General features: G+C 52.5%; 111 protein-coding genes, 2 tRNA genes, 1 other RNA gene and 2 pseudogenes (2 of these 116 only partly in view). 70 read left to right on the forward strand and 46 right to left on the reverse strand.

What is annotated here, in order from left to right:
- Positions 1–306 carry the final stretch of a LysR family transcriptional regulator gene (locus ACLJQD_RS01400; RefSeq protein ID WP_017441073.1) on the forward strand. The gene continues 600 nt to the left of window position 1, outside the view, so only the last 306 of its 906 coding nucleotides appear in the window; its start codon lies off the left edge, out of view; its stop codon occupies positions 304–306.
- A 98-nt stretch (positions 307–404) separates the two neighbouring features.
- Here ACLJQD_RS01400 and ACLJQD_RS01405 read toward each other — a convergent pair whose 3' ends face one another.
- From ACLJQD_RS01405 to ACLJQD_RS01415, 3 genes are all read right to left on the reverse strand, one after another.
- The gene (locus ACLJQD_RS01405) at positions 405–800 is read right to left on the reverse strand and encodes an Arm DNA-binding domain-containing protein (RefSeq protein ID WP_371247604.1); all 396 of its coding nucleotides are present in this window, start codon (positions 798–800) and stop codon (positions 405–407) included.
- Positions 801–965: 165 nt separating this feature from the next.
- Positions 966–1,041 (reverse strand) — tRNA-Phe (locus ACLJQD_RS01410).
- Between the two features lie 105 nt (positions 1,042–1,146).
- Positions 1,147–1,854 carry a DUF554 domain-containing protein gene (locus ACLJQD_RS01415; protein WP_000234466.1) on the reverse strand — a complete coding sequence of 236 codons (708 nt, stop codon included), beginning with the start codon at positions 1,852–1,854 and terminating at the stop codon, positions 1,147–1,149.
- A gap of 425 nt (positions 1,855–2,279) precedes the next feature.
- On the opposite strand from ACLJQD_RS01415, the gene ACLJQD_RS01420 reads away from it, so the two are divergent.
- Positions 2,280–4,397 (forward strand): ornithine decarboxylase, encoded by a 2,118-nt coding sequence (locus ACLJQD_RS01420; protein ID WP_410967609.1) that lies wholly within the window; start codon positions 2,280–2,282, stop codon positions 4,395–4,397.
- 61 nt (positions 4,398–4,458) lie between these two features.
- On the opposite strand, the gene ACLJQD_RS01425 is transcribed toward ACLJQD_RS01420, so the two are convergent.
- The 4 genes from ACLJQD_RS01425 to mutY all read right to left on the reverse strand — a co-directional run bounded on the left by ACLJQD_RS01425 (position 4,459) and on the right by mutY (position 8,486).
- Positions 4,459–5,715, reverse strand: coding sequence for a nucleoside permease (locus tag ACLJQD_RS01425; protein WP_001049803.1), 1,257 nt, complete (start codon positions 5,713–5,715; stop codon positions 4,459–4,461).
- A gap of 217 nt (positions 5,716–5,932) precedes the next feature.
- Positions 5,933–7,018: a membrane-bound lytic murein transglycosylase MltC gene (mltC, locus tag ACLJQD_RS01430; RefSeq protein ID WP_000976289.1), complete on the reverse strand. Its 1,086-nt coding sequence runs from the start codon at positions 7,016–7,018 to the stop codon at positions 5,933–5,935.
- 112 nt (positions 7,019–7,130) lie between these two features.
- Positions 7,131–7,406, reverse strand: a complete 276-nt coding sequence (locus ACLJQD_RS01435; RefSeq protein ID WP_000091706.1) for an oxidative damage protection protein — start codon at positions 7,404–7,406, stop codon at positions 7,131–7,133.
- A 27-nt stretch (positions 7,407–7,433) separates the two neighbouring features.
- Complete coding sequence (mutY, locus tag ACLJQD_RS01440) at positions 7,434–8,486, reverse strand: A/G-specific adenine glycosylase (RefSeq protein WP_017441076.1); 1,053 nt, start codon at positions 8,484–8,486, stop codon at positions 7,434–7,436.
- A 154-nt stretch (positions 8,487–8,640) separates the two neighbouring features.
- Here mutY and trmB point away from each other — a divergent pair, with 154 nt between their 5' ends.
- The 5 genes from trmB to ACLJQD_RS01465 all read left to right on the forward strand — a co-directional run bounded on the left by trmB (position 8,641) and on the right by ACLJQD_RS01465 (position 12,830).
- The gene (gene trmB / locus ACLJQD_RS01445) at positions 8,641–9,360 is read left to right on the forward strand and encodes a tRNA (guanosine(46)-N7)-methyltransferase TrmB (RefSeq protein WP_017441077.1); all 720 of its coding nucleotides are present in this window, start codon (positions 8,641–8,643) and stop codon (positions 9,358–9,360) included.
- Positions 9,360–9,686, forward strand: coding sequence for a YggL family protein (locus ACLJQD_RS01450; RefSeq protein WP_001107559.1), 327 nt, complete (start codon positions 9,360–9,362; stop codon positions 9,684–9,686). Before trmB ends, ACLJQD_RS01450 begins: the two co-directional genes overlap by 1 nt.
- Before the next feature lie 49 nt (positions 9,687–9,735).
- The gene (locus ACLJQD_RS01455; protein WP_000984827.1) at positions 9,736–10,455 is read left to right on the forward strand and encodes a DUF2884 domain-containing protein; all 720 of its coding nucleotides are present in this window, start codon (positions 9,736–9,738) and stop codon (positions 10,453–10,455) included.
- Between the two features lie 188 nt (positions 10,456–10,643).
- Positions 10,644–11,690, forward strand: a complete 1,047-nt coding sequence (gene ansB, locus ACLJQD_RS01460) for an L-asparaginase 2 (protein ID WP_000394189.1) — start codon at positions 10,644–10,646, stop codon at positions 11,688–11,690.
- A gap of 132 nt (positions 11,691–11,822) precedes the next feature.
- Entirely contained in the window at positions 11,823–12,830 is a 1,008-nt protein-coding gene (locus ACLJQD_RS01465) for a DUF1202 domain-containing protein (protein ID WP_000252200.1), read from the forward strand.
- 90 nt (positions 12,831–12,920) lie between these two features.
- Here the strand turns inward: ACLJQD_RS01465 and hemW are convergent, their stop codons facing one another.
- The 5 genes from hemW to ACLJQD_RS01490 are packed head-to-tail and all read right to left on the reverse strand — an operon-like array spanning position 12,921 to position 16,227.
- A complete protein-coding gene (hemW, locus tag ACLJQD_RS01470) occupies positions 12,921–14,057 on the reverse strand; it encodes a radical SAM family heme chaperone HemW (RefSeq protein ID WP_017441078.1) in 1,137 nt (378 codons plus the stop codon).
- Entirely contained in the window at positions 14,050–14,643 is a 594-nt protein-coding gene (locus ACLJQD_RS01475) for an XTP/dITP diphosphatase (RefSeq protein ID WP_017441079.1), read from the reverse strand. The genes hemW and ACLJQD_RS01475 overlap by 8 nt, the downstream gene beginning before the upstream one ends.
- Before the next feature lie 7 nt (positions 14,644–14,650).
- On the reverse strand, positions 14,651–14,941 hold the full coding sequence (gene yggU, locus ACLJQD_RS01480; RefSeq protein ID WP_001277203.1) for a DUF167 family protein YggU: 291 nt from the start codon (positions 14,939–14,941) through the stop codon (positions 14,651–14,653).
- Positions 14,938–15,504: a YggT family protein gene (locus tag ACLJQD_RS01485; RefSeq protein WP_001094848.1), complete on the reverse strand. Its 567-nt coding sequence runs from the start codon at positions 15,502–15,504 to the stop codon at positions 14,938–14,940. Before ACLJQD_RS01485 ends, yggU begins: the two co-directional genes overlap by 4 nt.
- Before the next feature lie 18 nt (positions 15,505–15,522).
- Positions 15,523–16,227, reverse strand: a complete 705-nt coding sequence (locus tag ACLJQD_RS01490; RefSeq protein WP_000997812.1) for a YggS family pyridoxal phosphate-dependent enzyme — start codon at positions 16,225–16,227, stop codon at positions 15,523–15,525.
- Positions 16,228–16,244: 17 nt separating this feature from the next.
- Here ACLJQD_RS01490 and ACLJQD_RS01495 point away from each other — a divergent pair, with 17 nt between their 5' ends.
- Entirely contained in the window at positions 16,245–17,225 is a 981-nt protein-coding gene (locus ACLJQD_RS01495) for a type IV pilus twitching motility protein PilT (RefSeq protein ID WP_001650641.1), read from the forward strand.
- Positions 17,226–17,356: 131 nt separating this feature from the next.
- Positions 17,357–18,043 (forward strand): IclR family transcriptional regulator, encoded by a 687-nt coding sequence (locus ACLJQD_RS01500; RefSeq protein WP_017441080.1) that lies wholly within the window; start codon positions 17,357–17,359, stop codon positions 18,041–18,043.
- Positions 18,044–18,088: 45 nt separating this feature from the next.
- On the opposite strand, the gene ruvX is transcribed toward ACLJQD_RS01500, so the two are convergent.
- The 8 genes from ruvX to metK all read right to left on the reverse strand — a co-directional run bounded on the left by ruvX (position 18,089) and on the right by metK (position 25,478).
- A complete protein-coding gene (gene ruvX, locus ACLJQD_RS01505) occupies positions 18,089–18,505 on the reverse strand; it encodes a Holliday junction resolvase RuvX (protein WP_001285491.1) in 417 nt (138 codons plus the stop codon).
- Entirely contained in the window at positions 18,505–19,068 is a 564-nt protein-coding gene (locus ACLJQD_RS01510; RefSeq protein WP_001053167.1) for a YqgE/AlgH family protein, read from the reverse strand. The genes ruvX and ACLJQD_RS01510 overlap by 1 nt, the downstream gene beginning before the upstream one ends.
- 215 nt (positions 19,069–19,283) lie before the next feature.
- Positions 19,284–20,231, reverse strand: coding sequence for a glutathione synthase (gene gshB, locus ACLJQD_RS01515; RefSeq protein ID WP_000593248.1), 948 nt, complete (start codon positions 20,229–20,231; stop codon positions 19,284–19,286).
- Positions 20,232–20,250: 19 nt separating this feature from the next.
- Positions 20,251–20,982, reverse strand: a complete 732-nt coding sequence (gene rsmE / locus ACLJQD_RS01520; protein ID WP_001222488.1) for a 16S rRNA (uracil(1498)-N(3))-methyltransferase — start codon at positions 20,980–20,982, stop codon at positions 20,251–20,253.
- 76 nt (positions 20,983–21,058) lie between these two features.
- Entirely contained in the window at positions 21,059–21,766 is a 708-nt protein-coding gene (gene endA / locus ACLJQD_RS01525) for a deoxyribonuclease I (protein ID WP_000286124.1), read from the reverse strand.
- A gap of 94 nt (positions 21,767–21,860) precedes the next feature.
- Positions 21,861–22,358 (reverse strand): SprT family zinc-dependent metalloprotease, encoded by a 498-nt coding sequence (locus ACLJQD_RS01530; RefSeq protein WP_000856775.1) that lies wholly within the window; start codon positions 22,356–22,358, stop codon positions 21,861–21,863.
- 78 nt (positions 22,359–22,436) lie between these two features.
- Positions 22,437–23,831 (reverse strand): galactose/proton symporter, encoded by a 1,395-nt coding sequence (gene galP, locus ACLJQD_RS01535; RefSeq protein ID WP_001113171.1) that lies wholly within the window; start codon positions 23,829–23,831, stop codon positions 22,437–22,439.
- A 492-nt stretch (positions 23,832–24,323) separates the two neighbouring features.
- Positions 24,324–25,478: a methionine adenosyltransferase gene (gene metK / locus ACLJQD_RS01540; RefSeq protein ID WP_001062140.1), complete on the reverse strand. Its 1,155-nt coding sequence runs from the start codon at positions 25,476–25,478 to the stop codon at positions 24,324–24,326.
- Between the two features lie 55 nt (positions 25,479–25,533).
- Between metK and ACLJQD_RS01545 the strand changes: the two genes are divergently transcribed.
- The 6 genes from ACLJQD_RS01545 (at position 25,534) to ACLJQD_RS01570 (ending at position 30,073) form a co-directional block, all read left to right on the forward strand.
- Positions 25,534–25,833: a hypothetical protein gene (locus tag ACLJQD_RS01545; RefSeq protein WP_001540882.1), complete on the forward strand. Its 300-nt coding sequence runs from the start codon at positions 25,534–25,536 to the stop codon at positions 25,831–25,833.
- A 59-nt stretch (positions 25,834–25,892) separates the two neighbouring features.
- Positions 25,893–26,042, forward strand: a complete 150-nt coding sequence (locus ACLJQD_RS01550; RefSeq protein ID WP_001751809.1) for a hypothetical protein — start codon at positions 25,893–25,895, stop codon at positions 26,040–26,042.
- Positions 26,043–26,127: 85 nt separating this feature from the next.
- Positions 26,128–26,259 (forward strand): acid stress response protein YqgB, encoded by a 132-nt coding sequence (yqgB, locus tag ACLJQD_RS01555; protein WP_000729109.1) that lies wholly within the window; start codon positions 26,128–26,130, stop codon positions 26,257–26,259.
- A gap of 8 nt (positions 26,260–26,267) precedes the next feature.
- The gene (gene speA / locus ACLJQD_RS01560; RefSeq protein WP_001278580.1) at positions 26,268–28,244 is read left to right on the forward strand and encodes a biosynthetic arginine decarboxylase; all 1,977 of its coding nucleotides are present in this window, start codon (positions 26,268–26,270) and stop codon (positions 28,242–28,244) included.
- 144 nt (positions 28,245–28,388) lie between these two features.
- On the forward strand, positions 28,389–29,120 hold the full coding sequence (locus ACLJQD_RS01565) for a membrane protein (RefSeq protein WP_017441081.1): 732 nt from the start codon (positions 28,389–28,391) through the stop codon (positions 29,118–29,120).
- Positions 29,121–29,272: 152 nt separating this feature from the next.
- On the forward strand, positions 29,273–30,073 hold the full coding sequence (locus ACLJQD_RS01570; protein ID WP_001576357.1) for a FadR/GntR family transcriptional regulator: 801 nt from the start codon (positions 29,273–29,275) through the stop codon (positions 30,071–30,073).
- Positions 30,074–30,387: 314 nt separating this feature from the next.
- Here the strand turns inward: ACLJQD_RS01570 and ACLJQD_RS01575 are convergent, their stop codons facing one another.
- On the reverse strand, positions 30,388–30,495 hold the full coding sequence (locus ACLJQD_RS01575) for a racemase (protein ID WP_001667677.1): 108 nt from the start codon (positions 30,493–30,495) through the stop codon (positions 30,388–30,390).
- 810 nt (positions 30,496–31,305) lie between these two features.
- On the opposite strand from ACLJQD_RS01575, the gene ACLJQD_RS01580 reads away from it, so the two are divergent.
- From ACLJQD_RS01580 to ACLJQD_RS01610, 7 genes and pseudogenes are all read left to right on the forward strand, one after another.
- The gene (locus ACLJQD_RS01580) at positions 31,306–32,778 is read left to right on the forward strand and encodes a mannitol dehydrogenase family protein (RefSeq protein ID WP_023242890.1); all 1,473 of its coding nucleotides are present in this window, start codon (positions 31,306–31,308) and stop codon (positions 32,776–32,778) included.
- 2 nt (positions 32,779–32,780) lie between these two features.
- On the forward strand, positions 32,781–33,797 hold the full coding sequence (locus tag ACLJQD_RS01585) for a zinc-binding alcohol dehydrogenase family protein (RefSeq protein ID WP_000853907.1): 1,017 nt from the start codon (positions 32,781–32,783) through the stop codon (positions 33,795–33,797).
- 13 nt (positions 33,798–33,810) lie between these two features.
- Positions 33,811–34,818 (forward strand): Ldh family oxidoreductase, encoded by a 1,008-nt coding sequence (locus tag ACLJQD_RS01590; protein ID WP_000104231.1) that lies wholly within the window; start codon positions 33,811–33,813, stop codon positions 34,816–34,818.
- Between the two features lie 38 nt (positions 34,819–34,856).
- Positions 34,857–35,351, forward strand: coding sequence for a YhcH/YjgK/YiaL family protein (locus ACLJQD_RS01595; protein ID WP_017441083.1), 495 nt, complete (start codon positions 34,857–34,859; stop codon positions 35,349–35,351).
- Between the two features lie 192 nt (positions 35,352–35,543).
- On the forward strand, positions 35,544–36,500 hold the full coding sequence (locus ACLJQD_RS01600) for an alpha/beta fold hydrolase (protein ID WP_077905220.1): 957 nt from the start codon (positions 35,544–35,546) through the stop codon (positions 36,498–36,500).
- A gap of 204 nt (positions 36,501–36,704) precedes the next feature.
- Positions 36,705–37,625, forward strand: coding sequence for an agmatinase (speB, locus tag ACLJQD_RS01605; RefSeq protein ID WP_000105550.1), 921 nt, complete (start codon positions 36,705–36,707; stop codon positions 37,623–37,625).
- A 3-nt stretch (positions 37,626–37,628) separates the two neighbouring features.
- Positions 37,629–37,713, forward strand: a pseudogene (locus tag ACLJQD_RS01610) (hypothetical protein); the annotation flags it as partial.
- Positions 37,714–37,726: 13 nt separating this feature from the next.
- Here ACLJQD_RS01610 and ACLJQD_RS01615 read toward each other — a convergent pair.
- Positions 37,727–38,485, reverse strand: a complete 759-nt coding sequence (locus tag ACLJQD_RS01615) for a M48 family metallopeptidase (protein ID WP_000701825.1) — start codon at positions 38,483–38,485, stop codon at positions 37,727–37,729.
- 275 nt (positions 38,486–38,760) lie between these two features.
- Here ACLJQD_RS01615 and tkt point away from each other — a divergent pair, with 275 nt between their 5' ends.
- Positions 38,761–40,752: a transketolase gene (gene tkt, locus ACLJQD_RS01620; RefSeq protein WP_000098651.1), complete on the forward strand. Its 1,992-nt coding sequence runs from the start codon at positions 38,761–38,763 to the stop codon at positions 40,750–40,752.
- 43 nt (positions 40,753–40,795) lie between these two features.
- Here tkt and ACLJQD_RS01625 read toward each other — a convergent pair whose 3' ends face one another.
- From ACLJQD_RS01625 to ACLJQD_RS01645, 5 genes are read right to left on the reverse strand one after another with little or no spacing between them, the layout of a single operon-like run.
- Entirely contained in the window at positions 40,796–41,452 is a 657-nt protein-coding gene (locus tag ACLJQD_RS01625; protein WP_017441084.1) for an ABC transporter ATP-binding protein, read from the reverse strand.
- Positions 41,446–42,123 carry an ABC transporter ATP-binding protein gene (locus ACLJQD_RS01630; RefSeq protein WP_001517914.1) on the reverse strand — a complete coding sequence of 226 codons (678 nt, stop codon included), beginning with the start codon at positions 42,121–42,123 and terminating at the stop codon, positions 41,446–41,448. Before ACLJQD_RS01630 ends, ACLJQD_RS01625 begins: the two co-directional genes overlap by 7 nt.
- A complete protein-coding gene (locus ACLJQD_RS01635) occupies positions 42,111–42,818 on the reverse strand; it encodes an energy-coupling factor transporter transmembrane component T (RefSeq protein WP_000553270.1) in 708 nt (235 codons plus the stop codon). The genes ACLJQD_RS01630 and ACLJQD_RS01635 overlap by 13 nt, the downstream gene beginning before the upstream one ends.
- Positions 42,819–43,397, reverse strand: a complete 579-nt coding sequence (locus tag ACLJQD_RS01640; RefSeq protein ID WP_000124001.1) for an ECF transporter S component — start codon at positions 43,395–43,397, stop codon at positions 42,819–42,821.
- A 25-nt stretch (positions 43,398–43,422) separates the two neighbouring features.
- Positions 43,423–43,848 (reverse strand): PPC domain-containing DNA-binding protein, encoded by a 426-nt coding sequence (locus ACLJQD_RS01645; RefSeq protein ID WP_000218564.1) that lies wholly within the window; start codon positions 43,846–43,848, stop codon positions 43,423–43,425.
- Positions 43,849–44,221: 373 nt separating this feature from the next.
- Here ACLJQD_RS01645 and epd point away from each other — a divergent pair, with 373 nt between their 5' ends.
- The 6 genes from epd (at position 44,222) to ACLJQD_RS01675 (ending at position 50,403) form a co-directional block, all read left to right on the forward strand.
- A complete protein-coding gene (gene epd, locus ACLJQD_RS01650) occupies positions 44,222–45,268 on the forward strand; it encodes an erythrose-4-phosphate dehydrogenase (RefSeq protein WP_000218338.1) in 1,047 nt (348 codons plus the stop codon).
- A gap of 21 nt (positions 45,269–45,289) precedes the next feature.
- A complete protein-coding gene (gene pgk, locus ACLJQD_RS01655; RefSeq protein WP_000111274.1) occupies positions 45,290–46,453 on the forward strand; it encodes a phosphoglycerate kinase in 1,164 nt (387 codons plus the stop codon).
- Positions 46,454–46,554: 101 nt separating this feature from the next.
- Positions 46,555–47,634 (forward strand): class II fructose-bisphosphate aldolase, encoded by a 1,080-nt coding sequence (fbaA, locus tag ACLJQD_RS01660; protein ID WP_000034386.1) that lies wholly within the window; start codon positions 46,555–46,557, stop codon positions 47,632–47,634.
- Positions 47,635–47,866: 232 nt separating this feature from the next.
- Positions 47,867–48,727, forward strand: a complete 861-nt coding sequence (locus tag ACLJQD_RS01665; protein ID WP_000389834.1) for a small-conductance mechanosensitive channel MscS — start codon at positions 47,867–47,869, stop codon at positions 48,725–48,727.
- Between the two features lie 200 nt (positions 48,728–48,927).
- Positions 48,928–49,563 carry an arginine exporter ArgO gene (gene argO / locus ACLJQD_RS01670; protein WP_017441085.1) on the forward strand — a complete coding sequence of 212 codons (636 nt, stop codon included), beginning with the start codon at positions 48,928–48,930 and terminating at the stop codon, positions 49,561–49,563.
- Between the two features lie 93 nt (positions 49,564–49,656).
- A complete protein-coding gene (locus ACLJQD_RS01675; RefSeq protein WP_000669854.1) occupies positions 49,657–50,403 on the forward strand; it encodes an oxidative stress defense protein in 747 nt (248 codons plus the stop codon).
- Positions 50,404–50,570: 167 nt separating this feature from the next.
- Here the strand turns inward: ACLJQD_RS01675 and argP are convergent, their stop codons facing one another.
- Positions 50,571–51,464 (reverse strand): DNA-binding transcriptional regulator ArgP, encoded by an 894-nt coding sequence (argP, locus tag ACLJQD_RS01680; RefSeq protein WP_000828345.1) that lies wholly within the window; start codon positions 51,462–51,464, stop codon positions 50,571–50,573.
- A 153-nt stretch (positions 51,465–51,617) separates the two neighbouring features.
- Here argP and rpiA point away from each other — a divergent pair, with 153 nt between their 5' ends.
- Positions 51,618–52,277, forward strand: coding sequence for a ribose-5-phosphate isomerase RpiA (gene rpiA, locus ACLJQD_RS01685; protein WP_000189741.1), 660 nt, complete (start codon positions 51,618–51,620; stop codon positions 52,275–52,277).
- A gap of 266 nt (positions 52,278–52,543) precedes the next feature.
- Positions 52,544–53,776 (forward strand): phosphoglycerate dehydrogenase, encoded by a 1,233-nt coding sequence (gene serA / locus ACLJQD_RS01690; protein WP_001151627.1) that lies wholly within the window; start codon positions 52,544–52,546, stop codon positions 53,774–53,776.
- A gap of 380 nt (positions 53,777–54,156) precedes the next feature.
- Here the strand turns inward: serA and ACLJQD_RS01695 are convergent, their stop codons facing one another.
- The 3 genes from ACLJQD_RS01695 to zapA all read right to left on the reverse strand — a co-directional run bounded on the left by ACLJQD_RS01695 (position 54,157) and on the right by zapA (position 55,328).
- Complete coding sequence (locus ACLJQD_RS01695; protein WP_001519554.1) at positions 54,157–54,753, reverse strand: 5-formyltetrahydrofolate cyclo-ligase; 597 nt, start codon at positions 54,751–54,753, stop codon at positions 54,157–54,159.
- Between the two features lie 20 nt (positions 54,754–54,773).
- A non-coding RNA gene (gene ssrS / locus ACLJQD_RS01700) (6S RNA) lies at positions 54,774–54,957 on the reverse strand.
- 41 nt (positions 54,958–54,998) lie between these two features.
- Positions 54,999–55,328 (reverse strand): cell division protein ZapA, encoded by a 330-nt coding sequence (gene zapA / locus ACLJQD_RS01705; protein ID WP_001276011.1) that lies wholly within the window; start codon positions 55,326–55,328, stop codon positions 54,999–55,001.
- 166 nt (positions 55,329–55,494) lie between these two features.
- Between zapA and ACLJQD_RS01710 the strand changes: the two genes are divergently transcribed.
- The 8 genes from ACLJQD_RS01710 to ACLJQD_RS01745 all read left to right on the forward strand — a co-directional run bounded on the left by ACLJQD_RS01710 (position 55,495) and on the right by ACLJQD_RS01745 (position 66,267).
- Positions 55,495–56,073, forward strand: a complete 579-nt coding sequence (locus ACLJQD_RS01710; RefSeq protein ID WP_017441086.1) for a YecA family protein — start codon at positions 55,495–55,497, stop codon at positions 56,071–56,073.
- Between the two features lie 25 nt (positions 56,074–56,098).
- The gene (pepP, locus tag ACLJQD_RS01715; protein ID WP_000193681.1) at positions 56,099–57,415 is read left to right on the forward strand and encodes a Xaa-Pro aminopeptidase; all 1,317 of its coding nucleotides are present in this window, start codon (positions 56,099–56,101) and stop codon (positions 57,413–57,415) included.
- Positions 57,412–58,590 carry a 2-octaprenyl-6-methoxyphenyl hydroxylase gene (ubiH, locus tag ACLJQD_RS01720; RefSeq protein ID WP_017441087.1) on the forward strand — a complete coding sequence of 393 codons (1,179 nt, stop codon included), beginning with the start codon at positions 57,412–57,414 and terminating at the stop codon, positions 58,588–58,590. Before pepP ends, ubiH begins: the two co-directional genes overlap by 4 nt.
- Positions 58,591–58,715: 125 nt before the next feature.
- Positions 58,716–59,918 (forward strand): FAD-dependent 2-octaprenylphenol hydroxylase, encoded by a 1,203-nt coding sequence (gene ubiI, locus ACLJQD_RS01725; protein WP_017441088.1) that lies wholly within the window; start codon positions 58,716–58,718, stop codon positions 59,916–59,918.
- 454 nt (positions 59,919–60,372) lie between these two features.
- The gene (gene gcvT, locus ACLJQD_RS01730) at positions 60,373–61,467 is read left to right on the forward strand and encodes a glycine cleavage system aminomethyltransferase GcvT (protein WP_000068738.1); all 1,095 of its coding nucleotides are present in this window, start codon (positions 60,373–60,375) and stop codon (positions 61,465–61,467) included.
- Between the two features lie 25 nt (positions 61,468–61,492).
- Entirely contained in the window at positions 61,493–61,882 is a 390-nt protein-coding gene (gcvH, locus tag ACLJQD_RS01735) for a glycine cleavage system protein GcvH (protein WP_001295377.1), read from the forward strand.
- A 162-nt stretch (positions 61,883–62,044) separates the two neighbouring features.
- Complete coding sequence (gene gcvP, locus ACLJQD_RS01740; protein ID WP_017441089.1) at positions 62,045–64,918, forward strand: aminomethyl-transferring glycine dehydrogenase; 2,874 nt, start codon at positions 62,045–62,047, stop codon at positions 64,916–64,918.
- A 455-nt stretch (positions 64,919–65,373) separates the two neighbouring features.
- The gene (locus tag ACLJQD_RS01745; protein WP_023202673.1) at positions 65,374–66,267 is read left to right on the forward strand and encodes a transporter; all 894 of its coding nucleotides are present in this window, start codon (positions 65,374–65,376) and stop codon (positions 66,265–66,267) included.
- A gap of 47 nt (positions 66,268–66,314) precedes the next feature.
- Here ACLJQD_RS01745 and bglA read toward each other — a convergent pair whose 3' ends face one another.
- Positions 66,315–67,748 carry a 6-phospho-beta-glucosidase BglA gene (gene bglA / locus ACLJQD_RS01750; protein WP_001230140.1) on the reverse strand — a complete coding sequence of 478 codons (1,434 nt, stop codon included), beginning with the start codon at positions 67,746–67,748 and terminating at the stop codon, positions 66,315–66,317.
- A gap of 157 nt (positions 67,749–67,905) precedes the next feature.
- On the opposite strand from bglA, the gene yqfB reads away from it, so the two are divergent.
- Both yqfB and trhA read left to right on the forward strand, forming a co-directional pair.
- Positions 67,906–68,217, forward strand: coding sequence for a N(4)-acetylcytidine aminohydrolase (yqfB, locus tag ACLJQD_RS01755; RefSeq protein WP_001182976.1), 312 nt, complete (start codon positions 67,906–67,908; stop codon positions 68,215–68,217).
- Between the two features lie 163 nt (positions 68,218–68,380).
- Positions 68,381–69,040, forward strand: coding sequence for a PAQR family membrane homeostasis protein TrhA (trhA, locus tag ACLJQD_RS01760; protein ID WP_000250289.1), 660 nt, complete (start codon positions 68,381–68,383; stop codon positions 69,038–69,040).
- 115 nt (positions 69,041–69,155) lie between these two features.
- On the opposite strand, the gene ygfZ is transcribed toward trhA, so the two are convergent.
- On the reverse strand, positions 69,156–70,136 hold the full coding sequence (ygfZ, locus tag ACLJQD_RS01765) for a tRNA-modifying protein YgfZ (protein ID WP_017441090.1): 981 nt from the start codon (positions 70,134–70,136) through the stop codon (positions 69,156–69,158).
- Positions 70,137–70,385: 249 nt separating this feature from the next.
- Here ygfZ and sdhE point away from each other — a divergent pair, with 249 nt between their 5' ends.
- Entirely contained in the window at positions 70,386–70,652 is a 267-nt protein-coding gene (sdhE, locus tag ACLJQD_RS01770) for an FAD assembly factor SdhE (RefSeq protein WP_000351186.1), read from the forward strand.
- The gene (locus ACLJQD_RS01775; RefSeq protein WP_000244755.1) at positions 70,633–71,046 is read left to right on the forward strand and encodes a protein YgfX; all 414 of its coding nucleotides are present in this window, start codon (positions 70,633–70,635) and stop codon (positions 71,044–71,046) included. Before sdhE ends, ACLJQD_RS01775 begins: the two co-directional genes overlap by 20 nt.
- 52 nt (positions 71,047–71,098) lie before the next feature.
- Here the strand turns inward: ACLJQD_RS01775 and fldB are convergent, their stop codons facing one another.
- Positions 71,099–71,620 (reverse strand): flavodoxin FldB, encoded by a 522-nt coding sequence (fldB, locus tag ACLJQD_RS01780; RefSeq protein ID WP_017441091.1) that lies wholly within the window; start codon positions 71,618–71,620, stop codon positions 71,099–71,101.
- A gap of 112 nt (positions 71,621–71,732) precedes the next feature.
- Here fldB and xerD point away from each other — a divergent pair, with 112 nt between their 5' ends.
- The 5 genes from xerD (at position 71,733) to lysS (ending at position 77,835) form a co-directional block, all read left to right on the forward strand.
- A complete protein-coding gene (gene xerD, locus ACLJQD_RS01785) occupies positions 71,733–72,629 on the forward strand; it encodes a site-specific tyrosine recombinase XerD (protein WP_000434302.1) in 897 nt (298 codons plus the stop codon).
- A 23-nt stretch (positions 72,630–72,652) separates the two neighbouring features.
- Positions 72,653–73,366 carry a bifunctional protein-disulfide isomerase/oxidoreductase DsbC gene (dsbC, locus tag ACLJQD_RS01790; RefSeq protein WP_000745614.1) on the forward strand — a complete coding sequence of 238 codons (714 nt, stop codon included), beginning with the start codon at positions 72,653–72,655 and terminating at the stop codon, positions 73,364–73,366.
- Between the two features lie 5 nt (positions 73,367–73,371).
- Positions 73,372–75,105: a single-stranded-DNA-specific exonuclease RecJ gene (gene recJ / locus ACLJQD_RS01795; protein ID WP_000813392.1), complete on the forward strand. Its 1,734-nt coding sequence runs from the start codon at positions 73,372–73,374 to the stop codon at positions 75,103–75,105.
- A gap of 104 nt (positions 75,106–75,209) precedes the next feature.
- A protein-coding gene (gene prfB, locus ACLJQD_RS01800) for a peptide chain release factor 2 (RefSeq protein WP_010989230.1) occupies positions 75,210–76,308 on the forward strand; the annotation gives its coding sequence in 2 pieces (ribosomal slippage) (positions 75,210–75,284 and positions 75,286–76,308; 1,098 coding nt in all).
- 9 nt (positions 76,309–76,317) lie between these two features.
- Positions 76,318–77,835 (forward strand): lysine--tRNA ligase, encoded by a 1,518-nt coding sequence (lysS, locus tag ACLJQD_RS01805; RefSeq protein ID WP_000003339.1) that lies wholly within the window; start codon positions 76,318–76,320, stop codon positions 77,833–77,835.
- A gap of 75 nt (positions 77,836–77,910) precedes the next feature.
- Here the strand turns inward: lysS and idi are convergent, their stop codons facing one another.
- Positions 77,911–78,456: an isopentenyl-diphosphate Delta-isomerase gene (idi, locus tag ACLJQD_RS01810; protein ID WP_000133992.1), complete on the reverse strand. Its 546-nt coding sequence runs from the start codon at positions 78,454–78,456 to the stop codon at positions 77,911–77,913.
- A gap of 264 nt (positions 78,457–78,720) precedes the next feature.
- Here idi and actS point away from each other — a divergent pair, with 264 nt between their 5' ends.
- Positions 78,721–79,479, forward strand: coding sequence for an amidase activator ActS (gene actS, locus ACLJQD_RS01815; protein WP_000244328.1), 759 nt, complete (start codon positions 78,721–78,723; stop codon positions 79,477–79,479).
- A gap of 79 nt (positions 79,480–79,558) precedes the next feature.
- Positions 79,559–79,632 (forward strand) — tRNA-Gly (locus tag ACLJQD_RS01820).
- 131 nt (positions 79,633–79,763) lie between these two features.
- Here the strand turns inward: ACLJQD_RS01820 and ACLJQD_RS01825 are convergent.
- Positions 79,764–80,570 (reverse strand): DUF1460 domain-containing protein, encoded by an 807-nt coding sequence (locus tag ACLJQD_RS01825; protein ID WP_077907218.1) that lies wholly within the window; start codon positions 80,568–80,570, stop codon positions 79,764–79,766.
- A 190-nt stretch (positions 80,571–80,760) separates the two neighbouring features.
- On the opposite strand from ACLJQD_RS01825, the pseudogene vapC reads away from it, so the two are divergent.
- The 9 genes and pseudogenes from vapC to ACLJQD_RS01870 form a co-directional block, all read left to right on the forward strand.
- Positions 80,761–80,931 (forward strand): annotated as a pseudogene (gene vapC / locus ACLJQD_RS01830) (tRNA(fMet)-specific endonuclease VapC); the annotation flags it as partial.
- An 807-nt stretch (positions 80,932–81,738) separates the two neighbouring features.
- The gene (locus ACLJQD_RS01835; RefSeq protein ID WP_001038500.1) at positions 81,739–82,275 is read left to right on the forward strand and encodes an STM3031 family outer membrane protein; all 537 of its coding nucleotides are present in this window, start codon (positions 81,739–81,741) and stop codon (positions 82,273–82,275) included.
- A gap of 46 nt (positions 82,276–82,321) precedes the next feature.
- The gene (locus ACLJQD_RS01840) at positions 82,322–82,954 is read left to right on the forward strand and encodes a YfdX family protein (RefSeq protein WP_017441093.1); all 633 of its coding nucleotides are present in this window, start codon (positions 82,322–82,324) and stop codon (positions 82,952–82,954) included.
- 718 nt (positions 82,955–83,672) lie between these two features.
- Positions 83,673–84,257: a fimbrial protein gene (locus ACLJQD_RS01845; RefSeq protein WP_017441094.1), complete on the forward strand. Its 585-nt coding sequence runs from the start codon at positions 83,673–83,675 to the stop codon at positions 84,255–84,257.
- Between the two features lie 119 nt (positions 84,258–84,376).
- Positions 84,377–86,866, forward strand: coding sequence for a fimbrial outer membrane usher protein StdB (gene stdB / locus ACLJQD_RS01850; RefSeq protein WP_017441095.1), 2,490 nt, complete (start codon positions 84,377–84,379; stop codon positions 86,864–86,866).
- Positions 86,867–86,906: 40 nt separating this feature from the next.
- Positions 86,907–87,650, forward strand: coding sequence for a fimbrial biogenesis chaperone StdC (gene stdC / locus ACLJQD_RS01855; RefSeq protein ID WP_017441096.1), 744 nt, complete (start codon positions 86,907–86,909; stop codon positions 87,648–87,650).
- Positions 87,647–88,729 carry a fimbrial protein gene (locus tag ACLJQD_RS01860; RefSeq protein WP_000147767.1) on the forward strand — a complete coding sequence of 361 codons (1,083 nt, stop codon included), beginning with the start codon at positions 87,647–87,649 and terminating at the stop codon, positions 88,727–88,729. Before stdC ends, ACLJQD_RS01860 begins: the two co-directional genes overlap by 4 nt.
- 110 nt (positions 88,730–88,839) lie before the next feature.
- Positions 88,840–89,346 carry a CaiF/GrlA family transcriptional regulator gene (locus ACLJQD_RS01865; RefSeq protein WP_000093332.1) on the forward strand — a complete coding sequence of 169 codons (507 nt, stop codon included), beginning with the start codon at positions 88,840–88,842 and terminating at the stop codon, positions 89,344–89,346.
- A complete protein-coding gene (locus tag ACLJQD_RS01870) occupies positions 89,333–90,091 on the forward strand; it encodes a transcriptional regulator (RefSeq protein ID WP_017441097.1) in 759 nt (252 codons plus the stop codon). The genes ACLJQD_RS01865 and ACLJQD_RS01870 overlap by 14 nt, the downstream gene beginning before the upstream one ends.
- Before the next feature lie 214 nt (positions 90,092–90,305).
- Here ACLJQD_RS01870 and ACLJQD_RS01875 read toward each other — a convergent pair whose 3' ends face one another.
- A complete protein-coding gene (locus ACLJQD_RS01875) occupies positions 90,306–91,130 on the reverse strand; it encodes a nickel/cobalt efflux protein RcnA (RefSeq protein ID WP_000503695.1) in 825 nt (274 codons plus the stop codon).
- A gap of 121 nt (positions 91,131–91,251) precedes the next feature.
- Here ACLJQD_RS01875 and rcnR point away from each other — a divergent pair, with 121 nt between their 5' ends.
- Entirely contained in the window at positions 91,252–91,524 is a 273-nt protein-coding gene (rcnR, locus tag ACLJQD_RS01880) for a Ni(II)/Co(II)-binding transcriptional repressor RcnR (RefSeq protein ID WP_000019953.1), read from the forward strand.
- A 30-nt stretch (positions 91,525–91,554) separates the two neighbouring features.
- On the opposite strand, the gene ACLJQD_RS01885 is transcribed toward rcnR, so the two are convergent.
- Both ACLJQD_RS01885 and ACLJQD_RS01890 read right to left on the reverse strand, forming a co-directional pair.
- Positions 91,555–92,784 (reverse strand): amino acid permease, encoded by a 1,230-nt coding sequence (locus ACLJQD_RS01885; RefSeq protein ID WP_017441098.1) that lies wholly within the window; start codon positions 92,782–92,784, stop codon positions 91,555–91,557.
- 141 nt (positions 92,785–92,925) lie between these two features.
- Positions 92,926–93,381: a multidrug/biocide efflux PACE transporter gene (locus ACLJQD_RS01890; protein WP_001519547.1), complete on the reverse strand. Its 456-nt coding sequence runs from the start codon at positions 93,379–93,381 to the stop codon at positions 92,926–92,928.
- Between the two features lie 103 nt (positions 93,382–93,484).
- Here ACLJQD_RS01890 and ACLJQD_RS01895 point away from each other — a divergent pair, with 103 nt between their 5' ends.
- The 6 genes from ACLJQD_RS01895 (at position 93,485) to ACLJQD_RS01920 (ending at position 100,326) form a co-directional block, all read left to right on the forward strand.
- Positions 93,485–94,348, forward strand: coding sequence for a LysR family transcriptional regulator (locus ACLJQD_RS01895; RefSeq protein ID WP_001270773.1), 864 nt, complete (start codon positions 93,485–93,487; stop codon positions 94,346–94,348).
- A 122-nt stretch (positions 94,349–94,470) separates the two neighbouring features.
- Positions 94,471–95,649, forward strand: coding sequence for an acetyl-CoA C-acetyltransferase (locus ACLJQD_RS01900; RefSeq protein ID WP_000665984.1), 1,179 nt, complete (start codon positions 94,471–94,473; stop codon positions 95,647–95,649).
- A 430-nt stretch (positions 95,650–96,079) separates the two neighbouring features.
- A complete protein-coding gene (gene kduI / locus ACLJQD_RS01905; RefSeq protein WP_000383270.1) occupies positions 96,080–96,916 on the forward strand; it encodes a 5-dehydro-4-deoxy-D-glucuronate isomerase in 837 nt (278 codons plus the stop codon).
- A gap of 56 nt (positions 96,917–96,972) precedes the next feature.
- On the forward strand, positions 96,973–97,734 hold the full coding sequence (kduD, locus tag ACLJQD_RS01910) for a 2-dehydro-3-deoxy-D-gluconate 5-dehydrogenase KduD (RefSeq protein ID WP_017441100.1): 762 nt from the start codon (positions 96,973–96,975) through the stop codon (positions 97,732–97,734).
- A gap of 353 nt (positions 97,735–98,087) precedes the next feature.
- Positions 98,088–99,506 (forward strand): arabinose-proton symporter AraE, encoded by a 1,419-nt coding sequence (araE, locus tag ACLJQD_RS01915; RefSeq protein WP_000253650.1) that lies wholly within the window; start codon positions 98,088–98,090, stop codon positions 99,504–99,506.
- A gap of 112 nt (positions 99,507–99,618) precedes the next feature.
- Positions 99,619–100,326, forward strand: coding sequence for an aspartate/glutamate racemase (locus ACLJQD_RS01920; RefSeq protein WP_000848629.1), 708 nt, complete (start codon positions 99,619–99,621; stop codon positions 100,324–100,326).
- On the opposite strand, the gene ACLJQD_RS01925 is transcribed toward ACLJQD_RS01920, so the two are convergent.
- Positions 100,298–101,233 (reverse strand): LysR family transcriptional regulator, encoded by a 936-nt coding sequence (locus ACLJQD_RS01925; protein WP_000741798.1) that lies wholly within the window; start codon positions 101,231–101,233, stop codon positions 100,298–100,300. The two genes, ACLJQD_RS01920 and ACLJQD_RS01925, sit on opposite strands and share 29 nt — an antisense overlap.
- Before the next feature lie 117 nt (positions 101,234–101,350).
- On the opposite strand from ACLJQD_RS01925, the gene lysA reads away from it, so the two are divergent.
- Positions 101,351–102,613 (forward strand): diaminopimelate decarboxylase, encoded by a 1,263-nt coding sequence (lysA, locus tag ACLJQD_RS01930; RefSeq protein ID WP_000056587.1) that lies wholly within the window; start codon positions 101,351–101,353, stop codon positions 102,611–102,613.
- 9 nt (positions 102,614–102,622) lie between these two features.
- On the opposite strand, the gene ACLJQD_RS01935 is transcribed toward lysA, so the two are convergent.
- On the reverse strand, positions 102,623–103,645 hold the full coding sequence (locus ACLJQD_RS01935; RefSeq protein WP_000968355.1) for a LacI family DNA-binding transcriptional regulator: 1,023 nt from the start codon (positions 103,643–103,645) through the stop codon (positions 102,623–102,625).
- Between the two features lie 10 nt (positions 103,646–103,655).
- Complete coding sequence (gene galR / locus ACLJQD_RS01940) at positions 103,656–104,684, reverse strand: HTH-type transcriptional regulator GalR (protein WP_000201030.1); 1,029 nt, start codon at positions 104,682–104,684, stop codon at positions 103,656–103,658.
- A 592-nt stretch (positions 104,685–105,276) separates the two neighbouring features.
- Here galR and aas point away from each other — a divergent pair.
- Both aas and lplT read left to right on the forward strand, forming a co-directional pair.
- Complete coding sequence (aas, locus tag ACLJQD_RS01945; RefSeq protein ID WP_017441101.1) at positions 105,277–107,436, forward strand: bifunctional acyl-ACP--phospholipid O-acyltransferase/long-chain-fatty-acid--ACP ligase; 2,160 nt, start codon at positions 105,277–105,279, stop codon at positions 107,434–107,436.
- Complete coding sequence (gene lplT, locus ACLJQD_RS01950; protein ID WP_017441102.1) at positions 107,429–108,631, forward strand: lysophospholipid transporter LplT; 1,203 nt, start codon at positions 107,429–107,431, stop codon at positions 108,629–108,631. Before aas ends, lplT begins: the two co-directional genes overlap by 8 nt.
- Before the next feature lie 86 nt (positions 108,632–108,717).
- On the opposite strand, the gene ACLJQD_RS01955 is transcribed toward lplT, so the two are convergent.
- From ACLJQD_RS01955 to mutH, 4 genes are all read right to left on the reverse strand, one after another.
- Positions 108,718–109,758, reverse strand: coding sequence for an NADP(H)-dependent aldo-keto reductase (locus ACLJQD_RS01955; RefSeq protein ID WP_000558960.1), 1,041 nt, complete (start codon positions 109,756–109,758; stop codon positions 108,718–108,720).
- A 190-nt stretch (positions 109,759–109,948) separates the two neighbouring features.
- A complete protein-coding gene (locus ACLJQD_RS01960; protein WP_000758662.1) occupies positions 109,949–110,167 on the reverse strand; it encodes a YgdI/YgdR family lipoprotein in 219 nt (72 codons plus the stop codon).
- Between the two features lie 169 nt (positions 110,168–110,336).
- Complete coding sequence (locus ACLJQD_RS01965) at positions 110,337–111,050, reverse strand: TerC family protein (RefSeq protein ID WP_000895635.1); 714 nt, start codon at positions 111,048–111,050, stop codon at positions 110,337–110,339.
- 181 nt (positions 111,051–111,231) lie between these two features.
- Positions 111,232–111,927 carry a DNA mismatch repair endonuclease MutH gene (gene mutH / locus ACLJQD_RS01970; RefSeq protein WP_001274930.1) on the reverse strand — a complete coding sequence of 232 codons (696 nt, stop codon included), beginning with the start codon at positions 111,925–111,927 and terminating at the stop codon, positions 111,232–111,234.
- A 682-nt stretch (positions 111,928–112,609) separates the two neighbouring features.
- Between mutH and rppH the strand changes: the two genes are divergently transcribed.
- Positions 112,610–113,071, forward strand: the 5' portion of a protein-coding gene (gene rppH, locus ACLJQD_RS01975) for an RNA pyrophosphohydrolase (protein ID WP_000564481.1). 69 nt of this gene lie beyond the right edge of the window; only the first 462 of its 531 coding nucleotides appear in the window; the start codon lies at positions 112,610–112,612; the stop codon falls past the right edge of the window.

A 113,071-nucleotide genomic window follows, 5' to 3' on the forward strand; every position in this document is an offset into this window, starting at 1 on the left:
CAATCGTGGCATTTAATCAATGGGAGTCAGGAAATCACCCTGTCACTTTCCCCCCGTTTGTATTCCAATAATCTGCGGGTTCTGTTACAGGCAGTCGCTGGCGGCAATGGTGTGGCTTTATTACCGTTTCCGGCCTGCAAGGAAGAATTGCAAAACGGGGGACTGGTACAACTTTTCCCCGAGTGGTCTGGCCAGCCAAGACAGATTTATGCACTATTCCCAGCGAACAAAGGAATGCCCGCAGTTGCACGCTATTTTATGGACGAGTTAACCATGCGGCAGGAGAAACTAAATTCAGGACATTAAAAAGGTTAATTCATAGCGGCAGGAAACTGTCGCCGTGTTGTTGTAACAAATGATCAAACATGACTGTGGCAAATAATCCCGGCTTAGATATTCTGCAATCAGTTCATAAGTCTTAAATATACGCTATGTTGCCGGGCATAAATATAGGGCGCAACGTCCCCCTCGCGGCTCACGTCCAGATAATCTACCCCCACTGCATCATCTCCATACGCGCCTCCATGTACATACGCCGCCCGCACGCCGTTGCGCTCCTTGACGCTCACGGGCATCAGAGAAGGGCAGATACCCGATACCAGCAGCTTACGCGCGGCATTGCGCTTTTCGCGGGCTTTTGCAAGCGTAACCTGCGGATAGGGGCCGAAAGTCAGACGATTTTCTTTACCGCCGAAGCGATAGCGGAAATACCATAGCTTAGAGCCGTCAGGTACAGAATTTGTGAATCGGTGATTTTTGTAGGGTTTTTCGAGGAGGCGCGGCGCAGATCTTGCTATCAGTTAATATGAGGGTTTCTCCGTTCCTCGAACTGAATGAACCCTTAATCTGACCCACAATTTTCCGGATACGTAGGGATAAATCAAAACGCACCTGAAAAGATTTCCACGCTAAATCATTGAATTAAAAACACATGGGGATTTTTAAGGAAGTATAAAAAGGAAAGGTGGTGCCCGGACTCGGAATCGAACCAAGGACACGGGGATTTTCAATCCCCTGCTCTACCGACTGAGCTATCCGGGCAACGAGGCGCATTAAACCGTAATCGCCTCGCTTCGTCAACGAAATTTCTTCAAATCAACGTAGACTGCACAATCTATCACCACTTTGTTGTTATTGCACGCAGAGTCAGGCAAAAAACATCGCCCATGCGGCGGAAATCGGCATCGCCAGCAACAGCGCCGGGAGCATATTCACTACCGGAAACATTTTGATTCCACATACACGCAAGCCGGTCGCCACCAGCAGCAGTCCGCCCACGGCGCTAAAGTCGCCCATCATTGCCGGCGTAGTCAGTGGAAGAATGAGGGTGGCGCAGGCGGCAAGCGTTAACTGGATAATCAACATCGGTGCGCAAATCGCCGAAACGGCGATGCCAAGCGAACAGGCGAAAATAATGGCAGTGAAAAAATCCAGAAAAGATTTAGCGATCAAAATGTTTGGATCGCCGGTCATCCCTTCATGCATCGCGCCGAAAATACCGGTGCCGCTGGCGCAAAAAAGTACAATGATAGCGACGTAACTTTGAATAAATGAGTCGTGTGTCGGCTTCTTACCCGATGCCATAAATAATTGTTGGATTTTCGCGACTGCGCCATTAATGCCTTTTTCCAGCAAACAAAACTCGCCGATAAGCGCGCCGACCAGCGTCGCCAGCACCATCACCGGAAGATTAGCGCACTTCATCACCAGCAGAATGCCAATTCCCAGAGAGCACAGACCAAAAATAGACGTCATTGAGACGCGAATCCGTTCTGGCAGACGCTGACTTAACAGCGCGCCAATAACGCCGCCGAATAAAATTGCGCCAGCGTTAATAAAAGGTCCAATTACCACAATGACTCCTGTTATTTGTCTTTCAAATTGCCTTATTATCACGCGATTAAGCTGTTAATAGCTTGATTATCTGTGACGTATAGAGCGCTGATTTTACCTTGCGCCGTCTGGTGAAAGGTGCCATGATTGCGCGAAATTTCTCCTGCCAGCATGGGGCTCGCCGGGATGAACATAGCGCCTTTATATTGTCTTCACTGTCGCCTGACTGCGCGAGGTTTGCCCCTTTCTTTCCTTTTTTTTGTCATCCCCGCTATGCGGTGAGGGCAGCGCACGCTCACTGCAGGACAACAGTAAAATCAGAAACAGTCTGTTTTTACTGATGTCTGGCGGTCGGAGCTGGTATCCAGTTTGACCCGGCATCTCGTTGGGCAAGGCATCGGGCCTTGTCCGGGGTTACTCTACTCCCGAAACGGGTATTTGCGCTTATGAAATCAATGAATATTGCCGCCAGCGGTGAACTCATCCCCCGTCTCTCCACCCACCGAAACGTAGTGGCGCTGGACAGTACCGACTTTACCGATGTGGCCGCAGTCGTCATTACCACTGCCGACAGCCGTAGCGGTATTCTGGCGTTGCTTAAACGCACCGTTATGCTTGCGGATGAACCCGTCAGCGCACCTGTCGGCGTTACGGCGGTAATAGGCGGGAACGCGCAGGAATGGCTGGAGCTGGAAAACGCTGCCTGTCGCTACGAAGCAGAACTTCTGCCGCCCTTTTATGGCACCCTGACCCAGTATGTCGACATGGGGAATAGTACCTTTGCTTGTCCGGGGCACCAGCATGGCGAGTTTTTTAGAAAACATCCCGCAGGCCGCCATTTTTATGATTTTTTTGGTGAAAACCTGTTTCGTGCGGATATGTGTAACGCCGATGTGAAACTTGGCGATCTGCTCATACATGAAGGTTCTGCCAAACACGCGCAGAAATTTGCGGCAAAAGTGTTTAATGCGGATAAAACCTACTTTGTGCTGAATGGAACTTCGGCGGCGAATAAAGTGGTCACCAACGCCTTGCTGACGCGCGGCGATCTGGTGCTGTTTGATCGTAATAATCACAAATCCAACCACCACGGCGCCCTGATTCAGGCCGGGGCGACGCCGGTCTATCTTGAAGCGGCGCGTAACCCGTTTGGTTTTATCGGTGGTATTGATGCGCACTGTTTTGATGAAACGTACCTGCGCGACCAGATTCGTGACGTGATGCCGGAAAGCGCCGATGCGTCGCGTCCGTTCCGCCTGGCGATCATTCAGCTGGGTACCTATGACGGCACTATTTACAACGCCCGTCAGGTGGTGGATAAAATCGGGCATCTCTGCGATTACATTCTGTTTGACTCCGCGTGGGTAGGCTATGAGCAGTTTATCAATATGATGGCGGATACCTCGCCGTTGCGGCTGGAGCTTAATGAAAACGACCCAGGGATCTTTGTGACCCAATCGGTACATAAGCAACAGGCGGGGTTCTCACAAACCTCGCAGATCCACAAAAAAGATAACCATATTCGCGGCCAGGCGCGTTTTTGCCCGCACAAACGCCTGAACAACGCCTTCATGTTGCACGCCTCGACCAGTCCGTTCTACCCGCTGTTTGCGGCGCTGGATATCAATGCCAAAATCCACGAAGGGGAGAGCGGTCGCCGCCTGTGGGCGGAGTGCGTTGCGCTGGGCATTGACGCGCGTAAAGCCATTCTCGCCCGCTGCAAACTGCTTCAGCCCTTTATCCCACTGGTGGTTGACGGCAAGCCGTGGCAGGCATATCCGACGGAGACCATTGCCAGCAATCGTCGTTTCTTCAGTTTTGAGCCCGGGGCGAAATGGCATGGCTTTGAGGGTTATGCGGATGACCAGTATTTTGTCGACCCCTGTAAACTGTTACTGACCACGCCAGGTATTGATGCCGATAGCGGGCAGTACACCGAATTCGGCATCCCGGCGACCATTCTCGCCCACTATCTGCGTGAGAACGGTATTGTGCCTGAGAAATGCGATCTCAACTCGATTCTATTCTTGCTGACACCCGCCGAGAGCGAAGAGAAACTGGCGCGGCTGGTCGCGATGCTGGCGCAATTTGAACGGCACATTGAAGACGATACGCCGCTTGCGGATGTATTGCCGACGGTTTTTCAGAAATACCCGGTGCGCTACCGTGATTACACCCTGCGTGAGCTATGTCAGGAGATGCACAACCTGTACGTTAGCTTTGACGTTAAGGATCTGCAAAAAGCGATGTTCCGCAAAGAAAGCCTGCCGCATGTGGCGATGAACCCGCAGGATGCCAACAGCGCCTTTATTCGCGGCGATGTAGAGCTGGTGCGTATCAGCGAGGCGGGCGGGCGTATTGCTGCCGAGGGGGCATTGCCATACCCGCCGGGCGTACTGTGCGTGGTGCCGGGGGAGATTTGGGGCGGCGCGGCGCAGCGTTATTTTTTGGCGCTGGAAGAGGGCATCAATCTGTTGCCCGGTTTTTCGCCGGAATTGCAGGGGGTATATAGCGAGACCGATGCCGATGGAATTCAACGCTTGTACGGATATGTTTTAAAGTAACGTTGCCTGCAGGCCGGATAAGGCATTTACGCCTTATCCGGCCTGCGAAACAGGGCAAGGATTAATGTGCAACGGGTTGAGAACCCGCCGGAACGCGAACGTGTTTGTATTTGAACAAGGCTACGAACGCGAAGGCCAGCACCAGCGAGTAGCCTGCGAAGATGAGCCACACGGTCTGCCAGTCGGTAATGCCGTTTTGAGTGTAATACTCCACCACTTTACCGCTCACAATGCCGCCCAGGATACAGCCGAAGCCATTGGTCATCATCAGGAACATCCCCTGCGCGCTGGCGCGGATTTCCGGACGTACTTCTTTTTCGACAAACACCGAGCCAGAAATGTTGAAGAAATCGAAGGCGCAGCCGTACACAATCATCGACAATACCAGCAGAACGGTACCGAACGGCGTCGGGTCGCCATAAGCGAACAGGCCGAAACGCAGCATCCACGCCACAATACTGATAAGCATAACGTTCTTAATACCATAACGGCTCAGGAAGAACGGAATGGTCAGGATGAATAACGTTTCAGAAATCTGCGAAATCGACATCATCACCGAGGCGTGCTGCACGATAAAGCTACTGGCGAATAGCGGATCTTTATCAAAGCTATGCAGGAAGGTGTTGCCAAACATGTTGGTGATCTGCAGTTCCGCGCCCAGCATCATGGAGAAGATGAAGAAAATCGCCATCCGCTTATTTTTAAACAGCGCAAAAGCGTCAAGGCCCAGCATTGATGTCCAGCTCTGGTTTTTCTGTTGGTTCGCCACCGGAATGTGCGGCAGGGTAAAGGTAAACAGTACCAGCAGAACGGAAAGCGTCGCGCCGATATAAAGCTGCATATGGCTCAGCTCGAAACCGGAGAAACTCACGCCCCACATCGCCAGAATAAAGCCAATGGTGCCCCAGATACGGATAGGCGGGAAGTCAGTCACAATATCCATGCCGGCAGACTGCAGGCGGTAATACGATATGGTATTGATCAAGCCCAACGTCGGCATATAGGCCAACGAGTTAAGCAGGATCACAAAGAACATCGCCCCAGGCGTAGTGACTTCCGCGGCCATGAATAGCGTGATGGCGCCGACGACATGACACAGGGCATAGACCCATTTCGCGCTCAGCCATTTGTCAGCCACAATGCCTAACAAGGTCGGCATAAAGACGGCGGCAATCCCCAGTGAACTATAAACTGCGCCAATAGATGCGCCGTCAAATTTTAAGGTGACGAACATATACGAGCCCAGGGTAGTGAGCCAGCTTCCCCACAGACAGAACTGCAGAAAAGAGAGTATTTTAAGCTGCAGCTTAAGATTCATGTTAATTTCCTCACACCTGAGAGCGGATGAATGTTTTAAAAGGCACATTTGCCGTTGTGATTTGGTGTGATTCTATCAATGAGAGGCGGGCATTTTTTTGTTACCTGTGACAAATATTTGCAAACAATTTCTGATTGCAAAGCAAAAGGGTGACGGAGTTAACACTTTTACCTTTCCCGCCTCTGTCATTTGCCAGCCAGAGGCGGGATGCGATGGTTTATCGGCGGCGATACGATCGCTGGGCGGAATTCACCTTATACAGATAGCGGCGCGACTCCGCAGATGGATGTCGGGTGGTTAATATCTGGTACACATCCCCCGGCGACATGCGGTTAATCATATTCGCGGCTTGAATCTTATCGTTCGAGAATACGCGTAATACGCTGCCTGCGCCGCCATTGTAGGCAGTAATGACCGCATAGCGCCGCGACGTCGGATTCTCAATACCGCTCAGATAGACATTATTCAACATTGCCAGATACGCTGTGCCGGTATCGATGTTGCTGGCGGGGTCGAACAGGAAGTTACGGCTTGGCGTGCCGGACTTACCCTGAGAACGGAAAACATCTTTCCCGGCGCTGTGTTGCACCACCTGCATCAGGCCCAGCGCATCCGCGTGGCTGACCGCATACGGGTTAAACGAGGACTCCGTTTGCATAATCGCCAGAATCAGCGACTCGTCAACGCCGTATTTACGGGAGGCCTGGCGTACCATGCCAATGTATTTATGCGCGCGTTTATCAAGGTGGTTCGGCACCAGATTAATGGTGACGCTGTAAATAATACGCAGGCCGTTACTGCGGCTTTTGAGCCGCGTTTTCAGCAAGTAATCCGCGAATGTCGTGGCGCGGCCTTCCCAGCGAATAGGCTGGCCGGTATTGTCGAGGACCTGACCATACAGGAAGGGTTCTTTAGAAATTTTTATGTCATCGACATCGGAGTAAAGATCGACGGAGGTTGGGTCGTCACCCATGAGCAACGTTTTAATAATGGCCCGGCGCAGATGTGCGGTAGGTTCCGTCCCGGCGATGGTTTCAACGGTAATGGTCCCATCATCAAAGTTGATGTGGCTACGGGTCTGGAACTGATCGGTATATTTGACGTAGTCTTTCGGCCCGGCAATCAGGACTTCCTTATATCCCCACAGATTTTCAATATTGTTGGCAAATTGCCCCATCAAAATATCAAAGCCGTTGGTATCCTTGACCCAGGCTTCATTATACGTCTCGCCTTTTTTGGTCGAACTGGAGCAGGAGATGAGCAACGGCGCAATAACAGCAAGCGCGAGTAATTTTTTCATCATTCCGGGAGTGCATGTTGTGTTGTCGTTATGCCATGTTGCCGGGCAGCGGCGCTAAGGGCTTATCCGGCATAACTCACAGGCCGAATAAGCGCAGCGTCATTCAGCAACGGGCCTATTTTTTATCTTCCGGCGTATAACCTTCGATATGAACGTCTTTGCCTTCGAACAGGAAGCTCACCATCTCCTGTTCCAGCAGCTTACGGTGCTCGGCGTTCATCATGTTGAGCTTTTTCTCGTTAATCAACATGGTCTGCTTATGCTGCCACTGCGCCCACGCGTCCTTAGAGATCTCGTTATAGATACGTTTTCCCAGTTCGCCAGGGTAGAGCTGAAAATCTTGCCCTTCAGCGTCGCGTTGCAGGTAAGTACAAAAAATCGTTCTGCTCATAAGTCATCCTCTTCATCGACCGGGGCGTTAAACTGGCGCTCCGGTACGTAACTGCTGTAACAAGCGCTCCACGGGGGCCGCCAGTCCGACTGACGGCGGTTGCGCTAAGTTATACCAGAGCGCGCTGCCTTCATCCATGCAGGCGTCCAGTGACGACACGGGAAGCCACATAGGCACAATATCCAGATGGAAATGGCTAAATGTGTGGCGAAACGCATTAAGCTGGGTCAAATTATCAGCGTTAACATGCCGTTGCGCCAGCCATTCACGTAATTCATCTTCTCTGGCGAACTGCGGAAAGCAGTAGAGTCCGCCCCATAAACCGCTGGGAGGACGCTGCGCCAGGAAAATCTCCTGATTATGCTGTAACAATAAAAAGTAACCTGTCCGCTCCGGCAACGTCTGTTTCGGTTTCTTGCCCGGATAGCGTGACCAGCTTTCATGCGCAGCGGCGATACAACCGTTTTGCAGCGGACACAGGGTGCACTTTGGTTTTGAACGCGTACAAACCATCGCGCCCAGATCCATCATCGCCTGATTAAAACGCTCCACGCCGCGTGCGGGCGTCACTTGCTCGCTCAACGTCCACAGCGTATTCTCCACCTCTTTTTTTCCAGGCCAGCCGCTAACAGCATAACAGCGAGCCAGCACACGTTTAACGTTTCCATCAAGAATCGGATAATGTTTACCTAACGCGAGGGAGAGAATTGCGCCGGCGGTTGAACGCCCGACGCCGGGTAGCGCGGCGATTTCGGCAAAAGTTTGCGGGAATTCTCCACCGTGAAGCGTCGCCACCTGTTGCGCCGCTTTATGCAAATTACGCGCGCGGGCGTAATAGCCGAGCCCGGTCCATAAATGGAGCACTTCATCCAGCGGCGCATTCGCTAAATCCGTTACCGTGGGAAAGCGCGCCATAAATCGCTCAAAGTAAGGAATCACCGTCGTCACCTGCGTTTGTTGCAACATGACTTCCGAGAGCCATACTTTGTAAGGCGTCTTGTTAATTTGCCAGGGCAGCGTTTTCCGCCCGTATTTGTCGTACCAGTCCAGAATCTGGGCTGAAAATTGAGACGCTTGCATGGAAACTCATTCATTATTGCCGGGGGCAAGATTGCAGCACAGAGGCCGCAGGGTGTAAACCGGAACTTTCCGCAGTGCGCTTCATGCTTGCATCCGGCAACTAACTTTGGATAATGCCCGTTTTCAGAACTCAAACACAGCAGACTACACTTTTATGAAAAACGACGTCATTTCACCGGAATTTGATGAAAACGGTCGCCCGCTGCGCCGTATTCGTAGTTTTGTTCGTCGCCAGGGGCGACTGACAAAGGGGCAAGAGCACGCGCTGGAAAACTACTGGCCGGTGATGGGCGTCGAGTTCAGCGAAGCGCCGGTAGATTTCGCCACGTTGTTTAGTCGCGAAGCGCCGGTGACGCTGGAGATTGGTTTTGGCATGGGGGCGTCTCTCGTGGCGATGGCGAAAGCGCGCCCGGAGCAGAATTTCCTCGGCATTGAAGTGCATTCACCCGGTGTCGGCGCGTGTCTGGCGTCCGCTCATGAAGAGGGCGTTGAAAACCTGCGCGTCATGTGCCACGACGCGGTAGAAGTGTTGCATACAATGATTCCTGACAATTCTTTATCGATGGTTCAGCTCTTTTTCCCTGACCCGTGGCATAAAGCGCGTCATAATAAACGCCGTATCGTTCAGGTGCCGTTTGCTGAACTGGTATTGAGCAAGCTGAAATTGGGCGGCGTTTTCCATATGGCGACCGACTGGGAAGCGTATGCGGAACACATGCTTGAAGTCATGTCTTCTATCGACGGGTACAAAAATCTGTCAGAGAGCAATGATTATGTACCGCGCCCGGAATCGCGCCCGGTAACGAAATTTGAACAACGTGGCCATCGTCTTGGTCATGGCGTATGGGACTTAATGTTCGAGAGGGTGAAATAATGGCAAAGAACCGTAGTCGTCGTCTGCGTAAAAAAATGCACATTGACGAATTCCAGGAATTAGGATTTTCGGTGGCATGGCGTTTTCCGGAAGGTACATCTGAAGAGCAGATCGATAAGACTGTCGATGACTTTATTAATGACGTTATTGAGCCTAATAAACTGGCGTTTGACGGCAGCGGCTACCTGGCCTGGGAAGGGCTGATTTGTATGCAGGAAATCGGTAAATGTACCGAAGAACATCAGGCGATTGTGCGTAAGTGGCTGGAAGCGCGCAACCTTGAAGAAGTCCGAACCAGCGAACTTTTCGACGTTTGGTGGGACTAATGAGTACAGGGTCGGCAAATGCCGGCCCGCTTTGTCTTGAGGGAAAGTTATGATGCGCAAAACGCTGCTGGCGGCAGTGCTAACGTTTACGGCGATGGCCGCTCATGCAGATTACAAATGCAGCGTCACGCCGCGTGACGATGTGATCCTGAGTCCACAAACGGTGCAGGTGAAAGGTGAAAACGGCAACCTGGTGATCACGCCGGACGGCAATGTGATGTACAACGGTAAGCAGTACACCCTTAGCGCCGCGCAGCGCGAGCAAGCGAAAGATTACCAGGCGGAGCTGCGAAGCGCGCTGCCGTGGATTGATGAGGGCGCCCGATCGCGCGTCGAAAAAGGCCGCGTGGCGCTGGATAAAATCATCGCTAAAGAGGTGGGCGAAAGCAGCAACATGCGTAGCCGTCTGACGAAGCTTGATGCGCAATTAAAAGCGCAAATGAACCGCATTATCGAACATCGTACGGACGGCCTGACGTTCCACTATAAGGCTATCGACCAGGTGCGTGCCGACGGTCAGCAGTTGGTGAATCAGGCGATGGGCGGTATTTTGCAGGACAGCATTAACGAAATGGGCGCCAAAGCGGTGCTTAAAGGCGGCGGCAATCCTTTACAGGGCGTGATGGGCAGCCTCGGTGGTTTGCAAACCGCTATCCAGAACGAATGGAAAAACCAGGAGAAAGATTTCCAGCAGTTTGGCAAAGATGTCTGTAGCCGCGTAGTGACCTTAGAAGATAGCCGCAAAGCGCTGGTTGGCAGCCTGAAGTAATCTTTCCTTTTTAAACAATGGCGTAGATCGTATCTGCGCCTTTTTATTCTGTTTTTTCCTGCATTTTGTTATCCATCTCTAAAAAATACTCTCTGTTGGATATATATCGCTGGTTAATCGTATGACATCACATTATTCGTCTGCAATATAGGGATAATGCGACCAGTTGACATAACTGGAGATATAACATGGAGTTTTTCAGGAAAACGGCATTAGCTGCTCTGGTAATGGGTTTCAGCGGCGCAGCGTTCGCTTTACCGAATATCACCATCTTAGCGACCGGCGGAACGATCGCTGGCGGCGGTGATTCAGCAACAAAATCAAATTATACGGCAGGTAAAGTTGGCGTCGAAAATCTGGTGGATGCCGTTCCTCAATTGAAGGACATTGCGGTAGTGAAAGGCGAGCAGGTCGTTAACATTGGCTCGCAGGATATGAACGATGAAGTCTGGCTCACGCTGGCGAAAAAAATCAATACCGAGTGCGACAGCACCGACGGTTTCGTGATCACCCACGGTACTGATACGATGGAAGAGACCGCTTATTTCCTCGATCTGACCGTGAAATGCAATAAACCGGTGGTACTGGTCGGCGCGATGCGTCCTTCCACGTCAATGAGCGCAGATGGCCCGTTCAACCTCTATAATGCGGTAGTAACAGCGGCTGATAAACAGTCTGCCAACCGCGGCGTGCTGGTGGTAATGAATGATACCGTCATGGACGGACGCGACGTCACTAAGACCAATACGACTGACGTGGCGACGTTTAAAGCGGTTAACTATGGCCCGCTGGGTTATATCCACAACGGTAAAATTGACTACCAGCGTACGCCAGAGCGTAAACATACCACCTCCACCCCGTTCGACGTGTCGAAGCTGACCGCGTTGCCGAAAGTCGGTATCGTTTATAACTATGCGAATGCGTCCGATCTGCCGGCAAAAGCGCTGGTAGACGCGGGTTATGACGGGATCGTGAGCGCAGGCGTGGGTAACGGCAACCTGTATAAAACGGTCTTTGATACCCTGGCGACCGCCGCGCACAACGGTACGGTAGTGGTGCGTTCTTCACGTGTGCCGACTGGCGCAACCACGCAGGATGCGGAAGTTGACGATGCAAAATACGGCTTTGTCGCCTCTGGCACGCTGAACCCGCAAAAAGCGCGTGTCTTACTGCAACTGGCGTTAACCCAGACTAAAGATCCAAAACAGATCCAGACGATGTTCAATCAGTATTAAAGATAATGCCCCGGTCGGAAGGCCGGGGCCATCTTTGGAAGACCTCTCGCACAACCAACACTATTATCTTGCTAATTATCATCCTGGTTATGATAATCGTGGGCGTCATGTCTCTGGACGGGAGGTCCACAAGTGGTTCGACAATGGATTGCTGGCGCAGCGCTGTTTGCCCTGATTTCAGGCTATAGTTGGGCAGAGGTTGCTCAACCCTCCGATAACATCTTAAAAGAACAGTTTAGTAAGCAGTACCACGGCATACTTAAACTGGATTCCATTACCTTAAAAAATCTTGATTCGACGGGCAATCAGGCCACCTGGTCTGCCGAAGGGGATATTTCTTCCCGTGAAGATATGTATACCGGCGTTGGTATGGCGGCGGATTATTATTTTGTTGAAAAAACCTGGACCAAAGATCGTCCCGTTAAATTTTCTGCCATGTTAACCAGCAAAGGGACGCCAGCCTCTGGCTGGACGGTGAGCTATTACTCATTACAAATGGCAGCCAGCGATCAGGGCCGGGCTATTGACGACATTAAAACGAATGATAAATACCTGATCGTCAACAGTGATGACTTTAACTATCGGTTTGGCAACATTGAAGCCTCCTGGCGTGCGCAGAAAGCGTCGATCCCCGGTCTTGAAGAACAACTCTCTGCCCTGGATAAGAAAATAGCGGTAGCTAAAAAAGAAGCGGACGCGTATTGGGGAAAAGGCGCTGATGGGAAACCGTTGACCCGCGCCGAGGCGTTTAAAAAGACGTTAAAAGAGCGCGATGATTATGTAAAAGCCAACGATAGCAGCGTATATGCCGAGAAATACGAAAAAGAGGTCTATCAACCGGCATTAGACGCGTGCCGTAAGCAGAGTGAGCCGTGCAATGAAGCGGCTATTCAGCAGAAAAGAGATTTAGACATACACGAGCAACGGCGGCAGGTATTTTTGAAATCAGAAGAGCTGCGTCGAAAAGCGCAGAATGACTGGATAACGTTAGAGAAAGGACAATATCCGCTGAATATAGCGGTACAGAAACTTCAGATGCAACAGAGTGATATCCGTGTGAAAATTATGGATATTAATGACGGTTACGAGCGCTGGAAAAAAGATACGGACGATTTGCGTCGTAAAGGGGTTATTAAATAATGCGCTTGCCGGCGGCGCATTAACCGCCACAGGTCGGTAAGCGTCGCGCCATCAGGTATTTTACCCGCTGGCGCGACAGACTTATCCTTGTTATTCCGCGAGAAACAACTCAAGAAGAGAGTTTAAAAACAGTTTACCGTGCCGGGTAATCTGCCAGTATTGCTCGCATTCGGTCAGGTAGCCCTGGGCAATAGCCTCGTCGATTGGCTGACGAATAACCGCTTCCGTAAGCCCGGTGTAGTCGACAAATTCGGCGCGAGGCGCGCGCTCCAGCAACCGAAAACGATTCATAAAGAACTCAAAGGGTTTATCGTCATCACTCACGTCACGCTGGCTTTCCAGGTAACGTCCCTGCATATAACCGCGTGGGTGACGGGTTTTGGTGGTGCGCAGGATCCTGCCGCCCGGGAAGGTGACTTTACCGTGGGCGCCGCAGCCAATCCCCAGATAGTCGCCAAAGCGCCAGTAGTTCAGATTATGCTGGCACTGATAACCGGGTTTGGCATAGGCCGACGTTTCGTATTGCTGATAGCCCGCGGCGGTTAATAACTGGTGGCCCTGCTCAAAGATATCCCACAGCGCGTCATCGTCCGGTAAAACCGGCGGACGCGAACCGAACAGAGTGTTGGGTTCAATCGTCAATTGATACCATGAGAGATGCGGCGGATTAAGCGCAATCGCCTGTCGCAAATCATTCAGCGCCTCTTCCAGCGTTTGGTCCGGCAATCCATGCATCAAGTCGAGGTTAAAGCTGCGTAGCCCAAGCCCATTTGCCAGTATTGCTGCCCGCATCGCCTCTTGTGGACCGTGAATACGGCCAAGACGTTTCAGCTTAGGCTCACTAAAGCTCTGCACGCCAATGGAGATCCGGTTTACGCCGGCGCGCTGATAGTCGATGAAGCGGTCGGCTTCGACCGTGCCGGGGTTCGCTTCCATGGTAATTTCCGCATCCGCCGCCAGATTCAGGCGCGCACGCATGCCGTCCAGCAGCGTTTGCATCGCCGGCCCGGAAAGCAGGCTTGGCGTACCGCCGCCAATAAAAATGGTCTTTACTTCACGCCCTTGCGCCCAGGCGACGTCAGCATCCAGATCGCTTAACAGATGCTGGACGTAGTCGTCATGCGGCACCTCGCCCTTCAACGCATGGGAATTGAAGTCGCAATATGGACATTTTTGTACACACCAGGGAATATGAATATAAAGACTGAGCGGCGGTAGTTTAGCCATTGCGTAACGCATCCAGCAGCAGCTTGAGCGCTTGTCCTCGGTGGGAAATCGCGCTTTTTTCTTCACGGGTCAGTTCTGCGGCGGTTTTGCCTTCAGACGGTACGAAGAAAATAGGATCATAGCCAAATCCGCCATTTCCGGCCGCCTGGCGAGTAATGACGCCTGGCCAGCTACCGTGACAGACTATCGGTGTGGGATCTTCGGCATGACGCAAATAAACCAGTACACAATGGAATCGCGCCTGGCGTTTGTCGTCCGGAACATTCCGTAGAGTATGCAGCAGTTTTTCCAGGTTTTGCTGATCTGTCGCGTTTTCGCCAGAATAGCGCGCGGAATAGATACCCGGCGCGCCGCCTAAAACGTCAACGGCCAGACCGGAGTCATCGGCAATGGCGGGCAGACCGGTCATTTTAGCGGCATGGCGCGCTTTGAGAATCGCGTTTTCAATAAACGTCAGGCCGGTTTCTTCCGCGGAGTCAACGCCCAGTTCCGTTTGCGCTACCACATCAAGCCCAAAATCGCTTAACAGCGACGCGAGCTCGCGCACTTTACCGGCGTTGCCGGTTGCGAGAACAACTTTTTGCATGGAATACCTACTCAGTTAACGCCGCAATTTCCGGCGGGATCTGTTGCGGGTGAATAATTTTTACTTGTTTGTGACGGCCCAGCTCGCCTTTTTCGATGACGATCTGACTTTTCGCCACGCGAAACTGTTTACCGAGAAACTTGATCAGATGGCTGTTTGCCTGACCGTCAACCGGCGGGGCGGTAATGGCGACTTTCACCTCGTCGCCATGTAAGCCCACAATACTGTCGCGGCTGGCTTTCGGCTGAATATAAAGCCGTAACACCAGACCGTCTTCGCAGCGAGTCACAGCACTCATAACGCCATCCACAGCCCCGGCAGCAACATGTTGCCTGTCGCTTGTAAGACTTCAGCGATCCCCATATTAACGACATACAGTAGCAGCACCAGAACCATCGGCGAGAAGTCGATGCCGCCCATCGCAGGCAGTATACGGCGAATCGGGCTGAGCAGCGGCTCGGCAAGCTGAATCAATACATATTCAATCGGGCTACGACCCTGGCTCACCCAGCTCATGATAGCCATGACCAGCAGCACCCAGAAGATCAGCAGGCCGATTGTTTTAAGCAAGATAAGCACCGCGGCAATCCAGATAATCGCCTGAAACGTAATTACCTTAAACAGCACTATCGCCTTAATAACGCTAAGAATAAACGCCACCAGCAGGGAAGCGCTGTCAATCGGCCCCATTGGCGGGATAATACGACGCAGCGGTCCGATGATGGGCTGCGTAATTTTCACCACGAACTGGGAGAAAGGGTTGTAAAAGTCACAGCGGGCCCACTGCATCCACACGCGCAATAATAGCACCATGGTATACAGCTCAATTACCGTTGAGAGCAGGAAGGTCAACGTATTCATGGCGTTCCTCAGTTTTCCTTAATTTTTTGTGTAATCACGAGCACCAAAGATAGCGGTGCCGATGCGCACCATTGTGCTACCTGCCGCAATCGCGGCTTCCATATCGTCGCTCATACCCAGAGATAAGGTATCAACGTCAGGGTAGCGCGCTTTCAGCCCGGCAAATGCTACAGCCATTTGACGTGCGACTTCAAACTGCCTTACATAATCTGACTCTGGCGCCGGGATCGCCATCAGTCCGCGAAGCCGCAGACGCGGCAGTGTAGCCACCGCAGCGGCCAGCTCATCCAGTTCCGCCAGCGGAATGCCTGATTTGCTGTTTTCATCGCTGATATTAATTTGGATCAGAACATTTAGCGCCGGCAGATTATCCGGGCGCTGTTCGCTCAGCCGCGAGGCGATACGCAGGCGATCGATGGTATGACACCAGTCAAAATGCTCGGCCACCAGCCGACTTTTGTTGGACTGTAAAGGGCCAATAAAGTGCCAGTGCAGGCCTTCCACTTTCGCTTCCTGAAAGTGGCGGATTTTTTCCACCCCCTCTTGTACATAATTTTCACCAAATGCCCGTTGTCCGGCGGCAATGGCTTCTGCGATGTCGCTCGCAGGTTTGGTTTTACTCACTGCAAGCAACGTAACTTCTTCTGAAGAGCGGCCGCAACGCGTCGCCGCGGCGGAGATTTTGTCCCGGATGTATGCCAGGTTATGCGCGATATCGTTCATTTTCCGAGGATGTTTATATGAATATGGAAGAAATTGTGACGCTTAGTGTAAAGCATAACGTCTCGGATCTACACCTGTGTAACGCCTGGCCTGCGCGATGGCGCAAACAAGGACGCATGGAGATCGCGCCTTTTACCGCGCCAGATGTCGACAGGCTTCTGCTTGATTGGCTTAATGACGCGCAACAATATCAGTGGCGAACGCACGGTCAGCTTGATTTCGCCGTCTCGCTGTCTGGCACGCGGCGCCTGCGCGCCAGTGCGTTCACACATCAACAGGGAACGTCGCTGGCGCTACGGCTATTGCCCGAGCGTTGTCCTGAACTGGCGGAAATCCAGACGCCGCCGATAGTACCCGCACTGCTTGCCAGCGAGAACGGACTGATTCTGGTCACTGGCGCTACTGGCTGCGGGAAATCCACCACGCTGGCGGCGATGGTGGGACATCTTAATCAACATGCCGATAAACACATCCTGACGCTGGAAGATCCTATTGAGTACCGTTACACCAGCAAGCGTTGCCTGATACAGCAGCGGGAAATCGGCCAGCATTGCGCCACTTTTGCCGCCGGGCTGCGCGCGGCGTTGCGTGAAGATCCCGATGTCATTTTGCTGGGAGAGCTGCGTGACAGCGAGACCATTCGCCTGGCGCTGACGGCGGCGGAAACGGGGCATCTGGTACTGGCAACCCTGCATACTCGCGGTGCGGCGCAGGCGGTGGAAAGATTAGTGGATAGTTTTCCGGCGCAGGAAAAAGAACCGGTACGCAGTCAACTGGCGGGTAGTCTGCGCGCTGTACTATCGCAAAAACTGGAGGTCGACAGACAGGATGGGCGCGTGGCGTTGTTTGAATTACTGATTAATACGCCAGCCACAGGGAATTTGATCCGTGAAGGCAAACTCCATCAGTTGGCCCACGTGATACAAACCGGGCAGCAGCAGGGGATGATGACATTCGCCCAGAGCGCGCAATGGCGTCAGGCGCAGGGACGACTGTAGCGAAGATGGCGGCGTAGGGGGGGAGGAAAGTGTTGGCTGGCGCGGTGGATTGAACGGCATGCAGGCTTGTATCCTGGCGAACCGGCGTTAAAATCGCAGCTTTGTTAAAACCACAGCGAAGCCATTTAACGATGTCATCACAACCGAATCAAAGCCTGATAGATGGCATTCGCTGTCTGCAATATCTGGTCTCCAGCGACCGTGCTATCGGATGTCGCGAGCTTGCCCGGCTGATGGATATTAATACCACGCGCGTTAATCGCCTGTTAATGACGATGGCCTCTATTGGACTCACGATGCAGGATGAGCACCGACGCTATTTACCCGGGCCAGGCATTCATGCTTTGGCGGTGCAGGCGATTCGTGGTTCAGCGCTGTTCTCCCATGCGTTGCCTATCCTTGAACGCCATGCGCCCAAAGACATTGTGGTGGCATTAGGCGTGCTATGGGAAGACCAGATTATCTATATTTATCACTCTGCGCCGGGTTCGCAGGGAAGTCAGGCGCTGGCGGGGTTTCGCATGTGCCCGGCCTGGCAGTCGGTAACAGGAGTGGCGTTACTGGCGGCAGAAAGCGACGAGGCGCTAATGCAGCGTTTTACTCCGGAGCAGTGGCGTAATCTGGCGCCGCATGTGGCGCAGCAGCGCCAGCGGGGATACGTGCTGTGGCATCACGCTGATGGTGAAGTTTCTATGGCGCAACCGCTAGGCAAGCACGCCGCAGCGCTGGCCTTTGCGGGAATGTGGCGGATTGATGAGGCGGAGGCGGCTGCGCGTTTACAGGCGTTGAAGGCATTAAACCAGCTTATTGCCCAGTAAGCCTGGCAACCGTGACCGCGTTATCCGCCTGCTGACAAAACGGCTTTAATACCCCTGTTCAAAATAGCTTTCGAGGATAATCACGGCGGAGGCCGAGTCCACTTTGCCTTTGTTCAGCGCGCGATACCCACCTCGTTCAAACAGACCGGAGCGTGCTTCAACGGTGCTGAGTCGTTCATCGTGCAGCGTGACAGTTACCCCGAAACGCCCATGAATACGGTTGGCGAATTTACGTGCGCGCGCCGTCAGCGGTTGTTCAGTGCCATCCATATTAAGCGGTAGCCCGACAATAATTTCGTCTGGCTGCCACTCTTTCAGCAAACGTTCAATGAGCGTCCAGTCGGGCGTGCCGTCCTGTGCTTTGATTGCCGGAAGCGGACGGGCGGTGCCGGTAATGCGTTGTCCTATTGCAACGCCGATGCTTTTTGTGCCGAAGTCAAAGGCCAGTAAGGTGTCGCTCATCAGGCGTGCCCCGCAACGCCAGGCATGGTCAGAATATCAATGCCAATAAGTTTTGCCGCTTCGCGCCAGCGCTCGGCAATGGGCGTTTTGAACAAAATATTGAGATCGGCGGGCGCGGTAAGCCAGGCGTTATCAAGCAGCTCTTGTTCAAGCTGGCCTTTATCCCAGGAGGCGTAGCCCAGCGCGACCAGTACATCGGAAGGCTGTTGTTGGGTACCTAACGTTTCCAGCACATCGCGGGAGGTGGTAATCACGGTATTGTCTGAGATACGAATGCTGGAGGCGAAACGTGACGGCGGAGTATGGAGAATAAATCCGCGATCTTCCGCCAGCGGGCCGCCGAGCATCACGGCTTTATCAAGACGAATTGCCGAATCGCGCGGTTCCGGCGTAATTTTTAGTTTTTCCAGAATCCCTTCAATTTGCAGATTTTCCAAAGGCTTATTAATAATAATCCCCATAGCGCCGTCCTGGTTGTGCTCGCAAATATACACCACGGAACGGCGGAAAATCGGGTCCTGGAGCGCAGGCATGGCAATAAGAAAGTGATGCTGTAAATTCATTGTCAGAGGTTCTGTTTCCTGGTTCAAAAAAACGACAGCGTTCAGTATGTGGGGAAAGCGGACGGTTGTCACTCATATAAGCCGTCTTTTGCCAAAGGACGGCGGCCTTATCGGGCAATAGATTGCCGGATGGCGATGCTGATGCGCCGCCTTATCCGACCGGGGCGGCGTGATTGCTCAGGCCCGGTAAGCGCACGCCACCGGGCAATAAACGTTTACTTCGCCAGACGCGCTTCGATGGCGTCCATCAACATCCCGGTGATAGAGATCGGGTATTCCGCTTCAATTTCACGTACGCAGGTTGGGCTGGTCACGTTAATTTCCGTTAAGCGGTCGCCGATAATATCCAGACCGACGAAAATAAGCCCTTTGGCTTTAAGCGTTGGCCCAACGCGGCGGGCGATTTCCCAGTCGCTTTCGCTCAACGGACGGGGTTCGCCGCGACCACCAGCCGCCAGGTTGCCGCGGGTTTCGCCGCCCTGCGGAATACGCGCCAGGCAGTAAGGCACCGGCTCGCCGTCGACGACCAGTACGCGCTTATCGCCATCTTTGATCGCGGGCAAATAGTTCTGCGCCATGCAGTAGCGGTTGCCCAGCTCGGTCAGCGTTTCGGCAATAACGCCTATGTTAGGATCGCCTTCCTTAACGCGGAAAATGGACGCGCCGCCCATACCGTCCAGCGGTTTCATAATGATATCGCCGTGCTTTTCCCAAAACGCTTTGAGCTGCGCTTTATTGCGCGTTACCAGCGTTTCCGGCGTCAGGTCGGCAAACCAGGCAGTATACAGTTTTTCATTACAGTCGCGCAGGCTTTGCGGTTTGTTGACGATCAGCGTCCCTTCCTCTTCAGCGCGTTCCAGAATATAGGTCGCATAAATAAACTCGGTATCAAACGGCGGATCTTTACGCATCAGGATAACGTCGAGGTCGGCAAGTTTAATCTCCTGCTCGCTGCCGAACTCGTACCATTTATCGTAATTTTGCTCCACGCTCAACGTTCGCGTGCGGGCGCGGGCTTCGCCGTTAATCAGATAAAGGTCGGCCATCTCCATATAATGAAGTTCATAACCACGACGTTGGGCTTCCAGCAGCATAGCGAAACTGGTGTCTTTCTTGATGTTGATGTGTGCGATGGGGTCCATCACGATGCCGAGCTTGATCATTATTTTCTCCGTTAACGCTTCATCCTAAGTCGCCAAAACGCACCTGTAGCGCGGTAATGGCGGTGAGCGCGGTTGTCTCAGTACGCAGAACGCGAGGTCCTAACAGAATATCAGTAAACTGATAGCGCGCGGTCATCGCGATTTCGTCCGCCGACAGCCCGCCTTCCGGGCCGATCAGCAGTCGGACGCGTTCAACCGGCAGCGGCAGAGTGTTGATGCTGGCATGGGCGCGCGGATGAAGATTGAGCTTCAGCCCGGAATCTTGCTCGGCGCACCAGGCTTCCAGCGCCATCGGCGGGCGAATTTCCGGCACCCGGTTACGCCCGCATTGTTCGCAGGCGGCGATGGCGATCTTTTGCCACTGCTGGCGCTTTTTGTTCAGACGTTCATTATCCAGTTTAACGCCGCAGCGCTCAGAGAACAGTGGCGTAATGAGGCTTACACCCAGTTCGATCGATTTCTGGATAGTAAATTCCATTTTTTCACCGCGCGACATCACCTGGCCCAGATGGATATGCAGCGGCGATTCACGATCGTCGATTTCGCCTTTCATCACTTGCACTTCAACGCTTTTCTTACTGGCGCTAATGATTTCAGCATCGAATACCTGATTACTGCCGTCAAACAGCTGTAACGCTTGTCCCGGTCCCATGCGCAGTACACGACCAATATGGTTGGCCGCATCTTCGCATAACGAAATCTGCGTACCGGACGTCAACAATTCAGGGTGATAAATGCGGGGAATACGCATAATAAAAAAATCCGCGTCATGGCCCCGGCGTTTGGCTATCCAGGGCATGGGTTAACAAGAATCCCGCTAGTGTAGGTTAGCTCTTTCGCGCCTGGCAAGCGCGTTGCACATAGGGATTATGATTACCCTGGACCTTCGCGATACGCGCATCGCGCTCGCACTCCCAGGCGGTAACGGGGTACTGCTTATCCCAGACGTTAAAAAGCTGCGTTTGTTGGCGGGAAAGTTTCAGTTGGTATTGGTCGCGCATATAAAAATAAGTGCGGGCGATTGCGCCACGGGCGCGGGCGGGCGGCTCGGCGAGCTTCGCTTTGAAATCCACTTTCATGGCGCACTGCCCGTACTGACCTTCGCCGCCGTTCCACTGGCTATACATAAAGTTGCCGCGATCGCCATTCACTTCGCCAATCGCGGGTTGCAGGTTATGCATATCGCTTTCCATTTTGCGGTAGACCGGGTCTTTAGCGCAGTTTTTTCGCCCGCCGTCCTGCCAGCACTGGCGCTGATGACCGAATTGCCAGGCGGGGACAACGTGCTCCCACTCAATGCGTCTGGCGCGATTCTCGTTTTTACGCACCTTATAGCCGCAGGACTCCAGGTCTACGACGCCTTTTTTACCCTGCCAGCGGATTTGGCACCCGCAGTAAAAGCTGCCGGGAGCGTCTGCATTGACTTTGACGCTCGCCGCTTTGGCCTGAGAAAAATTGTTAATGCCATCGGCCAGGGCCTGGCCTGAAAACGCTGCGGCCAGCAACGCAGCGGCAAAAGAAAAATTACGGTACATTGCACACTCCATAGCAAAACGAGCCCGCAACGTAACGAAAGTTGTGTCTGTATGCAATCAGTCCGCTCAGGAAAGTTCCCGGACGTTTCGGGAACTACCCGGCGACCAGTGGTTCGCCGCAGTGAACGCAACGATAAACCGCTTCGCCGCGTACTACCCGATTATGACGGCGGACGGTGAGTTGATGTTGCTGGCATTGGCAATGGTAGGGAAAGGTATTGCGCCGTACGGATTGCAGCGCAAATTGATGAGTACGTCTGGCCGGAACGCCCAGCACGCTTTCCATCATCCACTTCCATTCCTTGCCATGCGGAGCCTTGCGTCCGAAGTGCTTCCACACCAACAGATGCGCCAGTTCATGCGGCACGACCTCTGCTATAAAGGTGTCGATGTTTTCCAGCAGTAACACCGGGTTGAGGCGGATTTCGTAGCTCTCCAGCCAGGCGGTGCCCGCCGAGGTGCCGCGTTGCGTATACACCAGTTTCGGCTCCGGATAATGTCTATCGAGCTTGAGGTTCGCCTGGGCGAGATTTTCCCGCAGACGGCGCATCACGGCCTGCTGGATAGCGATAGGGAGACGAGGGGTTTTCATAGCGGCAGAGAATAGTGCGACGGAAGAGGGACTGCAAGAAAAACGCTTCCTCCTGTGGCAGGAGGAAGCGTGGAGGGATTAGTCGTGGGCGCCGATTTCGCGCAGTTTACGACCTTTCATCAGGTTACGTTCAATGTGTTCCAGCGAAACGTGTTTGGTTTCCGGCACCAGCCACAGGGTCAGCAGGATAAACAGTACGTTCAGGCCAGCGTAGACCCAGAAGGTGTTGGCGTTACCCAGATTGTTCAGCATGGTCAGGAACGTTGCGCCGACGATCATATTGGCGATCCAGTTGGTCGCGGTGGAGCAGGTGATGCCGAAATCGCGGCCTTTCAGCGGCTGGATTTCGGAGCACAGTACCCAAATCAGCGGACCAGCGCTCATCGCAAATCCAATGATGAACATCAGCAGCATAGCGATAGCGAAGTATTGCGCAGACGGCGAATGGATGCCGATGTGCATCATCGTACCCAGAATCCCCATACCAATCGCCATGACCAGGAAGCCCAGCGTCAGGGTCGGCTTGCGGCCCCAGCGGTCAACCAGGCCGATAGCGATGAAGGTTGCCAGCACGTTAGTCAGACCAACAATAACGGTGCCCCACATCTGCTCCGTGGTATTCGTGTACCCCGCCAGTTCGAAGATTTTCGGCGCGTAATACATGATGACGTTCATCCCGGTAAATTGCTGCATGACCTGCAACAAAATGCCAAGAAACACGGCGCGGCGGAAGTTGCTGTTCTCTTTGAACAGCGCCCAACCGCTCTGTTTAACCTGCAAACTTTCGCGAATTTCATCGAGCTCACGTTTTGCTTCCGCACTGGTGTCACGCAGGCGCAACAGGACGCGTTCAGCATCATGGAAACGGCGTTTCGCCGCAAACCAGCGCGGGCTGTCCGGCAGGAAGAAGACACCGATCAGCAGCAGAATGGCCGGGATGATGATCACGCCGAGCATCCAGCGCCATGCGCCGCTGTAGCTGAACGCGGTATCGGACAGATAAGCGCCCAGAATCCCGATGGTGATCATGAGTTGGTACATTGAGATCATACTGCCGCGAATTTTTTCCGGCGCGATCTCGGACAGGTACAACGGTGCAGTGTAGGAAGCGACGCCGACGGCCAGACCCAGCAGCACGCGAGAAATAATCAGGACTTCAACGTTAGGCGCCGCAGCGGAGAACAGCGAACCGGCGACGAACAGGATAGCGCCGATCATCAGGCTTTTTTTACGACCCAGCTTAAAGGAGAGCCAGCCGCTGCCGACAGCGCCGACGGCCGCGCCAAACATCATGGAGCTGACCACCCATTCCTGAGTGTGTGCGGTAATCTGAAACTCGTCGGTAATGAAGGGTAAAGCACCGGCGATAACGCCGATATCCAGGCCAAAAAGTAATCCTGCCAGGGCTGCAAGAAAGCAGACAAAAAATGTCATGGCCTTGTTGGAACGCCCTTGTTTTTTATTGTCAGGCATTATGCCCTCCGGTTGGGTTAGCAATTTTATCGATGTTAAGAGTAGGTGAGTACGCCGTAAAAAGATGTGAGGCTAATCACAATGGTGTAATCGTTTACACTACTATTTATCTCGGTGATTATTTAATTATCTGAAAAATAATAGTTTTAATAATCTTATAACCATATCAATCGCCTGGTATTCAGACAAAGTTGAAAAATTATGTAATATTTTCATCGCAGAATTAGCATACCGATAGTGATGCGGTCAGTTCTTAATGAAAATGAATGTAACCGCTTTCATGATGACTGAAACTGAATGATAAAAAGTGTAGTCGAAGAAACGAAAGGGGAGAGTGGATTGTGCTGCGTATCACAAAAAGGTCAGTATAAATTCACGCTGGAATATCTGATAACGTTGCGTGTATCAGCAATGATAAAGGCCAGCAGGGCGCTGGCCTTGATAAGTACGGTATGGTTTCCCTGACTGAAAAACAGCGTCAGGCGCGGGCGATTATTTCAGACCGGCAGCGTCGCGCAGCAGTTGCGCTTTGTCGGTTTTTTCCCATGGGAAGTTTTCGCGACCGAAGTGGCCGTAAGCCGCAGTTTCTTTGTAGATCGGGTGCAGCAGATCCAGCATCTGAATCAAGCCGTACGGGCGCAGGTCGAAGAATTCGCGCACCAGCAGAATCAACTGTTCAGCAGGCACTTTTTCAGTACCGAACGTTTCCACCATGATGGACGTCGGCTCCGCTACGCCGATAGCGTAGGAGACCTGGATTTCACAGCGATCCGCCAGACCTGCCGCCACGATGTTTTTCGCGACATAACGCGCAGCGTAAGCTGCAGAACGGTCAACTTTAGATGGATCTTTACCGGAGAAGGCGCCGCCGCCGTGACGCGCCATACCGCCGTAGGTATCAACGATGATCTTACGACCGGTCAGACCACAATCGCCCATCGGGCCGCCGATAACAAAACGACCGGTTGGGTTGATAAAAAACTTAGTGGACGTATTTAACCATTCAGACGGCAGAATGGGTTTGATGATCTCTTCCATCACCGCTTCTTGCAGCGATTTTTGGTCGATATCTTCTGCGTGCTGCGTAGAGAGAACCACGGCGTCGATACCGACGATTTTGCCGTCGTCATACTGGAAAGTGACCTGGCTTTTTGCATCCGGACGCAACCATGGCAGGGTGCCATTTTTACGCACTTCAGCCTGACGCTGTACCAGACGGTGCGCGTAGGTGATTGGCGCAGGCATCAGTACGTCGGTTTCATTTGTCGCGTAGCCAAACATCAGGCCCTGGTCGCCCGCGCCTTGTTCCAGCGGGTCTGCGCGGTCAACGCCCTGGTTGATATCCGGAGACTGTTTGCCAATTGCGCTCAGTACCGCGCAAGAGTTGGCGTCAAAGCCCATGTCGGAATGCACATAGCCAATTTCGCGCACCGTATTACGGGTAATCTCTTCGATATCGACCCAGGCGCTGGTGGTGATCTCACCGCCAACTAAAACCATGCCGGTTTTAACGTAGGTTTCACAGGCGACGCGTGCTTTCGGATCCTGTTGCAGGATAGCATCCAACACGGCATCAGAGATTTGGTCTGCGATTTTGTCAGGATGCCCTTCTGATACGGACTCAGACGTAAAAAGGTGTTTTGCCATATTTAATTTCACCTAAGGAGAATTTAGTTAGCTCAAACTGTTGTGCGGAATAGTCATGACAGAAGATTCTACCATGAGTCTGAAGGTCGCTGACACTGGCAGTCTGAGTGTTAATCAGTATGGATGGATTAACATCTGGACGGCTATTTTAGGTCACTTCTTCGCCCAATTTCCAGCTTTTTTTGAAGGCCGTCGCAATGTCGGTCAAAATCAGGCGGTAAACGTTTCTGATAATGCTGACATTATGCGCATTTATGCTTTGCTTTTTTTCTGCGTTCTGGGTATAAAACGCGACGCGCGGCTCATACAAAAGCACACGACGTTTTCTTCGTGTCGCCACTTCCAGCCGGGTTAAAACGTTGCTTTGGCTTGTGGGTTCGTCTTACGAGGCGGCCGTGGAGGTGATACGAGATAATGAACCGTTGTATTCTGCTGAATTTGTCGCATCGTTCTGGTGCGCGCATGTCCCCCGCAATCTGCATCTCTGCTTTGCATACCTGCCGATGTTATACCCATCTCGGCGCTTCTCAGGATTCCAGAGCCGGCAATGGCGCTGAAGACTGAACAAGGGCGCTCTTGTTAACGCAAGAGTTTTCTCGTGGTTTCGCCGAACCGTTATCTGTGAGTTCGGTTACGTGTTTACAATGATATGAAAAAGAAACCGGTCGCGCAGGCGGAGCATCAGCGCTATCTGCTGGAAAATCCGCTTGTCTATGGGTTGTTATCGCGTCTTCGGATTGCGATAGTGGTCAACTGTTTTACACTTGCTAATAAAAATTGAGGTTCGCTATGTCTGACGACATGTCTATGGGTTCGCCTTCGTCAGCAGGCGAACAGGGTGTACTACGCTCCATGCAGGAGGTTGCAATGAGCTCCCAGGAAGCCAGCAAGATGCTGCGCACTTACAATATTGCCTGGTGGGGCAATAACTACTACGACGTCAACGAGCTGGGCCATATTAGCGTATGCCCCGATCCCGACGTACCGGAAGCGCGTGTCGATCTTGCCAAACTGGTGAAAGCGCGCGAAGCGCAAGGCCAGCGTCTGCCGGCGCTGTTCTGCTTCCCGCAGATCCTGCAACACCGTTTGCGTTCAATTAACGCGGCGTTTAAGCGTGCGCGTGAATCTTACGGTTATAACGGCGACTACTTCCTCGTTTATCCGATTAAGGTCAATCAGCATCGCCGCGTGATCGAGTCCCTTATCCATTCCGGTGAACCGTTGGGGCTGGAAGCGGGGTCGAAAGCGGAATTGATGGCGGTGCTGGCGCATGCCGGCATGACCCGTAGCGTGATCGTCTGTAATGGTTATAAAGACCGTGAATACATTCGGCTGGCGTTGATTGGCGAGAAGATGGGCCATAAGGTTTATCTGGTCATCGAAAAGATGTCTGAAATCGCGATTGTGCTGGAAGAAGCTGAGCGCCTGAACGTGGTTCCTCGTCTGGGCGTGCGTGCGCGTCTGGCCTCTCAGGGGTCCGGTAAGTGGCAATCCTCCGGCGGCGAAAAATCAAAATTCGGCTTGGCGGCGACCCAGGTGCTGCAACTGGTGGAGACCCTGCGTGACGCCGGGCGTCTGGACAGTCTGCAACTGTTGCACTTCCACCTGGGATCGCAGATGGCGAACATTCGCGATATCGCGACCGGCGTGCGCGAATCCGCGCGTTTCTATGTTGAGCTGCATAAGCTGGGCGTTAATATCCAGTGCTTCGACGTGGGCGGCGGTCTGGGCGTGGATTATGAAGGTACCCGCTCGCAGTCCGACTGTTCGGTGAACTATGGCCTGAACGAATATGCCAATAACATCATCTGGGCGATTGGCGATGCCTGCGAAGAGCATGGTTTACCGCATCCGACGGTGATTACCGAGTCTGGCCGCGCCGTCACTGCGCACCATACGGTACTGGTCTCTAACATTATCGGCGTGGAGCGTAACGAATACACGGATCCGACTGCCCCTGCTGAAGATGCGCCGCGCGCGCTGCAAAATCTGTGGGAAACCTGGCAGGAGATGCATAAGCCTGGCACCCGCCGCTCGCTGCGTGAATGGCTGCATGATAGCCAAATGGATCTGCACGATATTCATATCGGCTACTCTTCCGGCGCGTTTAGTTTGCAGGAGCGCGCCTGGGCGGAGCAACTTTATCTCAGCATGTGCCATGAAGTGCAGAAGCAACTGGACCCGCAAAACCGTGCGCATCGCCCGATTATCGACGAACTGCAAGAGCGGATGGCGGACAAAATGTACGTCAACTTCTCGCTGTTCCAGTCGATGCCGGACGCGTGGGGAATCGATCAGCTCTTTCCGGTGCTGCCGCTGGAAGGGTTAGATCAGGTACCGGAACGTCGTGCCGTGCTGCTGGATATAACCTGTGATTCCGATGGCGCTATTGACCACTATATCGATGGCGACGGTATCGCCACGACGATGCCGATGCCGGAATACGATCCAGAGAATCCACCGATGCTCGGCTTCTTTATGGTCGGCGCCTATCAGGAGATCCTCGGTAACATGCACAACCTGTTTGGCGATACTGAAGCGGTTGACGTGTTTGTCTTCCCGGATGGTAGCGTCGAGGTTGAGCTGTCGGACGAAGGCGATACCGTTGCGGATATGCTGCAATATGTACAACTGGACCCGAAAACGCTGTTAACGCATTTCCGCGACCAGGTAAAACAGACGGATCTGGACGATGCGTTGCAGCAGCAGTTCCTTGAGGAATTTGAAGCGGGACTGTACGGTTATACTTATCTTGAAGATGAGTAATTAAGAGTATTCCGCTTGTGGGTCGATTTAATTATTTAAATCGACCCTTTTATATTTTATAAATTCTTAATTATCAGCGGTGCCGCTTCTCTATGTAATTTTATGGGCCTACAATCCCCCTAATAATTAAAAAGGGGGTTAAGTATGAGCAAATTTAAATTTAATGCCGTCATTGTTGGCTTGTTTTTGATGTTAGGCGGTTGTTCCAGCGGAATGCAATCTAATAATGGCTCTTCATCCGACGTCGGCACCGCCTGGGGCGGCGACGTGCATTCATCGGTACAAAGCGTTTCGGTAGAACGTGCCGATCGAGAACCTGCCGAAATGGTGGTAATAAATTACTCCACTCAATATCCGTCAGGTTACGATAAAGTTTATAGTATACGTATCAGCGATCTTGAATATGCTGTGCGCGACGCTAATTTTAATTCGATTCCAATTACTCGTCGCTACAACGCATCAATGGGACAATGGCAATATAGTATTCCTGCAAGATCAGGGATGAACTATCAGTTATATATTCGTAATTACAGTCATGATACCAATTACGAAATCGTCGCAACGGTTGATGGCCTGGACGTGTTGAACGGAAAAGCAGGCTCGCAGAATCATCATGGCTATATTGTTAACGCCGGCGATTCACTGGCGATTAAAGGGTTTCGCAAAGATAAACACACTGAGGCGGCATTCCAGTTCGCCGACGTAGCTGACGCTTATGCGGCCCACTCCGCGCAGGGCGATGTACGCAACATCGGCGTCATCGGCTTTGCCGCCTTTGCATTGCAGGGTAAAGCAACAAATACGCTACCGCCTTGTTCCTCGCAGGCTTTCCCGGCGGACAACAACGGGTATGCGCCGCCGCCCTGCCGCAAATAAACCCGGCATCAAACGTCAAATATGCGTTATGGGAATCAGCGCCTTCCTGCCGAGTCTGGTGGGGAAGGACTGTGTGACGCGCATAGCCGTAGGTTGCGGGAAAGAAACGACCACTCTCTGGCAGGGAAATTGTTTACCATAAACATTAGGATTTGTTTACACTACCCTCAAGTGGAGCAATTGCTGTCTACATAGGTATGTGCATGGAACAAATTTTAACCAAGCGGCGCTATTTTGATATAGGGCTGCAAATAGAAGAACTACTCTATTCAGGGGTATTTAAAGCTGGCGAGCGACTTCCGGCGGAGAGAGAACTCAGCGAGCGTTTTCAAACCAGCCGCACGACGATTCGTGAGGCGATTATTATGCTTGAGCTGAAGGGAGTGGTAGAGGTTAAGCAAGGCGCAGGCACTTACTTTATTGATAGTCTGGAGAAAATCAATCAAAAAGCGCTCTTGCCTTACTCAGACATTGGCCCCTTTGAATTGCTACAGGCCCGGCAGGTCATCGAAAGCAACATCACCGGTTTTGCCGCTACGCAAATAAGATTTAATGAACTTAAGCAGCTTAAACGTATTATTGAGCAGCAGGAAAAGCAGATTGGCGGCGACAGCGACAAATTTGAAGAACTGGATCGCCAGTTCCACAATATCATCGCGGAATCCACGCAAAATCGTGTATTAATGAAACAATCTGCCGAGCTGTGGCGGGCTGTCAGGACCGAAAATCCGCGCTGGAAGCAGTTAAACTATAAGTATTTACATAAGAAAGAGTTAAGAATGAAATGGGTGGAAGATCACCGTAGTATCTTCCTTGCATTGCAAAAACGCGATGCTGAGCAGGCCAGACAGGCCTCGTGGACCCATCTTGAAAACAGTAAAAATGAGCTGGTAAAAATCTTCCAACAGGATGATTCGCTGGAAGATTTTGATGATTTTTTCTTCGCCACCTGACGGCTATTTTCAGGCGGATGACATTTTTGTCAGCGATTAACCGGGCCTGCCGCCAAAAACAAGCCCGGAGAGAGGGAATCAGGCTTCGTAAACGCTCAGCTTATCCCAGTCAAACTCTACGCCAATGCCGTAGGTGTCCGGTGCCACGGCGCGATAATTGTCGACCACCAGCGGATGTTTGGTATATTGCTCGATCGGGAAACTGTGAACCTCCAGTCAGCCAGTCTCGAATGCGGAAACCAGTCTGACGTGTAATTCCTGCATACCGAGCGAGCATACCAAACGACCGCTATTCGTCGACAGACGCGCCGCCTTCAACCAGCCATTTTCCACAGCGGCAGTTTTTCACGTTTGCCTTTCAAATCCCAAAGGGCGATATCCACCGCAGACATCGCAAACGACGCGATGCCTCCGCAACCCATATAGTGAATATGCTATTCCATAAAGTCATAGATATCGTCAATCGCAGCGCCTCTTTCCCTGACAGTACCGGGGCAAGATCGTGATCGATCATCGCTTTAATTGCATACCCTCCCTTTCCGCCGGTATAGGAATATCCGGTGCCAGTTGAACCGTCTTCCAGCGTAATCGTCGTGGTTACCAGTTCGAAATGGCTATTATGCCATGTTTCGCGTCAACTAAGACCTCGGCCAGAGGGGCTTTGAAAGCTTTGTTTCAACGTGCCTAATCTGCGTCTTCATTAATTTTTTCCTGTTTTTAATCAATGGATTAATTTGCCAATTACGTCTAAAGGCGGCTCACTCCCCATCGCTTTAGCAGCGACCCGGATGATCAAAACCGTAACTGATGTTCTTAGGTTAACGTTGATGCTGATAATAAATTGAGTTCATTAATTCACTAGACAAATTATCAGATTTGGTTTGCTGTATTTCGGGTAATTATTGAACCAATCATGCGTGACATATACGCTCGCAGCGGGCGTGTTATTCAATAAGATATTGTTTTTCATGGTGTTTAATGATTGCTGGTTGTATGGGTGGTATGCCAATTCGTGGCCGATTTTTCTAATCAAACTCACGCTTTTGTGAATCGTAAAATTTATCCTGACAAACGCATTTTATAACTAATTGATAAATAAATTATTTTTATTCATTGTCTATTAGTCAGCATACCAGGGTAAAGAATATGGTGCCGTGAGTGTGATCATATTCACGGATTTTGGTATGTTGTTTAAGCAGAATTGGTAAACAAAAAAGGAGTGGGAAAAATTCATGGACACCATAGCTCGCCAGTTAGACGCCGCAAGGCACCAATTCAAAACGACTTATTCACGTCAGGGAATGGAAGCCAACATCGTACATATTGGATTTGGCGCCTTTCACCGTGGTCACCAGGCTGTTTATAACGATCTCACGAATGAGATAACCGGCAACCGCTGGGGGATTTTTGAACTAAATCTGTTCGGCGATGCGGAGCTGGTGGATGCGCTAAATGCGCAAGAGGGGCTGTTTTCAGTGGTGGAAACGTCAGCCAGCGCCATCAACAGTCGCCTGGTTCGTACCGTCACCGGTGCGTTGCATACGCCGAAGTCAGGTATTCAGGCGGCGATCGAGAAGCTAACTGAGCCGCAGGTAAAAATTGTTTCGTTGACGATAACGGAAAAAGGTTACTGCACCGATCCGCGGTCCAGAACGCTCGATCTCAGCCATCCGCTCATCAAACACGATCTTGCCGATCCTGAACATCCCCGGTCAGCACTCGGACTGATCGTCGAAGCGCTACGGATACGCCGCCAGCAAGGGCTTCCCCCGTTTAGTGTACTGTCGTGCGATAACATTCCGGAAAACGGTCATTTGACCAAAACGGCGATCGTTACGTTTGCCGATAATCTTGATCCGCAACTGGCGGCCTGGATAGCGAAGCATGTCACCTTTCCTGGCACCATGGTCGATCGCATCGTGCCGGCAATGACGCCAGAGCAATTTGACATGATTAAAGACCAGATCGGTTTTGCCGATCCCTGCGGCATCGTATGCGAGGATTTCCGTCAGTGGGTTATCGAAGATAATTTCGTTGCCGGTCGTCCTGACTGGGATAAAGCAGGGGCGATGTTCGTCTCGGACGTGCTTCCCTATGAAGAAATGAAACTTCGTATGCTGAATGGCAGCCATTCGTTTCTCGCCTATAACGGCAGCCTGGCTGGATATGAGTTTATCTATCAGTGCATGGAAGACGACGCTTTTAAAACCGCCGTACATCATTTAATGACGGAAGAGCAGGCAAAATCGCTGCGCCCGAATTTGGCGGTAGATGTACATCAATATGCGCAGTTGCTCATTGATCGATTCAGCAACCCGAATATTAAACATAAGACCGGACAGATTGCGATGGACGGTTCTCAGAAGCTGCCTCAGCGGGCCGTCGATCCTTATCTGACGCTCCAGGCGCGCGGCGTTAAGGGCAGGGCGTTGGCGACGCTGATTGCGGGCTGGCTCCATTACGTCATTAATACCCTCTCTCAGGGGCAGAGTGTGGCCGACCCGCTCAATGATACCTTCAATGCGGCTATTAAAAATAAAAACACGCGATGGGAACAAGCGCTGTCTTTGCTGCAGATAAATAGCATCTTTGGAACGCTGGCCGGCGACAACGCAGACTTTTTAAACGACATTCAGCAGGCCTTTAACCATATTGAGTTACATGGCGTCACGGCCACCATTCACCGTTTATCTTCAAAGGGTTAAGTATGAAAACGCTTATCTGTAATAATCCGGGAAATATTGAATACATTGAAAGGGATATTCCTCATTTAAAAGACGATGAAGTACTGTTAAAAATTAAAGCGGTTGGTATTTGCGGCACCGATATCCATGCGTTTGCCGGCCGCCAGCCCTTTTTTGCCTATCCGCGCGTGCTGGGTCATGAAATTTGCGGCGTGGCGGAAATATTGGGTAAATCGTGCAGCACGGCGAAGGTTGGCCAACGCTATAGCGTTATTCCCTGTATTCCTTGCGGCGCTTGCGCAGCCTGCCGGGAAGGAAAAACCAACTGCTGTGAGAACGTCTCGCTGTATGGTGTTCACCAGGACGGCGGCTTTAGCGAATATCTGGCCGTTCGTGAACAAAATCTGGTTGAACTGTCGGATAACCTCACCGACAGCGCGGGCGCGCTGGTTGAGTGTTTCGCCATCAGCGCCCACGCAGTACGCCGCGCTGACGTGAAGCCGCAGCAAAACATTGTGGTGGTCGGCGCCGGGCCGATTGGGCTGGCCGCCGCCGCGATAGCAAAAGCCAAAGGCGCTCGCGTCGCGGTAGCTGATATTGACGCCGAACGCCGTCGTCTGGTAGCCGAAAAGGTAGGCGTTGCAACGCTCGATCCGTCGTCAGACGACTATATTGATGCGCTGAAAGCCTGTTTCTCCGGTGAATTAGCCGGCACTGTGCTTGATGCCACCGGCAATAAATCCTCCATGAGCCGCGCTGTCGATCTGATTCGTCACGGCGGAAAAATCGTCTTCATCGGGCTGTATATCGGCGAGCTCGTCATTGACGATCCGACCTTCCATAAAAAAGAGACCACGCTATTGAGCAGCCGTAACGCGACGCGGGAAGACTTCGAATGTGTCATTGAGCTCATGGCTCAGGGCGCTATTAGCGAAACAATGATGAAAAACCAGGAATTCGATTTCTATACGTTCGGCAACCAGTACCAGAAGAACGTGGTAGAAAACAAAAAATTGGTTAAAGGCGTTATCAAATTTTAATAGCGGGATAGTTATGTCAACAATATTAGTCAAAGAAAATGAATTGAAAGCGCTGGCGTTTAATAAACTCACCCAGGCGGGTCTTGACGCGCAAACGGCGCAGCAGGTAGCCGACGTTTTGGTTCATGCCGATATTACCGGCGTTCACTCCCACGGCGTTATTCGCGTAGAGCACTATTGTACCCGCCTGAACGCAGGCGGGCTCAATCCAAAAGCAACATTCAGCATTGAACAGATTTCGCCTTCTGTCGCTATTCTGGACTCTGATGATGGAATGGGACACTGCGCGCTGATAAAGGCGACAGATCACGCTATTAGTCTGGCGAGAGAGACGGGGCTGGGCTTCGTCAGCGTCAAAAATACGTCCCACTGCGGCGCGCTCTCGTGGTTCATTGAGCAGGCGACAAGCCAGGGAATGGTGGCTATCGCCATGACGCAAACGGATACCTGCGTTGCGCCGTATGGCGGCGCGGAGCGCTTTCTGGGGACTAACCCAATCGCCTTCGGCTTCCCCGTTAAAGACAGCCATCCGATGATCGTCGATATGGCGACCAGCGCCATTGCGTTTGGTAAAATTCTGCACGCCAAAGAAACCGGGAAACCAATAGGTCACGGCCTGGCGCTGGATAAAGAGGGACATATCACTACCGATCCGCATAAAATTGAAAATCTGCTGCCCTTTGGCGGACACAAAGGTTCTGGTATTGCCCTGGCGATTGATGCGCTCACGGGCGTCCTGATGGGGGCAAACTTTAGCAACCATATTGTTCGGATGTATGGCGACTATGACAAGATGCGCAAGTTAGCGAGTCTGGTTATCGTTATTGATCCGCAGATGTTGGGCAATCCGCTGTTTTCCTCAATAATGAGCACAATGGTCAATGAGCTAAGGGCTGTAAAACCGATGCCCGGTGTTGATAAAGTGCTGGCGCCAAACGATCCGCAAATCGCCTATAAAGAAAAATGTTTAAAAGAAGGTATTCCTGTGGCTGAGGGTATTTACCAGTACCTGATTGGCTGATAATTATAATCACGACCATTATTTAGGATAACTATAGTATGCTATATGGAAATATAGAGCAGCTTACTTTATTACCTTACGTTAACCACATTATTAAAAAACTTATCATCGAAGCGGTGAAAATAGCTGAAGACCAGCCTGCTGGTAGATATGAACTTTCTTTCCCGGAGTCATTTCTTATGATAAGCGAAGGAGAAACACACTCTTCGTTAAACCGCAAAGCTGAACTTCATAAAAAATATATCGATGTTCAGATTTTACTAAGCGGTTATGAGGAGATTGGCTATTCCAACAAAATTGATACCAGGATAAAGGAGCTTGAGCATCTTCCTGATGACATCATCTTTCCTGAATGTGTCGCTAATGAGCAGTTCGTTACATTAAATCCTGGCGATTTCGCGCTTTTTTATCCCAACCAGATCCACCGTCCGCTTTGTACGCGTGGTAAACCTGCGCCGGTTAAAAAAGCGATTGTGAAAATTCCGGCCACGGCATTTAGCGAGTCAAGCTCGTCTTGTCAGACGAAGGAATAAAGAAAGCGCCAAATGCAATTCAGGAAGAGACCTTCAAGTCATCCTGAATTACAGCCAGAATGAATAAGGTGGCACTTTTCTGACTTCAGAGCCTTTTCGCGTTGGGGCTAATCGCGGAAAGGCTTTTTACGTTCAGTAAAAAGAGGATGCGGGGTCTCCCCGGTAAATAAGTGAAAATGATACAAATCGATTTTGATGTTATTTTTGTTCAATCTGAATAATATGGTCTTTTACACGGAAAGTGATTGGCGAGGTGTTATGAATCATATTTTTAAATTAGCATTTATTTTTATTATCAATATTATATTTTTAATAAATGCTTCAGCAACAACGATGGACAAAGATAAATTTGTGGAAGCGAATGGTATCAAAATTCATTACGTTGAAGAGGGCGAGGGGCCTCCGCTGCTGTTGATTCACGGTGGTGGTCTGACGGCGAAAAGCTGGCAGGGATTAGCGAAAGAGGCATCTCGATATTTTCGCGTCATCATGCCGGACAGTCGTGGACATGGATTGACGAATAACCCGCAAGGAACGTTTAGCTATGATCTGATGGCGGAAGATATGGCGGCTTTTGTTAAAGCGCTGAAGCTGGAAAAACCGCTGGTGATGGGTTACAGCGATGGCGGCATGGTCGTTCTGAAGCTAACCAGCCGATACCCGGATCTAGCGCGCGCTGCTATCGTCGGCGGCGCAACGCATCGCTTTGCTACGGCTCATTACATGCAGGGGATGGAAATTTTTTATGGTAAAGGAATGCCTCAGGGGCAATTGACGGATCGCGATCTGGATAAAATGGCTTCGGATGCGCCCGGGATGGTTAAATTTTATCAGAACATGCATCATCCAGAGCAAAAAGACTACTGGCGCACGTTCCTCAAAGGTGTCTGGCCAATGTGGACAACGCCCACATCGCTGGCGGAAGAAGAGGTGAAAAAAATCCACATTCCTGTGCTATTACTGGACGGCGACCGGGATGAATTTTTCACCGTTGAAGAAGTTACCGAGCTGTACCGGCTGCTGCCTCAGGCGGAGATGACCCTCATTCCCGGTAGCGGTCACGCCATTTTCCAGACGCCAGGAAAAACACCGCTGTTTTATGCATTAGTGCTTGAGTTTTTACAGCGGCAACTCCCTAAGGCCTCTTAACTGACCGCGATGGACGTATGAGCCTACTGATTTGCGCTGGATATATATTTTTTTCGGGCGTTGTCTACTGTACCTGGCTAAACTGACTTCAATAATGCGGCCTGTCAGAGTAAACTTTGAGCCGTAAACAAATTCAAACCCTTCCTCGTCGGGCCTAACGACGCGGGAGGGTTTTTTTATATTGACTAAGAAGAGGTTTTTGCCATGAGCACCTTAGGTCATCAGTACGATAACTCACTGGTTTCTAATGCGTTTGGTTTTTTACGTCTGCCAATGAACTTCCAGCCGTATGACAGCGATGCCGACTGGGTGATCACTGGCGTACCGTTTGATATGGCAACGTCCGGTCGCGCTGGCGGTCGTCATGGCCCGGCGGCGATCCGTCAGGTGTCGACCAACCTCGCCTGGGAACATCACCGTTTCCCGTGGAATTTTGACATGCGCGAGCGCCTGAACGTCGTGGACTGCGGCGATTTGGTGTATGCGTTTGGCGATGCCCGTGAAATGAGCGAAAAATTACAGGCTCACGCTGAAAAACTGCTGTCTGCAGGCAAGCGTATGCTCTCTTTCGGCGGCGACCACTTCGTCACGCTGCCGCTGCTGCGCGCCCACGCGAAACATTTTGGCAAAATGGCGCTGGTACATTTTGACGCGCATACCGATACCTACGCTAACGGCTGCGAATTCGATCACGGCACGATGTTCTACACCGCGCCGAAAGAAGGCCTGATCGATCCGCATCATTCGGTACAGATCGGTATTCGCACTGAGTTTGACAAAGACAATGGCTTTACCGTGCTGGATGCCTGCCAGGTCAACGATCGCGGCGTGGATGATATTCTCGCTCAGGTGAAACAGATCGTCGGCGATATGCCGGTCTATCTGACCTTTGATATCGACTGTCTGGACCCGGCGTTTGCGCCTGGCACCGGTACGCCGGTGATCGGCGGTTTGACCTCCGATCGCGCCATTAAACTGGTACGCGGTCTGAAAGATCTGAACATTGTCGGTATGGATGTAGTGGAAGTCGCGCCGGCTTACGATCAGTCGGAGATCACCGCTCTGGCGGCCGCGACGCTGGCATTAGAAATGCTCTATATCCAGGCGGCGAAGAAGGGCGAGTAAGTTGTTTTGCCGGATGGCGCTGCGCTTATCCGGCCTACAGCTGATTGATGCTTGTAGGCCGGATAAGGCGTTCACGCCGCCATCCGGCACTGTTCGGGGGGTTATTTGATCCCGTCTGCGCTCATACGATCGCGCACATGCTGTGCGCGTGCGGCGGACGCCGGGTGATCGTCGAACATCGAGCTTTGACGACCCGCTTCCAGTTTTGCCAGTTTCTCAAAGCTGGTAGCGAGTCCTGCCGGACTGATACCGCGTTTGCGCAACAGATCATAAGAATAATCATCCGCTTCGGACTCCTGACGCTGAGAGAACTGCGAGTTCACCAGTTTTTCGCCAAGATCGCCAAGCTGTGATTGCGACAGGCTGCCGACAACTCCTCCTGCCGATGCCGCCGCGACGCGCACGGCGTTAGTGCCCAGCGCGACCTGCATCCCTTTCTTTACATGACCCAGCGCGACATGGCCCATTTCATGGCCGATCACGGCTTCAACTTCGTTGTCGGTCATCATATCCATCAGTCCGCTGTAGACGCGGATACAACCGTTCGCCATGGCAAACGCGTTGACGTCTTTCGTCTCGTAAACCTTATAGTTCACCGGCTGGCCGTTAATGTTATCCCCCAGCGCGGCGGCAATTTTTGTCAGTCGTTTAGCGTATTCGCTGCTCGCCGGCGCGATTTTCGCTTTGCTGTCGAGCTCTTGACAGGATTGATCGCTCAGCGCTTTTACCTGCGCATCGCTTAACGTATAGGCCTGAAAAGCTTCAGCGCCCGAAGAAAGCAGTCCATTAGAGTCCATATTCTGGCAACCGGTCAGCACCGTCGCCATGCCCAAAGCAAGCAGTAAAGCGCGAATTTTCATTTTTCTCTTCCATACGAATTAATATTATTTTGAAATGCGCCCGTTGCAGATGAATTAGCGCCTGGGTTAAGTATAAAGAAAAGCATGGCAGGCAAGTTAGCTAATTGCGCAACATGCGAGCACGATCCGGAGATTTCTGAAGCGGTAAAAGGATGTTCCATGTACATGACGCGCGGCTTGGGGTAAATTGTTGGCAAATTTTCCGGCGTAGCCCAAAACGCGCTGTCGTCAAGTCGTTACGGGCATGGCCTTTCAACATCCGATCTGGAGTCAAAATGTCCTCACGTAAAGAGCTTGCCAATGCTATTCGTGCGCTGAGCATGGACGCAGTACAGAAAGCCAAATCCGGTCACCCGGGTGCCCCGATGGGTATGGCTGACATTGCCGAAGTCCTGTGGCGTGATTTCCTGAACCACAACCCGACCAACCCGTCCTGGGCCGACCGCGACCGCTTTGTGCTGTCCAATGGCCATGGTTCGATGCTGATTTACAGCCTGCTGCACCTCACCGGCTATGACCTGCCGATGTCCGAACTGCAGAATTTCCGTCAGCTACATTCAAAAACCCCTGGTCACCCGGAAGTGGGCTACACCGCTGGCGTTGAAACCACTACTGGCCCGCTGGGTCAGGGTATTGCCAACGCCGTCGGGATGGCGATTGCCGAGAAAACTCTGGCGGCGCAGTTTAACCGTCCTGGCCACGATATCGTTGACCACTTCACCTACGTCTTTATGGGCGACGGCTGCATGATGGAAGGCATTTCTCACGAAGTGTGCTCTCTGGCTGGTACTCTGAAACTGGGCAAACTGATCGCGTTCTATGATGACAACGGTATCTCTATCGATGGTCACGTTGAAGGCTGGTTCACCGATGACACCGCGAAACGTTTTGAAGCCTACGGCTGGCACGTTATCCGTGGCATTGACGGTCACGATGCCGATGCCATTAAACGCGCCACGGAAGAAGCTCGCGCCGTGACTGACAAACCGTCCCTGCTGATGTGCAAAACCATCATCGGCTTCGGTTCGCCGAACAAACAGGGTACCCACGATTCCCACGGCGCGCCGCTGGGCGACGCGGAAATCGCGCTGACCCGCGAACAGTTGGGCTGGAAATACGCGCCGTTCGAAATCCCGTCTGAAATCTACGCCCAGTGGGATGCGAAAGAAGCCGGCCAGGCGAAAGAGTCTGCATGGAATGAGAAATTCGCGGCTTATGAGAAAGCCTTCCCGCAAGAAGCTGCTGAATTCACTCGTCGTATGAAAGGCGACATGCCGGCTGACTTCGATGCGAAAGCGAATGAGTTCATCGCTAAACTGCAGGCGAATCCATCCAAAATCGCCAGCCGTAAAGCGTCCCAGAATGCCATCGAAGCCTTCGGTCCGCTGTTGCCGGAATTCCTTGGCGGCTCTGCAGACCTGGCACCGTCTAACCTGACCCTGTGGTCCGGTTCTAAGGCTATCAACGAAGACGCAGCGGGTAACTACATTCACTACGGTGTGCGTGAATTCGGTATGACCGCTATCGCCAACGGTATCGCCCTGCACGGCGGTTTCCTGCCGTACACCTCCACCTTCCTGATGTTCGTCGAATATGCCCGTAACGCAGTGCGTATGGCAGCGTTGATGAAACAGCGTCAGGTGATGGTCTATACCCACGACTCCATCGGTCTGGGCGAAGATGGCCCGACGCACCAGCCGGTCGAGCAGGTGGCAAGCCTGCGCGTAACGCCGAACATGTCCACATGGCGTCCGTGCGACCAGGTGGAATCCGCGGTGGCGTGGAAATATGGCGTAGAGCGTCAGGATGGCCCAACCGCGCTGATCCTCTCCCGTCAGAACCTGGCGCAGCAGGAACGTACTGAAGAGCAACTGGCGAATATCGCCCGCGGTGGTTACGTACTGAAAGATTGTGCGGGCCAGCCGCAGATTATCTTCATTGCGACCGGTTCTGAGGTTGAGCTGGCGGTTGCCGCTTACGAAAAACTGACTGCCGAAGGCGTGAAGGCGCGCGTGGTTTCCATGCCGTCCACCGACGCATTCGACAAGCAGGATGCGGCTTACCGTGAATCCGTGCTGCCGAAAGCGGTCTCTGCGCGTGTGGCGATTGAAGCGGGTATCGCTGACTACTGGTTCAAATATGTCGGCCTGAACGGCGCTATTGTCGGCATGACCACCTTCGGTGAGTCCGCCCCGGCAGAGCTGCTGTTTGAAGAGTTTGGCTTCACGGTGGACAACGTGATCGCCAAAGCGAAAGCGCTGCTGTAATCCTTAATACGGCATAAAACGGGTCGCTTCGGCGACCCGTTTTTTATTCCCCCTTTGACAACCTGCCGTTTTCCAGCCGTACCACCCGTGAAAAATGACGCCGGGTAAACGCAGCGTCATGGCTAATCGCGACGACGCTGGTTCCCCGTGCCCGGCATGTCGCCAGCCAGTGTTCAAATACGGTTAGCCAGTGGGCGTCAAAATCCCGGCTGGGTTCATCCAGCAATAACACAGGCGGCGCCATCGCCTCCAGACTGGCGACCGCCACCATCCGGCGCTGCGCGGCGTGCAGATCAAGCGGGTGCGCCTCGGCGACGTCCGTTAGCTGGCATAACCGCAGCGCGGCCTGCGTGCGCCGTGAAATATCCTCCGCCGATAAGCGCTGTAGTTTCAGCCCAAAAGCGACCTCTTGTGCGACATTGCTGTGGAAAATCTGGTTTTCCGCTTCCTGAAAGAGTACGCCGATAGCGGCGGCGCGTTGACGATTTTTAAGCTGCGCAATCGGCTCTCCATTAAGCGTTACCGAGCCGGAAGTGGGGGAAAGCAGGCCGGCCATAATCCGTAACAGCGTTGATTTTCCCGCGCCGTTATCGCCGGTCAACGCCAGCCATTCGCCGTCACGAAGTTCAAGCGAGATGGCGTGCAGACAGTCGGCTGCGGCATCTGGCCAGCGATAAGCGACCTGATTTAACGTCAACATAATGGGGTTAGCGCTCCGTCGCGCAATTGCCATACCCGCTGGCATCGCGTCAGAAAAGGAAAATGATTACGCTCAAAAAGCACAATGAGAGAATGTCGTTCCAGCGCCCACTGTTGTAACCGTTCCAGCAGCGTCCCGGTGGCCGCTGACGTCAGCCGACTGAAGGCTTCATCAAGAACTAATAGCCTGGGCTGCATGGCAAGCGCGCTGGCAATCACTACCCGCTGCGTTTCGCCGCCGGAGAGCGTGCCGGGATGGCGATGGCGTAACGACTGGCAGTTTGTCAGGGTCAGCGCCTCGTCAATGCGCCGTAGAATTTCCGCTTCATGGAGGCCGAGATTCTCCGGGCCAAACGCCACCTCTTCCTCTACGCTAAAGGTACAGCCGGAAAGCTGTAAATAAGGCGATTGCTGCACCAACTGGATGGTGGGCGACTGTTCTACCAGCGGGAGCCGCCCGATAGGGACGCCAAGCAGTAAGCCTGTGCCGTCAATATCACCGGGAAGATAATCCGGATACCAGCCAGCCATCAGTTGCGCCAGCGTACTTTTTCCGCTGCCGTTATCGCCGACTATCGCCACTATTCCGGGTGTTGAATAGTGGAAATCAAAACATGCCGGCGGGCGTGTCGCATCGGACGGAAGATAACGAAACTGCTCTAACGTAACCATATCCACACTCCCGCTTCCGCCAGTATTAGCAGTACCATGCCATACCGCGCAACCCGTTGTAACATGCTATCTTTCGGCGCCCACAGCGTGGTTCGGGCTCGATGCAGCCGAAACCCCCGCATATCCAACGCCGCGCCGCGTATTGTCAGATCGTTAAGCGCATTTTGCGTAAGCGGCACGATCAGCGCAGGCATAGCCCGTAGCCGCTGATACCAGCCTTCATCCAGCGGTACGCCGCGCGCGCGCTGGGCTTCATGAACGATCGTCAGTTGTCGTTTGAGTTGTTCGACGACCAGCAGCGGGCCAGCGAACAGGTAAGCGATGCCGGGCGGCAGACGTGAAGCGAACAGGGCGCGAATAAATCGCTGAACCGGCACATACTGCATCCATAGCTGCGACGTCGACACGATCGCCAGCAGACGTAGCCATAGCGTAACGGCATATACCCAGCGCTGCGGATCGCGAGGCTGCCCGCTTATCCATTCCGTTAGCCAACCGCCATGTACCAGCCATAGCCCAAACCCTAAAGACAGCATCAGCCAGGCGACATACTTCGCCCGCCGCCGCGTTGATTTCAGCGCCAGCAGACAGAGGAAGGCCGCCGCGCTATAAACCGGGAGCACGGTCTGCGCAGGGAGTAGCAGCGTGGTGCAGGCCGCCAACGCCCATAAGGTTAACGAGGTAAACGGATGCATTTAGCGTACGGCTGACATCGCAGGAAAATGCCGTGTCGTACGTAACGGTAGCTGACGCAGCAGCACCCAAACGATGATCGCCGTCAGAATTTTATCGACCAGATTAGCGCCTATGACGGTAATCGCGACTGACTCCACCAGGTTTTGGCCCATTGAATGCATCCAGGCGACGAACAAATCAGCGCCGCTACCGGTAACGCCGCCAAAAAGCGCGGTACGAAGCGGTACGGCGACCAGCGTCACCGCCAACGTAATGACGACCCCGCTGACGATCACTTTGGGCAGGGTACGAAACCAGCCTGCGCGCGCCAGCCACCCGGCGACCAGACCGATAACCATCGCTACCGGGGCAAACGCGGCAGCGATAGGATCGGTAAGCAGCCCCCACAGCAAGTTGGTCAGAAGCCCAGTCAACATGCCGATGAACGGTCCTAACAGTACCGCGCTAATTAAGGTGCCGATCGAGTCGAGAAAAATAGGCAGCTTCAACATGCTAATAAGCTGTCCGCCAATCATATTGATGGCAATAGCGATGACAATCAGCACCAGAGACTGGCTGGAAAACGGGCGACGCGCCATAAAGTACCTCTTAAAGAGTCGTCAATTAACGGGAAGAAATATGCAGTTCGTCATAACCGGAAATGGCGCACGGTTGACGGCTGAACGTCAGCGCTGGCAGCTCGCCGATAACCAGTTCCAGCGTGGTACGCACGGTACACCCTGGCATCATATGGCCGCCGAGCATGGCCCCGTAGGGATCCGATACCGCGAGATGCAGATGCTCGCCGGTCAATTCAAGCGTGCCGTTTAGCGAGATAACTTCAAACGTGCCGGTGAGCGATGTGGTCGCCTCTTGCCCGGCATAACGCAGCGCAACGTCGGTCAGACTGCCGGTACACCCTGCAATCCAGGCGGCATGTAATTGGTTCTGTTGCACAAAGGCGTGTAATTGGGAAAACACTTCCTGGCCGGGAAGCAGACGAAGCGCGTAAAAGCGCGCTGTAGAGGCGTTGTGGTGAGATACAGTCATCGTTACAGGACTCCGAGACTCGGACGTGGCGCTGATAATATAGACGCTGGCGACAGCGCTTTCTGATATAAATCAGTATTTGTGACGCGACGATGAAAAGATCTGACGGATGTACTGGTGATTCTTAAATATGGAATAAATTGCAGCGTAAGCGGCCATGAAATGTGATGCAGGTCAGATAACTGTCTTCTTCGACTGGACAAACATTCCTTTTATTCCCCGTTTCGCTTATTCTAGCTGAAGCGTTTCAGTTAATTAAATGTTCGACAATTAACCAATCAGTCGCAGTTTGCGACAGGTGAGGTTTTACTCGACGATGAGCTGCATTACTCTGTCAGCCTCATCTGAATCGGGATAGCCTTGCAGGAGACCTATGACCGTACGCATAGCGATTAATGGCTTTGGTCGCATCGGGCGTAACGTGGTTCGTGCTTTGTATGAATCCGGACGTCGGGCGGAAATTACCGTGGTGGCCATCAACGAGCTGGCGGATGCCGCAGGCATGGCGCATTTGTTGAAATACGATACCAGCCACGGGCGTTTTGCATGGGAGGTTCGCCACGAGCGCGAGCAGCTTTTTGTCGGCGACGATGTCATTCGTATTCTGCATGAAAGAACGCTGGCGGATCTGCCGTGGCGCGAACTGGGCGTGGATGTCGTGTTGGATTGTACGGGCGTATATGGCAACCGGGAGCATGGCGAGGCGCATATTGCCGCAGGCGCGAAGAAAGTGCTCTTTTCTCATCCGGGCAGCAACGATCTTGACGCCACCGTCGTTTTTGGCGTGAACCAGAACCAACTGCGTGCGGAACATCGTATTGTCTCAAACGCGTCCTGTACCACGAATTGCATAATTCCCGTCATTAAATTGTTGGATGATGCTTACGGCATCGAGTCTGGTACCGTCACGACGATCCACTCCGCGATGAACGATCAGCAGGTGATCGACGCGTATCACTCCGATCTACGGCGCACGCGCGCGGCCAGCCAGTCGATTATCCCGGTAGATACAAAACTGGCGGCAGGCATTACGCGTATATTCCCGCAGTTTAACGATCGTTTTGAGGCGATTGCGGTGCGCGTTCCAACCATTAATGTGACGGCGATCGATTTAAGCGTGACGGTAAAAAAACCAGTAAAAGCCAGTGAAGTCAACCAGTTGCTGCAAAAAGCAGCACAAGGTGCATTTCATGGTATAGTTGACTATACGGAATCACCGTTGGTCTCGATAGATTTTAACCACGACCCGCACAGTGCCATTGTTGATGGCACGCAAACCCGGGTCAGTGGCGCCCACCTGATCAAGACGCTGGTCTGGTGCGATAATGAATGGGGCTTTGCTAACAGGATGCTCGACACCACGTTAGCGATGGCCGCAGTTGGTTTCAGGCTCGACGCGTCAGCGTCGACAAAACTTTAAGCATCATTGAGAGGATTCACCATGTCTGTAATTAAGATGACCGATCTGGATCTGGCCGGGAAACGCGTTTTTATCCGTGCGGATCTGAACGTACCTGTTAAAGAAGGGAAAGTGACCAGCGACGCGCGTATCCGCGCCTCTCTGCCGACCATTGAACTGGCTCTGAAACAGGGCGCGAAAGTGATGGTAACTTCCCACCTGGGTCGTCCTACCGAAGGCGAGTACAACGAAGAATTCTCTCTGCTGCCGGTTGTTAACTACCTGAAAGACAAACTGTCTAACCCGGTTCGCCTGGTCAAAGATTACCTGGACGGCGTTGACGTGGCCGAAGGTGAGCTGGTGGTTCTGGAAAACGTTCGCTTTAACAAAGGCGAAAAGAAAGACGACGAAGCGCTGTCTAAAAAATACGCTGCCCTGTGTGACGTATTCGTGATGGACGCCTTTGGTACTGCGCACCGCGCGCAGGCTTCTACCCACGGTATCGGCAAATTTGCTGACGTTGCGTGCGCAGGCCCGCTGCTGGCCGCTGAACTGGATGCGCTGGGTAAAGCGCTGAAAGAACCGGCTCGTCCGATGGTGGCTATCGTTGGTGGTTCTAAAGTATCTACCAAACTGACCGTTCTGGATTCCCTGTCTAAAATCGCTGACCAGCTGATTGTCGGCGGCGGTATCGCCAACACCTTCGTTGCCGCTCAGGGCCACAGTGTCGGTAAATCCCTGTACGAAGCTGACCTGGTTGACGAAGCAAAACGTCTGCTGACCACTTGCGATATCCCGGTTCCGACCGATGTTCGCGTTGCCACCGAGTTCTCCGAAACCGCACCGGCGACTCTGAAATCCGTTAACGACGTGAAAGAAGACGAGCAGATCCTGGATATCGGCGATGCTTCCGCTCAGCAGCTGGCTGAAATCCTCAAGAATGCCAAAACCATTCTGTGGAACGGCCCGGTTGGCGTGTTTGAGTTCCCGAACTTCCGTAAAGGGACTGAAATCGTGGCGAATGCCATCGCTGATAGCGAAGCGTTTTCCATCGCTGGCGGCGGCGACACCCTGGCGGCAATCGACCTGTTCGGCATTGCTGACAAAATTTCCTACATTTCTACTGGCGGCGGCGCATTCCTCGAATTCGTGGAAGGTAAAGTTCTGCCAGCCGTAGCGATGCTCGAAGAGCGCGCTAAGAAGTAATCGTTACGGGCAGGGATTCCTGCCCGTTGATTTATCGCCGATCTGACATTCAGGGCGGCCCGTGTTTTTTCCCAAAGCCCGACGATACAGGACAACGAAACATGTCTAAAATTTTTGATTTCGTAAAACCAGGCGTGATCACTGGTGATGACGTACAGAAAGTGTTCCAGGTAGCAAAAGAAAACAATTTTGCTCTGCCGGCAGTTAACTGCGTGGGCACTGATTCCATCAACGCTGTTCTGGAAACCGCTGCAAAAGTTAAAGCACCGGTCATCGTTCAGTTCTCCAACGGCGGCGCGTCCTTCATCGCGGGTAAAGGCGTGAAAACTGACGTACCTCAGGGCGCGGCAATCCTGGGCGCTATCTCTGGCGCGCATCACGTTCATCAGATGGCTGAACATTATGGCGTTCCGGTTATCCTGCACACTGACCACTGCGCGAAGAAACTGCTGCCGTGGATCGACGGTCTGCTGGACGCGGGTGAAAAACACTTCGCGGCTACCGGTAAACCGCTGTTCTCTTCTCACATGATTGACCTGTCTGAAGAGTCTCTGCACGAAAACATCGAAATCTGCTCCAAATACCTGGCGCGCATGTCCAAAATTGGCATGACTCTGGAAATCGAACTGGGTTGCACCGGTGGTGAAGAAGACGGCGTGGACAACAGCCACATGGACGCTTCTGCCCTGTACACTCAGCCGGAAGACGTTGATTACGCGTACACTGAGCTGAGCAAAATCAGCCCGCGTTTCACCATTGCCGCTTCCTTCGGTAACGTACACGGCGTTTACAAGCCGGGTAACGTGGTTCTGACTCCGACTATTCTGCGTGATTCTCAGGACTATGTTTCTAAGAAACACAACCTGCCGCACAACAGCCTGAACTTCGTTTTCCACGGCGGTTCCGGTTCTACTGCTCAGGAAATCAAAGACTCCGTAAGCTACGGCGTAGTGAAAATGAACATCGATACCGATACCCAATGGGCAACCTGGGAAGGTGTTCTGAACTACTACAAAGAAAACGAAGCGTATCTGCAAGGTCAGCTGGGCAACCCGAAAGGCGAAGATCAGCCGAACAAGAAATACTATGACCCGCGCGTATGGCTGCGTGCTGGCCAGACTTCGATGATCGCTCGTCTGGAAAAAGCATTTAAAGAACTGAACGCGATTGACGTTCTGTAATATAGTCTGCTGATTGAAATGGCTTCCCTCGGGAAGCCATTTTTTTATCGTTATTTCCGGAGAGCGGCGTTAGTTAGCGCTTTCATCCGGCCAACTCACAGTGTACCTGCCTTTTTTGGTTTCGGGATGATGCCGAAAAATGGCATATTCCTCTGTTTTTGTTTACCTTTAAAAAGTTCTTTTCGTGAGAATGATCTCATTTGCTTGTTTTGCTATGACCAAGGAATATTGAATGGAAGATTTGAATGTTGTCGACAGCATAAATGGTGCGGGCACCTGGCTGGTACGCAACCAGGCGTTATTGCTCAGCTATGCTGTGAATATTGTTGCGGCTATCGCTATTATCATCATCGGCTTGATTGTAGCGCGCGTGATCTCCAATACGGTAAATCGTCTGATGCGTGCGCGTCATATTGATGCGACAGTGGCCGACTTTCTTTCTGCACTGGTGCGCTATGGGGTTATCGCTTTTACGCTGATTGCGGCTCTGGGTCGTGTGGGGGTTCAAACCGCCTCGGTTATTGCCGTACTGGGCGCCGCTGGTTTAGCCGTTGGCCTGGCATTACAGGGATCGCTTTCTAACCTTGCGGCTGGGGTATTGCTGGTTATGTTCCGTCCGTTCCGCGCCGGTGAGTATGTCGATTTAGGCGGCGTTGCCGGTACGGTACTGAATGTGCAAATCTTTTCCACAACAATGCGCGCGGTAGACGGCAAAATTATTGTGATTCCGAATGGCAAAATTATCGCGGGAAATATCATCAACTATTCTCGTGAGCCGGTTCGCCGTAACGAATTCATTATTGGGGTGGCCTACGATTCGGATATCGATCAGGTGAAACAGCTGCTAACGACGATTATCGAGTCCGACGATCGTATTTTAAAAGATCGCGAAATGACGGTACGTTTGAATGAGCTGGGCGCCTCATCAATTAATTTTGTGGTGCGTGTCTGGAGTAAAAGCAGCGACCTGCAAAATGTCTACTGGGACGTGCTGGAACGTATTAAACGTGAATTCGACGCCGCTGGTATTAGCTTCCCGTACCCGCAGATGGACGTCAATTTTAAACGTGTGAAAGATAACGTCGCGGAGTAATTTTTCTCCCGCGCTGCCTGCCGGCGCTGCGCTTATCCGCCTCCAGTATTCTCTGGTTATTGAGCGGATAAGCGTAGCCGCCATCCGTTATTCAGTCTCTTTATTAGCTTTTCTTATTAGTGATTAAAATTATCAATTTCCGCTAATAATATTCCCGCGCTATAGTCTGCCTTTAAGAAAAACAGCTCAGGGTAGTTAACGTGATATCTTATTATTTTCAAGGGTTTGCCCTTGGCGCCGCCATGATCCTTCCGCTTGGCCCGCAAAATGCGTTTGTGATGAATCAGGGAATTCGTCGCCAGTACCACCTCATGATAGCGCTGCTTTGCGCGTTAAGTGATTTAGTCCTGATCAGCGCCGGTATTTTTGGCGGCAGCGCGTTGCTGATGCAGTCGCCGTGGCTGCTGGCGCTGGTCACATGGGGCGGGGTCGCGTTCTTGTTATGGTACGGTTTTGGCGCGCTGAAAACGGCAATGAGCAGTAATCTGGAGCTGGCCAGCGCCGAGGTTATGAAGCAGGGGCGCTGGAAAATTATTGCTACGATGCTGGCGGTAACGTGGCTGAATCCGCACGTTTATCTGGATACGTTTGTCGTGTTGGGCAGTCTCGGCGGACAACTGGCTATGGAGCCAAAGCGCTGGTTCGCCCTCGGCACGATTAGCGCGTCGTTCTTATGGTTTTTTGGGTTAGCGCTACTGGCGGCCTGGCTTGCGCCTCGACTGCGTACGGCGAAAGCTCAACGCATTATCAACATTCTGGTTGGGGGGGTGATGTGGCTTATCGCCTTCCAACTGGCGCGGGAAGGCGTCGCGCATATGCACGCGCTTTTCAACTAAGCGTTGTCTGATGGACAACAGGCCGATATCCGCTAAGCTTGCCTGCATGCGCCCTGTATATCAGGGCAATGACTGCAATATGGAGGAGAGACTGTGAAGTTCAAAGTGATGGCCCTGGCGGCATTAGTGGGTTTAAGTGCAATGTCGGCGCAGGCAAGCGAATTGCCGGAAGGCCCGCACATCGTGACTTCCGGTACGGCAAGCGTCGATGCTGTGCCTGATATCGCCACCTTAGCGATTGAAGTGAACGTCGCGGCGAAGGATGCGGCGACGGCGAAGAAGCAGGCCGATGAGCGCGTGGCGCAATATCTTTCCTTCCTTGAGCAAAATCAGATTGCGAAAAAAGACATTAGCGCGGCGAATCTGCGCACGCAGCCGGATTATGATTACCAAAACGGTAAAAGCATTCTGAAAGGGTATCGTGCGGTGCGAACCGTTGAGGTGACGCTGCGTCAGTTAGATAAACTTAATTCTCTGCTGGACGGCGCGCTGAAGGCGGGTCTGAACGAGATTCGTTCGGTGTCGCTGGGCGTAGCGCAACCGGACGCCTATAAAGACAAGGCCCGCAAAGCCGCCATTGATGACGCGATTCATCAGGCGCAAGCGCTGGCAGCCGGTTTTAACAGCAAATTGGGGCCGGTTTACAGCGTTCGTTACCATGTCTCTAATTATCAGCCGAGTCCGGTGGTGCGAATGATGAAAGCCGCAGATGCTGCGCCGGTATCCGCGCAGGAAACTTACGAGCAGCCGACCATTCAGTTCGACGATCAGGTCGATGTGGTATTCCAGCTTGAACCTGGAACAGGGCAGACGTCGACAACGGCCGCCAGCACGCAGTAATCTCGCCCGGCCTGGGCGCTTCCAGGCCGCGTTTTCTCCCGGTGTTCTCGTTTTTTGCCGCCTGAACGCAATGATTTTGTGATGAATTTCAAAGAAGCGACGGGGGAATAATGGGTCATGCAGGCCGGATAAGACGTTCACGCCGCCATCCGGCATTCATTGAGAGGCTAATCCTGACGCAGCACCTTGTGCCCGTACTCCAGTAGCGCGTCGGTCACTTTGCGCATCATCCGGCTTTCCGGGGCAAAGCGATGCCAGTAAAGCATCCGGCGTTGTAGCAAACCAGGCGTTAAGTTGATCAACTCGCCGCTTTCCAGCTCTTTCTCAATCTGCAGGTGAGGGATCATGCAGCAGGTCGTGCCCTGGCGCGCAAGCTGTACAAACGCTTCGGATGAATTAACGATATGGCACGGCACGCTGCCGGGCGGTAGATCGAAATTCTGTTGCAAAAAGGCCTGATGCATATCATCCAGATGGTCGAACGCGACGGCGGGCGCTTTCAGCAGCGACGACCGGGTAACGCCATTGGGGAAATAGCGCTCGGCAAACGGCTTTGACGCGACAAACAGATAGTCGAGCGCGCCCAGTTTGTCTACCAGGCAACTGGGCAGCGCCTGATGCTGGATACTCACCGCGCCCACCACCTCGCCGCGACGCAGACGTTCTTGCGTGCGCGTTTCATCTTCCACCTGTAAATTGAGACGGATAGGGGAGTCCGCCAGCACCGGCGCCAGCGCCGGAAGCAGCCAGGTCGCCAGACTGTCGGCGTTAACCGCCAGCGACAGCAGCAGCGGCGTAGAGCCGGTTTGTTCATCGCCCAGCCACTCTTCTTCCAGCAGTTCAACCTGACGCAGCAGAGCCAGTAATTTTTGCCCTTGCTCCGTGGGGCGAGGAGGAACGGTACGCACCAACAAAGGTTGTCCGAACATATTCTCAAGCTGTTTTATGCGCTGTGAGACGGCGGATTGCGTGATGCACAGCTTCTGGGCGGCGCGCTCGAATCCTCGTTCACGTATAACGGCATCCAGCGCCTGTAGTGTTCTGTAGTCCGGACGTTTCATTGTTGTGTCATGCTCCTGTTATTTTTTTCCGCACTATGACATAAATTTGCCGTCGGTACAGATGAAATCCGTAGCCTGTGTACGGACACGGAGATTTTTCCCGACAATGTTCTATAATGCGGCTGTATTTTCACACCACAGGCGAAACGATCTATGACGCAGGATGAACTGAAAAAAGCGGTAGGATGGGCGGCACTTCAGTATGTACAGCCCGGCACCATTGTGGGCGTTGGTACAGGCTCAACGGCCGCACACTTTATTGATGCGCTGGGCACAATGAAAGGCCAGATTGAAGGCGCGGTCTCCAGCTCGGACGCCTCGACTGAAAAACTCAAAGGCCTCGGTATTCATGTGTTTGATCTCAACGAAGTGGATAGCCTGGGTATCTATGTCGATGGCGCGGACGAAATCAACGGTCATATGCAGATGATCAAAGGCGGCGGCGCGGCATTAACCCGTGAGAAAATTATTGCTTCCGTGGCGGAGAAATTTATCTGCATTGCGGATGCCTCTAAGCAGGTAGATATTCTTGGTAAATTCCCGTTGCCGGTTGAAGTGATTCCGATGGCGCGCAGCGCGGTCGCTCGTCAACTGGTGAAGCTGGGCGGGCGTCCGGAGTACCGTCAGAACGTGGTCACGGATAACGGCAACGTGATTCTGGATGTTTATGGTATGGAAATCCTTGATCCCATCGCGCTGGAAAATGCCATTAACGCGATTCCGGGCGTCGTGACCGTAGGGTTGTTCGCCAACCGTGGCGCCGATGTCGCACTGATCGGCACGCCGGACGGGGTGAAAACCATCGTAAAATGATCCCGCCAGGCGTATTTCCTGCCGCGTAAAAAATTCGGTCAGGGCAAATTTGGTGACATGTATCACGTTTAATCGTTTGCCCTGCCGATCCCTCCAAAGAAAAAGTTATTCCCGGTATTTTCATCTGCTATTTCCCGCTGTATGCGATTCCTTCACGACGCTGGCGCAAACGTTCATATTGCCGTGATAATTTTTTTTGATATGTTGAAGGACGGATGCAAATCCACACACAACATCAGATGGCAAAAAAAGACAGGATCGGGGAAATGGCAAAGGTATCGCTGGAGAAAGATAAAATTAAATTTCTGCTGGTTGAAGGGGTGCATCAAAAGGCGCTGGAAAGCCTTCGTGCGGCAGGTTACACCAACATTGAATATCACAAGGGCGCGCTGGACGCTGAACAGTTGAAAGCGTCCATCCGCGATGCCCACTTCATCGGTCTGCGATCCCGTACTCATCTGACAGAAGAAGTGATTAACGCCGCAGAGAAGCTGGTGGCGATTGGCTGTTTTTGCATCGGCACCAACCAGGTGGATTTAAATGCGGCGGCAAAACGCGGTATTCCGGTTTTTAACGCGCCATTCTCGAATACCCGTTCCGTGGCGGAGTTGGTGATTGGCGAGCTGTTGCTGCTGCTGCGCGGCGTGCCGGAGGCGAACGCCAAAGCGCACCGCGGCGTATGGAATAAACTGGCGGCGGGATCGTTCGAAGCGCGCGGTAAAAAGCTTGGCATTATCGGTTACGGCCATATCGGAACGCAGTTGGGCATTCTGGCGGAATCGCTGGGGATGCATGTCTATTTCTATGATATTGAAAATAAACTGCCGCTTGGTAACGCAACTCAGGTGCAGCACCTGTCTGAATTGCTGAATATGAGCGATGTGGTCAGTCTGCACGTACCTGAAAACGCCTCCACCAAAAACATGATGGGCGCAAAAGAGATTGCCCTGATGAAGCCGGGTTCGCTGCTGATTAACGCCGCGCGCGGTACGGTGGTGGATATCCCGGCTTTGTGCGACGCGCTGGCGACGAAACATCTGGCGGGGGCGGCTATCGACGTCTTCCCGACGGAACCGGCCACTAATAGCGATCCGTTTACCTCTCCGCTGTGCGAATTCGATAACGTGATCCTGACGCCGCATATCGGCGGCTCGACGCAGGAGGCGCAAGAAAACATCGGTCTGGAAGTCGCAGGAAAACTGATTAAGTACTCGGATAACGGCTCGACGCTGTCCGCCGTGAACTTCCCGGAAGTGTCGCTGCCGCTGCACGGCGGTCGTCGCCTGATGCACATCCACGAAAACCGCCCGGGCGTATTGACCGCGCTTAACCAGATCTTTGCCGAGCAGGGCGTTAACATTGCCGCACAGTATCTGCAAACCTCCGCCCGAATGGGGTATGTGGTGATTGATATAGAAGCCGATGGCGATGTGGCGGAGAAAGCGCTGCTGGCGATGAAGGCGATTCCGGGCACCATTCGCGCCCGTCTGCTGTACTAATTTCCTCTAAATGGGCAGGAGATGACCTGCCCATCCTTTCTCTGGTTTCCCTGCCTCAACATCTCTTCGTGTAACGCATACATTCTGTTTTCGAGCCTTGCCGCAATTGGTAATTAAAGGCAGCGTTGCGTGTTGTACAGCAATCAAAGGAATTTACGATAAGGGCTCAGCATAGCGCTGAAACGGGAAAGCCCCTACCGAGGCAGGGGCTCTAAAAAGGAAAGGGACGATGATGAGATACGTCATCATGCTGCTGATCCTGTTAATCATCGCTTGCCCAGCATATTAACAGAGAGTACGCAGGAGGGAGGTTCGCCTCCCTCACCCTTCACCGAGAAATTTAGGTCAAAAAAGCGACGCTGTCAATCGGCAAAACACGGCTACCACTCCCAAATTTTGGATGGCGTCACCACCGCAGGCAGCGGGATATCCCACTCTTCAACCGGCAGCTTTTCTACTAACTGGCAATCATGCGCGTAGCCCACGGGCTGGATCTTATGCTGCTGCCAGTTTTGTAGCGTGCGGTCATAAAATCCGCCGCCCATCCCCAGGCGCTGCCCGTCTTCGTCAAACGCCACTAATGGCGTTACCAGCACATCCAGCTTTGCCAGCGGCAATACGTCGCGGACATCAAGCCGTGGCTCCTGGATCTTTAAGCGGTTGGTCACCAGCGCACTCTGCGGATGATAGTGCAGGAACAGGAGGTTGCCAGGGCTAAAGGGATGAAGAACCGGAAGGTAGACGCGCTTGCCCGCTTGCCATAGCTGTTCTATCAGCGGCTGGGTGTCGAGTTCGCCATCAAAGGAGAGAAACACGGCGACAGTGTGCGCCATCACGACGGGAGGAAAACTGAGCATTCGGGCGGCGGCCTGTTGACCAAAGCGGCGTTGCTGCTCTGGCGTTAGCGCACGGCGACGTTGCCGAATCATTCGGCGGATTTCTTGTCGTGATAAAGAGAGTTCGGGAAGTTGCGTCATGGCTGTCGCCAGTCAGAAGGGGAATCTCCGAGATGCCGCCGCAGGCTGTAACCCTTGAACCCTTGGTTCAAGGTGAATGTGTCGTCACAGTTTTAAGGCTTCTCGGACGAACCGAGCATGCTCACCAACCGCGGAGCGCCACATTCTTGTGGTATGAAATATCGGCTCAGGGGACTGGCCCGCTTGCAAACATCTCAGAGAAATTCTGTTTTCACAATCACTTTACCATAGTAAAGCGAAAAGTGTTATTCAAAGTTTTGGCCCGTTTTTTCGGTTATGCGACCTTGATCAAGCAACGCCTGTTCGATGGTCTGTTGTAGCATCCGAATACGTTGTTCCATGCTCGCCGCGTAATCGCGGGTCTTCGCTTTTTCCTGAGTTAACTCATAGCTGATATTCAATGCGGCAATGAAAACCAACTGCTCAGTATTTGTGACTCTAGTGCGAACTTTCAGATCTTGCAACCGCTGATTCAGATCGTCCGCAGCCTGATTCAACGCATCCCTTTGGTCAGGCGGGCAATTCACTCGCAGTGAACGGCCAAATATTTGGATATCGACGGGTTGTGCAGACATGCCACCTTCCTGCTGATTGACTGCGCTGCCTTCGTCTCCAGACCCAGGGTCCGCGAAGGGGCGACACTATAGCTACCCTGGTGTGAAGATACAAGCCCTTTTCTGGTTCACCAGGGTCCAAAGTGGTAGCATATCATGAATATCCTCCCTTTGATGACGAATGCTTATGTCTATACAGAACGAAATGCCTGGTTACAACGAAATGAACCGGTTTTTGAATCAACAAGGGGCCGGTCTGACCCCGGCTGAAATGCATGGTTTAATCAGCGGGATGGTTTGCGGCGGCAACAACGACAGCTCATGGCAGCCGCTGTTGCACGACCTGACGAACGAAGGTCTGGCCTTCGGGCATGAGCTTGCTCAGGCGCTGCGCAAAATGCACGCGGCGACCAGCGACGCGCTGGAAGACGACGGCTTTCTTTTTCAGCTTTATCTGCCTGAAGGCGACGATGTCAGCGTATTCGATCGCGCAGATGCATTAGCCGGGTGGGTTAACCACTTTTTGCTTGGCCTCGGCGTAACGCAGCCTAAACTTGATAAAGTCACCGGCGAAACGGGTGAAGCGATTGACGACCTGCGTAATATTGCGCAGCTTGGTTATGATGAGAGCGAAGATCAGGAAGAGCTGGAGATGTCGCTCGAAGAGATCATCGAATATGTCCGTGTTGCGGCGCTGTTATGTCATGACACTTTCACGCGCCAACAGCCGACCGCGCCGGAAGTGCGTAAACCGACGCTACACTAAGAAAAAACGAAATGGAGGCCATGTCATGACTCAGCAGGAATACCAACGCCGTCGCCAGGCATTACTGGCGCAAATGCAGCCCGGCAGCGCCGCGCTGATCTTTGCCGCGCCGGAGGCGACGCGCAGCGCAGACAGTGAATATCCGTATCGCCAGAGTAGCGACTTCTGGTATTTCACCGGTTTTAACGAACCGGAAGCCGTGCTGGTACTGATTAAGAGTGATGACACCCACAACCACAGCGTTTTGTTCAACCGCGTTCGCGACCTGACGGCGGAAATCTGGTTTGGTCGCCGTTTAGGACAGGATGCCGCGCCGGAAAAACTGGGCGTTGACCGGGCGCTGGCGTTTAGCGAAATCAACCAGCAACTCTTTCAGTTGCTTAATGGTCTGGATGTGGTGTACCACGCGCAGGGCGAATATGCGTATGCCGACGAGATTGTTCTGGCTGCGCTGGAGAAGCTGCGTAAAGGCTCCCGCCAGAATCTGACCGCGCCGGCCACCATGACTGACTGGCGACCGATCGTCCATGAGATGCGCCTGTTCAAATCGCCGGAAGAGATTGCTGTCCTGCGCCGCGCCGGGGAAATTAGCGCGCTGGCGCATATCCGCGCGATGGAAAAATGCCGTCCGGGGATGTTTGAGTATCAGCTGGAGGGGGAAATTCACCACGAATTTAATCGCCACGGCGCGCGCTATCCCTCCTATAACACCATTGTCGGCAGCGGCGAAAATGGCTGTATCTTGCATTACACTGAAAACGAAAGTGAAATGCGCGACGGCGATTTAGTGCTTATCGACGCAGGTTGTGAATATAAAGGTTACGCGGGCGACATCACGCGTACTTTCCCGGTGAACGGGAAATTCACGCCAGCTCAGCGTGAAATTTATGACATCGTTCTGGAATCGCTGGAGACCAGCCTGCGACTGTTCCGTCCTGGTACCTCTATTCAGGAGGTGACCGGCGAAGTCGTGCGCATCATGATAACCGGGCTGGTGAAGCTGGGGATTTTGCAAGGAGAGGTTGATCAACTGATTGCCGAAAATGCGCATCGTCCTTTCTTTATGCATGGCTTGAGCCACTGGCTGGGGCTGGATGTTCATGATGTCGGCGTTTATGGGCCGGATCGCTCCCGCATCCTGGAGCCGGGCATGGTGCTGACCGTAGAGCCAGGCCTCTATATCGCGCCGGATGCCGACGTGCCGGAAGCGTATCGCGGCATTGGCGTTCGAATTGAAGATGACATTGTCATTACCGAAACCGGTAATGAAAACCTGACCGCTGGCGTTGTGAAGAAGGCGGATGACATTGAGGCGTTAATGGCGGCGGCGCGGCAGCAATGAGCGTCATTATCGTTGGCGGCGGCATGGCAGGCGCAACGCTGGCGCTGGCCATCTCTCAGTTCAGTCATGGGACGTTGCCGGTACACCTGATTGAAGCGAAAGCGCCTGAAGCCGACGGTCATCCCGGCTTTGACGCCAGAGCGATTGCGCTGGCGGCGGGCACTTGCCAGCAACTGGCGCGAATTGGCGTCTGGCAGGCGATTTCCGATTGCGCAACGGCAATCAACACCGTACACGTCAGCGATCGCGGTCATGCCGGATTTGTGACTCTCGACGCGCAGGACTACAGCCTGGCAGCGTTGGGTCACGTTGCGGAGCTGCATGATATCGGGCTGCGTCTGTTTGCGCTCTTGCGTAAAGCGCCAGGCGTTACGCTGCACTGCCCGGAGCGCGTAGCCAGCGTGTCGCGTACCCAACAGCAAGTTAACGTCACTCTGGAAAACGGCAAAGTGATAGCTGGCGGCGTGCTGGTGGCGGCTAACGGTACCCACTCCGCGCTGGCGTCAGCCTGCGGCGTTGACTGGCGTCAGGAGCCTTACGAACAGTTAGCGGTGATAGCGAATGTCGCGACCGCTATCCCGCATCAGGGACGCGCCTTTGAACGTTTTACTCCCAATGGCCCGCTGGCGATGTTGCCGATGTCGCATGGCCGATGTTCGCTGGTTTGGTGTCACCCGCTCGACCAGCGCGATGAGGTGCTGAGCTGGTCCGACGCGCAGTTCTGTCATGCATTGCAGGCCGCGTTCGGCTGGCGGCTGGGGCGAATTACTCAGGCGGGTAAGCGCAGCGCGTATCCGCTTGCCCTTACTACGGCGGCGAAAGTGTTTACTCACCGGACTGTCGTGGTCGGCAATGCGGCGCAGACGTTGCATCCTATCGCCGGACAAGGGTTTAATCTCGGTCTGCGCGATGTCATGAGCCTGGCGGAAACGCTGGTAGCGGCACAGGACGCGGGCGAGGATATTGGCGCCTGGCACGTGTTATCGCGCTATCAGCAGCGTCGTCAGGTTGACCGGGATACGACGATTGGCGTAACGAACGGTCTGGTCCATCTGTTTGCAAATCGTTGGGCGCCGCTGGTTATTGGGCGCAATATCGGTTTAATGGCGATGGAGTTATTACCGCCTGCGCGCGATGCGCTGGCACAGCGGACCTTAGGTTGGGTTGCGCGTTAAGCAGATCTGTAGGCCGGATAAGGCATTTACGCCGCCATCCGGCATCGTGTTCGTAAAAATACCGGATGGCAGCTTCGCCTTATCCGGCCTACGGTTTTGATTGTTCCGGTTTCCAGGAGTAAATAGTGCAAAGTGTTGATGTAGCAATAGTTGGCGGAGGCATGGTGGGACTGGCTGTCGCCTGCGGCTTGCAGGGGAGCGGTTTGCGCGTTGCGGTACTGGATCACGTTGTTCCCCAGCAGTTGGCGAACGATGCGCCGCCTCAGCTTCGGGTGTCGGCGATTAATGCCGCCAGCGAAAAACTGCTTACCCGTCTTGGCGTATGGTCAAACATTGTGGCGCGACGGGCAAGTTGCTACCACGGTATGGAAGTCTGGGATAAAGACAGCTTTGGCCGTATTACGTTTGATGACGCAAGCATGGGATATAGCCATCTGGGGCATATTGTTGAAAACAGCGTCATTCACTACGCACTGTGGCAAAAAGCGCAGCAAGCGGCGGATATCACCTTAATGGCGCCAGCGGAGTTACAGCAGGTCGCCTGGGGGGAGAACGACGCCTTCCTGACTTTAAAAGACGGCGCGATGTTAACCGCGCGTCTGGTGATTGCCGCGGATGGCGCCAACTCCTGGCTGCGTAACAAAGCGGATATCCCCTTAACTTTCTGGGACTACCGTCACCATGCGCTGGTAGCGACTATCCGCACCGAAGAGCCGCACGGCGCGGTTGCTCGCCAGGTGTTTCATGGTGAAGGTATTCTGGCGTTTTTGCCGTTAAGCGATCCGCATCTGTGTTCCATTGTCTGGTCGCTTTCTCCGCAGGATGCGGAGCGTATGCAACAGAGCGGCGACGAGGCGTTTAACCAGGCGTTGACTATCGCCTTCGATAATCGGCTGGGCTTATGCCGCCTGGAAAGCGAACGGCAGGTTTTTCCGCTGACGGGCCGCTATGCTCGCCAGTTTGCCGCGCATCGTCTGGCGTTGGTCGGTGATGCCGCGCACACCATCCATCCGCTGGCAGGGCAAGGCGTCAACCTCGGCTTTATGGACGCGGCCGAACTGGTGGACGATCTGCGCCGGCTTCAGCGCCAGGGCAAAGACATTGGCCAACATCTTTATCTTCGTCGTTATGAGCGTAGCCGTAAACATAGTGCGGCGATGATGCTTGCCGGGATGCAAGGTTTTCGTGACCTGTTTGCCGGCGAAAACCCGGCAAAAAAATTGCTGCGCGACATAGGGCTGAAACTGGCGGATACGCTCCCCGGCGTCAAACCCCAACTGCTTCGCCAGGCAATGGGACTAAACGACCTTCCGCAATGGCTTCGTTAAGCGTCTGACTGCACGCCAGCAAGAGTTTGAAACCCGTCACACTTTGCTTTCCCGGCTATCGCGCCGGGGGGCTTTCCTCGTTTGAAATAATCTAATTTCACCGCTTATTTCGCATTAAATTTTCTAATGCCACTATTTTTGGTGAACGCGATTTTCGACATTTTTTCCACATTTAATATTAATTTATGTTGTGGTAAATCGTATCAGCTTCCTTTTTATGACGGTTATTTAGCGTAATAGTGGTTTTTTGTGCTGATGGGATTTTAGCGTTTTTTAGTCATAAGCTAATGTGATGGTAAATTCAGCCTTATGGTTTAGCGCCTGGTTCGGTGGTAAGTTCAGGAACAAGAGAACGTTTGCGTCGGCGCAGGAAAAAGGGCGTCGATGCCAGGTTTCGTGGCGAAGATTTCCCATGAAAATGGTTGTTAGCCCCCGCTAATTCAACGAGGAAAAGATGGCCCAACAGACGCCTTTGTACGAACAACACACGCTATGCGGCGCCCGCATGGTCGATTTTCATGGCTGGATGATGCCCCTGCATTACGGCTCTCAGCTTGATGAACACCACGCTGTGCGCACCGATGCCGGGATGTTTGATGTATCGCATATGACCATTGTCGATCTTCATGGCAGCCGCACCCGGGAGTTCTTGCGTTATCTGCTGGCAAACGACGTCGCGAAGCTAACGAAGACGGGTAAAGCCCTCTACTCCGGTATGCTTAACGCATCGGGCGGCGTGATTGATGACCTTATCGTCTACTACTTCACTGAAGATTTCTTCCGTCTCGTTGTTAACTCCGCCACCCGCGAAAAAGACCTCTCCTGGATTACCCAACACGCTGAACCTTATGCCATCGACATCACCGTTCGTGACGACCTGTCGCTGATTGCGGTACAGGGGCCGAATGCGCAGGAAAAAGCGGCGACTCTGTTTACTGACCAACAGCGCCATGCAGTAGAAGGTATGAAGCCGTTCTTCGGCGTTCAGGCGGGCGATTTGTTTATCGCCACCACCGGTTATACCGGCGAAGCGGGCTATGAAATCGCCATGCCGAATGAAAAAGCGGCGGATTTCTGGCGTGCGCTGGTGGAAGCGGGCGTGAAGCCGTGCGGTCTTGGCGCGCGCGACACGCTGCGTCTGGAAGCAGGCATGAACCTGTACGGTCAGGAGATGGATGAAGGTATCTCTCCGCTGGCGGCTAATATGGGATGGACTATCGCCTGGGAACCTGCTGACCGCGACTTTATTGGCCGTGAGGCGCTGGAGATGCAGCGTGAAAAAGGCCATGAGCAGCTTGTCGGTCTGGTGATGACCGAGAAAGGCGTATTGCGTAATGAACTGCCGGTGCGTTTTACCGATGCGCAGGGCAATCAGCAAGAAGGCATTATCACCAGCGGGACGTTTTCCCCAACGTTGGGCTACAGCATTGCGCTGGCGCGTGTTCCGGCGGGCATCGGCGAGACGGCGATTGTACAAATTCGTAACCGTGAAATGCCGGTAAAAGTGACTAAACCTGTTTTTGTGCGTAACGGCAAAGCCGTCGCGTGATTCATCCTTTTTTGGAGATTAATTGATGAGCAACGTACCCGCAGAACTGAAATACAGCAAAGAACACGAATGGCTGCGTAAAGAAGCGGATGGCACTTACACCGTTGGCATTACTGAACACGCTCAGGAGCTGTTGGGCGATATGGTTTTTGTTGATCTGCCGGAAGTCGGCGCGACCGTAAGCGCGGGCGACGACTGCGCCGTGGCGGAGTCCGTAAAAGCAGCGTCCGACATTTATGCGCCGGTAAGCGGTGAGATCGTGGCGGTAAACGATGCGCTGAGCGACTCCCCGGAGCTGGTGAACAGCGAACCGTATGCCGGTGGCTGGATCTTTAAAATCAAAGCCAGCGATGAAAGCGAACTTGAATCGCTGCTGGATGCCACTGCGTATGAAGCATTGTTAGAAGACGAATAATGTTGTGCCGGATGGCGCTAATGCTTATCCGGCCTACTCACTGCAACGCGAATGATTTTGCGTATTCATTTTCGCACGCGTAGGCCCGGTAAGCGTCAGCGCCACCGGGCAATTGAGTTAGAGACAATCACGATTCACTGCACGTTTCAGGAACCATCGCCCATGACACAGACGTTAAGCCAGCTTGAAAACCGCGGCGCTTTCATTGAACGCCACATCGGACCGGACGCCGCACAGCAACAAGAGATGCTGAATGCGGTTGGCGCCGAGTCGTTAAACGCGCTGACAGGTCAGATTGTGCCGAAAGACATTCAGCTCGCGACTCCGCCGCAGGTTGGCGAGGCGGCAACCGAATATGCCGCACTGGCGGAATTAAAAGCCATCGCCGGGCGTAACAAGCGCTTCACGTCCTATATTGGCATGGGCTACACCGCCGTGCAGCTACCGCCGGTTATCCTGCGCAACATGCTGGAAAATCCGGGTTGGTATACCGCCTACACTCCTTATCAGCCGGAAGTCTCTCAGGGGCGTCTGGAAGCGCTGCTCAACTTCCAACAGGTGACGCTGGACCTGACAGGGCTGGACATGGCTTCCGCCTCGCTGCTGGATGAAGCGACCGCCGCCGCTGAAGCGATGGCGATGGCAAAGCGCGTCAGCAAATTGAAAAATGCCAACCGGTTCTTTGTCGCCTCTGATGTCCATCCGCAAACTCTGGACGTCGTGCGTACGCGTGCCGAAACCTTTGGCTTTGACGTCATTGTGGATGACGCGGCGAAAGCACTGGATCACCAGGATGTGTTTGGCGTGCTGTTACAACAGGTAGGCACCACGGGCGAAATTCACGACTACAGCGCACTGATTACTGAGCTGAAATCCCGTAAAGTTGTGGTCAGCGTCGCCGCCGATTTTATGGCGCTGGTGCTGCTGACGGCTCCGGGCAAACAGGGCGCGGACATTGTTTTCGGCTCTGCGCAACGCTTCGGCGTACCGATGGGGTACGGTGGCCCGCATGCGGCATTCTTTGCCGCCAAAGACGAATTTAAACGCTCCATGCCAGGCCGTATTATCGGCGTCTCAAAAGATGCGGCGGGCAATACCGCACTGCGCATGGCGATGCAGACTCGCGAGCAGCATATCCGCCGTGAGAAAGCGAACTCCAACATTTGTACCTCGCAGGTACTGCTGGCTAACATCGCCAGTCTGTATGCCGTTTATCATGGACCGGTTGGACTGAAACGCATTGCGAATCGTATCCACCGCCTGACCGATATTCTGGCGGCAGGTCTGCAACAGAAAGGCTTAAAGCTGCGTCATGCGCACTACTTCGACACCCTGTGTGTGGAAGTGGCTGATAAAGCTGCGGTACTGGCGCGTGCGGAAGCGGCAGAGATCAATCTGCGCAGCGATATTCATAACGCGGTGGGTATTACCCTCGATGAAACCACCACCCGTGAGAATGTGGCGCAGTTGTTCAATGTTTTGCTGGGCGACAGCCACGGTCTGAACATTGAAACACTGGATAAAGACGTGGCGCTTGATAGCCGTTCCATTCAGCAAGGTATGCTGCGTGACGATGCGATTCTGACGCATCCGGTATTTAACCGTTACCACAGCGAAACCGAGATGATGCGCTATATGCACTCGCTGGAGCGTAAAGATCTGGCGCTGAATCAGGCGATGATCCCGCTGGGTTCCTGCACCATGAAGCTGAACGCCGCCGCCGAGATGATCCCTATCACCTGGCCGGAATTCGCTGAACTGCACCCGTTCTGCCCGCCGGAACAGGCGGAAGGATATCATCAGATGATTAGCCAGCTTTCTGACTGGCTGGTGAAACTCACCGGGTACGACGCCGTCTGTATGCAGCCTAACTCCGGCGCACAGGGGGAATACGCGGGGCTGCTGGCGATTCGTCACTATCACGAAAGCCGCAACGAAGGGCATCGCGATATCTGCCTGATTCCGGCCTCTGCTCACGGCACTAACCCTGCTTCTGCACATATGGCAGGAATGCAGGTGGTGGTAGTCGCCTGTGATAAGAACGGCAACATCGACCTGGACGATCTGCGGGCAAAAGCAGAACAACATGCTGCGAACCTTTCTTGCATCATGGTGACCTATCCGTCCACCCACGGCGTGTATGAAGAAACGATCCGTGAGGTGTGTGAAGTTGTGCACCAGTTCGGCGGTCAGGTTTACCTTGACGGCGCGAACATGAACGCTCAGGTCGGCATTACCTCACCGGGCTTTATTGGCGCGGACGTTTCGCATCTTAACCTGCATAAAACTTTCTGCATTCCGCACGGCGGCGGTGGCCCAGGCATGGGACCGATCGGCGTGAAAGCGCATCTGGCACCGTTCGTACCGGGCCATAGCGTGGTGCAAATCGAAGGCATGTTAACCCGTCAGGGCGCGGTTTCTGCGGCGCCGTTCGGTAGCGCCTCCATTTTGCCGATTAGTTGGATGTACATCCGCATGATGGGCGCAGAAGGCCTGAAGCAGGCAAGTCAGGTCGCGATTCTTAACGCTAACTACATTGCCAGCCGTCTGAAAGACGCGTACCCGGTACTGTATACTGGTCGCGATGGTCGTGTGGCGCACGAATGTATTCTTGATATTCGCCCATTGAAAGAAGAAACCGGCATCAGCGAGCTGGATATTGCCAAGCGTCTGATCGACTACGGTTTCCATGCGCCAACCATGTCGTTCCCGGTGGCGGGCACGCTGATGGTTGAACCGACGGAATCTGAAGGTAAGGCTGAGCTGGATCGCTTTATCGATGCGATGCTGGCTATTCGCGCAGAGATTGACCAGGTGAAAGCCGGTGTCTGGCCGCTGGAAGATAACCCGCTGGTGAACGCGCCGCACATTCAGAGCGAACTGGTCGCCGAGTGGGCGCATCCGTACAGCCGTGAAGTTGCCGTATTCCCGGCAGGCGTGGCAGACAAATACTGGCCGACGGTGAAACGTCTGGATGATGTTTATGGCGACCGCAACCTGTTCTGCTCCTGCGTACCGATTAGCGACTACCAGTAATTTACTGATTCGACTGTTTTCTAAAGGCGCTTCGGCGCCTTTTCAGCTTGTTAATAAAGTGCGCTTTGTTTATGTCGGATGCAGTGTGAGTGCCTTATTCAGGCTACAAAGTGTTACTAATTCAATATATTACAGTAAATCGTTGGCTCCTGTCAGGCAACCTGGCGTTTGTATCAGTGTATTAGCCAGAATTAAATTACCGGTTTTTTAGAGTCTAATGATTCATTGTGCATCATTTTTACCTTGCTGTTATTTAATCAAAACAACACAGTATATTTACATGTGGTTACAAATAGTTTCTCTCCGGAATCGTTATTTACCTCTCAATATAGTTACAAAAATTTCCGTATATTAAATTCATCAAGTTATTAATTTAAATTATAAATTAAAAATAAGCATAAATAACGTAAATATTTATTAACTTAGCGCTTTGTTTTTTATACCTGGAGGGAATAATGAAACGATTTATATTTCTGCCATTAATGACATGTTTCCTATTAATGAATGCAATGGCAGCTAACGGAGAAAATAATCCCAGTAATCTATTAGGTGCACCAGTTAATACCGCTATTTCTGGTGGTTCAGTATTGCCGGAAGGAAAGTTATTAACCGCCGTGAATAGCTCATTTCGCGATAAAGATCATCAAATCGAGGGGCACGGAAGTCCGGATGTTTACTCCCAGATATGGTTATTGAAGATTCGTTACGGTTTGACCGACAGACTGGAATTATCAACTGTGGGTTCCTATATCAATAACAAACGAGACAATCTGTCTCCTGAGCACATAGAGGGAATGGGCGACCAATCGGTGGGGGTCAATTATGCTTTAATGAGCCAGCGAAGAGGTGATCCGTTTTGGGTTACGGTAGGTGGGGCAGTATTACTACCCACCGGGCAAGATGGAGATAATCATTTGCCTGGGAATAGCGCCTGGGGAGGAAGAGTAACACTCACTTTAACAAAATTATTTACTCCTAACATTAAAGGGGATATGGGTTTTGTATATCAGGGACCATTTGAGCGCGGTAACCAGGACGTGAAACGAGGTAACGAATTCCAGTGGAATACCCAGGTGCGGTATATGTTTAGCGATTTACCGCTGGATCTTGGTCTGGAAAGTGCCTACAGCAATAATGCCTCTGGAACGAAAAAACTGTCTAATGGCAGCGTAATTAATAACCATTCTGGAACTACCGAATGGGTTGTTGGTCCGTCATTTAATATTGCCGTCGATTCACTGAAATTATGGTTTGGTGCCGGAGCCTTCTTCCCGGTAATGCAGGAAGCGAAGTCGCCAACCAAAATGGAAGATGTACGCTGGGAATTTAAAATAGGTAAGACCTGGTAAGACTCGTTCAAAGTGTTACCCGCCGACTGGCGGGTAACGTGCAGGGGTTAAAGCTTCTCGCCGTTGCTGGCAATCACCTCTTTGTACCAGTTGAAGCTTTTCTTACGCGAACGCGACATATCGCCCGTACCGTCATCGTGCTTGTTCACGTAGATGAAGCCGTAGCGCTTGCTGTACTGACCGGTGGTGAACGACACGCAGTCGATGCAGCCCCACGGCGTGTAGCCCATCAGGTCGACACCATCGTAAGTCACCGCTTTTTTCATCTCTTCAATATGGGCGCGCAGGTAGTCAATGCGATAGTCGTCGTTGATGCTGCCATCTTCTTCTACTTTGTCGTAAGCACCAAAACCGTTTTCGACAATAAACAGCGGCTTTTGATAGCGTTCGTACAGTTCACACAATGAATAACGCAGGCCCACCGGGTCAATCTGCCAGCCCCAGTCAGATGCTTTAACATAGGGGTTCGGTACGCTGCCTTCAAAACCGGAAATCGCATCGCCGCTACCGCCTTCGGCTTTGACCGCGTTGGTCATGTAATAACTGAAACCAAGATAATCGCAGGTGCCTTCGCGCAGCACTTCAAGATCGCCATCGTCCATTTTGATGTTAAATCCGCGGCGCTCCCACTCGTTCAACACATAGGACGGGTAATAGCCGCGCAGCTGCACATCGGTAAAGACGTAGCGTTCACGCATCGACTCCTGAGCAAACATCACATCTTCTGGTTTACAGGAGAAAGGATACAGCGCGACCATCGCCAGCATACAACCCACTTTCATCTGTGGATTAATACGACGTGCCGCTTTTACCGCCAGCGCGCTGGCGACAAACTGATGATGTAAGACCTGATACATGGTTTCTTCTGGATTCTCATGCTCGGTATACACCACGCCGGAACAGCAGTAGCCAAACAGCGGCGCGCGCCAGTTTCGCTGGTTGTTAATTTCGTTGAAGGTCATCCAGTATTTGACCTTATGTTTGTAGCGTTCAAACACGACTTCAGCAAAACGGACAAAGAAATCAACGACCTTACGATTGGTCCAGCCGCCGTAGTGCTGTACCAGATGTAATGGCATTTCAAAGTGGGAAAGGGTAATGACCGGTTCGATGTTGTATTTGAGTAACTCATCAAACATGTCGTCGTAGAATTTCAGACCGGCCTCGTTTGGCTGGGATTCGTCGCCATTCGGGAAGATACGCGTCCAGGCAATAGAGGTACGGAAGCATTTGAACCCCATTTCGGCGAAAAGACGGATGTCTTCTTTGTAATGTCCGTAAAAATCCACCGCCTCGTGGTTCGGATAGTATTTGCCAGCAACGACATTCTGGGTGATTTCGCGTGGCACGCCGTGTGCGCCGCCGGTTAGCACGTCGCAGATGCTGGGGCCTTTACCGTCTTTATTCCAGCCGCCTTCAACCTGGTGTGCGGCAACCGCGCCGCCCCATAAAAAATCTTTTGGCAGGGTGAGTTTTCTCATTGTTGCATAATCTCAATTTATTTAGTCTGTTATCATTCATTCTGCACCAAATGGCATGTAAAGCGTACGCAAAATTCCAGGATGCTCGCGTGTCGGGACAAGAACACATTCAGATCGTAACATCCACTTCAAGGGGCCATATTCAGGGGATAACCACATGCAGCCAAACGACATTACTTTCTTTCAACGTTTCCAGAATGACATTCTGGCAGGTCGTAAAACCATCACTATTCGTGATGCCTCCGAGTCCCACTTTAAAGCAGGCGATGTGCTACGCGTGGGACGGTTCGAAGATGATGGCTATTTTTGCACAATCGAAGTGACAGGAACGTCAACTGTGACGCTGGATACGCTGAACGAAAAACATGCGCAACAGGAAAATATGTCGCTTGATGAGCTGAAACGGGTCATTGCTGAAATCTATCCCAACCAGACGCAATTTTATGTGATTGATTTTAAATGCCTTTGATAAACATGAACGCGTGTTAGTTGAGTTTTTGTAATTAACTTATTGAATAATAAACAAAATTTAATTTTGCGGATTTATTTTAGCTAACATGTGTTCACTGGAACCATTCTCAGTTACGCTAGAGACGCAGTTCATCGTTATGAACGTTTCTCCGGAGTAAGTTATGGTGCAAAAACCATTAATGACGCAGGGATATTCGCTGGCTGAGGAAATCGCCAACAGTATTAGCCACGGCATTGGATTGGTATTTGGTATTGTCGGCCTGGTGCTGTTGTTGGTTCAGGCGGTAGAGGCGAATGCGGGTATGACAGCTATCGCCAGCTACAGTTTATATGGCGGGAGCATGATCCTGCTTTTTCTTGCCTCAACGCTTTATCATGCCATTCCTCATCAGCGGGCAAAAATCTGGTTAAAGAAATTTGATCACTGCGCTATCTATCTGCTCATTGCCGGAACCTATACGCCATTTCTGCTGGTAGGTCTGGATTCGCCGCTGGCGCGCGGACTAATGATTGTGATCTGGAGCCTGGCGCTATTCGGTATCCTCTTCAAGTTGACGATTGCGCACCGATTTAAAGTGCTTTCACTGGTTACGTATCTGGCAATGGGCTGGCTGTCGCTGATAGTGGTTTATCAGTTGGCGATTAAGCTGGCGATAGGCGGCGTGACGCTGCTGGCGGTAGGCGGCGTCGTTTACTCGCTGGGCGTAATTTTCTATGTTTGCAAACGCATACCTTATAACCACGCCATCTGGCATGGCTTTGTGCTGGGCGGCAGCGTGTGCCACTTCCTGGCTATCTATTTGTATGTGGGACAGGCGTAATTCCCGGATGCCCGTGCCGGATGGCGGCGCTGTCGCACCTTATCCGGCCTACGAGAACAGCACGTGCGAGCCTGATGGCGTTGCGCTATCAGGCTATCCGGCTTTTAACGTGATATCACTCTTCCAGCGAGTAAGGCAGCGGGACGATATGCAGGGTGTTGGCATCGTCGCGAACACGGAAGACGCTTTCGGCTTCTAAATCGTTATTCATGACGGCCTGAACCAGTAACTGACCATCGTCCAACTGCGTCGCCGCCAGAATAGCGCCGGTACGACGCCAGTTCTCGCCCATCTGTAGCTCCAGATCTTCTCCTGCTTCCGGTACCCGGCTGGCTTTGCCCGCCAGCAACCAAAGCGCGCGTTTATTGGCGCCGCGGAATTTTGCCCGTGCGACCATCTCCTGTCCGGTGTAGCAGCCTTTCTTGAAGCTGATGCCGCCCAGCGCCTGTAGGTTAGTCGCCTGGGGGATAAATTGACCGCTGTTCGCCGCGTCAATCACCGGAATGCCTGCTTCAATATCCAATGCCAGCCACTGTTGGCTGTTATTCAGTTCGGCTTCGCCATGTAACTTCTCCGTTAACATGTTGGCCGTCGCGACATCGGTGACAAGCAGGAATCGTTCCGCAGGATGTTCAAACCATAGCAGCGTGGAGGCGCCGTCTCTGACCACCTGATTTTCGCTATTGGGCAGTACGCTAAAGACATTAGCCAGCGCCGCGCGGGCCTGAAAACCTGCCACGCCAAGCAATACGCGTTCGTCATCCGGCGCGATGACCACTTTGGAAAATACGGCGTACTTTTTCAGCTCCGTTAATTGCGCTTCACGCACGCTACGGCGTTCAATCCAGGTGAAACCGTCGCGCTCACGGAACAGGCGCAGAGTGCTCCACATCTTACCTTTAGCATCGCAGTGGGCGGCGAGAAGGTGTTGCTGTTCAGTCATCTGGCTTACGTCAGCGGTGACCTGGCCCTGAATATACTTTTCACTGTCTACGCCGGTAATGGTCGACAGCGCCCAGTCGTCAAGCGCGATCAGCGTCAGCGGCAGGCGGGCTGACGATGAAGGATGACGTGGTGGAAAGGAGATAAAAGCCATAAATAATGTCCTGGTTAGCTGCAACAATAATGGTTAATGGTAAAAGAGCCATCGGTCATTGCAAGTGCTTTAAATAGCCCATTGAGAGCGGATTGATCGTTTTGCGAGGCGGTATCCAAAACGGATGAACATATTGATTCCCAGCCTTTTATTTCGCGATCGCGTTCCAGATTACTGAGATTCCCGTAAAACAACGCCAAAAACACGTTACAATAGCCCGGTACTTCATTTTCGCGAGGCAGGAAGAACATGGATATTCACAATAAAGCACGTATTCACTGGGCATGTCGTCGCGGTATGCGCGAACTTGATATTTCCATCATGCCGTTTTTTGAACATGAGTACGATAGTTTAAGTGATGAAGAAAAGCGTATTTTTGTCCGTTTGTTGCAGAGTGATGACCCGGATTTATTTAACTGGTTAATGAATCACGGTAAACCGGCTGACGCTGAACTGGAACAGATGGTCCGACTCATTCAGACACGGAATCGGGAACGTGGTCCTGTGGCAATCTGATTTACGCGTCTCATGGCGCGCTCAGTGGATCTCATTGCTCATTCATGGGCTGGTTGCCGCGGTGATTTTATTGATGCCCTGGCCGCTGAGTTATACCCCGTTATGGATGATACTACTGTCGCTGGTCGTGTTTGACTGTGTACGTAGCCAGCGCAGGATTAATACCTGCCAGGGAGAGATCAAGCTACTCATGGACGGGCGCTTACGCTGGCAGGGGCAGGACTGGACGCTCTTGCATCCGCCCTGGTTACTGAAGAGCGGGATGGTGTTGCGTTTACGCGCAGAGTCTGGACGTCATCAGCATTTATGGCTGGCGGCGGATAGCATGGAAGAAGCGGAATGGCGTGAGTTGCGTCGGATACTGTTACAGCAGCCGATATCAGGCCAACACTGACGGAACGGCGTAAACGCGGTTCCGTCGAGAGGGAAATACAGCGAGTAAGGTTTCAGGCGTAGTGTTCGGCCATTTCGCCGAGAATTTGTTCACACCAGGTCTGTATACGCTCATCGCTGAGATCGTACTGGTTCGTTTCATCCAGCGCCAGGCCGACAAACAGTTGTCCATCCGCAATGATCGGTTTATTGCTGGTAAATTCGTAGCCTTCTGTGGGCCAGTAGCCGACAAATTTAACGCCTTTGAGGGCAAGTTTGTCATGCAACATACCCAGCGCATCCAGGAACCACTCACCGTAGCCGAGCTGGTCGCCCATACCGTAAAGCGCAACGATTTTGCCTTCCAGATTGAGATCGTCCAGTTGCTCCCAGACGGCTTCCCAGTCCTCCTGAATTTCGCCAAAATCCCAGGTGGGGATGCCTAAAATGAGCACGTCGTACTGCTCCATTAAGGCGGGGGCGTCATCCTTGAGGTTATGTAATGTCACCAGCTCCGGGCCGAGGATATCGCGAATTTTCTCTGCGGCCATCTCGGTGTAGCACGTGCTGGAACCGTAAAAAAGACCCATGTTCATTACGTTACATCTCGATTCTGCTATAGCGTTGCGGGTAGTGTAACAGAATCGCTGCATTCACGGCACAATGAGGCATAATGCACCCAAAGTCAGCGTGAAGTGGGGAGCGCGAATGGAACAGGATTTAGCGCGTATTGAGCAGTTTCTGGATGCCCTGTGGCTGGAACGAAATCTGGCGGAAAATACATTAAGCGCGTATCGTCGCGATTTATCGATGGTCGTTGCGTGGTTGCATCATCGCGGAAAAACGCTTGCGACGGCGCAGGCTGATGATTTACAAACGCTGCTGGCTGAACGGGTGGAGGGCGGATACAAAGCGACCAGTTCCGCACGCCTGTTAAGTGCTATGCGGCGCTTTTTCCAGCATCTGTACCGTGAAAAGTATCGTGAGGATGATCCGAGCGCGCAGTTGGCCTCGCCTAAGCTTCCGCAGCGTTTACCGAAAGACCTTAGCGAGGCGCAGGTTGAACGGCTCTTGCAGGCGCCGCTTATTGATCAACCTTTGGAGTTGCGCGATAAAGCTATGTTGGAAGTGCTGTATGCCACTGGTTTGCGCGTGTCGGAACTGGTGGGGCTGACAATGAGCGATATCAGTCTGCGGCAGGGCGTGGTGCGGGTTATCGGTAAAGGCAATAAAGAGCGGTTGGTGCCGTTAGGCGAAGAGGCGGTATATTGGCTGGAAACGTATCTGGAGCATGGGCGTCCCTGGTTACTCAATGGCGTATCGATTGACGTATTATTCCCCAGTCAGCGTGCGCAGCAGATGACGCGGCAGACCTTCTGGCACCGTATTAAACATTATGCGGTACTGGCTGGAATCGATAGCGAAAAACTATCGCCGCATGTTTTACGTCACGCTTTCGCCACGCATTTGCTGAATCACGGCGCCGACTTGCGCGTTGTACAAATGCTACTTGGGCATAGCGATCTTTCGACGACACAAATTTATACGCATGTCGCAACGGAGCGTTTGCGTCAACTTCATCAACAGCACCATCCGCGGGCATGAGTGCTGACAGGAAAGGATAGTTTATGAAAAAGCGTTTTATGATGTTCACTTTACTGGCGGCGGCGTTTTCAGGCGTGGCCCATGCGGATGATGCGGCTATCCGTCAGTCGCTGGCTAAGCTGGGCGTTCAGAGTACGGAAATTCAGGCCTCGCCAGTGGCAGGGATGAAAACCGTCCTCACTCACAGCGGCGTACTGTACGTCACTGATGACGGCAAACATATTATTCAAGGGCCGATGTATGACGTGAGCGGCGCGCATCCGGTAAACGTGACGAACAAACTGCTGATGAGCCAGCTAAATGCGCTGGAAAAAGAGATGATCGTCTATAAAGCGCCGGATGAGAAACATGTCATTACTGTTTTTACCGATATCACCTGCGGCTATTGTCATAAGCTACATGAAGAGATGAAAGATTATAACGCGCTGGGGATCACGGTACGTTATCTGGCCTTCCCGCGCCAGGGGCTGGAAAGCCAGGCGGAGCAGGATATGAAATCTATCTGGTGCGCCAAAGACAAAAACAAAGCGTTTGATGACGCCATGGCAGGTAAGGGTGTGAAACCGGCAAGCTGTGACGTGAACATTGCTGATCATTATGCGTTGGGCGTGCAGTTGGGCGTTAGCGGTACGCCAGCCATTGTATTGAGTAACGGCTATGTGGTGCCTGGCTATCAGGGACCGAAAGAGATGAAAGCGTTTCTTGATGAGCATCAAAAACAGACCAGTGGTAAATAATACGCGTGAAACAACAGAGACAACTTCGTCGGCGCGAGGCTGATGAGACGGCGGAACTCCCCGCCGATCTTCCTCCATTACTACGACGTTTATATGCCAGCCGGGGCGTTCGTAGCGCCCGCGAACTGGAGCGCAGCGTGAAAGGAATGCTGCCCTGGCAACAGCTTAGCGGCATAGATAACGCGGTGGAGATCCTCTACAACGCCTTTCGCGAAGGTACCCGCATTATTGTTGTTGGCGATTTTGACGCCGACGGCGCGACCAGTACTGCGCTAAGCGTATTGGGAATGCGTGCGTTGGGATGTGACAACATCAGTTATCTGGTGCCTAATCGCTTTGAGGACGGCTACGGTTTAAGTCCGGAAGTGGTCGATCAGGCGAAGGCGCGCGGCGCGCAGCTTATCGTCACCGTAGACAACGGCATTTCATCCCACGCCGGCGTAGCGCATGCAAAGACGTTGGGGATTCCGGTGATCGTGACCGATCACCACCTGCCAGGCGACACGTTGCCGGATGCCGAAGCGATTATTAATCCCAATCTGCGCGACTGCGAATTCCCGTCTAAGTCGCTGGCGGGCGTCGGCGTGGCGTTTTACCTGATGCTGGCGTTGCGAACATTTTTGCGCGACAAAGGATGGTTCGACGAGCGTGGCATCGCGCCGCCGAATCTGGCGGAGCTGCTGGATTTAGTGGCGTTGGGAACGGTAGCAGACGTTGTGCCGCTGGACGCTAACAACCGTATTCTGACCTGGCAAGGGCTAAGTCGTATTCGTGCCGGGAAATGCCGTCCGGGAATTAAAGCGTTGCTGGAGATATCGAATCGCGATCCGCAGCAGCTTGCCGCCAGTGATTTAGGCTTCGCGTTGGGGCCTCGCCTGAATGCCGCCGGCAGGCTGGATGATATGTCCGTTGGCGTGGCGTTACTGTTGTGCGATAACCTCGGCGAAGCGCGTGTTCTGGCCAGCGAGCTGGATGCGCTTAACCAGACGCGCAAAGAAATAGAGCAGGGGATGCAGGCGGAAGCGCTTATCCTGTGCGAAAAGCTTGAGCGCAGTAGTGAAACGCTTCCGGGCGGTCTGGCGATGTACCATCCTGAATGGCATCAGGGCGTGGTCGGAATTCTGGCGTCGCGCATTAAAGAGCGTTTTCACCGCCCGGTGATCGCCTTTGCACCTGCGGGCGACGGCACGCTAAAAGGCTCAGGCCGTTCGATTCAGGGGTTGCATATGCGCGATGCGCTGGAAAGGCTGGATACGCTTTACCCTGATCTGATGATCAAGTTCGGCGGTCATGCGATGGCGGCGGGATTGTCGCTGGAAGAGCATAAATTCGAGCAGTTTCAGCAACGTTTTGGCGAGCTGGTGACGGAATGGCTCGATCCTGCCCTGTTGCAAGGCGAGGTGATTTCCGATGGTCCATTAAGCGCGGCGGAGATGTCTATGGAAGTGGCGCAACTGTTGCGGGATGCCGGACCGTGGGGGCAAATGTTCCCGGAACCGTTATTCGATGGTCGTTTCCGTCTGCTACAGCAGCGTCTGGTGGGCGAGCGTCACCTCAAGGTGATGGTGGAGCCTGTCGGCGGCGGCCCGCTGTTGGATGGCATCGCATTTAATATTGATACGACCTGTTGGCCGGATAACGGCGTGCGGGAGGTAGAACTGGCTTATAAACTGGACATTAACGAGTTTCGCGGCAACCGTAGTTTACAGATTATTATCGATGATATTTGGCCGCTATGATCGGGGCGATTTAACAACACTTTCGCTGTAATTAAGGGGCGAAATCCGCTAATATTTCGCCCTTATAACCGCATTTTGACAAGTCAAATAAAAGAAATCAGACCATGTTTGAAATTAACCCGGTGAATAACCGCATTCAGGACCTCACGGAACGCACCAACGTTCTTAGGGGGTATCTTTGACTACGATGCTAAGAAAGAGCGTCTGGAAGAAGTAAACGCCGAGCTGGAACAGCCGGATGTCTGGAACGAACCTGAGCGCGCGCAGGCGCTGGGAAAAGAGCGTTCATCGCTCGAAGCGATCGTCGATACGCTTGATCAAATGACTCAGGGGCTGGACGACGTTTCCGGGCTGCTGGAACTGGCGGTAGAAGCTGACGACGAAGAGACGTTTAACGAAGCCGTCGCGGAACTGAATACGCTGGAAGAGAAACTGGCGCAGTTGGAATTCCGTCGGATGTTCTCCGGCGAGTACGATAGCGCCGATTGCTATCTCGATATTCAGGCTGGTTCCGGTGGTACTGAAGCGCAGGACTGGGCCAGCATGTTGCTGCGTATGTATCTGCGTTGGGCGGAAGCGCGCGGCTTCAAGACGGAAGTCATTGAAGAGTCGGAAGGGGAAGTCGCCGGCATTAAGTCCGCGACTATCAAAATCTCCGGCGAATATGCCTATGGCTGGCTGCGCACTGAAACCGGCGTACATCGTCTGGTGCGTAAAAGTCCGTTTGACTCCGGCGGTCGCCGTCATACCTCGTTTAGCTCCGCGTTTGTGTACCCGGAAGTGGACGACGATATCGATATCGACATTAACCCGGCGGATCTGCGTATCGATGTCTATCGCGCGTCTGGCGCAGGCGGTCAGCACGTTAACCGTACGGAATCCGCCGTGCGTATCACTCATATTCCCACCGGGATTGTGACGCAGTGCCAGAACGACCGTTCGCAGCACAAAAACAAAGACCAGGCCATGAAGCAGATGAAAGCGAAGCTTTATGAACTGGAGATGCAGAAAAAGAACGCTGAAAAACAGGCGATGGAAGACACTAAGTCCGATATCGGCTGGGGAAGCCAGATTCGTTCCTATGTCCTGGACGATTCCCGCATTAAAGACCTGCGTACTGGGGTGGAAACCCGCAATACACAGGCGGTACTGGACGGTAGTCTGGATCAATTTATCGAAGCAAGTTTGAAAGCAGGGCTATGAGGAATCAACATGTCTGAACAAAACGCACAGGGCGCTGACGAGGTAGTCGATCTTAACAATGAAATGAAGGCACGTCGCGAGAAGCTGGCTGCACTGCGTGAGCAGGGTATCCCGTTCCCGAACGATTTCCGTCGTGACCGTACCTCAGACCAACTGCACGCAGAGTTTGACGCGAAAGAAGCTGAAGAACTGGAAGCGCTGAATATTGAAGTGTCCGTCGCGGGCCGTATGATGACTCGCCGTATTATGGGTAAAGCCTCTTTTGTTACCCTGCAAGACGTAGGCGGCCGCATTCAGCTGTATGTGGCGCGCGATGATCTGCCGGAAGGCGTTTACAACGAGCAGTTCAAGAAGTGGGATCTTGGCGATATCCTCGGCGCGAAAGGTAAGCTGTTCAAAACCAAAACCGGCGAGCTGTCTATCCACTGCACCGAACTGCGCCTGCTGACGAAAGCGCTGCGTCCGTTGCCGGATAAATTCCACGGCCTGCAGGACCAGGAAGCGCGCTATCGCCAGCGTTATCTGGATCTCATCTCTAACGATGAATCCCGTAACACCTTCAAAACCCGTTCGAAGATCCTGGCTGGTATTCGCCAGTTTATGGTTGCTCGCGGCTTTATGGAAGTCGAAACGCCGATGATGCAGGTGATCCCAGGCGGCGCGTCTGCCCGTCCGTTTATCACCCATCACAACGCGCTGGATCTGGACATGTACCTGCGTATCGCGCCGGAACTGTACCTCAAGCGTCTGGTGGTTGGCGGCTTCGAACGCGTATTCGAAATTAACCGTAACTTCCGTAACGAAGGCATCTCCGTGCGCCATAATCCTGAGTTCACCATGATGGAACTCTATATGGCGTATGCGGACTACAAAGACCTGATCGAGCTGACTGAGTCTCTGTTCCGTACGCTGGCGCAAGATGTTCTGGGCACCACCCAAGTTCCGTACGGTGATGAAGTGTTTGACTTCGGTAAGCCGTTCGAAAAACTGACCATGCGTGAAGCGATCAAGAAATATCGTCCGGAAACAGATATGGCTGATCTGGACAACTTCGATTCCGCGAAGGCGATTGCTGAAAGCATCGGCATTCACGTCGAGAAGAGCTGGGGTCTGGGCCGTATCGTCACCGAGATCTTTGACGAAGTCGCTGAAGCGCATCTGATTCAGCCGACCTTCATCACCGAATATCCGGCTGAAGTGTCTCCGCTGGCGCGTCGTAATGATGTGAACCCGGAAATCACTGACCGCTTCGAGTTCTTTATCGGCGGTCGTGAAATCGGTAATGGCTTTAGCGAGTTGAACGATGCGGAAGACCAGGCGCAGCGTTTCCTGGATCAGGTTAATGCAAAAGCGGCGGGCGACGACGAAGCCATGTTCTACGACGAAGACTACGTGACGGCGCTGGAACACGGTTTACCGCCGACAGCGGGTCTGGGAATTGGTATCGACCGTATGGTGATGCTGTTTACTAACAGCCACACGATTCGCGACGTTATTCTGTTCCCGGCGATGCGTCCGGTGAAATAAGATGTAAATTGCCGGATGGGGCATTAGCCGCCATCCGGCATCTCTTTGTTCAGGCGTAGCGCCATCAGGCAATCTTTAACGCTGGCAGTAATCGAGCAGTCGTTCACGCGCTTGTTCGTCTGACGCTTGCATGACCATCCACGGGCTAAATGCCCACGGCGTAGCGAGAAGGCTTTTCCATACGCTTTTAAATTCGCTCCACTGATAGTCCATCACCTCTTCGCTGTTAACCTGTAACACACTGGTTGCCCGCGCGGCAAATACCGGACAGACTTCATTTTCCACAATACCGTTTGGATCTGTCGCCCGATAGCTGAAGTGCGGATAGACGGGGGTGAGATCGGTAATTTCCACGCCGAGTTCGAACCGACAACGGCGGATGATCGCCTCTTCGGTGGTTTCGCCTTGTTGCGGATGACCGCAAACCGAATTCGTCCACACGCCTGGCCAGGCTTTCTTGCTCAGCGACCGTCGTGTTACCAGCAACTGACCATCTTCGTTAAATAGCCAGCAGGAGAAAGCCAGATGCAAAGGCGTATTAAGCGTATGAGCCGCATACTTTTCCAGTGTGCCGGAAGGCTTATCCTGCTCATCCAATAAAACGACATGTTCCTCAGTCATGAAAGCTCCTGAAAATTAAAATGACCCGGCAGCATGGCCAGGCCATATACTCAGACGATCAGCGTAGCGCATAACAGAAAGAAAGGCATTACCAAAACAGGCCCTGACAGAACGCAGACGAGCGCCATTGCGCCGTGAGTCGATATTATGCTGGCATATCGGATATTCGCGACATCATCATCCGCGCGGACCCTTTCCGGCGTCAATGGATTGGGCATACGGCATTTGGCTGCTATCATAAGGCGTCTGTCAATAGAGTGAGGAATGGTTTTGAGCGCAGGACGCCTGAACAAAAATAGCCTGGGTATTGCGGTGCTGTTATGCACAGGGCTGCTGCTGGCGGGGTGTTCCAGTAATTCCGGCTCAGGAACGTATTCCGGCTCCGTCTATACCGTTAAGCGCGGCGATACGTTGTATCGTATATCGCGCGCCACGGGAACCAGCGTGAAAGAACTGGCCCGACTGAATGGCATTTCTCCGCCTTATACTATTGAGGTGGGGCAGCGAATTAAAGTGCGCGGCAGCGCAAAGAGTAGCAGTTCAACACGCAAAACCAGCAATAAAACAGCAACAAAAACTGCTGCGGTCAGACCGTCATCTTCGGTGCCAAAATCCTCCTGGCCGCCGGTGGGGCAGCGTTGTTGGGTATGGCCTGCTAACGGTAAAGTGATTTTACCTTATTCCACCGCGGAGGGCGGAAATAAGGGGATCGATATTGCGGGCGCGCGCGGAACGCCTGTTTATGCGGCGGGAGCGGGTAAAGTTGTCTATGTCGGGAACCAGCTGCGCGGTTACGGCAATCTCATCATGATTAAGCACAATGAAGATTACATTACGGCTTACGCTCATAATGACACCATGCTGGTTAATAATGGACAAAGCGTTAAAGCGGGGCAAAAAATCGCTACGATGGGCAGCACGGATGCCGCATCCGTAAGACTACACTTCCAGATTCGCTACCGGGCGACGGCCATCGATCCGCTGCGTTATCTGCCGCCGCAGGGGAGTAAACCGAAGTGCTGACGGCGAATTAATCGCCAGTCAGCCAGTAAGTCTCTTGCCAACCAGAGCGTAAGGTTTATAATGCCTTACGCATCTCAAAGCGGGCGTAGTTCAATGGTAGAACGAGAGCTTCCCAAGCTCTATACGAGGGTTCGATTCCCTTCGCCCGCTCCAGACAAATATCTTCTAGTATTTACTAAATCCACGAATTTACAGCAATTTTTCCTGTCGGCCCCACAGTACACAGGGTTTCAATATCTATGTCGGACGGCTATTATCAGCTGGCGACTCCGGTAATGACTTTATCATTCAGCCCGCAGCACAACGATGCCCGGTCTGGAATGCATGTATTCCATAAACGGTGTGTCCACCACTTTTCTGTTTGCGGCCAATGAGGAGGCGTTCCTGAACCACACCTGTTCATCATGGCGAACTACGATACCCACATGTGAAACGTCCAGCCCGTCGAGCGGGGAGTAGACACCGATATAATCCCCGTTTTTTAGGTGGTTCATGACCTGCTGGTTGATGGCTCTTCCGGGAATGTAATTTATTTTACGAGGATGGATGCCCAGACCAGGAATGTACTCGCCGCCATCAGGTTTATGGTTAAGCTGCTTGTCAACAACGACATAATCAGGGCTGATATCCGGCGTTACATCCCGTGCATTACGCGGTGTTGCGGCGAACCAGTCAGAGAAGAAGTGCCGGCGGCTGAGATAAGCAACTTTGCCCGCGGCGTAGCGAGTCCTGGCAAGATTATGCAGAAACGATTTCTGATTATCGCTGCGGGCCAGGGCTTCAACGTAATCAGCCAGGGTAAAGCAGTCCACTCCGTTGAAATTCGCTACAAGGACTTCGGGGGTGCCGGGCCCACCGATGAGCGTATCCGCCTGATAAGGTGTTCCGAGAAAAGCAGACGATACGCGGCTGATAACTTCTCCATGGTTTTCGCCTTTATAAGGAATGACATCCGACTGGATAATCCGGCTTACTTTTTCTGCCGTAACGCTGTCCATGCTGGTCTGATATTTTTCTGTGCCAGGGACGGCACAGGCCGTCAGATGCGCCGACATAAGCAAAATTGTCCATGCATTTACCTTCATTATCATCTCCGGAAAGGTTCAAATCCCTTTTTTACCTTTACCGGAAATGGTTGTGATGGATACAGAAAAACGCCAGAGGTTGATTACAGGTTGAGTAATATGAACGCTGATGATGATAAATGTGAAGATCATCATACGACTTTATTCGCCGTTGTTTTTTGCCTGATCGTCAAAGCCAACATGCCCCTTCAGGCTGGCGATACATACCGGTCAAATCCGTGCCGAACTGGCCCGCAAGGGAACACCTGTCGGGCCTTATGACCAGATGATTGCTGGCCATGCCCGTAGCCGCGGACTGGTCGTCGTCACAAACAATCTCCGCGAGTTTGAACGCATTCCGGGTATCCGAATCGAAGACTGGTGCTAATTTGTGCATCAGATGTTATCCCCGGATTCTTACTCTTTTCCGGATTGTAGTGGCACAGTCAATTTGGTTACCTGCTTAATGGTGGTTTGCATCACATTTTTAGCTGGTGGTATTTTTTTATGTTGACTGGAGATATCTGCCAACAGCATAACTTTTACGGCCAGATAATAAATAAAAGAGTACCAAAATGTCGTATTCTGACATGTTTACGAAGGGAGTACCGCTCCCTTCTTTTTTTGTTTCCTGGATACTCACTGAACAATGCCGTTACTGCCCGATAACTGCCGCCCCCCCCCTCACCATAGCCGTTTCCTGCAACTAAGTCACAGACGTTGATTTACCAGGCCGATATGCCTTCTTTCCCGTTATATACCCTTCATACTTCAAGTGGCTTATGTGTTGGCTACGGATTACTCAGTCCATCCATGGGCCTCGCCCTGACGGGCCGTCGCACGCGACGTTCAAATCTGCTCCCGGCAGATTTGTCGCTCACCCCAGTCACATCGTTATCTATGCTCCTGGGGACTCACTCCCTTGCCGCCTTTAAGCAACTCGAATTATTTTGGGTATATATCAGTGAACTTCTATTTTTGTCAGTTTTTATTTTTCAGTTTATTTATTATTAAATACTGTTTCTGGCCTGGATATATTTCTGTGAATAGCCTCCCGACAGCCGGAGATAAAGGTATTTGCTGGCGTAACAGCGCTCATAATTTAAAAGATTTATTTATAGTTTGTTATCACGGAAAGATTTTAACTTAATACATGCCAGTAAGGCATCAGGTAAAAATAACCGGAGAGAAGAAGATGAACAAAATGCTATTAGCCGGAAGTGCCGGTATTGTTCTGCTGTCTGCTGCAGCCAGTCCGGTATGGGCAGACGATAATGCCAGTACATTTTCACTTGGATACGCCCAGTCCCATACTAATCACGCCGGGACGTTGCGTGGGGTTCGGCTGGCAAACAACTATGAAATGTCACCGGACTGGGGGCTGACAACCTCATTTGCCTGGCTAAATGGAAGCCAGCGCTATTCCGATGAAAGCAGTAATGGTCGTGTAACAACCCGTTATTACTCCCTGCTTGCAGGCCCCTCATGGAAAATAAATAACCAGTTAAGTCTGTATAGTCAAGTGGGCCCCGTATTATTGCATCAGCGTGATCACGGGATAAATGAGTCTGATAGTAAGGTCGGATATGGTTATTCTGCTGGCGTGGCTTATACCCCGGTCAGTAATGTCGCTATAACTCTGGGTTATGAGGGAGCGGATTTTGATGCTACCCATAACAGCGGAAGCCTTAATAGCAATGGTTTTAATCTTGGCGTGGGTTACCGGTTCTGAATAGGATAATACGATAAAAAATGTTACTTTGTGGAGATGATGGATTATGAAAAGCCATATTATGCCAGGCGTTGCGCTGATGGTTATCCTGTTTTCAGGAAATCTTATGGCCGCAACAAACATGACTGATAACGTTACTCTGAATAATGACAAGATATCCGGACAGGCCTGGCAGGCCATGCGTGATATCGGAATGTCGCGATTCGAGTTGTTTAATGGTCGCACCCAAAAGGCGGAACAACTGGCTGCGCAAGCAGAAAAACTCCTGAACGATGACAGCACTGACTGGAAGCTGTATGTCAAATCAGATAAAAAAGCCCCAGTTGAAGGAGACCACTATATTCGGATAAATTCATCGATTACGGTAGCAGAAGATTATCTCCCTGCGGGCCAGAAAAATGATGCTATTAATAAAGCAAACCAGAAAATGAAAGAAGGAGATAAAAAAGGGACTATAGAGGCCCTGAAACTAGCAGGCGTCAGTGTTATTGAAAATCAGGAACTCATTCCTCTTCAGCAAACCCGTAAGGATGTGACCACAGCGCTTTCCTTGATGAACGAAGGAAAATACTATCAGGCAGGTCTGTTACTGAAATCAGCTCAGGATGGCATAGTTGTAGACTCTCAGTCAGTTCAGGAATCACCCACGCCCCCCGTGCAGCACGACGCCGCGCATTAATATCCCCCAGCCTGCTGTATATATTACAGCAGGCAGCATTATGTCTGACAGCTATTACCAGTTTGCTCTTTGCTGTCGGCATTGTTTTTAAAATTCATCCGTGAAGTTCAGTAATGTCAGGGTACCTGCATTTATATCTATTGTGATGTCCATCACAAATACAGAAGAATATCATTTCATTTATTATTTTTTATCCCTTCCGCTTATGATGGTTCATAATGATTTATTAAGTTAATGTTTTGAAATTAAATGCCTTTCACTTGCGTTATGTCTGGTTTTTTATGCTGCCAGCAATTTCATTGTTATATATGATTGGTATTATGTTTTGTAAATATCCAGTGTGATGGAAAAGCAAAACATACATTCCCGATAACATATTACAAAATATTTCATGTCCGCTGCGAATATCTGTCTGTTAGGTATTCATCTGCTTATAATTACATTAAAAAGTATTTCTTTGATGATTATTCTTAAATTACGATCATAATCATCGATCGTATCGATCTATTTTTATTGTTTTAATTTGAATAAGAATTTTCTTACAACTGATTAGGCATTAGCTGAAATCAATATTTTTCGATGGAAAGTTCAGGTGCTTCGTTTAACACCCGGCGTTTATTATTCATACGAATCTTTTCTGAACGCTTTCATTAATACCCTCATATTTGTTTTCAGCCTTTGCAAAATAATTCTCATTCACCCAAAGGACATATTATCTATGCGTAATAAAATAATACTTGCCATGGCGGCTGCCGGTATGATGTATGGCGCTTCTGTATTTGCCGCCGATACTACACCCACAGCAGGCCCGTTCGGCTCAGGTAAAATTCTTTTCACTGGTACCATCACCAACTCACCCTGTGATATCGCACCGGGCGACGATGCGATCACCGTTCCGTTTGGACAGATTTCTTACCGTAAACTGAATACCGCCAATGCAACCACGGACTCAAAACCGTTCACCATTCATCTGCAGAACTGCGCCTTCGATCCGAATGAAACTACAATAGCCGGCTCCGCAGGGAAAATGTCTAAAGTAACCGTCTCTTTCAGTGGCACAGCTGATACCTCAGGTAAAGCTTACGTCAGCACCGGCAGTGCCCAGCATGTTGGCGTGCAGCTTCTGAAAAGTGACAACACCTCACTGATTACACCCAATACCCCGATGCCGGATGGCGACGCCCAGCAACTGCAGGCCGGGAATAACGAACTCAACTTCTTTGCCCGCCTGATAGCCCTGACAGATGCCGCAACTCCTGGCGATGTTAACGCATCCGTCACCTACACCCTGAAATACCTGTGATTTCACGCGGTAAATAACGACAGGGAGAAGCCGTCCACGGAGGGGATCGGACGGCTTTTATATCTGACTGTGCCTGCGGGCTGTCTGTTACACGGACGACAACACGAAAGCGCCATGCCATGAAAATTACCCGGCTTGCCATTCTGATTACCCTGACATTTTCCGTCCTGAAGTCGCAGGCCACGGAGTTCAATGCCAGCCTGCTGGACAGCGGGAACCTGTCTAACGTGGACCTCACGGCCTTCAGCCGCGAGGGGTATGTGGCGCCCGGTAACTATATTCTCGATATCTGGCTCAATGACCAGCCGGTACGGGAACAGTATCCGGTCAGAGTTGTACCGGTGGCCGGACGCGACGCGGCCGTCATCTGTGTGACAACAGACATGGTGGCCATGCTGGGTCTTAAGGATAAGATTATTCATGGCCTGAAACCCGTTACCGGTATCCCGAACGGGCAATGCCTTGAGCTGCGCTCCGCTGACAGTCAGGTACGGTACAGCGCTGAAAATCAGCGTCTGACCTTCATTATCCCCCAGGCCTGGATGCGTTATCAGGACCCGGACTGGGTGCCCCCTTCACGCTGGAGCGACGGCGTCACCGCCGGCCTGCTCGATTACAGCCTGATGGCCAACCGCTATATGCCGCAGCAGGGGGAGACCTCTACCAGCTACAGCCTCTACGGCACCGCCGGGTTTAATCTCGGCGCCTGGCGGTTGCGGAGCGATTATCAGTACAGCCGTTTTGACAGTGGGCGGGGCGCATCACAGTCCGATTTTTATCTGCCGCAGACGTATCTGTTCCGTGCCCTGCCAGCACTGCGCTCAAAACTGACGCTCGGACAGACGTACCTCAGCTCCGCTATTTTTGACTCCTTCCGCTTTGCCGGGCTCACTTTGGCCAGCGATGAGCGCATGCTACCGCCCTCTCTTCAGGGGTATGCCCCGAAAATCAGCGGCATTGCGAACAGTAATGCACAGGTTACCGTCAGCCAGAATGGCCGCATTCTTTACCAGACCCGGGTGTCGCCGGGGCCTTTTGAGCTTCCCGACCTGAGCCAGAATATCAGCGGCAACCTGGATGTCAGCGTCCGGGAAAGCGACGGTAGCGTCCGGACCTGGCAGGTCAACACGGCCAGCGTCCCCTTTATGGCACGCCAGGGACAGGTTCGCTATAAGGTGGCCGCCGGACGTCCGCTGTACGGCGGGACGCATAACAACAGCATGGTCAGCCCTGACTTTCTGCTCGGGGAGGCCACCTGGGGAGCATTTAACAACACGTCGCTGTATGGCGGCCTCATTGCCTCCACCGGCGACTACCAGTCCGCGGCGCTCGGGATCGGCCAGAATATGGGGCTGCTGGGCGCTCTGTCTGCGGACGTCACCCGCTCAGATGCGCGGTTGCCGCATGGGAAGAAGCAGTCCGGTTACAGCTACCGTATCAACTATGCCAAAACGTTTGATAAAACCGGCAGTACCCTGGCGTTCGTCGGATACCGCTTCTCGGACCGCCATTTTCTGTCCATGCCGGAGTACCTGCAGCGTCGGGCCACCGACGGCGGCGATGCATGGCATGAAAAACAAAGCTACACCGTGACTTACAGCCAGTCCGTTCCGGTACTCAATATGAGCGCGGCCCTCTCGGTAAGCCGGCTCAATTACTGGAATGCGCAGTCCAACAATAACTACATGCTCAGCTTCAACAAAGTGTTCAGTCTCGGCGACCTTCAGGGGCTCTCGGCCTCGGTGTCGTTTGCCCGTAACCAGTACACCGGCGGGGGGAGCCAGAACCAGGTCTACGCCACCATCAGTATCCCGTGGGGCGACAGCCGCCAGGTGAGCTACAGCGTGCAGAAGGATAACCGGGGCGGCCTGCAGCAGACCGTGAATTACAGCGATTTCCATAACCCGGATACCACATGGAACATCAGCGCCGGTCATAACCGCTATGACACCGGCAGTAACAGCAGCTTTAGCGGCAGCGTGCAGAGCCGTCTGCCGTGGGGTCAGGCGGCAGCGGACGCCACCCTGCAGCCCGGACAGTACCGCAGCCTGGGCCTGAGCTGGTACGGCTCGGTGACCGCCACCGCCCACGGCGCCGCCTTCAGCCAGTCGATGGCCGGGAATGAGCCTCGCATGATGATAGATACCGGAGACGTGGCCGGTGTGCCGGTGAACGGCAACAGCGGGGTGACCAACCGCTTCGGGGTGGGCGTGGTAAGCGCCGGCAGCAGCTATCGGCGCAGCGATATTTCGGTTGATGTGGCCGCCCTGCCGGAGGACGTGGACGTCAACAGCTCCGTCATTAGCCAGGTGCTGACGGAGGGCGCGGTGGGCTACCGGAAGATTGACGCCAGCCAGGGGGAGCCGGTGCTCGGTCATATCCGGCTGGCTGATGGCGCAAGTCCGCCGTTTGGCGCCCTGGTGGTGTCCGGGAAAACCGGCAGAACCGCGGGGATGGTCGGAGATGACGGTCTGGCTTACCTGACCGGACTCAGCGGGGAAGACCGCCGGACCCTGAACGTGTCCTGGGATGGCCGGGTGCAGTGCAGACTCACCCTGCCGGAAACGGTGACACTCAGCCGGGGGCCGCTGTTACTGCCCTGCAGATAAAAATATCCCTGTCACAGAGCAGGACTAACGGAGAAAACAGGTGAAAAACAGCAGAAGAAGCCGTGTGATTTTACTCGCACTGGCGGCAGCATGGAGCCAGTGCAGCCCGGCGGCCGTCAATGTCGACCGGACCCGTATTATCATGGATGCGCCGCAGAAAACGGTGGCCATCACGCTGAATAACGATGACAAAACCACGCCGTTCCTGGCGCAGTCCTGGGTGACGGATGCTGACGGGGTGAGAACCGATGCGCTGATGGCGCTGCCGCCGCTGCAGCGTATTGATGCCGGACAGAAATCCCAGGTCCGCATCACCCAGGTTCGCGGGCTGACAGATAAGCTCCCTCAGGACAGGGAAACACTGTTCTGGTTTAACGTGCGGGGCGTTCCCCCGAAGTCGGAAGACGACAACGTCCTGCAGCTGGCCATGCAGAGCCAGCTGAAACTGTTTTACCGTCCGAAAGCCATTATCAGAAGCAGCAGTGACCAGCCGGAAAGAAAGCTGACTGCTGAGCGAAATGCGGGACATCTGACCCTCAGAAACCCGACGCCGTACTACATCACTGTGGCGTGGCTGGGAGCAGACCGTAGCCACAGGCTCAGCGGTTTCCGCGAGGGCGTGATGGTGCCGCCCCTGGGGAGCCTGCCTTTAAAGGCTGTTCTGCCAGCAGAAACCCGGACGCTGTGGGTGGGGTATATTGATGATTATGGTGGACTGCAGATGAACCGCTACGCCTGCGATGCCCTGAACTGCGCGTTTAAGGACGCAGGGGCGACATCATGACAGGACGATTATTCAATATGAAATCACTGATACTGTCAGGTGTGTTTCTTTTCTTTGCTGTCTGTGATTCTGCGAGGGCAAACTATGACTGGTCAAAATGTGATGCCAATGGAAATGTAAATATTCAGAATATCAGTCTGAAGGGAGGACAATATTTACAAGGGCAGGAACTGCAGAAGATTACTGTTCCCATAAGTTATACCTGTACTACAACATGGAGCAGTTTTAATTCACTTGTTTACTCTACAGCAGTTTCGCTTTCCGATATGAGACAGGTAGCCACTGCGCTAAAAGATCGCGGTCTTGGAATGGATATCGTTGTTCAGGAAGGGAGCTTGACTCCCGTGACATTTACGTGGAGGGATATACAGGCAGGGTTTTCAGGCTGGTCCAGTTCAAAAGCATTCGGGCAACGTATGGAAGCGCAAAAAACATATAACCGGAGCGGAACGATTACAGTACATATTTTTGTCGAACAGGTTTTCAATAATAATTTTTTGGACATAAACATTCCGGGAAGTAAAATTAATATATATCCCTATAGCCCGTCACAACCCGGACTGTCTGTTGAACCACCGACTGTTCCATTCAGACCTTTAACTGTTTCTGCGTTTAATCTCAGGTTTATTCCTGACAACTCAGGCAAGGTTATTATCTCTCCTTCTAATACCATCAATATGGGGCGTTTTTATACGGAATATAAGGAAACCCTGGTGCCCAGGGAAGTACCTTTCACCGTTACAGCACAACAGAATGTCGGAACGCAGATCCCGTTCGTCGCCCCACTGGCTATAGAGTTCAGGACCAACGGTCTGACACTGGCAGATGCTGACAGCACCGTGATTCTTAAGAATAATAAACAAGAAAACAATGGCTTCAGACTGTCGGTAATGGATGTGGATAATAACACACCAGTTAAATTTAATGTGAAAACAGATATGGGATCTATCCATCTTGATAACGGTGCCGGTGGCAGAATTATAAAACAGTATAAAGCAAAGGTCGAAGCTATACCCGGTGCGGTAATTAAAACAGGTGCTTTTTCAGCCGCAATGACAGTGATTGTTACTTACAATTAGCAGGATTAAATACCATTTCCTGATAGTTAATTAAAAAATAGCTATAAATTTATCTTTATGATTATTTTTTTCTTCTCGGTCTTTTTCACTAAAAAAAACGGAGAGTTTGCATGTCTTCTGATAAATCAAAAGGGAAGATAGTTTTTTCAGGTAACGATATTCATTATCCCGGACAGACCAACCATGATGCCTGTTTTATTCCGGTAAGTGTCCGCCAGTATGCCGGCGAGCCCCTGTATATCATCGTGGCACACTGGTGCCTGTTGCAGCAGAACTGGGTTCAGCGTAACCAGATAGCAGAGGCGTTTCACATCACGGCCAGACGGGCCAGCTACCTGATTGCCTATCTGCGAAGCAAAACATCGCGGGTGGTCAGCATCTGCCGTCACCAGACCCTGCCCAATAAAGCACGACGCTATGAGATTTATGTTATCCGGGTTCTTGACAGTCCCACCCCGTCCACGCGCCGTGAAAAAGCCGGACCGCCGCTGGTATCAAAACGCCGGGTCGGTAATGGTGACAGGTCGATGGCAAATGAACTGTGGAACCGGCTGTGCAGTAACAGAAATGCGGGAAAGATCCTGAAAAAGAAGGAGGATGAGGATGACGGAACATAACCGGATGCCGGCCCGGCAGATTATCGTTTACGGTGACTGCTGGCCGGTGACGATCGCCGTGGCACACCTGGTCCGAAGATTTCTGCCGGGCTGCAACTGTGAAACCGCATACAGGCTGCCTGTTCTGTTGCAGCAATTACGTCGGAAACCGGAGGCCATACTGATACTGTGTCTGCGTCCCCGTGAACATCTCTTTTTGTTCTATTCCCTGAGGCAGATACTGCCGGACTACCCGGTTATGATTATCAGCGATGAGCTGTTTTTCAGCGACCGGGTGGTACTGAAGGTATACGGCGGCATCCCGGCGCTGCTGGAGCAGGAACTGGCGGAGATACTTATTCGGTGGCGGCGGGATGAACAGTGGGCCGGGGGCGCACGCCTGCGCAGGACAGGAGGGCTGGACGCCTTTTTGTTATCTCCGGCTCCGGTGACGGGCTTTCTGGAAGTGCCGCCGATATTTAACAATCCGAAGCGGTTGATGAACTATATGGACCAGTTGATGCACCGGGAGATACTGGCATGTGGAGTGAGCCTGGCCCAGTTACGCTTGCTTCAGGAAGTTTACCGTGGACGGGGAAGGTTGTCAGCGTTGTGTGGAAGGCTGAATACGCAGGAGAAGCAAATCTGGCAGGACAAATACCGGTTACTGGTGAAGCTGGGAATGCGGAACCGATTACGGGAACTGCTGTTTGGTACCCGGTTTTGTAAATCACTGCAGCGAACTCCGTTTATCGCTCCGCAATAACCCGCCTCCGGCGACCCTATCCAGAAACCCTGAAACGCCGGCTAAACCCGGTGGCGGTGGGGCATGTTTTGCCTGTGGTGTCGTGAAGTAAAACACAGATCATTATTCAGGCGGGACGCTGAATGTATGGCCTTTCATACCGTTTGATAAGTAAAAACGCTTCTGGAATGAAACCCGACGTGAATGATACGGCCTGAGCAGAAGCGTTACATATTTACTGCATGATCCCGGTATAGCCATGAATTCCCATATACACGCCGACCAGACCAATCAGAATGCTCGAAAAATAGGGCGCCCGCCGGGCAAGCGTCGAAAAACCACTCCAGCGCTTTGCTGCCTGTTGAACGCTTATCGCCGCGCCAACGCCTACCGTCACCAGCGTTAATGCCAGGCCAAGACTAAAGCTCAGTACCATCGTGGCGCCCAGCGTAAACGCTTTAAGCTGGATACAAATCAGTAAAACGGTGATCGCAGCCGGACAGGGGATAAGCCCTCCGGTCAGGCCGAACAGCAGGATCTGTCCATTAGTCACTGTTTGACCATCAAAACGGCGTTGAATATCGGCAGCATGGGCGCGTTCATGGGCATCCTGATACGCTTTTGACGTTGCGCCTTCCGGATGTATGTGACCATGATGGTCGTGGTCGTGGTCGTGGTCGTGGTCGTGGTCGTGATGATGGTTTCCCGCCAGCCACTGCTGCTCGCCTCGCCATGTCCGCCAGAACATCCAGCACGCGGTGCTCAGAATAATAATCGCAGAAATTAACTGCAGCCATGGTTCCACTGATTGTGCGGTGAATGCCCGGCTAAGATACATCCCACCCAGAGCGATTAACCAGACGATCGCGGTATGAGAAAGCGTTGCTGCCAGACCGAGCATGACGGCCTGTTTAACCGTACCTTTAATGGCAATAATAAAAGCCGCCATCATAGTTTTGGAGTGCCCTGGTTCAAGCCCGTGCAAAATACCTAATAAAATGGCGCTGGGAATGAAGAACCAGCCGTTTCCTTGCTGAAGAAGTGTCGAAAATTCACCCATGAGAATGATTCTTAGTTGTTTTATGTGGGCGTTATTCTACTCCCCCCCAGTATGGAATACTACCCCCCAGTAACATCGTAATGCTATAATTTGTATTCGTTAATGTTAGTGAGGTGTTGCAATGTCACATACCATCCGGGACAAACAAAAGCTTAAAGCCAGAACCAGCAAGATTCAGGGACAGGTGATAGCGCTAAAAAAAATGCTGGATGAACCGCATGAATGCGCGGCCGTGTTACAACAGATCGCGGCGATTCGCGGCGCGGTAAATGGCTTAATGCGTGAGGTGATTAAAGGGCATCTGACCGAGCATATCGTTCATCAGAGTGATGAAGCCAGACGTGAAGAAGATCTGGACGTAATATTAAAGGTGCTGGATTCTTATATAAAATAGCCGGGAGTTATATCCCGGCTATCTTTTACTTTAGCCGAAAAACATCACCGATACGCAAAGTAAACCGACGACCAACGTAATGAAATTGCCTACTGAACGGTAGGGTTTCAATGCCGGTATCAGGTACGTTGACAACGTGGGCATAATAAACAGAATCATCGCAATGAGCGGGCCGCTAATAGCATAAATCATAGAGATGGCATTCGGGTTAATACAGCAAATAATAAACGTAATCCCGGAGACCAGCATGATAGACAGCGCGCGATTGAACGCCCGGCTTTTTTTCACGCCAACCTGCTGTAGGGTGGTTCTTACCATTTCGGTTGCGCCCTCGATGACGCCGAAATAGGTGCCGAGGAAAGATTTCGACATGGCCACGACGGCAACGATAATACCGGAAATAGAGAGCCAGGCCGGCGCATTGGGCATCATCGAGAGCGCGGAAAGGATGGTAACGCCTTCGTTGCGCGCGTCTTCAATGTATGACGGCGGAATGGAGAGCAGGCAGCTAAAGACAAAGAATAGCACGCTCAGGCAGATAATCAGGTAGGCGACCTTCATGATCTTTCTGCATTTATCCATGGCCTGCTCACCAAAATTTTCCCGTCTGTCGATGGCAAACGTCGAAATAATGGGCGTATGGCTAAAAGCAAAAACCATCACCGGAATAGAAATCCATACCTGGTGCAACGTGTGACTATCCAAAGACATCTGCCCGGTCAGTAACGAGGGTTGCCAGCTTCCGGTTAAGTAGAGCGAAAGGAACAAGAAGTAAGCGATAAGTGGAAAGACTAAAAAGCCCATTACGCGAAGAGTGGCATGTCTTCCCATTAAGAAAATCATATTCAGGATAAGTACTACGCCGAAGCTAACTGCCATCCGGATGCGAATATCTATCTGAATATGCTTCGCTAATTGCTCTGTCAGGGAATTGGTAATCGCCACAGCATAAATTAATACCACGACAAAAAACGCAATGAAATAAAGCGTGGTAATAATACTGCCGATTTTCTTGCCGTAATAATGAGTAACGGCGCCAGTAATTCCCTCACCGGCAGAAGTCTTTGAGGAAAGAATAAACTGACACAGCGCCTTATGCGGCCAGTATGTCAGAGGCCAGGCGACCAGCGCGGTAATAAATAGCACGATTGCGCCTGCCGATCCCAACTGGATGGGAAGGAAAAGAGTGCCTGCGCCTACAGCCGTTCCGTATAATGCAAAACTCCAGAGAGTCTCATCTTTTGACCAAATTTTAGACATTATTTGAATTTATCAACTATAAAACACACAAAAAGAAGCGCAATTTACCATAAATAGCGTCAGTTGGGGGCGTTTTAAGCAGATGGATGTCGTGGAGGAGGGGGGCCGGGAGCGTTGCGATCCCGGCAAAAAAGAGCAATATCATGCACTAACGCGCTGTTGGCGGCGGGTCACTATTCGCTGGCGTAAAACATCGTATGCCCAGTTGTACAGCATCGTGTACGGCAAAAAGAACAGGAAGAAACCAATTTCCAGGGTGAAGGCTTGTAGCAGGCTGACATTCAGTACCCAGGCGACAATACTCACGCCAATGACAATAAACCCACTTTCAAATCCTAACGCATGGAGTGCGCGCACTTTGGCGGTTCGTCTCACCTGATGCGCAGGCCACAGTCGATCAAACAGAGCGTTATAAATGATATTCCAGATCATGGCCGTCGTTGCCAGCAATATCGTCAGGCCGCCCATCTCCAGCACCGAGCGCTGCATTAGCCAGGCGGTCGTTGGCGCCAGTATCGCAGTCGCAATACCTTCAAAACAGACAGCATGGAAAATACGCTCCGGCAGCGAGCGACGTTGTATGGCGTCATGTTGCATAAACGAAAAAACCTTACTCTTAATCAAAATAAAGAAATTTCCGCTATTTTATCGTTTAATGTGATACCTAAAAGATAACATCCATCGATAAAGTAGATAGGTTATGCGTTACTCACCTGAAGCGTTAATGGCATTTGTTGAGACCGTCTCTTGCGGTTCATTTTCTGCGGCGGCGCGCCGCCTGCGTAAAAGCCAGTCCACCATTAGTACCGCCATTGCGCATCTGGAGGCGGATCTGGGATTTTCATTATTTGATCGATCTTCGCGCCAGCCCGTTCTGACCGAAGAAGGAAAACGGGTGCTTAGCTATGTTCAGGCTATTTTATCGGCGAGCGACCGTCTGGATGAGGTGGCGCTGACGTTATCCGGCGAGACGGAGGCAAGACTCACGTTCGTCCTCTCTGATACCCTGCACCCTGACAGCCTGGAAGAGTTAATGGCGCAGTTTGATCGTCAATTTCCGCATACCGAGTTTGAATGCTTGATCGGAGAAAATGATGATGTCATCGACCTGCTGCAAAAAGGGCGTGCCCAGATAGGCCTGATTGAAGCGCGTGATGACTATCCCACAGACATTGGCGCGACGCGTCTGCCTGTTCAAAGCTGGATGGGGGTTTATGTGGCGACCACGCATCCGTTGGCGTCGCAGACGAACCTGCAATGGGAACAACTGCATACCTGGCGCGAGCTGCGTCTGAATACCTACCTTGAATCTAACGCCAACATTACGCGCGGCCCGGCCTGGTCAGCGCCAAACTATTTATTACTGTTGAGCATGGCGGTTCAGGGATTTGGCTGGTGCGTATTGCCCTGCGCGCTGGTGGAAGAGTTTGCGGCGGAAAAACCGCTGGCGCAGCTGGATGTTCCTGGCTGGCCGAGGGCGATTGCTATTGATTTGCTGTGGAACAAGAAGACGCCGCCCGGAACGGCGGGGAACTGGCTTCGCTACCATTTGCAGCAGAAATAAGCTGCGTCACCGTCAAATCAGTGTCATTTCCTTTGTGATAAAACTCACTTTTTTTAAACAATCAAGATAACTAATTTTAACAATGCTCTACTATGGCGGTGTCATTTTGCGCTGAGGTGGTAATGAAAGAGGTTGTGATAGTGGGGGCTTTACGGACACCCATCGGCTGTTTTCAGGGAACGCTGGCCCGTCATTCCGCCGTCGAGCTGGGGAGTATGGTCGTAAAAGCGTTAATTGAGCGCACCGGCGTGGACGCTAATGCTATCGATGAGGTCATCCTCGGTCAGGTACTGACGGCTGGCGCCGGGCAGAATCCGGCGCGCCAGTCAGCCATCAAAGGAGGGCTGCCGACTACCGTTTCCGCCATTACCATTAATGACGTTTGTGGTTCCGGTTTAAAAGCGTTGCACCTGGCGACGCAGGCTATTCAGTGCGGCGAAGCGGACATTGTTATTGCGGGCGGGCAGGAGAATATGAGCCGTGCGCCGCATGTCCTCAATGACAGCCGTACCGGCGCGTTGCCTGATGCCGACAATCTGGTGGATAGTCTGGTACATGATGGCTTATGGGATGCCTTCAACGATTATCACATTGGCGTGACGGCAGAAAACCTGGCGCGGGAATATGGCATCAGCCGCGAGTTACAGGATGCTTATGCGCTCAGTTCGCAGCAAAAAGCCAGGGCCGCGATTGATACCGGGCGTTTTAAAGATGAGATTGTCCCCATCGTCACGCAACGTAATGGGCAGACCGCAATTGTCGATACGGATGAACAACCGCGGGCTGACGCCAGTGCGGAGGGGTTAGCCCTGCTGCATCCGGCGTTTGATAGTTTAGGTTCGGTGACGGCGGGTAATGCCTCCTCAATCAACGATGGCGCCGCCGCGGTGATGATGATGAGCGAGACGAAAGCCCGGGCGCTGGGGCTGCCGGTGCTGGCGCGCATCCGCGCGTTTGCCAGCGTCGGCGTCGATCCTGCGCTAATGGGGATTGCGCCGGTATATGCTACCCGGCGCTGTCTGGAGCGTGCCGGCTGGCAATTGACGGAGGTCGACCTTATCGAAGCCAACGAAGCGTTTGCCGCCCAGGCGTTGTCGGTAGGAAAAATGCTGGAATGGGATGAGCGACGGGTAAACGTTAATGGCGGCGCGATTGCGCTGGGGCATCCTATTGGCGCTTCCGGCTGTCGAATTCTGGTTTCACTGGTGCACGAAATGGTTAAACGCGACGCGCGTAAAGGCCTGGCGACGCTGTGTATCGGTGGTGGCCAGGGCGTTGCTTTAACCATTGAACGCGATTGATCCTGCGCCAGCCATCCTTTTTCTGCTTCAGTATTCCGTCATAAAAAGCCCTCTATCACGAGGGCAAAGCCAGTGACAGAACCCCCTTTTTCGTTATAGCACAGAACGTTTTGCCGCGTCGGGCATTGCAGACGCATACCGCTTTTAATTCAATTCGCACATCAGACCTCGTTCTAAAACAAGCTCCAATTTTTATCTGAGTAACCGCATACAGCACCTGGCGCACATGTCTGAAAATCAGACAAGTGCGTAAGTTTTGGCGCCGATCGTGATCGCTACAGCAGTTTTAAAAATAACCAACCATATAAATGAAACGTTGTTTTATTTATTGTTGAAAACCTTTATCCAGGCGACTATGATGCCGTTAAATAAATCAAAACAGTGTTTTGAATTTTATGCCGTTGCGATCGATTTATCATTGGAGGGAAAAGTGGACGTAAGGCAAAGTATCCATAGCGAGCACGCTAAAACGCTGGACACCCAGGCGCTGCGACGCGAGTTTTTAATAGAAAATATTTTTGTCGCTGATGAATATACGATGGTCTACAGCCATATCGACCGTATTATTGTCGGCGGCATTATGCCCGTCAGCCATCCCGTTGAAATCGGCGGAGAGGTGGGTAAACAGCTTGGCGTTTCCCGGTTACTGGACCGCCGCGAGCTGGGCGTCATTAATATTGGCGGCGCGGGCGCCATTATCGTTGACGGGCAGCGCCATGACATTGGTCATCGTGATGCTCTGTATATTGGTAAAGGGGCGAAAGAGCTGGTCTTCGTCAGCAATGAGGCGAGCAGACCGGCGAAGTTTTATTACAACTGCGCGCCAGCGCATACCGCTTATCCGACGAAAAAAGTGTCGCCTGCCGACGTTGCGCCCGTCACCTTAGGCGATAACCTCACCAGTAACCGTCGCACTATCAATAAATACTTCGTACCGGATGTACTGGAAACCTGTCAGCTCAGTATGGGACTCACCGAACTGGCGCCCGGCAATCTATGGAACACCATGCCATGCCATACCCATGAGCGCCGTATGGAAGTGTACCTCTATTTCAATATGGAAGAAGACAGTTGCGTTTTCCATATGATGGGGCAGCCTCAGGAAACCCGTCATATTGTGATGCGTAATGAACAGGCGGTTATTTCCCCAAGCTGGTCAATACATTCCGGCGTTGGCACCAAAGCCTATACGTTTATTTGGGGCATGGTGGGAGAAAATCAGGTCTTCGATGACATGGATCACGTTGCGGTACAAGATCTGCGCTAGTCGCGACCGGTGATAACGCCTGTGCGTGACAGGCATGACAAAAATAAGGATTAACAATGATTTTGAATGCATTTTCTCTTGAAGGTAAAGTCGCGGTTGTGACGGGGTGCGATACCGGATTGGGGCAGGGGATGGCGTTAGGGCTGGCGGAAGCGGGCTGTGACATTGTCGGTATTAACATTGTTGAACCGACGGAAACTATTGCGCGCGTCACCGCTCTGGGACGTCGTTTTTTAAGCCTGACAGCCGATCTGCGTCAAATCGAGGGCATTCCGGCGCTACTGGAACGGGCGGTGACGGAATACGGTCATATTGATATTCTGGTGAATAACGCGGGTTTGATCCGTCGTGAAGATGCGATTGATTTCACGGAAAAAGACTGGGATGACGTTATGAACCTGAACATCAAGAGCGTGTTCTTTATGTCTCAGGCGGCGGCAAAACATTTTATTGCCCAGGGCAACGGCGGCAAAATTATTAATATCGCGTCTATGCTTTCCTTCCAGGGCGGCATTCGCGTTCCGTCTTATACCGCGTCGAAAAGCGGCGTAATGGGAATAACGCGTCTGATGGCGAACGAGTGGGCGAAACACAATATCAATGTAAACGCCATCGCGCCGGGCTATATGTCCACGAATAATACCCAGCAATTGCGCGCTGATGCACAACGTAGCGCCGAAATTCTCGACCGTATTCCGGCTGGACGTTGGGGGCTACCGGGCGATTTAATGGGGCCGGTAGTCTTCTTGGCATCCAGCGCCGCTGATTATATTAATGGCTATACCATAGCGGTAGATGGCGGTTGGCTGGCGCGTTAATCCGCTACTGACAAATGCGTTTCTGGAAAAATCGACTCTTTGGCCGAAAAAACTGATAAAGCCCTGTCCTCGTACAGGGTTTTTTTATGATCTCATTAGCATAGTCCATATTGTGGGTTTAACTTAATCCATATACTGTTAAATAATAGCTATGATCAATGGTTTAACTTATTGAAATATTGGTGGTTTAAAAAAATACCCGGCAACGGCGTTAAATTTAAAAAGTGTAATATCCATCACATATCGCTATAGCGTAGCCATTTAATCCATATTTATGCCGTTTCCAGCCTGACACTTGAGGAAGAGTATCCCGTACTTTCAGGCTATGTCTTACTCTGTTGTGGCAGGAAAATATGGTCTCTATTAATCATGACTCTGCTTTAACGCCGCGTTCGCTTCGCGACACACGACGTATGAATATGTTTGTTTCGGTTTCTGCAGCGGTAGCGGGACTGTTATTTGGTCTGGATATCGGCGTTATCGCCGGGGCGCTGCCTTTTATTACCGACCATTTCGTGCTGACCAGCCGGCTGCAGGAATGGGTCGTCAGCAGTATGATGCTTGGCGCGGCAATTGGCGCATTATTTAACGGCTGGCTTTCATTCCGGCTGGGGCGTAAGTATAGCCTGATGGCTGGCGCGATTTTGTTCGTGCTCGGCTCGCTGGGGTCGGCGTTTGCTTCCAGCGTGGAGGTATTGATTGGCGCCCGCGTGATACTGGGCGTAGCAGTAGGGATTGCGTCCTATACCGCGCCGCTTTATCTCTCTGAAATGGCAAGTGAAAATGTTCGCGGCAAAATGATCAGTATGTATCAACTGATGGTGACGTTAGGCATTGTGCTGGCTTTTTTATCCGATACGGCATTCAGCTACAGCGGCAACTGGCGCGCGATGTTGGGCGTGCTGGCGCTGCCTGCGGTGTTGCTCATTATTCTCGTGGTATTCCTGCCGAATAGTCCGCGTTGGCTCGCGCAAAAAGGTCGCCATATTGAAGCGGAAGAGGTGCTGCGTATGCTGCGCGATACCTCGGAAAAAGCCCGTGATGAACTGAATGAAATTCGGGAAAGCCTCAAACTCAAGCAGGGCGGGTGGGCATTATTTAAAGCTAACCGCAATGTTCGCCGCGCCGTGTTCCTCGGTATGTTGCTACAGGCAATGCAGCAGTTCACCGGCATGAACATCATTATGTACTATGCGCCGCGCATTTTTAAAATGGCCGGCTTTACCACCACGGAACAGCAAATGATCGCCACGCTGGTGGTCGGGCTGACCTTTATGTTCGCGACGTTTATCGCCGTCTTTACGGTCGATAAGGCCGGGCGTAAACCGGCGTTAAAAATCGGTTTCAGCGTAATGGCGTTAGGGACATTGGTGTTGGGCTACTGCCTGATGCAGTTTGATAACGGTACGGCATCAAGCGGCCTCTCCTGGCTTTCCGTTGGGATGACGATGATGTGTATCGCCGGTTACGCGATGAGCGCCGCTCCGGTGGTGTGGATACTGTGTTCGGAAATCCAGCCGCTGAAATGCCGTGATTTTGGCATTACCTGTTCAACCACGACAAACTGGGTATCGAACATGATCATCGGCGCGACATTCCTGACACTGTTGGACAGCATTGGCGCGGCAGGTACATTCTGGCTCTACACCGCGCTGAATATCGCTTTTATCGGCATCACTTTCTGGCTGATTCCGGAAACCAAAAATGTCACCCTGGAGCATATCGAACGCAAGCTAATGGCGGGCGAGAAGCTAAGAAATATTGGCGTGTAATCCCCCCTCCCATGCCGGATGACGCCTGTTATCCGGCATGATGAAAAATAGACTGGAAACGGATGTGTAAGTTTGCTTCACTGCCATAATGCTTTACAAAAAGGAGAGCGCAGTGAAAACGATCGGACTGTTGGGTGGTATGAGCTGGGAATCGACTATCCCTTATTACCGTTTAATCAATGAAGGCATTAAACAGCAGCTGGGAGGCCTGCACTCGGCGAGCTTACTGCTGCATAGCGTAGATTTCCACGATATTGAAGTATGTCAACGCCGCGGCGAGTGGGATAAAGCGGGCGATATCCTGGCGCAGGCCGCGCAGGGGTTACAGCAGGCGGGCGCAGAAGGCATTGTGCTGTGTACCAACACCATGCATAAAATCGCGCACATTATTGAATCTCGTTGTTCGCTGCCTTTCCTACACATCGCGGATGCTACCGGGCGAGCTATCGCCCGTCAGGGGTTGCATCGCGTGGCGCTATTAGGGACCCGCTATACGATGGAGCAGGATTTTTATCGCGGGCGGCTGGAACAGCAATTTGCGATTGAGACCATCGTGCCGGAGGCGGACGATCGGGCGCGTATCAATCAGGTCATTTTTGACGAGCTCTGTCAGGGGACATTCACTGACGCGTCGCGCCACTATTATTTACAGGTTATCGAACAACTGGCTGCGCAAGGCGCGCAGGGCGTTATTTTTGGCTGCACTGAAATAGGTTTGCTTGTTCCCCAGACGCAAAGCGCGCTACCGGTTTTCGATACCACGGCAATTCATGCCGCAGATGCCGTGAGCTTTATGCTTTCGTCATCGGCCCCAGAATAACCTCCAGCGGTTCGACCAGGCGCGAAAGATGCGTTTGTAAATGCTTACTGAAGGCGTCAACCAGCGCGGAGGCGGGGCGGTGTAGCGGGCGAATCAGGCTGACGGTAAAGGGCACGTCAATGCTGAAGCGGCGAACGGTGACGCCGCTGGCGGCATAGTCCAGCGCGGTCAGCGGGTTAACGATCGAAACGCCCGCCCCGGCGCGCACCATCGCGCAGACGGAGGCCGCGCTATGCGTTTCCACCACCATTCTGCGTTTCACCTGATGTTCGGCAAATAACGTATCCAACAACTGTCGATAGCTGTCCAGGCGGGAGAGGCTGATAAAGTTTTCCCCCTGAAAATCGTCTGGCGTCAGTACCGTTTTGGCGGCAAGCGGATGGTCGCAGGGCAGTACGCACACTTCATTTAGCGTTAGTAACTCGGTACGGGTTGTTCCTGCCGGGGCATGAAGCGTCTCCGTCAGCCCTAAATCGTGGCGCTGAGCGGAGAGCCACTCTTCCAGCAACGGCGACTCCTGCGGCACAATATTCAGGCTGACATCCGGATAACGCGCCAGAAAAGGCGGTAGTAGCGGCGGCAAAAAGGATTGTGAAAAGACCGGCAGGCAGGCGATAGAGAGTTCGCCCTGACGGAACTCGCGCAGACTTTCCGCCGCGCTGACGATGCGATCCAACCCATACCAGGAGCGTTGTACCTCTTCGAACAGGCGTAGCCCTTGCACCGTCGGATGTAAGCGCCCGCGTGTGCGCTCAAACAGCGTTAATCCCAGCACTTTCTCAAAACGCGCCAGCTCGCGACTGACGGTAGGCTGCGAGGTATGCAGCAGCCGCGCCGCTTCGGTGAGATTTCCGGCGGTCATTACGGCATGAAAAATTTCAATGTGACGTAAATTAACGGCAGCCATACGTTTCCCTGAATCATTTATCCCATATCATTTTTGCATAGACTGACAATAAAACGATATTTTTTATTCTTTCTAAGGTATGGCGTAATCGTTAAAAAGCCTGTTCCGGAGTTTGTTATGTCATTGCCGCATTATCACGCTGAAACTGACCTTAACGCTGAAAATTTGCTCAGATTGCCTGCTGAATTCGGCTGTCCGGTCTGGGTCTATGACGCGCACATTATTCGCCGTCAGATAGCCGCCCTGCAGCAGTTTGACGTCGTGCGTTTTGCGCAAAAAGCCTGTTCGAACATTCATATCCTGCGCTTAATGCGCGCGCAGGGTGTCAAGGTGGATTCTGTTTCATTGGGAGAGATCGAACGTGCGCTGGCGGCGGGCTACGATCCGCAAACGTGCCCTGATGATATCGTTTTTACCGCCGATGTGATTGACGCCGCCACGCTGGCGCGCGTCAGTGAACTGCATATTCCGGTCAATGCCGGTTCGGTAGATATGCTGACGCAGCTTGGTCAGGTTTCGCCTGGGCATCGCGTCTGGTTGCGCGTGAATCCTGGCTTTGGTCACGGCCACAGCCAGAAAACCAACACCGGGGGCGAAAACAGCAAACACGGCATCTGGCATAGCGATCTTCCGGCGGCGCTGGCGGTAATGCAGAAATACCGACTGAAACTTGTCGGTATCCATATGCACATTGGTTCCGGCGTCGATTATGGCCATCTGGAGCAGGTTTGCGGCGCGATGGTACGCCAGGTGCTGGAATGTGGTCAGGATGTGGAGGCGATTTCGGCAGGCGGCGGACTCTCGATACCTTATCGTGAGGGAGAAGAGCCCGTTGATACGCGCCATTACTATGGCCTGTGGAACGCGGCGCGCGAGCAAATCGCCCGCCATCTGGGACATGCGGTCAAACTTGAGATCGAACCCGGACGTTTTCTGGTGGCGCAATCGGGCGTGCTGGTAACGCAGGTGCGTAGCGTAAAACAGATGGGAAGCCGCCATTTCGTGCTGGTAGATGCGGGTTTTAACGATCTGATGCGCCCGGCGATGTACGGTAGCTATCACCGTATTTCGGCGCTGGCGGCGGATGGTCGCGCGCTTGAAAATGGCCCGTGGGTCGAGACGGTGGTCGCCGGGCCGCTATGCGAATCAGGCGATGTTTTTACGCAGCAGGAAGGGGGAATGGTTGAAACACGCGCCTTACCTGCGGTCATCCCCGGCGATTACCTCGTATTGCACGATACCGGCGCGTACGGCGCGTCTATGTCATCGAATTACAACAGCCGCCCGCTCCTGCCGGAAGTACTGTTTGACAATGGACAGGCGCGGCTGATCCGCCGTCGTCAGACCATTGAGGAGCTGTTAGCGCTGGAGATGCTCTGAAGCGCATCATTAGGCCGGACGTTGAAAAAACGGGCCCGCGGCGACGGACTCGCGCAGAATCAGCGTGCCGGTAAAGGGTGGGATCGGGGCGACCGGCTCGCTGTTCGCCAGACGAACGGCCTGATCGATCGCGGTGGCTATCATATCCTCGATGGGTAAATAGACTGTTGAAAGCCCCGGTTCAAGCCAGGTTGCGCCCGGCGCATCGTCAAAACCAAACAGCGACACATCCTGCGGGATGCGTAATCCGGCCTGGCGCAGCGCTTTTGCCGCGCCCAGCGCCGTGTCATCATTACAGGCGAATAGCGCGCTAAACGTGACGCCTTCCTCCAGTAATTCCCGGCAGGCGTCATAGCCGCGCGTCAGCGTGTAATCGCCGTATTTCACTTTTGCCGGTTGCCAGGGAATACCATACTTTTCCAGCGCCTTGCGATAACCCGCTACGCGTGATGTGCCAGTGGGAGTATGAACAGGCAGCGTAATACAGGCGATATCGCGATGGCCCTGCGTAATCAGATATTCCACCGCCTGGAATGCCGCCGTCTCCTGCTCGAAGAAAATAGCGCGATCGCGGGCCTGAGTGACGTTGCGATTAATAATCACCAGCGGCATTTCCGTGGCGTCAATCAACGACAAAATCGCCGGCTCATCCATATAGCGAGTGTAAAGAATAATAGCGTCGCACTGTCTGTCGGCCAACATTTGTACGGCTTTCTGCTCTCGTTCCGGCGTATCGTGACCATCGGTGACGATCAACTGCTTGTTATGAGACTCCGCCTGGCGCGACGCCCGGCGCAACAAACTGCCGAAATAGAAGCCGTCAAACGTAGAGACGACCAGACCGATGCTGTTGCTGGTGCGATTCGCCAGCGAGCGTGCCAGCAGGTTGGGGCGATAGCCCAGAGCCTGCATCGCCGTAAACACTTTCTGGCGCGTGCTTTCTTTTACCTGCCCCGTCCCATTCAGCACTCGTGAGACGGTGGCCTTTGATACGCCCGCATGGCGGGAAACATCCAGCATTGTCGCCATCATGCTACCCTGATTAATCGGTTGTCGACAGGTGCCCGGTATCCGTCGGCGTGGATACCGAATGTCGGCGTACCAGTGTCGGACTAAATACATGGGTCACTTCCGGCGTAGGGCATTTCCCTGCCAGCGCTAATGCCAGCTCCGCCGCCTGTGTCGCCATAGTGACGATCGGATACCGAATGGTGGTCAGTCGGGGACGCACATAGCGTGAGACCAGTACATCATCAAAACCGATGAGCGATACTTCGCCCGGCACCCCCACGCCATTATCATTTAATACTCCCATCGCGCCAGCCGCCATCGAGTCGTTATAGCAGGCCACTGCGGTAAAATTTCTGCCGCGACCTAATAACTCAGTCATCGCCTGCTCGCCGCCGCTTTCATCCGGTTCGCCGAACGTCACCAGCCGATCGTTAGCCGGGATATGGCTTTCCGCCAGCGCATCGTAATAGCCCCTCAGGCGATCTTCGGCATCAGAGATAGTGTGATTGGAACAGATATACCCAATACGCGTATGACCTTGCTGGATCAGATGCCGGGTCGCCAGCCATGCCCCGTAACGGTCATCCAGCGCGACACAGCGGTGTTCTAACCCCGGTAAAATGCGGTTAATCAGCACCATGCCGGGGATTTGCTTCATTAATGAGGCCAGGTCCGCATCCGGAATCATTTTGGCGTGCACCACTAACGCTGCGCAACGATGACGAATCAACTGTTCAATAGCCTGACGCTCTTTTTGTTCGTTATGATACCCGTTGCCAATCAGTAAAAAATTGCCGGTGTGATACGCCACCTGTTCAACGGCTTTCACCATCGCGCCGAAAAAAGGATCGGAAACGTCGCCGACCACCAGACCGAGGGTTTCCGTTGCCTGCTGTGCCAGCGCGCGCGCGTTGGCGTTAGGGTGATAGCTCAGGGACTCCATTGCGCTGGTCACCGCCAGCCGGGACGCTTCGCTGGCTTTTGGCGAATCGTTAATAACGCGAGAAACGGTGGCGACTGAAACACCGGCCAGTCGGGCTACATCTTTTATGGTCGCCATGATAATACCTATAGTGGGTAAACGCTTACATTACGCCAGTTTTACGGAAAATGAACGTCTGTTCAAGCCTCTTGCCCCGCCGTGTCGGGCAAATGTGACCTGCACGGGAGAAATGCGTCTGTAAAGTGACAATACAAATCTTTCGTTACAGTTTGCGAAGCGCTGTTGCGATTGTCTGCTGGCAGGCCAGCGAGTCAGGTTGATAGAGTGGTGATCCCAGAGGTATTGATAGGTGGAATCAACGTCATTGTTGATCACACGAATTACACCAACCTGCGTAGAGATGCGCAGGTTTTTTTTTGTTTCGCCTGAACCTGTAACAGTAACGGATAATTTACACAACTCGTTGCATTTCCGTTTATTCCTTTGCGTTTTCGGACTGGCGATGCAGACGCGCGAAGCCCACAATCAAGATCCCAGAGGTATTGATTGGTGAGATTATTCGGTACGCTCTTCGTACCTGTCTCTTGCACCAACCTGCGCGGATGCGCAGGTTTTTTTTCGAACCTATTTTGCTATCGCTCCTGTTACGCAACTCGTGTAATCTGCCACAATTCATGTTTTAGCGAATTGTCGGCCAAAGGGAGTTGAAATGCTGTTTGGATTTTTCCGTAACCTGTTTCGCGTGCTTTATCGTGTGCGCGTCACTGGCGATGTCCGGGCGCTACAGGGGAACCGGGTCTTAATTACCCCCAATCACGTTTCATTTATCGATGGTATGCTACTGGCGCTGTTTTTGCCGGTACGGCCTGTCTTTGCGGTATATACCTCCATCAGCCAGCAATGGTATATGCGCTGGTTAACGCCGCTGATCGATTTTGTACCGCTCGATCCCACTAAACCCATGTCCATTAAACACCTGGTACGTCTGGTGGAGCAGGGGCGTCCAGTGGTGATTTTCCCGGAAGGGCGGATTTCCGTGACCGGCTCGCTGATGAAAATTTATGACGGCGCAGGCTTTGTGGCGGCAAAATCGGGCGCAACCGTCATTCCGCTCCGTATTGACGGCGCGGAGCTTACCCCTTTCAGTCGCCTGAAAGGTCTGGTTAAACGGCGCTTATTCCCCCGCATTCAGCTTCATATTTTACCGCCGACGCAAATACCGATGCCGGAAGCGCCGCGCGCGCGCGACAGACGTAAGATAGCGGGTGAGATGCTGCACCAGATCATGATGGAAGCGCGTATGGCGGTGCGCCCGCGCGAGACGTTATACGAATCGTTGCTGGCGGCGCAATATCGTTACGGCGCGGGTAAAAACTGTATTGAGGACATTAACTTTACGCCGGATACGTATCGTAAGTTACTGACCAAGACGCTTTTTGTTGGCCGAATTCTGGAAAAGTACAGCGTTGAGGGCGAGAAAATCGGTTTAATGCTGCCGAATGCCGCCATCAGCGCGGCGGTGATTTTCGGCGCGGTTTCTCGTCGCCGCATTCCGGCCATGATGAACTACACGGCGGGGGTAAAAGGGCTGACCAGCGCGATTACCGCGGCGGAAATTAAAACGATTTTTACCTCCCGCCAGTTCCTCGATAAAGGTAAATTGTGGCACCTGCCGGAACAGCTAACGCAGGTTCGCTGGGTTTACCTGGAAGATTTAAAAGCGGACGTCACGCCCGCCGACAAGCTGTGGATTTTTGCCCACCTCCTGGCGCCGCGACTGGCGCAGATAAAACAGCAGCCGGAAGACGCGGCGATCATTCTTTTTACCTCCGGCTCGGAAGGGCACCCGAAAGGGGTGGTGCACAGCCATAAAAGCATTCTGGCGAACGTCGAGCAGATAAAAACGATTGCGGATTTCACCGCCAATGACCGTTTTATGTCGGCGCTGCCGCTCTTTCACTCGTTCGGTTTGACGGTGGGCCTGTTTACGCCGTTGTTGACCGGCGCGGAAGTATTTCTTTATCCAAGTCCGCTGCACTATCGCATTGTGCCGGAACTGGTCTATGACCGTAACTGTACCGTGCTGTTTGGTACGTCAACCTTCCTCGGCAACTATGCGCGCTTTGCCAATCCGTATGATTTTTATCGCCTGCGCTATGTGGTGGCCGGTGCGGAAAAACTTCAGGAGAGCACCAAACAACTGTGGCAGGATAAATTCGGTCTGCGCATTCTTGAGGGCTACGGGGTAACGGAATGCGCGCCAGTAGTCTCGATTAACGTGCCGATGGCGGCTAAGCCTGGCACTGTTGGCCGCATTCTGCCTGGCATGGACGCGCGTCTGCTGGCGGTGCCCGGTATTGAAAACGGCGGTCGGCTACAGCTGAAAGGGCCGAATATCATGAATGGCTATCTGCGCGTGGAAAAACCGGGCGTGCTGGAGGTGCCGTCGGCGGAAAACGCCAGAGGCGAAACCGAGCGCGGGTGGTACGACACGGGCGATATTGTACGTTTCGATGAAAATGGTTTTGTGCAGATTCAGGGGCGCGCGAAACGCTTTGCGAAAATTGCTGGCGAAATGGTCTCGCTGGAGATGGTCGAGCAACTGGCGCTTGGCGTTTCGGCGGACAAAATGCACGCTACCGCCATTAAAAGCGATGCCAGCAAAGGTGAAGCGCTGGTATTGTTTACGACTGACAGCGAACTCACCCGAGAAAAGTTACAGCACTATGCCCGTGAACACGGTATTCCGGAACTTGCCGTCCCGCGTGATATCCGTTATCTGAAACAGCTTCCCTTGCTTGGCAGCGGGAAACCCGATTTTGTGACGCTGAAAAGTTGGGTGGATGCGCCGGAACAACATCATGAGTGAGTCAGTACGTACTAACACTTCCATCTGGTCGAAAGGGATGCTGTCGGTGATTGTCGCGCAGTTTCTCTCGGCTTTTGGCGATAATGCGCTGCTGTTTGCGACGCTGGCACTGCTGAAAGCTCAGTTTTACCCGGACTGGAGCCAGCCTGTTTTGCAAATGGTGTTTGTGGGCGCTTACATTCTTTTTGCGCCGTTTGTCGGCCAGATAGCGGACAGCTTTGCCAAAGGCCGGGTGATGATGGTCGCCAATGGTCTTAAACTGGCGGGAGCGGTAGGTATCTGCCTCGGCATAAATCCTTTTGTCGGTTATACGTTGGTCGGGATTGGCGCGGCGGCTTATTCTCCGGCGAAATACGGTATTCTGGGCGAACTGACGACGGGCGATAAGCTGGTGAAAGCCAATGGCCTGATGGAAGCCTCTACGATTGCGGCGATTTTGCTCGGTTCCGTCGCGGGCGGCGTATTGGCCGACTGGAATGTCATCGCTGCGCTGGTTGCCTGCGCGTTGGCCTACGCTGGCGCAGTGGCGGCGAACCTGTTTATCCCGAAGCTTGTGGCGGCGCGTCCAGGGCAATCCTGGCGGTTGTCGGCGATGACGCGTAGCTTCTTCAGCGCTTGCGTTGTCCTTTGGCGTAACGGTGAAACGCGGTTTTCGCTGGTGGGGACCGGGCTATTCTGGGGCGCAGGCGTGACGCTGCGTTTTCTGCTGGTGCTGTGGGTGCCGGTGGCGCTGGGTATTACGGATAACGCCACGCCGACTTACCTGAACGCCATGGTGGCGGTAGGCATTGTGGTCGGCGCGGGCGCGGCGGCAAAACTGGTGACGCTGGAGACCGTATCGCGCTGTATGCCCGCCGGGATTTTGATTGGCGTTGTGGTTGCGATCTTCTCATTACAGCACGCATTGCTGCCTGCTTATACCTTGTTGCTGTTGATAGGTATGCTGGGCGGCTTTTTTGTGGTGCCGCTCAACGCTTTGCTCCAGGAGCGCGGTAAGAAGAGCGTTGGCGCCGGGAATGCCATTGCCGTACAAAATCTGGGCGAGAATAGCGCCATGCTATTAATGCTGGGACTGTACTCGCTGGCGGTGCTGGTTGGCGTTCCGGCAGTGGCGATAGGTATCGGCTTTGGCGTGCTGTTCGCGCTGGCGATTGCGGCGCTGTGGATCTGGCAGCGCCGGCAGGCATCATACTGAGTGAATATGCCGGGCGGCGAGCGCGCGTTATCCGGCTTACATTGTCTCTGTAAGCCCGGAAGCGTAGCGCCACCGGGCACTGACCATCACGGCGCCGGATAGGTATAAACCTGATGCGCCGCCTCAATCTCCGCCAGAACCTCTTCGCTTAACGTCAGATGCAGACTTTCCACATTCGTCTTGAGCTGCGCCATCGTGGTTGCGCCCAGTAACGTACTGGCGACAAACGGCTGGCGGCGAACAAAGGCCAGCGCCATCTGCGCCGGATCAAGATTGTGACGCTTCGCGATATCGACGTAGGCGGCAACGGCTTTTTGCGCCTGTTCGCCGCTGTAACGTGTGAAGCGGCTGAACAGGGTATTCCGCGCGCCTGCGGGTTTGGCCCCGTTCAGGTATTTACCGGTTAATGTGCCAAACGCCAGACAGGAATAGGCGAGCAATTCAACACCTTCATACTGGCTGACTTCCGCCAGTCCGACCTCGTAGCTGCGGTTTAACAGGCTATAGGGGTTCTGGATCGTGACAATACGCGGCAGGTCATGTTTTTCCGCCAGATGCAGATAGCGCATAACGCCAAACGCTGTCTCATTTGAAACGCCAATATAACGAATCTTACCCGCTCGCTGAAACTCACTTAGCGCGTCTAACGTCTCCAGTAGACTTACTACTGGCGTGGAGTCCGTCCAGTTATAGCCGAGTTTACCGAAGCAGTTAGTGGGGCGCTGCGGCCAGTGCACCTGATACAAATCCAGATAGTCGGTCTGCAACCGGGTCAAACTGTCGTGTAGCGCTTCGCGAATATTTTTACGATCCAGCGCCTGATGAGGCCGGATGCCTTGATCATTATTACGTGCCGGTCCGCTGACTTTGCTGGCGATGATCAGTTTTTCACGGTTGCCGCGTTTGGCGAGCCAGTTACCGATATAGGATTCCGTCAGCCCTTGTGTTTCCGGGCGCGGCGGTACCGGATACATCTCGGCGGCGTCGATAAGGTTAATGCCATTTGCGATGGCATAGTCGAGCTGTGCGTGAGCGTCGGCTTCGCTGTTTTGTTCACCAAATGTCATTGTGCCCAGCCCTAGCGTACTTACTTCGAGCGAGCTGTGGGGTATACGGTGATAGTGCATAGCCGTTTCCTTTTTATTATGAAGTCAGAAATTCCCGACAAAGGACAATAAAAATGGCAGAGGGAAGGCAAAAGGGAAAGTAAAATTGCAGGCTGCGCGGCGTAATTGTTACCGGGCGTGGTCGCCACGCACCGTTACGGGACGCAGCCTGAAGGCTTGCAGAACGCTGACCTCGATCACAGGCCACCGCTTAACGTTCGATAATTTGAGACACTTCGTCACGGTTGATTTGCATCTCGTTTCCCTGCGCATCGGTATAGCTGACCAGACCGGTATCATCGTCAACTTGCGGTTTTCCATCGGTCAGGATCATACGACCATCTTTCGTCGCCATTACATAATCGCTGCTGCATCCGGATACCGCAAAAGCCAACCCTACTGCGGAAATTACAACTGCCCACTTTTTCATCCGTTTGTCCTCACATAGCCTGCATCTGATAATAGTCTGTTAATCATATGTCTGATAATAGTCTAGTAATAACGCGCAGCTCTGCATGTCGGAAGCAGCAAAATCTTAATCTGTGAGAAGAAAGGAAATAAAGTGAGTATTCGCTCCCCGGCGGGGGAGCGAGACAGGATTACAGCGGATTCTTTTTATTACGCAACAGGTTCAGGCTCTCTACTGCGATAGAGAAGAACATGGCGAAATAGATATACCCTTTCGGAACGTGAACGTCGAAACTTTCCAGAATCAGGGTAAAGCCAACCAGGATCAGAAAGGAGAGCGCCAGCATTTTTACCGACGGATGGCGATCGACAAACTCGCCGATGGGCCGTGCCGCAAACATCATGACGCCCACGGCAATAACGACTGCCGCCATCATAATAAACAGATGATCGGATAGGCCAACCGCTGTGATAACTGAATCAAGGCTGAAAATAATATCCAGCAGCATAATCTGTACTATTGCGCCCAGGAAAGAAGAAACCCGGGTTTTTAACCCTTCTTCTTCGCCTTCGATGGACTCATGGATCTCCTTGCTGGCTTTCCAGATTAAAAATAACCCACCCAGTAGAAGAATGAGATCGCGGGCGGAAATCGCTTCGCCGAAAAGCTCAAACAGCGGATTAGTCAGCCGAGTGACCCAGGCGATTGACGCCAGCAGCGCCAGGCGCATAACCATCGCCGCCGCCAACCCAAGCCGCCGTGCGTGGTTCCGTTGCGCCGTAGGAAGTTTTGCTACCACCAGAGAAAGAAAAATAATGTTGTCGATCCCAAGTACAATCTCCAGCAGCGTCAGCGTACCGAGCGCCAGCCAGGCATTAGGATCGGTTATCCATGCAAATAACATCGAACAAAGTCCTGCCAAAAAAAGAAGCGGTAATTATAGGCCCGTCGAGTGACGGGCGAAAGCCCAGGCTGAATTTGCGCAACCTGGAACGGTGTAAAATAGCGGCGACAATACGCTTACGTTTATCCGGCATCGGCCCGATGCGTAGCCATAGCGGAGGCGCATTTGCGTGTAATGGACGTTACGGATTCTGCAATAAAAAATGGCGAGCCAGCAGCGCCTGCGTAAAATTTTTTTTCAGATAAAATCCACGCGGTAGCGTCAAAATAGGTTCCCCGCGCGCGCCGATAGCCTCGGTGAGCGCCCTGGCATTGGCGGCTTTGGGTCGCAGTTGCAAGACTTCGCCATGACGGGCGGTAATGCGTTCCACCTGGCCCAGCACTATCATGTCCATCAGCTCTTCCCAGTCGAGGCGTAGCTGCCTGTCCTCTTCTTCACTCGGACTCCAGAGTAGCGGCGAACCTACGCGGCGTTCGGCTAACGGTATGCTGCGATCGCCTTCGACCGGCACCCATAGCACGCGCTTCAATTTATGCCGTACGTGACTTGTCTCCCAGGTCACGCCGCTGTTACCGGTTAACGGCGCCACGCAAACAAAGGTTGTTTCCAGAGGACGACCCAGACTATCCACCGGGATGGTTTTCAGTTCTACGCCTAACGCGGCGAAATCCTGCTCCGGCTTGCTCCCGGCGCTGGCGCCGAGCCAGATCTCCAACAAGACGCCGATCCAGCCTTTGTCTCGCTTCAAATCTTTAGGCGTGGTAATGCCGGCCATCGCCGCCAGCTCGCCTAACGTATAGCCGGAAAGCTGCCGCGCCTGGGCTAACAGCAATGCTTCCGAAGCAGGCGGAGTCAGTAGCGGACAAAGAGCGGACATGACAATTACCTTAGGTTAAAAAATGAGCAGTGATTTTATACCGTATGGGCAGAGTTTATCTTTTTCTGTGTCTTATATTCAATAGACTGATTTTTATTGCCTTTTTTGTGTTGTTTCTTCGTGTTGCGCAACACTGAAGCGGGTTTTCCAATTCTGGTCACTGACAATAAACAGGATCTTACACTATGTTATCCACAGAAAGTTGGGATAACTGTGTAAAACCACCACTACTGTTTCCATTTACAGCCTTGACGTGCGACGAAAATCGAAAATTCAGACAAATAGTGCGTAAGTTATTGGCACAATCTGTGGATAAAACCGACGCTGGTTGATCTTTCATCAGCATAAGGATCTTAGATGTGATACTGGTCACGCTTTATGAAGGTGGCATGTAAGATTTGTCTATAACACAATGAATATAAGGCACTATTTTTACTGTTTTCAGCATGAGGAATTCAGACTGTTCTGGGTTTTCCCGTGGTAATTCCATACTTCTTCACAACTATATCCACAGAAAAGGTGAATAAAATGGCGCAAGGGCGTCATCATCTGTTTATAACTCGGCTATTTACTGTGAGTTATTCAATTGTTATTAGGCTGTGTCACTATTACAGAGTGGTTTACCGCCTCACTGGAGTATGAAACAATCGTTCATATATAAGGTTTATGTTGAGGTAGTCCGGTGATTGATGACGATGGCTACCGCCCAAATGTAGGTATCGTAATTTGTAATCGTCAGGGGCAGGTGATGTGGGCCCGGCGATTTGGTCAGCACTCCTGGCAGTTCCCGCAGGGCGGGATAAATCCAGGGGAGTCGGCAGAACAGGCGATGTACCGGGAACTGTTTGAAGAAGTTGGGTTAAGCCGTAAAGATGTGCGGATCCTTGCTTCTACTCGCAACTGGTTGCGTTACAAGTTACCAAAACGTTTGGTGCGTTGGGACACAAAGCCGGTATGTATCGGCCAGAAACAAAAGTGGTTTCTTTTGCAGTTAATGAGCGCCGACGCCGAAATCAATATGCAAACCAGCAGTACGCCGGAGTTTGACGGCTGGCGCTGGGTAAGTTACTGGTATCCGGTTCGACAAGTGGTGTCATTTAAACGCGATGTCTACCGCAGGGTAATGAAAGAGTTTGCAAGTGTT

The organism is Salmonella sp. SAL04214, from assembly GCF_046550615.1.
GTDB classification, from domain to species: domain Bacteria; phylum Pseudomonadota; class Gammaproteobacteria; order Enterobacterales; family Enterobacteriaceae; genus Salmonella; species Salmonella enterica.

What these genes read in the sequence shown, in the direction of transcription:
- ACLJQD_RS01420 (WP_410967609.1), top strand. Translation starts at nt 2,280, where the DNA reads ATGAAATCAATGAATATTGCCGCCAGCGGTGAACTCATCCCCCGTCTC.
- ACLJQD_RS01425 (WP_001049803.1), bottom strand. Translation starts at nt 5,715, where the DNA reads ATGAATCTTAAGCTGCAGCTTAAAATACTCTCTTTTCTGCAGTTCTGT.
- mltC (WP_000976289.1), bottom strand. Translation starts at nt 7,018, where the DNA reads ATGATGAAAAAATTACTCGCGCTTGCTGTTATTGCGCCGTTGCTCATC.
- ACLJQD_RS01435 (WP_000091706.1), bottom strand. Translation starts at nt 7,406, where the DNA reads ATGAGCAGAACGATTTTTTGTACTTACCTGCAACGCGACGCTGAAGGG.
- mutY (WP_017441076.1), bottom strand. Translation starts at nt 8,486, where the DNA reads ATGCAAGCGTCTCAATTTTCAGCCCAGATTCTGGACTGGTACGACAAA.
- trmB (WP_017441077.1), top strand. Translation starts at nt 8,641, where the DNA reads ATGAAAAACGACGTCATTTCACCGGAATTTGATGAAAACGGTCGCCCG.
- ACLJQD_RS01450 (WP_001107559.1), top strand. Translation starts at nt 9,360, where the DNA reads ATGGCAAAGAACCGTAGTCGTCGTCTGCGTAAAAAAATGCACATTGAC.
- ACLJQD_RS01455 (WP_000984827.1), top strand. Translation starts at nt 9,736, where the DNA reads ATGATGCGCAAAACGCTGCTGGCGGCAGTGCTAACGTTTACGGCGATG.
- ansB (WP_000394189.1), top strand. Translation starts at nt 10,644, where the DNA reads ATGGAGTTTTTCAGGAAAACGGCATTAGCTGCTCTGGTAATGGGTTTC.
- hemW (WP_017441078.1), bottom strand. Translation starts at nt 14,057, where the DNA reads ATGGCTAAACTACCGCCGCTCAGTCTTTATATTCATATTCCCTGGTGT.
- ACLJQD_RS01475 (WP_017441079.1), bottom strand. Translation starts at nt 14,643, where the DNA reads ATGCAAAAAGTTGTTCTCGCAACCGGCAACGCCGGTAAAGTGCGCGAG.
- yggU (WP_001277203.1), bottom strand. Translation starts at nt 14,941, where the DNA reads ATGAGTGCTGTGACTCGCTGCGAAGACGGTCTGGTGTTACGGCTTTAT.
- ACLJQD_RS01485 (WP_001094848.1), bottom strand. Translation starts at nt 15,504, where the DNA reads ATGAATACGTTGACCTTCCTGCTCTCAACGGTAATTGAGCTGTATACC.
- ACLJQD_RS01490 (WP_000997812.1), bottom strand. Translation starts at nt 16,227, where the DNA reads ATGAACGATATCGCGCATAACCTGGCATACATCCGGGACAAAATCTCC.
- ACLJQD_RS01495 (WP_001650641.1), top strand. Translation starts at nt 16,245, where the DNA reads ATGAATATGGAAGAAATTGTGACGCTTAGTGTAAAGCATAACGTCTCG.
- ACLJQD_RS01500 (WP_017441080.1), top strand. Translation starts at nt 17,357, where the DNA reads ATGTCATCACAACCGAATCAAAGCCTGATAGATGGCATTCGCTGTCTG.
- ruvX (WP_001285491.1), bottom strand. Translation starts at nt 18,505, where the DNA reads ATGAGCGACACCTTACTGGCCTTTGACTTCGGCACAAAAAGCATCGGC.
- ACLJQD_RS01510 (WP_001053167.1), bottom strand. Translation starts at nt 19,068, where the DNA reads ATGAATTTACAGCATCACTTTCTTATTGCCATGCCTGCGCTCCAGGAC.
- gshB (WP_000593248.1), bottom strand. Translation starts at nt 20,231, where the DNA reads ATGATCAAGCTCGGCATCGTGATGGACCCCATCGCACACATCAACATC.
- rsmE (WP_001222488.1), bottom strand. Translation starts at nt 20,982, where the DNA reads ATGCGTATTCCCCGCATTTATCACCCTGAATTGTTGACGTCCGGTACG.
- endA (WP_000286124.1), bottom strand. Translation starts at nt 21,766, where the DNA reads ATGTACCGTAATTTTTCTTTTGCCGCTGCGTTGCTGGCCGCAGCGTTT.
- ACLJQD_RS01530 (WP_000856775.1), bottom strand. Translation starts at nt 22,358, where the DNA reads ATGAAAACCCCTCGTCTCCCTATCGCTATCCAGCAGGCCGTGATGCGC.
- galP (WP_001113171.1), bottom strand. Translation starts at nt 23,831, where the DNA reads ATGCCTGACAATAAAAAACAAGGGCGTTCCAACAAGGCCATGACATTT.
- metK (WP_001062140.1), bottom strand. Translation starts at nt 25,478, where the DNA reads ATGGCAAAACACCTTTTTACGTCTGAGTCCGTATCAGAAGGGCATCCT.
- ACLJQD_RS01545 (WP_001540882.1), top strand. Translation starts at nt 25,534, where the DNA reads ATGACAGAAGATTCTACCATGAGTCTGAAGGTCGCTGACACTGGCAGT.
- ACLJQD_RS01550 (WP_001751809.1), top strand. Translation starts at nt 25,893, where the DNA reads ATGAACCGTTGTATTCTGCTGAATTTGTCGCATCGTTCTGGTGCGCGC.
- yqgB (WP_000729109.1), top strand. Translation starts at nt 26,128, where the DNA reads ATGAAAAAGAAACCGGTCGCGCAGGCGGAGCATCAGCGCTATCTGCTG.
- speA (WP_001278580.1), top strand. Translation starts at nt 26,268, where the DNA reads ATGTCTGACGACATGTCTATGGGTTCGCCTTCGTCAGCAGGCGAACAG.
- ACLJQD_RS01565 (WP_017441081.1), top strand. Translation starts at nt 28,389, where the DNA reads ATGAGCAAATTTAAATTTAATGCCGTCATTGTTGGCTTGTTTTTGATG.
- ACLJQD_RS01575 (WP_001667677.1), bottom strand. Translation starts at nt 30,495, where the DNA reads ATGGGTTGCGGAGGCATCGCGTCGTTTGCGATGTCTGCGGTGGATATC.
- ACLJQD_RS01580 (WP_023242890.1), top strand. Translation starts at nt 31,306, where the DNA reads ATGGACACCATAGCTCGCCAGTTAGACGCCGCAAGGCACCAATTCAAA.
- ACLJQD_RS01585 (WP_000853907.1), top strand. Translation starts at nt 32,781, where the DNA reads ATGAAAACGCTTATCTGTAATAATCCGGGAAATATTGAATACATTGAA.
- ACLJQD_RS01590 (WP_000104231.1), top strand. Translation starts at nt 33,811, where the DNA reads ATGTCAACAATATTAGTCAAAGAAAATGAATTGAAAGCGCTGGCGTTT.
- ACLJQD_RS01595 (WP_017441083.1), top strand. Translation starts at nt 34,857, where the DNA reads ATGCTATATGGAAATATAGAGCAGCTTACTTTATTACCTTACGTTAAC.
- speB (WP_000105550.1), top strand. Translation starts at nt 36,705, where the DNA reads ATGAGCACCTTAGGTCATCAGTACGATAACTCACTGGTTTCTAATGCG.
- ACLJQD_RS01615 (WP_000701825.1), bottom strand. Translation starts at nt 38,485, where the DNA reads ATGAAAATTCGCGCTTTACTGCTTGCTTTGGGCATGGCGACGGTGCTG.
- tkt (WP_000098651.1), top strand. Translation starts at nt 38,761, where the DNA reads ATGTCCTCACGTAAAGAGCTTGCCAATGCTATTCGTGCGCTGAGCATG.
- ACLJQD_RS01625 (WP_017441084.1), bottom strand. Translation starts at nt 41,452, where the DNA reads ATGTTGACGTTAAATCAGGTCGCTTATCGCTGGCCAGATGCCGCAGCC.
- ACLJQD_RS01630 (WP_001517914.1), bottom strand. Translation starts at nt 42,123, where the DNA reads ATGGTTACGTTAGAGCAGTTTCGTTATCTTCCGTCCGATGCGACACGC.
- ACLJQD_RS01635 (WP_000553270.1), bottom strand. Translation starts at nt 42,818, where the DNA reads ATGCATCCGTTTACCTCGTTAACCTTATGGGCGTTGGCGGCCTGCACC.
- ACLJQD_RS01640 (WP_000124001.1), bottom strand. Translation starts at nt 43,397, where the DNA reads ATGGCGCGTCGCCCGTTTTCCAGCCAGTCTCTGGTGCTGATTGTCATC.
- ACLJQD_RS01645 (WP_000218564.1), bottom strand. Translation starts at nt 43,848, where the DNA reads ATGACTGTATCTCACCACAACGCCTCTACAGCGCGCTTTTACGCGCTT.
- epd (WP_000218338.1), top strand. Translation starts at nt 44,222, where the DNA reads ATGACCGTACGCATAGCGATTAATGGCTTTGGTCGCATCGGGCGTAAC.
- pgk (WP_000111274.1), top strand. Translation starts at nt 45,290, where the DNA reads ATGTCTGTAATTAAGATGACCGATCTGGATCTGGCCGGGAAACGCGTT.
- fbaA (WP_000034386.1), top strand. Translation starts at nt 46,555, where the DNA reads ATGTCTAAAATTTTTGATTTCGTAAAACCAGGCGTGATCACTGGTGAT.
- ACLJQD_RS01665 (WP_000389834.1), top strand. Translation starts at nt 47,867, where the DNA reads ATGGAAGATTTGAATGTTGTCGACAGCATAAATGGTGCGGGCACCTGG.
- argP (WP_000828345.1), bottom strand. Translation starts at nt 51,464, where the DNA reads ATGAAACGTCCGGACTACAGAACACTACAGGCGCTGGATGCCGTTATA.
- rpiA (WP_000189741.1), top strand. Translation starts at nt 51,618, where the DNA reads ATGACGCAGGATGAACTGAAAAAAGCGGTAGGATGGGCGGCACTTCAG.
- serA (WP_001151627.1), top strand. Translation starts at nt 52,544, where the DNA reads ATGGCAAAGGTATCGCTGGAGAAAGATAAAATTAAATTTCTGCTGGTT.
- ACLJQD_RS01695 (WP_001519554.1), bottom strand. Translation starts at nt 54,753, where the DNA reads ATGACGCAACTTCCCGAACTCTCTTTATCACGACAAGAAATCCGCCGA.
- zapA (WP_001276011.1), bottom strand. Translation starts at nt 55,328, where the DNA reads ATGTCTGCACAACCCGTCGATATCCAAATATTTGGCCGTTCACTGCGA.
- ACLJQD_RS01710 (WP_017441086.1), top strand. Translation starts at nt 55,495, where the DNA reads ATGTCTATACAGAACGAAATGCCTGGTTACAACGAAATGAACCGGTTT.
- pepP (WP_000193681.1), top strand. Translation starts at nt 56,099, where the DNA reads ATGACTCAGCAGGAATACCAACGCCGTCGCCAGGCATTACTGGCGCAA.
- ubiH (WP_017441087.1), top strand. Translation starts at nt 57,412, where the DNA reads ATGAGCGTCATTATCGTTGGCGGCGGCATGGCAGGCGCAACGCTGGCG.
- gcvT (WP_000068738.1), top strand. Translation starts at nt 60,373, where the DNA reads ATGGCCCAACAGACGCCTTTGTACGAACAACACACGCTATGCGGCGCC.
- gcvH (WP_001295377.1), top strand. Translation starts at nt 61,493, where the DNA reads ATGAGCAACGTACCCGCAGAACTGAAATACAGCAAAGAACACGAATGG.
- gcvP (WP_017441089.1), top strand. Translation starts at nt 62,045, where the DNA reads ATGACACAGACGTTAAGCCAGCTTGAAAACCGCGGCGCTTTCATTGAA.
- ACLJQD_RS01745 (WP_023202673.1), top strand. Translation starts at nt 65,374, where the DNA reads ATGAAACGATTTATATTTCTGCCATTAATGACATGTTTCCTATTAATG.
- bglA (WP_001230140.1), bottom strand. Translation starts at nt 67,748, where the DNA reads ATGAGAAAACTCACCCTGCCAAAAGATTTTTTATGGGGCGGCGCGGTT.
- yqfB (WP_001182976.1), top strand. Translation starts at nt 67,906, where the DNA reads ATGCAGCCAAACGACATTACTTTCTTTCAACGTTTCCAGAATGACATT.
- trhA (WP_000250289.1), top strand. Translation starts at nt 68,381, where the DNA reads ATGGTGCAAAAACCATTAATGACGCAGGGATATTCGCTGGCTGAGGAA.
- ygfZ (WP_017441090.1), bottom strand. Translation starts at nt 70,136, where the DNA reads ATGGCTTTTATCTCCTTTCCACCACGTCATCCTTCATCGTCAGCCCGC.
- sdhE (WP_000351186.1), top strand. Translation starts at nt 70,386, where the DNA reads ATGGATATTCACAATAAAGCACGTATTCACTGGGCATGTCGTCGCGGT.
- fldB (WP_017441091.1), bottom strand. Translation starts at nt 71,620, where the DNA reads ATGAACATGGGTCTTTTTTACGGTTCCAGCACGTGCTACACCGAGATG.
- xerD (WP_000434302.1), top strand. Translation starts at nt 71,733, where the DNA reads ATGGAACAGGATTTAGCGCGTATTGAGCAGTTTCTGGATGCCCTGTGG.
- dsbC (WP_000745614.1), top strand. Translation starts at nt 72,653, where the DNA reads ATGAAAAAGCGTTTTATGATGTTCACTTTACTGGCGGCGGCGTTTTCA.
- lysS (WP_000003339.1), top strand. Translation starts at nt 76,318, where the DNA reads ATGTCTGAACAAAACGCACAGGGCGCTGACGAGGTAGTCGATCTTAAC.
- idi (WP_000133992.1), bottom strand. Translation starts at nt 78,456, where the DNA reads ATGACTGAGGAACATGTCGTTTTATTGGATGAGCAGGATAAGCCTTCC.
- actS (WP_000244328.1), top strand. Translation starts at nt 78,721, where the DNA reads ATGGTTTTGAGCGCAGGACGCCTGAACAAAAATAGCCTGGGTATTGCG.
- ACLJQD_RS01825 (WP_077907218.1), bottom strand. Translation starts at nt 80,570, where the DNA reads ATGATAATGAAGGTAAATGCATGGACAATTTTGCTTATGTCGGCGCAT.
- ACLJQD_RS01835 (WP_001038500.1), top strand. Translation starts at nt 81,739, where the DNA reads ATGAACAAAATGCTATTAGCCGGAAGTGCCGGTATTGTTCTGCTGTCT.
- ACLJQD_RS01840 (WP_017441093.1), top strand. Translation starts at nt 82,322, where the DNA reads ATGAAAAGCCATATTATGCCAGGCGTTGCGCTGATGGTTATCCTGTTT.
- ACLJQD_RS01845 (WP_017441094.1), top strand. Translation starts at nt 83,673, where the DNA reads ATGCGTAATAAAATAATACTTGCCATGGCGGCTGCCGGTATGATGTAT.
- stdB (WP_017441095.1), top strand. Translation starts at nt 84,377, where the DNA reads ATGAAAATTACCCGGCTTGCCATTCTGATTACCCTGACATTTTCCGTC.
- ACLJQD_RS01860 (WP_000147767.1), top strand. Translation starts at nt 87,647, where the DNA reads ATGACAGGACGATTATTCAATATGAAATCACTGATACTGTCAGGTGTG.
- ACLJQD_RS01865 (WP_000093332.1), top strand. Translation starts at nt 88,840, where the DNA reads ATGTCTTCTGATAAATCAAAAGGGAAGATAGTTTTTTCAGGTAACGAT.
- ACLJQD_RS01870 (WP_017441097.1), top strand. Translation starts at nt 89,333, where the DNA reads ATGACGGAACATAACCGGATGCCGGCCCGGCAGATTATCGTTTACGGT.
- ACLJQD_RS01875 (WP_000503695.1), bottom strand. Translation starts at nt 91,130, where the DNA reads ATGGGTGAATTTTCGACACTTCTTCAGCAAGGAAACGGCTGGTTCTTC.
- rcnR (WP_000019953.1), top strand. Translation starts at nt 91,252, where the DNA reads ATGTCACATACCATCCGGGACAAACAAAAGCTTAAAGCCAGAACCAGC.
- ACLJQD_RS01885 (WP_017441098.1), bottom strand. Translation starts at nt 92,784, where the DNA reads ATGTCTAAAATTTGGTCAAAAGATGAGACTCTCTGGAGTTTTGCATTA.
- ACLJQD_RS01890 (WP_001519547.1), bottom strand. Translation starts at nt 93,381, where the DNA reads ATGCAACATGACGCCATACAACGTCGCTCGCTGCCGGAGCGTATTTTC.
- ACLJQD_RS01895 (WP_001270773.1), top strand. Translation starts at nt 93,485, where the DNA reads ATGCGTTACTCACCTGAAGCGTTAATGGCATTTGTTGAGACCGTCTCT.
- ACLJQD_RS01900 (WP_000665984.1), top strand. Translation starts at nt 94,471, where the DNA reads ATGAAAGAGGTTGTGATAGTGGGGGCTTTACGGACACCCATCGGCTGT.
- kduD (WP_017441100.1), top strand. Translation starts at nt 96,973, where the DNA reads ATGATTTTGAATGCATTTTCTCTTGAAGGTAAAGTCGCGGTTGTGACG.
- araE (WP_000253650.1), top strand. Translation starts at nt 98,088, where the DNA reads ATGGTCTCTATTAATCATGACTCTGCTTTAACGCCGCGTTCGCTTCGC.
- ACLJQD_RS01925 (WP_000741798.1), bottom strand. Translation starts at nt 101,233, where the DNA reads ATGGCTGCCGTTAATTTACGTCACATTGAAATTTTTCATGCCGTAATG.
- lysA (WP_000056587.1), top strand. Translation starts at nt 101,351, where the DNA reads ATGTCATTGCCGCATTATCACGCTGAAACTGACCTTAACGCTGAAAAT.
- ACLJQD_RS01935 (WP_000968355.1), bottom strand. Translation starts at nt 103,645, where the DNA reads ATGATGGCGACAATGCTGGATGTTTCCCGCCATGCGGGCGTATCAAAG.
- galR (WP_000201030.1), bottom strand. Translation starts at nt 104,684, where the DNA reads ATGGCGACCATAAAAGATGTAGCCCGACTGGCCGGTGTTTCAGTCGCC.
- aas (WP_017441101.1), top strand. Translation starts at nt 105,277, where the DNA reads ATGCTGTTTGGATTTTTCCGTAACCTGTTTCGCGTGCTTTATCGTGTG.
- lplT (WP_017441102.1), top strand. Translation starts at nt 107,429, where the DNA reads ATGAGTGAGTCAGTACGTACTAACACTTCCATCTGGTCGAAAGGGATG.
- ACLJQD_RS01955 (WP_000558960.1), bottom strand. Translation starts at nt 109,758, where the DNA reads ATGCACTATCACCGTATACCCCACAGCTCGCTCGAAGTAAGTACGCTA.
- ACLJQD_RS01960 (WP_000758662.1), bottom strand. Translation starts at nt 110,167, where the DNA reads ATGAAAAAGTGGGCAGTTGTAATTTCCGCAGTAGGGTTGGCTTTTGCG.
- ACLJQD_RS01965 (WP_000895635.1), bottom strand. Translation starts at nt 111,050, where the DNA reads ATGTTATTTGCATGGATAACCGATCCTAATGCCTGGCTGGCGCTCGGT.
- mutH (WP_001274930.1), bottom strand. Translation starts at nt 111,927, where the DNA reads ATGTCCGCTCTTTGTCCGCTACTGACTCCGCCTGCTTCGGAAGCATTG.